104 protein-coding genes, 1 tRNA gene and 4 pseudogenes (1 of these 109 only partly in view) are annotated in these 114,198 nt (G+C 55.7%); 51 read left to right on the top strand and 58 right to left on the bottom strand.

Annotated elements, in window-relative coordinates:
* The 3 genes and pseudogenes from ACR0LZ_RS16185 to mnmA form a co-directional block, all read right to left on the bottom strand.
* Positions 1-331, bottom strand: a pseudogene (locus ACR0LZ_RS16185) (transposase); the annotation flags it as partial.
* Between the two features lie 67 nt (positions 332-398).
* Positions 399-626, bottom strand: a pseudogene (locus ACR0LZ_RS16190) (IS6 family transposase); the annotation flags it as partial.
* A gap of 144 nt (positions 627-770) precedes the next feature.
* Positions 771-1,916, bottom strand: a complete 1,146-nt coding sequence (gene mnmA, locus ACR0LZ_RS16195) for a tRNA 2-thiouridine(34) synthase MnmA (RefSeq protein ID WP_480750866.1) — start codon at positions 1,914-1,916, stop codon at positions 771-773.
* Between the two features lie 133 nt (positions 1,917-2,049).
* On the opposite strand from mnmA, the gene sciP reads away from it, so the two are divergent.
* The 5 genes from sciP (at position 2,050) to ACR0LZ_RS16220 (ending at position 7,712) form a co-directional block, all read left to right on the top strand.
* Entirely contained in the window at positions 2,050-2,340 is a 291-nt protein-coding gene (gene sciP / locus ACR0LZ_RS16200; RefSeq protein ID WP_480750998.1) for a CtrA inhibitor SciP, read from the top strand.
* Positions 2,341-2,426: 86 nt separating this feature from the next.
* On the top strand, positions 2,427-3,143 hold the full coding sequence (gene ctrA / locus ACR0LZ_RS16205) for a response regulator transcription factor CtrA (protein WP_480750867.1): 717 nt from the start codon (positions 2,427-2,429) through the stop codon (positions 3,141-3,143).
* A gap of 122 nt (positions 3,144-3,265) precedes the next feature.
* A complete protein-coding gene (gene ligA, locus ACR0LZ_RS16210; protein WP_480750868.1) occupies positions 3,266-5,392 on the top strand; it encodes an NAD-dependent DNA ligase LigA in 2,127 nt (708 codons plus the stop codon).
* Entirely contained in the window at positions 5,389-7,479 is a 2,091-nt protein-coding gene (gene recG, locus ACR0LZ_RS16215; RefSeq protein ID WP_480750869.1) for an ATP-dependent DNA helicase RecG, read from the top strand. The genes ligA and recG overlap by 4 nt, the downstream gene beginning before the upstream one ends.
* Positions 7,480-7,589: 110 nt before the next feature.
* A complete protein-coding gene (locus ACR0LZ_RS16220; RefSeq protein ID WP_480750870.1) occupies positions 7,590-7,712 on the top strand; it encodes a hypothetical protein in 123 nt (40 codons plus the stop codon).
* 185 nt (positions 7,713-7,897) lie between these two features.
* On the opposite strand, the gene ACR0LZ_RS16225 is transcribed toward ACR0LZ_RS16220, so the two are convergent.
* Entirely contained in the window at positions 7,898-8,536 is a 639-nt protein-coding gene (locus tag ACR0LZ_RS16225) for a MarC family protein (protein ID WP_480750871.1), read from the bottom strand.
* Positions 8,537-8,592: 56 nt separating this feature from the next.
* Positions 8,593-9,045 carry an iron-sulfur cluster assembly scaffold protein gene (locus ACR0LZ_RS16230; protein ID WP_480750872.1) on the bottom strand — a complete coding sequence of 151 codons (453 nt, stop codon included), beginning with the start codon at positions 9,043-9,045 and terminating at the stop codon, positions 8,593-8,595.
* A gap of 67 nt (positions 9,046-9,112) precedes the next feature.
* Between ACR0LZ_RS16230 and hisI the strand changes: the two genes are divergently transcribed.
* On the top strand, positions 9,113-9,472 hold the full coding sequence (gene hisI, locus ACR0LZ_RS16235; RefSeq protein ID WP_480750873.1) for a phosphoribosyl-AMP cyclohydrolase: 360 nt from the start codon (positions 9,113-9,115) through the stop codon (positions 9,470-9,472).
* Between the two features lie 2 nt (positions 9,473-9,474).
* Here hisI and gluQRS read toward each other — a convergent pair whose 3' ends face one another.
* The 4 genes from gluQRS to ACR0LZ_RS16255 all read right to left on the bottom strand — a co-directional run bounded on the left by gluQRS (position 9,475) and on the right by ACR0LZ_RS16255 (position 13,362).
* Entirely contained in the window at positions 9,475-10,320 is an 846-nt protein-coding gene (gluQRS, locus tag ACR0LZ_RS16240) for a tRNA glutamyl-Q(34) synthetase GluQRS (protein ID WP_480750874.1), read from the bottom strand.
* Positions 10,317-10,931, bottom strand: a complete 615-nt coding sequence (locus ACR0LZ_RS16245) for a class I SAM-dependent DNA methyltransferase (protein ID WP_480750875.1) — start codon at positions 10,929-10,931, stop codon at positions 10,317-10,319. The genes gluQRS and ACR0LZ_RS16245 overlap by 4 nt, the downstream gene beginning before the upstream one ends.
* A gap of 37 nt (positions 10,932-10,968) precedes the next feature.
* Positions 10,969-12,309, bottom strand: a complete 1,341-nt coding sequence (gene trmFO, locus ACR0LZ_RS16250) for a methylenetetrahydrofolate--tRNA-(uracil(54)-C(5))-methyltransferase (FADH(2)-oxidizing) TrmFO (protein ID WP_480750876.1) — start codon at positions 12,307-12,309, stop codon at positions 10,969-10,971.
* 267 nt (positions 12,310-12,576) lie between these two features.
* The gene (locus ACR0LZ_RS16255) at positions 12,577-13,362 is read right to left on the bottom strand and encodes an enoyl-CoA hydratase (protein WP_480750877.1); all 786 of its coding nucleotides are present in this window, start codon (positions 13,360-13,362) and stop codon (positions 12,577-12,579) included.
* 58 nt (positions 13,363-13,420) lie between these two features.
* On the opposite strand from ACR0LZ_RS16255, the gene ACR0LZ_RS16260 reads away from it, so the two are divergent.
* Positions 13,421-13,864, top strand: coding sequence for a PaaI family thioesterase (locus ACR0LZ_RS16260; RefSeq protein WP_480750878.1), 444 nt, complete (start codon positions 13,421-13,423; stop codon positions 13,862-13,864).
* Positions 13,865-13,927: 63 nt separating this feature from the next.
* On the opposite strand, the gene ACR0LZ_RS16265 is transcribed toward ACR0LZ_RS16260, so the two are convergent.
* Entirely contained in the window at positions 13,928-14,155 is a 228-nt protein-coding gene (locus ACR0LZ_RS16265; protein WP_480750879.1) for a DUF1127 domain-containing protein, read from the bottom strand.
* Positions 14,156-14,255: 100 nt separating this feature from the next.
* On the opposite strand from ACR0LZ_RS16265, the gene ACR0LZ_RS16270 reads away from it, so the two are divergent.
* Positions 14,256-15,659, top strand: coding sequence for an aminotransferase-like domain-containing protein (locus ACR0LZ_RS16270; RefSeq protein ID WP_480750880.1), 1,404 nt, complete (start codon positions 14,256-14,258; stop codon positions 15,657-15,659).
* Between the two features lie 23 nt (positions 15,660-15,682).
* Here the strand turns inward: ACR0LZ_RS16270 and ACR0LZ_RS16275 are convergent, their stop codons facing one another.
* The gene (locus tag ACR0LZ_RS16275; protein ID WP_480750881.1) at positions 15,683-16,225 is read right to left on the bottom strand and encodes a hypothetical protein; all 543 of its coding nucleotides are present in this window, start codon (positions 16,223-16,225) and stop codon (positions 15,683-15,685) included.
* A gap of 310 nt (positions 16,226-16,535) precedes the next feature.
* Between ACR0LZ_RS16275 and rplM the strand changes: the two genes are divergently transcribed.
* The 5 genes from rplM to ACR0LZ_RS16300 all read left to right on the top strand — a co-directional run bounded on the left by rplM (position 16,536) and on the right by ACR0LZ_RS16300 (position 20,029).
* Positions 16,536-16,994 (top strand): 50S ribosomal protein L13, encoded by a 459-nt coding sequence (gene rplM / locus ACR0LZ_RS16280; protein WP_480750882.1) that lies wholly within the window; start codon positions 16,536-16,538, stop codon positions 16,992-16,994.
* A 6-nt stretch (positions 16,995-17,000) separates the two neighbouring features.
* Positions 17,001-17,483 (top strand): 30S ribosomal protein S9, encoded by a 483-nt coding sequence (rpsI, locus tag ACR0LZ_RS16285; RefSeq protein WP_480750883.1) that lies wholly within the window; start codon positions 17,001-17,003, stop codon positions 17,481-17,483.
* 135 nt (positions 17,484-17,618) lie between these two features.
* Positions 17,619-18,437, top strand: a complete 819-nt coding sequence (locus tag ACR0LZ_RS16290; RefSeq protein ID WP_480750884.1) for a glycosyltransferase family 25 protein — start codon at positions 17,619-17,621, stop codon at positions 18,435-18,437.
* A 168-nt stretch (positions 18,438-18,605) separates the two neighbouring features.
* Positions 18,606-18,974: a group I truncated hemoglobin gene (locus ACR0LZ_RS16295; RefSeq protein WP_480750885.1), complete on the top strand. Its 369-nt coding sequence runs from the start codon at positions 18,606-18,608 to the stop codon at positions 18,972-18,974.
* Entirely contained in the window at positions 18,971-20,029 is a 1,059-nt protein-coding gene (locus ACR0LZ_RS16300; protein ID WP_480750886.1) for an adenylate/guanylate cyclase domain-containing protein, read from the top strand. Before ACR0LZ_RS16295 ends, ACR0LZ_RS16300 begins: the two co-directional genes overlap by 4 nt.
* 16 nt (positions 20,030-20,045) lie before the next feature.
* On the opposite strand, the gene ACR0LZ_RS16305 is transcribed toward ACR0LZ_RS16300, so the two are convergent.
* From ACR0LZ_RS16305 to guaA, 10 genes are all read right to left on the bottom strand, one after another.
* Positions 20,046-20,660, bottom strand: coding sequence for a TetR/AcrR family transcriptional regulator (locus ACR0LZ_RS16305; protein WP_480750887.1), 615 nt, complete (start codon positions 20,658-20,660; stop codon positions 20,046-20,048).
* The gene (gene ppk2 / locus ACR0LZ_RS16310) at positions 20,653-21,522 is read right to left on the bottom strand and encodes a polyphosphate kinase 2 (protein ID WP_480750888.1); all 870 of its coding nucleotides are present in this window, start codon (positions 21,520-21,522) and stop codon (positions 20,653-20,655) included. Before ppk2 ends, ACR0LZ_RS16305 begins: the two co-directional genes overlap by 8 nt.
* Positions 21,523-21,571: 49 nt before the next feature.
* Positions 21,572-22,531, bottom strand: a complete 960-nt coding sequence (locus ACR0LZ_RS16315) for an alpha/beta fold hydrolase (RefSeq protein WP_480750889.1) — start codon at positions 22,529-22,531, stop codon at positions 21,572-21,574.
* Positions 22,515-23,432, bottom strand: a complete 918-nt coding sequence (gene metA, locus ACR0LZ_RS16320) for a homoserine O-acetyltransferase MetA (protein ID WP_480750890.1) — start codon at positions 23,430-23,432, stop codon at positions 22,515-22,517. Before metA ends, ACR0LZ_RS16315 begins: the two co-directional genes overlap by 17 nt.
* Before the next feature lie 37 nt (positions 23,433-23,469).
* Positions 23,470-24,342, bottom strand: coding sequence for an ATPase (locus ACR0LZ_RS16325; protein ID WP_480750891.1), 873 nt, complete (start codon positions 24,340-24,342; stop codon positions 23,470-23,472).
* Positions 24,343-24,388: 46 nt separating this feature from the next.
* A complete protein-coding gene (locus tag ACR0LZ_RS16330) occupies positions 24,389-25,333 on the bottom strand; it encodes a DMT family transporter (protein ID WP_480750892.1) in 945 nt (314 codons plus the stop codon).
* Between the two features lie 60 nt (positions 25,334-25,393).
* Complete coding sequence (locus ACR0LZ_RS16335) at positions 25,394-26,560, bottom strand: OmpP1/FadL family transporter (protein ID WP_480750893.1); 1,167 nt, start codon at positions 26,558-26,560, stop codon at positions 25,394-25,396.
* 143 nt (positions 26,561-26,703) lie between these two features.
* Entirely contained in the window at positions 26,704-27,597 is an 894-nt protein-coding gene (locus ACR0LZ_RS16340; RefSeq protein WP_480750894.1) for a DMT family transporter, read from the bottom strand.
* Positions 27,598-27,674: 77 nt separating this feature from the next.
* Positions 27,675-28,388, bottom strand: a complete 714-nt coding sequence (locus ACR0LZ_RS16345; RefSeq protein ID WP_480750895.1) for a class I SAM-dependent methyltransferase — start codon at positions 28,386-28,388, stop codon at positions 27,675-27,677.
* Positions 28,389-28,428: 40 nt separating this feature from the next.
* Positions 28,429-29,988: a glutamine-hydrolyzing GMP synthase gene (gene guaA, locus ACR0LZ_RS16350; protein WP_480750896.1), complete on the bottom strand. Its 1,560-nt coding sequence runs from the start codon at positions 29,986-29,988 to the stop codon at positions 28,429-28,431.
* A gap of 246 nt (positions 29,989-30,234) precedes the next feature.
* On the opposite strand from guaA, the gene ACR0LZ_RS16355 reads away from it, so the two are divergent.
* Positions 30,235-31,779: a trimethylamine methyltransferase family protein gene (locus ACR0LZ_RS16355; protein ID WP_480750897.1), complete on the top strand. Its 1,545-nt coding sequence runs from the start codon at positions 30,235-30,237 to the stop codon at positions 31,777-31,779.
* Here ACR0LZ_RS16355 and ACR0LZ_RS16360 read toward each other — a convergent pair whose 3' ends face one another.
* Complete coding sequence (locus ACR0LZ_RS16360; RefSeq protein ID WP_480750898.1) at positions 31,780-32,079, bottom strand: DUF6477 family protein; 300 nt, start codon at positions 32,077-32,079, stop codon at positions 31,780-31,782.
* 240 nt (positions 32,080-32,319) lie between these two features.
* Here ACR0LZ_RS16360 and ACR0LZ_RS16365 point away from each other — a divergent pair, with 240 nt between their 5' ends.
* Both ACR0LZ_RS16365 and ACR0LZ_RS16370 read left to right on the top strand, forming a co-directional pair.
* Positions 32,320-33,462, top strand: coding sequence for a DUF6456 domain-containing protein (locus tag ACR0LZ_RS16365; RefSeq protein WP_480750899.1), 1,143 nt, complete (start codon positions 32,320-32,322; stop codon positions 33,460-33,462).
* 79 nt (positions 33,463-33,541) lie between these two features.
* Positions 33,542-34,468 carry a LysR substrate-binding domain-containing protein gene (locus ACR0LZ_RS16370; RefSeq protein ID WP_480750900.1) on the top strand — a complete coding sequence of 309 codons (927 nt, stop codon included), beginning with the start codon at positions 33,542-33,544 and terminating at the stop codon, positions 34,466-34,468.
* Positions 34,469-34,516: 48 nt separating this feature from the next.
* Here ACR0LZ_RS16370 and ACR0LZ_RS16375 read toward each other — a convergent pair whose 3' ends face one another.
* Positions 34,517-35,065: a redoxin family protein gene (locus tag ACR0LZ_RS16375; RefSeq protein WP_480750901.1), complete on the bottom strand. Its 549-nt coding sequence runs from the start codon at positions 35,063-35,065 to the stop codon at positions 34,517-34,519.
* 160 nt (positions 35,066-35,225) lie between these two features.
* Positions 35,226-36,143, bottom strand: a complete 918-nt coding sequence (locus ACR0LZ_RS16380) for a hypothetical protein (protein WP_480750902.1) — start codon at positions 36,141-36,143, stop codon at positions 35,226-35,228.
* A 193-nt stretch (positions 36,144-36,336) separates the two neighbouring features.
* Here ACR0LZ_RS16380 and lipA point away from each other — a divergent pair, with 193 nt between their 5' ends.
* Complete coding sequence (lipA, locus tag ACR0LZ_RS16385) at positions 36,337-37,287, top strand: lipoyl synthase (protein ID WP_480750903.1); 951 nt, start codon at positions 36,337-36,339, stop codon at positions 37,285-37,287.
* Complete coding sequence (locus tag ACR0LZ_RS16390) at positions 37,284-38,426, top strand: amidohydrolase (RefSeq protein WP_480750904.1); 1,143 nt, start codon at positions 37,284-37,286, stop codon at positions 38,424-38,426. Before lipA ends, ACR0LZ_RS16390 begins: the two co-directional genes overlap by 4 nt.
* A 206-nt stretch (positions 38,427-38,632) precedes the next feature.
* On the opposite strand, the gene hpt is transcribed toward ACR0LZ_RS16390, so the two are convergent.
* A complete protein-coding gene (gene hpt / locus ACR0LZ_RS16395; protein WP_480750905.1) occupies positions 38,633-39,181 on the bottom strand; it encodes a hypoxanthine phosphoribosyltransferase in 549 nt (182 codons plus the stop codon).
* Between the two features lie 72 nt (positions 39,182-39,253).
* Here hpt and ACR0LZ_RS16400 point away from each other — a divergent pair, with 72 nt between their 5' ends.
* Together ACR0LZ_RS16400 and ACR0LZ_RS16405 are read left to right on the top strand one after the other, a co-directional pair.
* Positions 39,254-39,700, top strand: a complete 447-nt coding sequence (locus ACR0LZ_RS16400) for a type II toxin-antitoxin system RatA family toxin (RefSeq protein ID WP_480750906.1) — start codon at positions 39,254-39,256, stop codon at positions 39,698-39,700.
* Between the two features lie 38 nt (positions 39,701-39,738).
* A complete protein-coding gene (locus tag ACR0LZ_RS16405) occupies positions 39,739-41,037 on the top strand; it encodes an MmgE/PrpD family protein (RefSeq protein WP_480750907.1) in 1,299 nt (432 codons plus the stop codon).
* Between the two features lie 75 nt (positions 41,038-41,112).
* Here the strand turns inward: ACR0LZ_RS16405 and ACR0LZ_RS16410 are convergent, their stop codons facing one another.
* From ACR0LZ_RS16410 to ACR0LZ_RS16425, 4 genes are all read right to left on the bottom strand, one after another.
* Entirely contained in the window at positions 41,113-42,294 is a 1,182-nt protein-coding gene (locus tag ACR0LZ_RS16410) for an ammonium transporter (RefSeq protein ID WP_480750908.1), read from the bottom strand.
* A 168-nt stretch (positions 42,295-42,462) separates the two neighbouring features.
* Positions 42,463-42,945: a CinA family protein gene (locus tag ACR0LZ_RS16415; protein WP_480750909.1), complete on the bottom strand. Its 483-nt coding sequence runs from the start codon at positions 42,943-42,945 to the stop codon at positions 42,463-42,465.
* On the bottom strand, positions 42,942-43,439 hold the full coding sequence (locus tag ACR0LZ_RS16420; protein ID WP_480750910.1) for a phosphatidylglycerophosphatase A family protein: 498 nt from the start codon (positions 43,437-43,439) through the stop codon (positions 42,942-42,944). Before ACR0LZ_RS16420 ends, ACR0LZ_RS16415 begins: the two co-directional genes overlap by 4 nt.
* Positions 43,436-44,569 carry a bifunctional 2-C-methyl-D-erythritol 4-phosphate cytidylyltransferase/2-C-methyl-D-erythritol 2,4-cyclodiphosphate synthase gene (locus tag ACR0LZ_RS16425; protein WP_480750911.1) on the bottom strand — a complete coding sequence of 378 codons (1,134 nt, stop codon included), beginning with the start codon at positions 44,567-44,569 and terminating at the stop codon, positions 43,436-43,438. Before ACR0LZ_RS16425 ends, ACR0LZ_RS16420 begins: the two co-directional genes overlap by 4 nt.
* Before the next feature lie 183 nt (positions 44,570-44,752).
* On the opposite strand from ACR0LZ_RS16425, the gene dusB reads away from it, so the two are divergent.
* The 5 genes from dusB to ntrX all read left to right on the top strand — a co-directional run bounded on the left by dusB (position 44,753) and on the right by ntrX (position 51,973).
* Positions 44,753-45,736, top strand: a complete 984-nt coding sequence (gene dusB / locus ACR0LZ_RS16430) for a tRNA dihydrouridine synthase DusB (protein ID WP_480750912.1) — start codon at positions 44,753-44,755, stop codon at positions 45,734-45,736.
* Positions 45,733-46,815, top strand: a complete 1,083-nt coding sequence (locus ACR0LZ_RS16435; protein WP_480750913.1) for a two-component system sensor histidine kinase NtrB — start codon at positions 45,733-45,735, stop codon at positions 46,813-46,815. Before dusB ends, ACR0LZ_RS16435 begins: the two co-directional genes overlap by 4 nt.
* Positions 46,815-48,182: a response regulator gene (locus ACR0LZ_RS16440; RefSeq protein ID WP_480750914.1), complete on the top strand. Its 1,368-nt coding sequence runs from the start codon at positions 46,815-46,817 to the stop codon at positions 48,180-48,182. The genes ACR0LZ_RS16435 and ACR0LZ_RS16440 overlap by 1 nt, the downstream gene beginning before the upstream one ends.
* Positions 48,183-48,281: 99 nt before the next feature.
* On the top strand, positions 48,282-50,567 hold the full coding sequence (locus tag ACR0LZ_RS16445; RefSeq protein ID WP_480750915.1) for a sensor histidine kinase NtrY-like: 2,286 nt from the start codon (positions 48,282-48,284) through the stop codon (positions 50,565-50,567).
* Entirely contained in the window at positions 50,564-51,973 is a 1,410-nt protein-coding gene (gene ntrX, locus ACR0LZ_RS16450; protein ID WP_480750916.1) for a nitrogen assimilation response regulator NtrX, read from the top strand. Before ACR0LZ_RS16445 ends, ntrX begins: the two co-directional genes overlap by 4 nt.
* A gap of 14 nt (positions 51,974-51,987) precedes the next feature.
* Here ntrX and ACR0LZ_RS16455 read toward each other — a convergent pair whose 3' ends face one another.
* Entirely contained in the window at positions 51,988-52,467 is a 480-nt protein-coding gene (locus ACR0LZ_RS16455; protein ID WP_480750917.1) for a hypothetical protein, read from the bottom strand.
* Between the two features lie 96 nt (positions 52,468-52,563).
* On the opposite strand from ACR0LZ_RS16455, the gene trkA reads away from it, so the two are divergent.
* The 4 genes from trkA to hflX all read left to right on the top strand — a co-directional run bounded on the left by trkA (position 52,564) and on the right by hflX (position 57,122).
* A complete protein-coding gene (gene trkA / locus ACR0LZ_RS16460; RefSeq protein WP_480750918.1) occupies positions 52,564-53,940 on the top strand; it encodes a Trk system potassium transporter TrkA in 1,377 nt (458 codons plus the stop codon).
* Positions 53,940-55,478, top strand: coding sequence for a TrkH family potassium uptake protein (locus ACR0LZ_RS16465; protein WP_480750919.1), 1,539 nt, complete (start codon positions 53,940-53,942; stop codon positions 55,476-55,478). The genes trkA and ACR0LZ_RS16465 overlap by 1 nt, the downstream gene beginning before the upstream one ends.
* 133 nt (positions 55,479-55,611) lie before the next feature.
* On the top strand, positions 55,612-55,851 hold the full coding sequence (gene hfq, locus ACR0LZ_RS16470) for an RNA chaperone Hfq (protein ID WP_005982826.1): 240 nt from the start codon (positions 55,612-55,614) through the stop codon (positions 55,849-55,851).
* Positions 55,851-57,122 carry a GTPase HflX gene (gene hflX / locus ACR0LZ_RS16475; RefSeq protein ID WP_480750920.1) on the top strand — a complete coding sequence of 424 codons (1,272 nt, stop codon included), beginning with the start codon at positions 55,851-55,853 and terminating at the stop codon, positions 57,120-57,122. Before hfq ends, hflX begins: the two co-directional genes overlap by 1 nt.
* A 3-nt stretch (positions 57,123-57,125) precedes the next feature.
* Here the strand turns inward: hflX and ACR0LZ_RS16480 are convergent, their stop codons facing one another.
* From ACR0LZ_RS16480 to hemB, 4 genes are all read right to left on the bottom strand, one after another.
* Complete coding sequence (locus tag ACR0LZ_RS16480; protein WP_480750921.1) at positions 57,126-57,521, bottom strand: nuclear transport factor 2 family protein; 396 nt, start codon at positions 57,519-57,521, stop codon at positions 57,126-57,128.
* Positions 57,522-57,632: 111 nt separating this feature from the next.
* Positions 57,633-60,095 carry a penicillin acylase family protein gene (locus ACR0LZ_RS16485; protein ID WP_480750922.1) on the bottom strand — a complete coding sequence of 821 codons (2,463 nt, stop codon included), beginning with the start codon at positions 60,093-60,095 and terminating at the stop codon, positions 57,633-57,635.
* A 147-nt stretch (positions 60,096-60,242) separates the two neighbouring features.
* The gene (locus ACR0LZ_RS16490) at positions 60,243-60,815 is read right to left on the bottom strand and encodes a lipid-binding SYLF domain-containing protein (RefSeq protein WP_480750923.1); all 573 of its coding nucleotides are present in this window, start codon (positions 60,813-60,815) and stop codon (positions 60,243-60,245) included.
* 143 nt (positions 60,816-60,958) lie between these two features.
* Positions 60,959-61,957 carry a porphobilinogen synthase gene (gene hemB, locus ACR0LZ_RS16495; protein WP_480750924.1) on the bottom strand — a complete coding sequence of 333 codons (999 nt, stop codon included), beginning with the start codon at positions 61,955-61,957 and terminating at the stop codon, positions 60,959-60,961.
* 123 nt (positions 61,958-62,080) lie between these two features.
* Between hemB and ACR0LZ_RS16500 the strand changes: the two genes are divergently transcribed.
* Positions 62,081-62,605, top strand: a complete 525-nt coding sequence (locus ACR0LZ_RS16500) for a component of SufBCD complex (RefSeq protein ID WP_480750925.1) — start codon at positions 62,081-62,083, stop codon at positions 62,603-62,605.
* A gap of 24 nt (positions 62,606-62,629) precedes the next feature.
* Positions 62,630-66,085, top strand: a complete 3,456-nt coding sequence (mfd, locus tag ACR0LZ_RS16505; protein WP_480750926.1) for a transcription-repair coupling factor — start codon at positions 62,630-62,632, stop codon at positions 66,083-66,085.
* Between the two features lie 4 nt (positions 66,086-66,089).
* Here mfd and ACR0LZ_RS16510 read toward each other — a convergent pair whose 3' ends face one another.
* The 5 genes from ACR0LZ_RS16510 to ACR0LZ_RS16530 form a co-directional block, all read right to left on the bottom strand.
* Positions 66,090-66,767, bottom strand: a complete 678-nt coding sequence (locus tag ACR0LZ_RS16510) for an SH3 domain-containing protein (protein ID WP_480750927.1) — start codon at positions 66,765-66,767, stop codon at positions 66,090-66,092.
* Positions 66,764-68,428: a tetratricopeptide repeat protein gene (locus tag ACR0LZ_RS16515; protein WP_480750928.1), complete on the bottom strand. Its 1,665-nt coding sequence runs from the start codon at positions 68,426-68,428 to the stop codon at positions 66,764-66,766. The genes ACR0LZ_RS16510 and ACR0LZ_RS16515 overlap by 4 nt, the downstream gene beginning before the upstream one ends.
* 53 nt (positions 68,429-68,481) lie before the next feature.
* The gene (locus ACR0LZ_RS16520; protein ID WP_480750929.1) at positions 68,482-69,690 is read right to left on the bottom strand and encodes a multidrug effflux MFS transporter; all 1,209 of its coding nucleotides are present in this window, start codon (positions 69,688-69,690) and stop codon (positions 68,482-68,484) included.
* Between the two features lie 75 nt (positions 69,691-69,765).
* Positions 69,766-70,425, bottom strand: coding sequence for a DsbA family oxidoreductase (locus ACR0LZ_RS16525; protein WP_480750930.1), 660 nt, complete (start codon positions 70,423-70,425; stop codon positions 69,766-69,768).
* Complete coding sequence (locus ACR0LZ_RS16530) at positions 70,422-71,939, bottom strand: class I adenylate-forming enzyme family protein (RefSeq protein WP_480750931.1); 1,518 nt, start codon at positions 71,937-71,939, stop codon at positions 70,422-70,424. Before ACR0LZ_RS16530 ends, ACR0LZ_RS16525 begins: the two co-directional genes overlap by 4 nt.
* Before the next feature lie 64 nt (positions 71,940-72,003).
* On the opposite strand from ACR0LZ_RS16530, the gene ACR0LZ_RS16535 reads away from it, so the two are divergent.
* On the top strand, positions 72,004-72,627 hold the full coding sequence (locus tag ACR0LZ_RS16535; RefSeq protein WP_480750932.1) for a helix-turn-helix domain-containing protein: 624 nt from the start codon (positions 72,004-72,006) through the stop codon (positions 72,625-72,627).
* On the opposite strand, the gene ACR0LZ_RS16540 is transcribed toward ACR0LZ_RS16535, so the two are convergent.
* The 5 genes from ACR0LZ_RS16540 to ACR0LZ_RS16560 all read right to left on the bottom strand — a co-directional run bounded on the left by ACR0LZ_RS16540 (position 72,628) and on the right by ACR0LZ_RS16560 (position 76,875).
* Positions 72,628-72,852: a hypothetical protein gene (locus ACR0LZ_RS16540; RefSeq protein ID WP_480750933.1), complete on the bottom strand. Its 225-nt coding sequence runs from the start codon at positions 72,850-72,852 to the stop codon at positions 72,628-72,630.
* Positions 72,853-73,044: 192 nt separating this feature from the next.
* Positions 73,045-73,704 (bottom strand): aquaporin, encoded by a 660-nt coding sequence (locus ACR0LZ_RS16545; RefSeq protein ID WP_480750934.1) that lies wholly within the window; start codon positions 73,702-73,704, stop codon positions 73,045-73,047.
* Positions 73,701-74,177 (bottom strand): arsenate reductase ArsC, encoded by a 477-nt coding sequence (locus tag ACR0LZ_RS16550; protein ID WP_480750935.1) that lies wholly within the window; start codon positions 74,175-74,177, stop codon positions 73,701-73,703. The genes ACR0LZ_RS16545 and ACR0LZ_RS16550 overlap by 4 nt, the downstream gene beginning before the upstream one ends.
* Positions 74,178-74,203: 26 nt before the next feature.
* The gene (locus ACR0LZ_RS16555; protein WP_480751000.1) at positions 74,204-75,028 is read right to left on the bottom strand and encodes an arsenate reductase/protein-tyrosine-phosphatase family protein; all 825 of its coding nucleotides are present in this window, start codon (positions 75,026-75,028) and stop codon (positions 74,204-74,206) included.
* A gap of 32 nt (positions 75,029-75,060) precedes the next feature.
* A complete protein-coding gene (locus ACR0LZ_RS16560) occupies positions 75,061-76,875 on the bottom strand; it encodes an extracellular solute-binding protein (RefSeq protein ID WP_480751001.1) in 1,815 nt (604 codons plus the stop codon).
* Between ACR0LZ_RS16560 and ACR0LZ_RS16565 the strand changes: the two genes are divergently transcribed.
* The 3 genes from ACR0LZ_RS16565 (at position 76,850) to ACR0LZ_RS16575 (ending at position 79,065) form a co-directional block, all read left to right on the top strand.
* Positions 76,850-77,038 carry a hypothetical protein gene (locus tag ACR0LZ_RS16565; RefSeq protein WP_480751008.1) on the top strand — a complete coding sequence of 63 codons (189 nt, stop codon included), beginning with the start codon at positions 76,850-76,852 and terminating at the stop codon, positions 77,036-77,038. The genes ACR0LZ_RS16560 and ACR0LZ_RS16565 overlap by 26 nt on opposite strands.
* Positions 77,039-77,223: 185 nt before the next feature.
* A complete protein-coding gene (locus ACR0LZ_RS16570) occupies positions 77,224-77,997 on the top strand; it encodes a 3-hydroxybutyrate dehydrogenase (protein ID WP_480750936.1) in 774 nt (257 codons plus the stop codon).
* Positions 77,998-78,039: 42 nt separating this feature from the next.
* Positions 78,040-79,065, top strand: coding sequence for a patatin-like phospholipase family protein (locus ACR0LZ_RS16575; RefSeq protein ID WP_480750937.1), 1,026 nt, complete (start codon positions 78,040-78,042; stop codon positions 79,063-79,065).
* Here the strand turns inward: ACR0LZ_RS16575 and ACR0LZ_RS16580 are convergent, their stop codons facing one another.
* The 4 genes from ACR0LZ_RS16580 to ACR0LZ_RS16595 form a co-directional block, all read right to left on the bottom strand.
* Complete coding sequence (locus tag ACR0LZ_RS16580; RefSeq protein WP_480750938.1) at positions 79,066-79,743, bottom strand: DUF502 domain-containing protein; 678 nt, start codon at positions 79,741-79,743, stop codon at positions 79,066-79,068.
* A 75-nt stretch (positions 79,744-79,818) separates the two neighbouring features.
* A complete protein-coding gene (locus ACR0LZ_RS16585; protein WP_480750939.1) occupies positions 79,819-80,736 on the bottom strand; it encodes a pseudouridine-5'-phosphate glycosidase in 918 nt (305 codons plus the stop codon).
* Positions 80,733-81,626, bottom strand: a complete 894-nt coding sequence (locus tag ACR0LZ_RS16590; protein WP_480750940.1) for a PfkB family carbohydrate kinase — start codon at positions 81,624-81,626, stop codon at positions 80,733-80,735. Before ACR0LZ_RS16590 ends, ACR0LZ_RS16585 begins: the two co-directional genes overlap by 4 nt.
* 51 nt (positions 81,627-81,677) lie before the next feature.
* Entirely contained in the window at positions 81,678-82,298 is a 621-nt protein-coding gene (locus tag ACR0LZ_RS16595) for a thiamine phosphate synthase (RefSeq protein WP_480750941.1), read from the bottom strand.
* 160 nt (positions 82,299-82,458) lie between these two features.
* On the opposite strand from ACR0LZ_RS16595, the gene ACR0LZ_RS16600 reads away from it, so the two are divergent.
* Genes ACR0LZ_RS16600 through ACR0LZ_RS16610 form a run of 3 tightly spaced genes read left to right on the top strand, consistent with a single transcriptional unit; the run spans position 82,459 to position 85,883 of the window.
* Positions 82,459-83,202 carry an RNA methyltransferase gene (locus ACR0LZ_RS16600; protein WP_480750942.1) on the top strand — a complete coding sequence of 248 codons (744 nt, stop codon included), beginning with the start codon at positions 82,459-82,461 and terminating at the stop codon, positions 83,200-83,202.
* A gap of 60 nt (positions 83,203-83,262) precedes the next feature.
* Entirely contained in the window at positions 83,263-84,408 is a 1,146-nt protein-coding gene (ctaA, locus tag ACR0LZ_RS16605) for a heme A synthase (RefSeq protein WP_480750943.1), read from the top strand.
* Positions 84,409-84,413: 5 nt separating this feature from the next.
* Complete coding sequence (locus ACR0LZ_RS16610; protein WP_480750945.1) at positions 84,414-85,883, top strand: carboxypeptidase M32; 1,470 nt, start codon at positions 84,414-84,416, stop codon at positions 85,881-85,883.
* Between the two features lie 71 nt (positions 85,884-85,954).
* Here the strand turns inward: ACR0LZ_RS16610 and ACR0LZ_RS16615 are convergent, their stop codons facing one another.
* Positions 85,955-86,311 carry a hypothetical protein gene (locus ACR0LZ_RS16615; protein ID WP_480750947.1) on the bottom strand — a complete coding sequence of 119 codons (357 nt, stop codon included), beginning with the start codon at positions 86,309-86,311 and terminating at the stop codon, positions 85,955-85,957.
* Positions 86,312-86,355: 44 nt separating this feature from the next.
* On the bottom strand, positions 86,356-89,091 hold the full coding sequence (gene gyrA / locus ACR0LZ_RS16620; RefSeq protein ID WP_480750948.1) for a DNA gyrase subunit A: 2,736 nt from the start codon (positions 89,089-89,091) through the stop codon (positions 86,356-86,358).
* Between the two features lie 193 nt (positions 89,092-89,284).
* Here gyrA and ACR0LZ_RS16625 point away from each other — a divergent pair, with 193 nt between their 5' ends.
* Positions 89,285-89,554: an usg protein gene (locus ACR0LZ_RS16625; protein ID WP_480750949.1), complete on the top strand. Its 270-nt coding sequence runs from the start codon at positions 89,285-89,287 to the stop codon at positions 89,552-89,554.
* A gap of 12 nt (positions 89,555-89,566) precedes the next feature.
* Here the strand turns inward: ACR0LZ_RS16625 and ACR0LZ_RS16630 are convergent, their stop codons facing one another.
* Positions 89,567-91,102, bottom strand: a complete 1,536-nt coding sequence (locus tag ACR0LZ_RS16630; protein WP_480750950.1) for a caspase family protein — start codon at positions 91,100-91,102, stop codon at positions 89,567-89,569.
* 289 nt (positions 91,103-91,391) lie between these two features.
* On the opposite strand from ACR0LZ_RS16630, the pseudogene ACR0LZ_RS16635 reads away from it, so the two are divergent.
* Both ACR0LZ_RS16635 and ACR0LZ_RS16640 read left to right on the top strand, forming a co-directional pair.
* A pseudogene (locus tag ACR0LZ_RS16635) lies at positions 91,392-91,583 on the top strand (transposase); the annotation flags it as partial.
* A 215-nt stretch (positions 91,584-91,798) separates the two neighbouring features.
* Positions 91,799-91,924, top strand: a pseudogene (locus tag ACR0LZ_RS16640) (IS6 family transposase); the annotation flags it as partial.
* 107 nt (positions 91,925-92,031) lie between these two features.
* On the opposite strand, the gene ACR0LZ_RS16645 reads toward ACR0LZ_RS16640, so the two are convergent.
* The 3 genes from ACR0LZ_RS16645 to ACR0LZ_RS16655 form a co-directional block, all read right to left on the bottom strand.
* Positions 92,032-93,957 carry a multiheme c-type cytochrome gene (locus ACR0LZ_RS16645; protein WP_480751003.1) on the bottom strand — a complete coding sequence of 642 codons (1,926 nt, stop codon included), beginning with the start codon at positions 93,955-93,957 and terminating at the stop codon, positions 92,032-92,034.
* A gap of 68 nt (positions 93,958-94,025) precedes the next feature.
* Positions 94,026-95,705, bottom strand: coding sequence for an alkaline phosphatase family protein (locus ACR0LZ_RS16650; protein WP_480750951.1), 1,680 nt, complete (start codon positions 95,703-95,705; stop codon positions 94,026-94,028).
* Between the two features lie 137 nt (positions 95,706-95,842).
* Positions 95,843-97,435, bottom strand: coding sequence for an arylsulfatase (locus ACR0LZ_RS16655; RefSeq protein WP_480750952.1), 1,593 nt, complete (start codon positions 97,433-97,435; stop codon positions 95,843-95,845).
* Positions 97,436-98,241: 806 nt separating this feature from the next.
* Here ACR0LZ_RS16655 and ACR0LZ_RS16660 point away from each other — a divergent pair.
* The 6 genes from ACR0LZ_RS16660 to ACR0LZ_RS16685 all read left to right on the top strand — a co-directional run bounded on the left by ACR0LZ_RS16660 (position 98,242) and on the right by ACR0LZ_RS16685 (position 104,257).
* Entirely contained in the window at positions 98,242-99,603 is a 1,362-nt protein-coding gene (locus ACR0LZ_RS16660; RefSeq protein ID WP_480750954.1) for a hypothetical protein, read from the top strand.
* 108 nt (positions 99,604-99,711) lie between these two features.
* Positions 99,712-101,004 carry an ABC transporter substrate-binding protein gene (locus ACR0LZ_RS16665; protein WP_480750956.1) on the top strand — a complete coding sequence of 431 codons (1,293 nt, stop codon included), beginning with the start codon at positions 99,712-99,714 and terminating at the stop codon, positions 101,002-101,004.
* Between the two features lie 39 nt (positions 101,005-101,043).
* Positions 101,044-101,925, top strand: coding sequence for a branched-chain amino acid ABC transporter permease (locus ACR0LZ_RS16670; protein ID WP_480750957.1), 882 nt, complete (start codon positions 101,044-101,046; stop codon positions 101,923-101,925).
* On the top strand, positions 101,922-102,863 hold the full coding sequence (locus tag ACR0LZ_RS16675; protein WP_480750959.1) for a branched-chain amino acid ABC transporter permease: 942 nt from the start codon (positions 101,922-101,924) through the stop codon (positions 102,861-102,863). Before ACR0LZ_RS16670 ends, ACR0LZ_RS16675 begins: the two co-directional genes overlap by 4 nt.
* Complete coding sequence (locus ACR0LZ_RS16680) at positions 102,851-103,561, top strand: ABC transporter ATP-binding protein (RefSeq protein WP_480750961.1); 711 nt, start codon at positions 102,851-102,853, stop codon at positions 103,559-103,561. Before ACR0LZ_RS16675 ends, ACR0LZ_RS16680 begins: the two co-directional genes overlap by 13 nt.
* Positions 103,562-104,257: an ABC transporter ATP-binding protein gene (locus ACR0LZ_RS16685; protein ID WP_480750962.1), complete on the top strand. Its 696-nt coding sequence runs from the start codon at positions 103,562-103,564 to the stop codon at positions 104,255-104,257.
* A 70-nt stretch (positions 104,258-104,327) separates the two neighbouring features.
* Here ACR0LZ_RS16685 and ACR0LZ_RS16690 read toward each other — a convergent pair.
* The 3 genes from ACR0LZ_RS16690 to ACR0LZ_RS16700 all read right to left on the bottom strand — a co-directional run bounded on the left by ACR0LZ_RS16690 (position 104,328) and on the right by ACR0LZ_RS16700 (position 107,710).
* Positions 104,328-104,402, bottom strand: a tRNA-Asn gene (locus ACR0LZ_RS16690).
* Positions 104,403-104,492: 90 nt separating this feature from the next.
* The gene (locus ACR0LZ_RS16695) at positions 104,493-105,245 is read right to left on the bottom strand and encodes a porin family protein (RefSeq protein ID WP_480750964.1); all 753 of its coding nucleotides are present in this window, start codon (positions 105,243-105,245) and stop codon (positions 104,493-104,495) included.
* Positions 105,246-105,658: 413 nt separating this feature from the next.
* A complete protein-coding gene (locus ACR0LZ_RS16700) occupies positions 105,659-107,710 on the bottom strand; it encodes an ASKHA domain-containing protein (RefSeq protein ID WP_480750965.1) in 2,052 nt (683 codons plus the stop codon).
* A 249-nt stretch (positions 107,711-107,959) separates the two neighbouring features.
* Here ACR0LZ_RS16700 and guaB point away from each other — a divergent pair, with 249 nt between their 5' ends.
* The 3 genes from guaB (at position 107,960) to ACR0LZ_RS16715 (ending at position 113,077) form a co-directional block, all read left to right on the top strand.
* Positions 107,960-109,408: an IMP dehydrogenase gene (gene guaB / locus ACR0LZ_RS16705; protein ID WP_480750966.1), complete on the top strand. Its 1,449-nt coding sequence runs from the start codon at positions 107,960-107,962 to the stop codon at positions 109,406-109,408.
* Between the two features lie 105 nt (positions 109,409-109,513).
* A complete protein-coding gene (locus tag ACR0LZ_RS16710) occupies positions 109,514-110,686 on the top strand; it encodes an RsmB/NOP family class I SAM-dependent RNA methyltransferase (RefSeq protein ID WP_480750967.1) in 1,173 nt (390 codons plus the stop codon).
* A 111-nt stretch (positions 110,687-110,797) separates the two neighbouring features.
* The gene (locus ACR0LZ_RS16715; protein WP_480751005.1) at positions 110,798-113,077 is read left to right on the top strand and encodes an ATP-binding protein; all 2,280 of its coding nucleotides are present in this window, start codon (positions 110,798-110,800) and stop codon (positions 113,075-113,077) included.
* A gap of 21 nt (positions 113,078-113,098) precedes the next feature.
* Here ACR0LZ_RS16715 and ACR0LZ_RS16720 read toward each other — a convergent pair whose 3' ends face one another.
* On the bottom strand, positions 113,099-113,533 hold the full coding sequence (locus ACR0LZ_RS16720) for a gamma-glutamyl kinase (protein WP_480750968.1): 435 nt from the start codon (positions 113,531-113,533) through the stop codon (positions 113,099-113,101).
* Positions 113,534-113,885: 352 nt separating this feature from the next.
* Between ACR0LZ_RS16720 and recA the strand changes: the two genes are divergently transcribed.
* Positions 113,886-114,198: the start of a recombinase RecA gene (gene recA / locus ACR0LZ_RS16725; protein ID WP_480750969.1), read on the top strand. It continues 755 nt past the right edge of the window; the window shows 313 of its 1,068 coding nt (coding positions 1-313); its start codon is at positions 113,886-113,888; the stop codon falls past the right edge of the window.

Raw genomic sequence — 114,198 nt, forward strand, 5'->3', positions numbered from 1 at the left:
ACACCCAGCTCCTGACGCACATGGTCAATGCATTTACGGCGACGTGAAGGGCTCAGAAGTTTCCCCGTGCCGCCTCGGTCAGAATGAGTTTGTCCAGCGTCAGATCGGAAATCGCCCGCCTCAGGCGCTGGTTCTCCTTCTCCAGTTCTTTCAACCGTTTGAGCTGAGCACGGCCCATCCCGCCATACAGTTTGCGCCACCGATAATCGGTCTGCTGCGTTACGCCGATCTGACGCACCGCCTCCGCTATCGTCATGCCTTGTCCTTGCAGACCTTCAACCTGCCGAAGCTTCGATACGATCTCTTCAGGCTTCTCACGCTTTCCAGCCATCGCTGATCCTCCAAATTGCGGGACAATCTATCCCAGTTGGTGGACCACTTTCAGGGGGCTACTCCACATCCATGCGCCAGGTTTCCGCTGTCTTGATCTTCCTTTTCGGCGCTATCTGATCGATCTGAGGGGAGTACTTCACGACCCAGCGGTTCAGCGTCGCATGATCAACCGACACGCCACGTTCCGCCAAAATCTCTTCCAAGTCACGGTGCAGGACGCCGCCCCGGACATGGAAATAGACCGCGAACAAGATGACCGATTGCGGAAAGTGTGCACCTTTGACGTCGATCATTGGCATTCCTGAACAGTGCCGCGGTCAAACCAACAGTCGGATCAAACCGCGCGAAGGTGCAATACGCCGGCCAGAGTTTGCGACAGATCCGGAAACGCTGAAAAGGACCACACCGGGTCAGTCCTCAGCGGGAACTTACGCAATTCAATAACCGCGCCAGATCCAACCGCCGCCAAAGATGCGGCTGCCGCCCGTTTCATAAAATACACAGGCTTGTCCGGGTGAAATTCCTTCCTCGGGCGTCAATAGTTCGACTTCGGCGGTCGTGCCCGAAAGCGGGCGCAGGATGGCTTCTCGTGGTGGGCGGGTCGACCGGACCTTGACGGACATATGCCATTCAGAGCGCGAAGTGAAAGGGTCATCGCCAAGCCAGTTGATTTCCCGCACGGGTACAGTGCGGGTTGCAAGCAGGTCTTTCGGGCCAACCACCACGTGTTTTTTGTCCACGTCAAGTCGGACCACATAAAGTGGCTCTTCAAGTCCGCCAATTCCCAAGCCTCTGCGCTGGCCGATCGTATAGTGGATAACACCGTTGTGCTGGCCCAGCGCTCGCCCGTCGGCATGGACAATCTCGCCCGGTTCTGCTGCTCCGGGGCGGAGTTTCTCGATCACACTTGCATAATTTCCATTTGGAACGAAACAGATGTCCTGACTGTCCGGTTTATCCGCAACCGCCAGACCATATTGCGCCGCCATTTCCCGTGTCGCGTTCTTTGATGGCAGATGCCCCAGCGGAAATCGCAGAAAGTCCAACTGTTCCGGCGTGGTGGAAAAAAGGAAATAGGATTGGTCCCTGTTTGCGTCTTCGGCGCAATGAAGCTCTGCACCTCCGGGTCCCATCTTGCGTTGAATATAGTGGCCGGTTGCCATGCAATCGGCTTCAAGATCTTTTGCCGTCTCCAGCAAATCCTTGAACTTTACCCGTTCGTTGCAACGAATGCAGGGCACCGGCGTAGCCCCAGCCAGGTAACTGTCGGCGAATTCGTCGATGACGGCGTCTTTGAAAATGTTCTCATAGTCGAGAACATAGTGCGGAAATCCACGTTCCTCGGCTACACGGCGGGCGTCATGGATATCGATCCCGGCGCAGCACGCGCCCTTTTTGGCCAAAGCTGCACCGTGGTCATATAGCTGGAGTGTCACGCCGACGACGTCATAGCCCTGATCTGCCAGAGAGGCTGCAACTACGGAGCTGTCCACGCCGCCGGACATCGCGACCACAACACGAGTCTCCGAAGGCGGTTTGGCAAAGCCAAGAGAGTTGAGTGGGGTCTCGTGATCCAGAGCCATCAGAGCAATTCCAGTCCGGGTTTAGAAAGACCGGCAGAATATAGGAAAATCCTAGATACTCTCAAGAGGCGGTTTCACCTGAAGTTAAGTAGGCTGGGAAAAACTGGTGTATGACCAGATTGAGGAGCAGGCGATGTATTTGCATAAAGTCCAAGGTCCGCGTTCCGTTACCTTGCCGGATGGATCGATTCTGTCACGCGCTGACTTGCCGCCCGACGATACAACGCGCTGGGTCGCGTCCAGGAAAGCTATGGTCGTGCGTGCTGTCTTATATGGCCTCGTTACCATGTCCGAAGCGCAAAAGAAATACGGCCTGAGTGATGAGGAAATGAAAGGCTGGATTGCCGCAATTGCCGATCACGGAATCGACGCGTTGAAAGTGACAGCAATCAAAAAATATAGACAACCTAAAGGAGAGAGATAATATTAAAATCATCAGTAACGAGAGATTAACCATTCTTGATCAGGTTCGGTTTGAAGTTGGAGCAAGATTGAAGCGGAGAGATAGTAATGCGCATACTACTTGTTGAGGATGATCCTACGACCTCTAAAAGTATCGAGCTGATGCTGACGCATGCGAATCTGAATGTCTATGCCACCGATCTCGGGGAAGAGGGGATCGATCTGGCCAAGCTTTATGATTACGATCTTATTCTTTTGGATTTGAACTTGCCGGATATGACCGGGCACGAAGTTCTTCGTCAGTTGCGTATAGCTCGGGTGGAGACGCCAATTCTGATCTTGTCAGGAGCGGATGACACGGAAAGCAAAATCAAAGGCTTCGGGTTTGGCGCTGACGACTATCTGACCAAACCGTTTCATCGGGAAGAATTGGTGGCGCGTATCCACGCCATTATTCGCCGCTCCAAGGGGCATTCCCAATCGATTATCCGAACGGGGCGGGTTTCAGTCAACTTGGACGCAAAGACTGTCGAGGTAGATGAAAAGTCGGTTCATCTGACTGGCAAGGAATATCAAATGTTGGAATTGCTGAGTTTGCGAAAAGGAACCACCCTGACCAAGGAGATGTTTCTTAACCATCTTTATGGTGGGATGGACGAGCCGGAGTTGAAAATCATCGATGTATTCATTTGCAAGCTGCGCAAGAAGCTGAGCAATGCGACCGGTGGAGAAAACTATATCGAAACGGTTTGGGGGCGCGGTTACGTCCTGCGCGATCCGCAAACCAAACCGCTCGACAATGTCAGATTGGCTGTCAACGCCTGAACGTTTGAAAATACCGTCCCGGAGGTCCCGGACGGAAACGCCACTCACGACACGGCACATCTGGACCTGAACATGGCCTCGCCCTATCACTGGTGATCAAGATCGACCAACAGGGCGGGGCCATGAACGACACTCTACCGGTGGAAAAATTGACCCGGGCTCAGGCCCAGGAAGAACTGGCGCGTCTTTCGGCCCTGTTACACCGGGCGAACGAACTCTATCATGTTCTCGACGCACCAGAGATTTCCGATGCGGAATACGATGCTCTAAAGCGCCGCAATTCGGAAATCGAAGCCCGGTTCCCGGGGCTCAAGCGTATGGACAGCCCGACTGAGTTGATCGGCGCGAGGGCAAGCGACGGGTTTGCCAAGGTTACCCACGCGGTTCGGATGCTGTCACTGGGAAATGCGTTCGACGACGACGATGTGACAGATTTCGACCGTTCAATCCGAAAATACCTCGGATTAGGTGACGAGACGTTACTCAGCTATACTGCGGAACCAAAGATAGACGGGCTGTCCTTGTCCTTGCGCTATGAGAACGGAGACCTGGTTCAGGCTGCAACGCGGGGTGATGGAGAGATCGGTGAAAATGTCACTGCGAATGCCCGGACGGTCCCGGACATCCCGCACCGACTGAACGGTGCTCCCGCCGTTCTTGAAGTGCGAGGTGAAGTCTACATGTCGCATGCCGATTTCGAGGCGCTCAATGCGCGTCAGGCGGAAGTCGGGGGCAAGCTTTTTGCCAACCCACGCAACGCAGCCGCCGGGTCGCTGCGGCAACTGGATGCCGAGATCACGCGCGCACGCCCCTTGCAGTTCTTTGCCTATTCCTGGGGTGAGGTGTCTAAACCACTGGGCGATACTCAGATGCGCGCAATTGGACGGTTGGATCAGTTGGGGTTTCAAATCAACCCGTTGACCCGACTTTGTGAAACGACCAAGGACATGATTGCGCACTACCGCGAGATCGAGGCGCAGCGGGCGACCTTGGGTTACGATATCGACGGTGTGGTCTATAAGATTAATGATTTTTCCCTGCAGGCGCGATTGGGATTCCGTTCGACAACACCCCGTTGGGCGATTGCGCACAAATTCCCTGCTGAACTCGCTTGGACCCGATTGGAATCAATCGACATTCAGGTAGGCCGGACCGGCGCTCTCAGCCCAGTGGCGCGCCTGTCACCGGTGACGGTTGGCGGTGTAGTTGTCTCGAACGCAACATTGCACAACGAAGACTACATTGCCGGTCGGGATGCCAAGGGAGGATCCATTCGCGGTGGCAAGGACATTCGCGAGGGGGATTGGGTGCAGGTCTACCGCGCGGGAGACGTGATTCCCAAAGTGGCAGATGTCGATCTTGCCAAACGTCCGGCCGGGGCCGAGCCTTTTGTTTTTCCGCTCAAGTGTCCGGAATGTGGCAGCGACGCAATCCGCGAGGACGGGGATGCAGTCCGCCGCTGTGTGGGGGGTATAATTTGCCCTGCACAAGCCGTCGAAAAGCTGAAGCATTTTGTTTCGCGCAAGGCGTTTGACATCGAGGGGCTAGGGGCCAAGCAGATTGAAATGTTTTACGACGATCCCGATTTGCCGGTGAAAACTCCGGTCGACATCTTCACGCTGCACGATCGGGATGCGGCCAACCTGACCAAACTCGCCAAGCGAAAAGGTTGGGGTGCACAGAGTGCCGCAAACCTCTGGGCGGCGATTGATGAAAAACGTACCATACCCTTCGGACGCCTATTGTTTGCCCTGGGTATCCGGCATGTCGGCGAGGCAGCGTCGAACTTGATTGCCAACCACTACAGCACCTGGCCGGAGTTCGAGCGTTCGATTACTGCGGCCGCTGGTTTCGAGGGACCGGATTGGGAAAACCTGTTGAGCATTGACGGTGTCGGAGAGGTCATGGCGCGGGCGCTGGTCTCGGCCTTTGCACAACCGGCAGAGCGTGAAACCATCGATGCTCTGGTGGCCCAGCTTACGGTGTTGGATGCGAAACGCCCCGATACATCCGGCAGCCCCGTAGCCGGGAAAACTGTGGTGTTTACCGGCACTTTGGAAAAGATGACACGTGCCGAAGCCAAAGCGCGGGCCGAAGCGCTGGGGGCTAAGGTTGCCGGATCGGTCAGCAAGAAAACGGATCTGCTTGTCGCCGGGCCCGGTGCCGGATCAAAGGCAAAAAAAGCCGCCGAACTCGGTATCGAGACGCTGGACGAAGACGGTTGGCTGCAGCTGATCGAAAGCGCATGAAGGGGCGACCAGAACAGCTTTTCCCGCTTTTTGCCGGGGTGGAGACGCTGGAAGGAGTGGGGCCGAAAACAGCGCAGCTTTTCGGCCATCTCGACATCGAGACGCCGAGGGATCTGTTGTTTTCCTTGCCTTATGCCGTAGTTGACCGTCGGCGCCGGGATACGATCAAAGGGGCAGAGTTCCCGTCTACGCTGACTGTTGAAATCACAGTGGGCGCGCATCGGCCTCCACGAACCAAGGGAGGAGCCTACCGAATCCATGTCGAGGATTCACAAACAGATTTTCAACTGGTCTTCTTTCATGCCCGCGGTGACTATCTGAAAAAGATCCTTCCCCAAGGTGCGCGCCGCGTCGTGTCAGGCAAGCTGGAACTGTTCGACGGCATGGCGCAAATGGTGCACCCGGATCATATATTGCCGGTAGAAGAGGCAGACGATATTCCGGATTTCGAACCGGTTTATCACCTTACGCAGGGTGTGACGCAAAAGACGGCCTTCAAGGCCGCGCAAAGTGCTTTGGCGCGGACACCGGACCTGTCGGAATGGATTGATCCGGCTCAGTTGGCCAAGGAGGGCTGGCCCAACTGGCAGGCGGCAATAAGGGCAGCACATGAACCCAGCGGGCTGGATGACGTGGTTCCCACCGCTCCGGCCCGCGCACGGCTGGCCTATGACGAATTGCTTGCTCATCAGTTGACTTTGGCGCTTGCCCGTCAGCGCGAGCGAAAGTCGCGCGGATTGATCAGTGTCGGAACAGGCATTCTGCAATCCAAGGTTTTGGGCAGTCTCCCGTACCGGCCTACAGGCGCGCAAGTGCGAGCCATGGAAGAAATCGCCGCAGACATGGCTGCACCAACTCGCATGAACCGTCTGTTGCAGGGGGACGTCGGGGCAGGCAAGACCCTGGTGGCGTTCATGGCGTTGTTGCTCGCGGTCGAGGCGGGCGGGCAAGGCGTAATGATGGCTCCGACCGAGATTCTTGCCCGGCAACATCTCGAAGGGTTGCGCCCATTGGCAGAAGACGCCGGCGTGGTGCTGGAGATCCTGACCGGTCGTGACAAAGGGGCAGAGCGCAAGGCCAAACTGGAGGCGCTCAAACGAGGTGACATTCACATTCTTGTCGGTACACACGCCGTGTTCCAAGGCGACGTGGCGTTTCATGATCTTCGCCTCGCCATCGTCGACGAGCAGCATCGATTTGGTGTACGGCAACGGATGGAACTGGCAGAAAAGGGTGTCGCGGCAGATGTTCTGGTGATGACCGCAACGCCCATTCCGCGCAGCCTTGCACTTGCGCAGTACGGCGACATGGATGTTTCGGTTCTGGACGAAAAGCCACCGGGACGGAAGCCGATCAAAACGGCCATCATCAGTACCCAACGGCTGGACGATGTGGTGGACCACTTGCGCCGAGCCATTGCCGAAGGCCGCCAATGCTACTGGGTGTGTCCACTTGTTGACGAATCCGAAGTATCGGACCTGACCGCGGCCGAAGACCGCTTCAAACGTCTGCGTGCGGTGTTGGGCGATGGCGTGGTCGGGTTGGTGCATGGTCAAATGCCGCCAGCCGAAAAGGACGAGGCGATGGCCGCGTTTCAGGGGGGTGACACCAAGGTACTGGTGGCAACCACGGTGATCGAAGTTGGGGTGAACGTCCCGAATGCGTCTATCATGGTAATAGAGCGGGCCGAGATATTCGGCCTCGCACAATTGCATCAACTTCGCGGTCGTGTTGGACGTGGCGAGGCCGACTCGACCTGTTTGCTCATGTATCAGTCACCGCTGAGCGAAGGCGGCCGCAGACGTCTGGAGGTTCTGCGCGAGACTGAAGATGGATTCAGGATTGCCGAAACGGACCTGCAAATGCGCGGCGCCGGAGATCTGATCGGAACCGCACAATCGGGGCTTCCCAAGTTCCGGATCGCGGACCTTGAGCGTCAAGCCGGCTTGATGGCGGTTGCGCAATCTGACGCTCGTTCGCTCCTGTTTTCAGACCCAGACTTGACGTCGGAACGGGGCAGGGCAGCTCGTGTTCTTTTGTGGCTGATGAAACAGGATCAGGCGATCCGTTTGATTTCAGTGGGTTAGGCCAGAAATCCCTTAAAGTTCACAAATGTTCTCAAAAAGTTCTTTACAGACCCGATGAAAAATGAGAACAAAAGGTCAACAAAGGATTAAACCTGACCGGAGGTGAGAGCATGCTGAAGCAGATCAAGACTGCATTGAACCGTTCGCAGGAAACGCTGCTGCAAGACGCTGTTGGCGCCGCTTCCCTGGTTGTGATGCTGATGGTTGCGCTCCACCTGCCCGGAGGTTTCTGACCCTTTCTGCCTGCGATCTCGTGCCGGCCGCCTGCATCTTTATCCCCATTTGGATGCCTGGGTAACGACCTGTCCCAAGACCCTTGAGAGGCCATGCCTCGGCCTCGAACTGGCTATCCGGATCCCTCGCGAGACACGCACAACCTGCCGCCGCCCTCTCCGCCCGGGAGGAGCGGCGGTTTTTTTCAAAGCTGGCCGGTCTCGAAGATATCAAGAAGAGCTGACAAAACGGAATGAGCGGCGACCGACGCCAAGATCATCCCCATCACGCGACTGACAATGGCCGATCCTGCGTGGCCGATCAGGCGAATGATCGGATCGGCCAAGAGCATCATGACGAACGCAATGGCGATCACCGTCAGCATGACCGCCGCCGTGATGGTTTGGTCGGCAACGCCGAACCTTGTGTTGTCGGTGAGGATGACAATGGCGAGCATTGCACCGGGAGAGGCAAGGGAAGGCACGGCAAGTGGGAATATGGCGGGATTTGGTTTCTGGATTTCCTCGGCGGTCTCTTCCTCTATCTGGCGCCGATCCGAGTTTGCCTTGCTCTCTCCAAAGATCATGGTGAGAGCGAACAGGAAAAGAATGATTCCACCTGCGACCTGGAACGAATTCAACCCTATATCTAGAGCTTCGATCAGCAATTGACCGAAGATCAGAAAAAACAACAGGACCCCTGCACTCACAAGGGCGGCTTGAAAAGCGGCCCATTGGCGCGCTCTGGCATCCAGCATTGCGGTCACGGCCACAAAAACAGGGATCGTACCAATGGGGTCGATAACCACCCAAAGGGTGACAAACGTCTCGAGAAGATCCGACATGAACTCCACCAACAAACTGGCCGCAGACTAGGCCGGTTTGTTCGCAAAATCCATGTTCATGCGCAATTGGCTTGCTCTGCCTTTGCCATTGCTTCTGCCGTGGCATCCAAAACCAAAAGGATTGAAGCGTGGCGATTTTTATAGTCGCGAGCTGGCATCAATACCTCCAGCCCATCAAAAGGGGCATCTGGTGCAGGTCCGTCGTTCTTGAGCATCGCCTTGAGTTGATCTCGGGCGGCTTCAACTTGTTGTCGCGTCGCGCCGATAATGGCGCCCCCTACGACCGATGCCGATGCCTGTCCCAATGCGCACGCTTTTACGTCCTGCCCAAAATTGATGATTTTGCCGTCTTCGACCTTGATGTCGACTGTCACGGTTGATCCACAAAGGGGCGAACGCTTCTTGACTGTTGCGTCCGGGTGTTCCAGCCGTTCGAGATGCGGAATATCCGCCGCGAGCGCCAGTATGCGGCCGGAATAAAGCTTGATCAGATCGGTCTCGCCGGACATGGGTTTCCCTCGTGGTCTGTTCCCCATACATAGTGGCCGTGCTCCGGGATGCAAAAGGTTTTTGTCCATGATGTTCGATCCTTCTTCGCTGAAATACAACGATGCCGGCCTTGTTCCTGCAATAGCCCAGGATGAGGCATCAGGCGAAGTTCTGATGATGGCCTGGATGAATGCTGAGGCAGTTGCGAAGACGCTGGAAACAGGTCGCGTGACCTATTGGTCCCGATCGCGTCAGGCCTTCTGGGTCAAGGGTGAAAGTTCCGGCCACGTGCAGGAATTGGTGGATTTTCAGGTCGATTGCGATCGAGATTGCTTGTTGGTGAAGGTCCGACAGACCGGCCCAGCCTGCCACACCAACCGGCGGAGCTGTTTCTATGTCGCGGTTCGGAACGGTGAAGAAGTGGAGTTGATGGCACCCGAGGCCTGACCTCAAAGCCCGACCAAGGCCCGGATATCTTCCGGAGTCGCGCCGTCGTCGCGAAATTTCCCTATTGCTCGGGCATCATCACGCTTGGCCAGACGTTTGCCGAACTCATCACGGATCAGGCGGTGATGGTGATAGATCGGTGTTGGAACGCCCAAAAGTGTTTGCAAAAGAACGTGAATCCGGGTGGCTTCGAACAGATCCTCGCCCCTTGTGACATGAGTGATCTGTTGATCTGCATCGTCGACAACGACCGACAGGTGATAGGAGCTTCCCATGTTGCGCCTAACAAGGATGATGTCGCCAACACCAGCCAACAGGATGTCCGGTTCAAGTCGATGCAAACCGGTATGTTGCGGGCCGGTTTCCTGAAATGAACGACGATCAGTGCACGCCAGCGCCTTTGAGATATCAAGACGCAGAACATCATCGGGCCCGGTCTCCGAAATGGGTCGCGCGCGGCAAGTCCCCGGATAGATCCGCCCGTCAGGTCCGAATTGCGGTACGCCTTCTTGTGGCGCGCCCGCTGCGGCCTCGATGTCCGTGCGATTGCAGCGGCAGGGATAGACCACACCCTTGGAAATCAGGTGTTCCAGAGCTTGCCTGTAACGGGGCAGTCTGCTGCTCTGGCGCATGACGGGTTCTGGCCATGACAAGCCTAGCCAAAGCAGGTCGTCATAGATTTGGGTTTCCCAGTGTAGCCGGGATCGCGAGGTATCGATATCCTCGATCCTCAACAGGAATGTACCACCATTGTCGTGGGCCATGTCTCGGGCGATCAGCGCAGAAAAGGCGTGTCCCAAATGCAGAGGTCCGGTAGGCGAAGGGGCAAAACGGGTCGTTATTGTCACGCTTTTTCAACAACGTATACTTCGGACTTCAGGTTCAATCCCGGAAGGTGCGTTCCATGTTCGCGGAACAATAGTCGTGCAGCACCCATATCAAGCCATTCGCTTAGGCGACCCGTATACGCACGATCCGCCAAAGCATGATCATTGAGCGAAAATGCGAGCAGACCACCCTTTGGCAACGCCTTCATGAGCAGGTCAAAAGTTGAAGGCGGAGCGGCGCCGACGCCCAGAACCCCGGCGGCGGTAATGGCCTTGTAAGATCCTTGAACGAGCGGGTTCGGATTGGTGATGTCGAAAGTTCTCAATTCGCGATAAACATTCTTGGCAGCCGCTCCCTCAAGCATCTTGGGGGTAGGATCCATGCCGTCGATGGTCTTGAATCCGACCCGTGACAAGGCAACGCCTGACAAACCTGTTCCGCATCCATAATCCAGAATCGGCGTGTCGGGTTCCGGGAGCTTCGACCAAAGCGCTTCAGCTATGCGGCTCGGTGTGACATAGCCGTTCTCTCCGATCTCCTCGTCATAGGTCGCGGCCCATTTCTGATAGTGCTCGCGCGTGGCCTCGGGCGACTGCAGATCGTAAGTGTTCTTCAGAAATTTCTCACTCATACCTAAACATTAGGCATGAGATTTCGCGTACGTCCAGTCAGGATTGCGCCAACCAATCCAGCCAGGCCGCTTTGGCCCGGTCAGTATAAGCCTTGTAACGATCCTTGCGGCCGCGGCGACCGCCTTTCAGACCGTCGACAAGGCGGAACAGGCCAAAATTCACGTTCATTGGCTGAAAGGTCTTGGCCTCGGCCCCGCCTGTAATGTGATGGATCAAGGCCCCCATCGCACTGTCCTGCGGAACTTGTGGAAGGTGATCGCCTAGGATTTCAGCTGCGGCGAATCGACCAGCCAAAAGACCCATGGCGGCGCTCTCGACATAGCCTTCGACGCCCGTGATTTGCCCGGCAAAGCGGATGTTTGGCTGCGATTTCAACCGCATCTCGGAGTCTAGCAACGTGGGTGAATTGATGAACGTGTTGCGGTGAATTCCACCTAGCCGCGCAAAGCTGGCGTTTTCCAAACCCGGGATCAAGCGAAACACGTCAGTCTGGGCGCCGTATTTCATCTTGGTTTGAAAGCCAACGATATTGAATAAAGTTCCCAGCGCATTGTCGCGACGCAGTTGAACAACCGCATAGGGCTTTACATCCGGGTGGTGCGGGTTTGTCAGGCCAACCGGCTTCATTGGCCCGTGGCGCAAAGTCTCGCGCCCGCGTTCCGCCATGACTTCGATTGGCAGGCAGCCATCAAAGTATCCTGCCGTTTCACCTTCATGAAACTCGGTTTTGTCTGCGTCCAGCAGCGCATCGATGAACGCTTCGTATTGATCGCGATCCATCGGACAGTTCAGGTACGCAGTGCGCTCCTCTTCGGTATCGCCCTTGTCATAGCGCGACTGCATCCATGCCTGCGACATGTCTATGCTGTCGGCATAGACAATGGGGGCAATGGCGTCAAAAAAGGCCAGCGACTCGGCACCGGTTTTCTCTCTGATCGACGCTCCAAGTGCGGGCGAGGTCAGGGGGCCGGTCGCAAATATCCATGTGCCGCTGCCGGGCACCGTTGTCACTTCCTCCTCAGAGATCGAGACGCGAGGATGCGCACGCAGCTTCGCCGTCACGGCCTCAGCAAACGGATCGCGATCAACGGCCAGGGCCCCGCCGGCCGGCAGGCGATGCGCGTCTGCCGTAGTCATTATCAGGCCGTTCGCCGCGCGCATTTCCCAATGCAAAAGGCCAACCGCGTTCTGTTCGTCGTCATCCGAGCGAAACGAGTTGGAACAAACCATCTCGGCCAGATTGCCGGTCTGATGCGCAAAAGTACCGACTTTGGGGCGCATTTCGTGGATGACCACATCAACGCCCATTTCCGCCGCCTGCCAGGCGGCCTCGGACCCGGCCATGCCGCCGCCAACGATATGTAATGTCTCAGTCATGCTGAGCCACATAGGGCAGGGCACCACTTAGTGCAACGCCAGAAAGCTTGTCGCGATTTTGGGGGGATTTGGGGTCGCCGGTACGGGAATGTCAACGCCGGTGAGAGAATCCGGCCTGGAGGGACCTTCCGCCTGCGGCGACCCAAAAGTGTCGGTCAGGTCTTTGCCTTACTTAATCCTTGCCACAATAAGACCGAACTTGAAAGCAAAATGAAGGGAAGGATCAGAAAGATATCAACAAGTTGAATCAATAAGGCCACCAGCGACCTATTGTGTCCAACTTGGGTCTCTTTTTTCGATAAATGCGGCAATTCCCTCTTCGGTGTCACGGTTGAGCATGTTTTCGACCATCACCTCGCCGGTATAGGCATAGGCTTGGTCGACAGGCATCGGGATTTGATGGTAAAACGCCTGCTTGCCGATCTTGACGGCACTCCCAAGTTTCGAAGCGACGAGTTCTGCGAGGTCCTGTGCCTGCTCTGCCAGCTCCTGTGCGGGAACAGCGCGGTTGATCAGGCCGAGTTCAGTCGCGCGTGCCGCATCGATAAACTGTCCGGTGGTCAGCATCTCAAATGCCTGCTTGCGGGGAATGTTCCGGCTGAGCGCCACCATGGGGGTAGAGCAGAACAGGCCGATATTTACGCCATTCACACCAAAGCGGGTACCGTCGGCCGCAATTGCCAGATCGCAGGTGGCCACAAGCTGACACCCTGCGGCTGTTGCGATCCCGTGTACCTGAGCGATCACGGGTTGCGGTACTTGCTGGATCGTCATCATTACGCGGGCGCACCGGTCGAAAAGATCCTTGAAGTACGCGCGCCCCTTGTCCTCGTTTTGGCGTCCTGCGGTCATCTGTTTCAGGTCGTGACCCGCGCAAAATGCCTTGCCCGCCCCCGACAGGATCACCGCGCGGATTTCCCTGGCCTGGTGCAACGCATCCAGTTCCATCTGTAGTGCCGCGAGCATTTCGTCACTCAGGGCGTTCAGCCGATCCGGCGCGTTAAGGCGTAAGTGCCGAACGGCGTCCGTGTCGTGACGTTCCAGAATTGCCATCTTGCTCTCCCCTCGTAAGTCGGGGCAACTCTAAGCACAGAAACGGAGGAGGGGAAGAATGTCGTTGGCAATGAACAAGGAAGAACTGGCGGATTACCTGGCCGAGGTGTTTCCGCAGGTCAAAGAGGATTTTGCCATCGACAATCTAACCGAGGAATCAGTGACTATGCGTCTTCTGACTGCCGAGCGGCATTTGCGCCCGGGCGGGACAGTGTCTGGGCCGTCAATGTTCGCTTTGGCGGATGTCAGTGTCTACGCGATAGTGCTTGCGCGCTTGGGGCGCATGGCGCTGGCTGTTACCACAAATTGCTCGATGGACTTCATGCGCAAACCGGACGGCGCCGCGCAAATGAGGGCCGAATGCCGGTTGCTCAAGCTTGGGCGCACCCTGGCCGTCGGGGATGTTCTCATGTTTTCGGAAGGCTCCGACAAGCCTGTTGCACGCGCAACGATGACCTATTCGATACCGCCCGCAGGGTCAGTTGCAGCCTCGGCGGGTTAAAAAAGGCCGGGGAACGTCCCCGGCCCAGGAAGAGGTCCCGAAATAACCGGGACTGGGGATAGTTTACAGCTGCCAGAATCGCAGGCTCGCCTCGCGACGGGACTGCATTCGCGTCAGCCCAACATCCTTGAGCAGCCTGTCGTCCAACCGGCTCAGGTTGATCCGGCTGCGGCGGCGTTGCTCCCAACGTGTCACGGTCGCGGCAAAACACACGGCCAGAGCAGCGATCAGCGGCAGCCGGGGGCTGGCGTTCAGCAGCGACAGGGCGGGGTTGTGCATTGCGCGTGTCATGACGGATGTCCTTTCCAAATTGTATTGACACAATATTAAGCTTATTGATACAAGTGCTTGATACATTCCGGAATCACCTAAAGGCAAAGGAAAGATTGTAATGAGTACAATTTGGACCGATGCGCTGCCTCAAACCCAAGGACCCAAGTATACACTGGTGGCCGACACCATCAGAAAAGCGATAGATTCAAAAGCTTTGGATGTAGGCGCCAAGTTGCCACCAGTCCGCGAACTGGCATTCAAACTGGGTATTACACCCGGAACTGTGGCGCGGGCCTATACGGTTCTAACGGATGAAGGTTTGCTTCAGGCCGAGGTGGGGCGCGGTACATTTGTCGCCCCTCCGAAATCTCCGATCATGGATGACGTTTGGTCCAGGCAACTGCATTTGCAAGAGGCGGAAAATGAAAGGCATGTCAGCCTGTTCAGTCCCCGGTTGGCGGACGTGGGGCAGGTGGCGCTTATACGAGAGTGCTTGAACAATGTGGCGCGGGCCGATCCGGCGATGTTCCTGAACTATCCAACGCGCGACGCATACCAACCCGCTCGTCAGGCGGTTGTGGATTGGCTGTCCGAACTGCCGCTCGGGCCTGTGACGTCCGACGATATCGTTTTGACGCATGGCGGTCAGAACGGTTTGTGCGTCGTGTTCCAGACGATTCTGAGTGGCCCGAAACCTGTTCTTCTGGTCGAAGACCTGTCTTATGCCGGGTTCCGGCGCGCCGGAGAGTTGATGCGTGCGGAAGTGATCGGGATCAGGATGGACAAATGGGGCATCAGCCCCGAAGCGATGGATCATGTCCTGCGTCAAACTTCGGCGCAGGCGGTTTGTGTATCTCCCGAAGTGCAGAACCCGACGGGCAGCCACTCTCCCCTGGAGCGGCGCAAGGAAATCGTCGCGGTTGCGCGCAAGTATGATCTGCAGATCATCGAGGATGACTGCTATCGGATGGGCGATGCGCGCGCGCCAAGCTATCGCGCTTTGTCCCCGGAACGAGGGTGGCATGTTTCGTCGATCTCGAAAACTTTGACACCCGCTTTGCGAGTCGGATTTGCAATCGCCCCAGAAGGGCGAAGTGGGGATTTGAGGCGGTCTGCCGAGTATGGTTACTTCGGGCTGGCCCAGCCACTGGTTGAATTGACAAGGCTGCTTCTCAGCGATCCTCGGACGCGTGATCTGGCCAACGAAATCAGGGCGCGTATGTCTGAATATGTCCGTGTAGCTGTGAATTCGCTCGGAGGGTTCGATCTGGTGTGGGATCCGCAAGTGCCGTTTGTTTGGCTGAGGTTGCCCTCGGGGTGGCGGTCAGCGGCGTTTACGCGAGCTGCCGAGCGGGAAGGAATACAGTTGCGCTCGGCAGACGAATTCGCTTTGCGGGATGGCCGTGCGCCGAACGCGGTGCGCATCGCCATGAACGCGCATGTTTCGCTGACACGGTTCGAAGAGGCAATGCTTCGGTTGCGCAAACTTCTGGACAACCCGCCAGAGCAAATTAGTGTTTGATCGGGCGGGTGTCTCGGGCGCAATTACTCTTTTTCGGTAAGAGGTATCCAAGCCGAAATATCGTTTGCGCCATAGCTCCAGCTATTTTGGCTGGCCGCAACACCTGCAGAGACTGCTGCTGCAATCAATCCTGCAACGGACGGGCCCGCGACTATCACGCCGTCAAGGGTAGGCTCAAACTTATAAGTAGCTTCGAGTGTTTCCGTGGCACATTTCATGCGAATTGTCGTCGGTCTACCTTTGAACTTGGGGACACGCACGATTGCCGGGGTAACAAATTTTGCCGAAATTTCAGCTGAATCTATTTCGCAAGCGACACCGGTTATTTCAGATTCGCTGGGGCTCTTTTGTTTTTGGTTGTGGGAGACTTCCTGAATGACTTCTGTACCATCGCCCTGAGAAAGGAATGTGCGTACAACTGGTTCGGTGTAGCCAAGGATCCTGCTATTGTTGATGCTGCTGTTTTTTACAGTCACTTGCACAGGTGGAGAAGTAATCGGAGCCCCGTTGGTGCACGCGGCTAAAAGCGCAGATCCTGCCAGAATTGCAAACACTCGGTATTTCATTGTTTTTCCTAGTAGTTATGTAGTTATTCTAAGTCTCCCCATGTCGAGATTTGGGGACATACGGTCAAGCGAGTAATGGGATTTTATTTCTCCATTGGCGGGTGCTGTTGCGAAACTGCTACTGAACTGCCCGGTCTCTAGCTTGCTAGGTGTGGGGTAAAATAGTACCTATTTTTTAAGGCATTAAAAACAAACAATTAAATGGATGTTGGCGCACTTGACGTGCAATCAATCCGCAAATAAAACCCGAGCATCGAATTCGGGCCGGCCCATTGGGTCGGTCTTTCACATCAAACAGGACTATCCTGCCATGAAAACCTTTTCTGCAACACCTGCAGACATCGACAAGAAGTGGATCCTGATCGACGCCGAGGGTGTTGTTCTGGGCCGTCTTGCCTCGATCGTCGCCATGCGCCTGCGTGGCAAGCACAAAGCGTCGTTCACCCCGAACATGGACATGGGCGACAATGTCATCGTGATCAACGCTGACAAAATCCAGATGACCGGCAAGAAGCGCGAAGAGCACTTCTATTGGCACACTGGCCACCCGGGGGGCATCAAGTCGCGCACCAAGCAGCAGATCCTTGAAGGCGCACACCCCGAGCGCGTCGTGACCCAGGCGGTCAAGCGCATGCTGCCGGGCAACCGTCTGGCGCGTCAGCAGATGACCAACCTGCGCGTTTACGCCGGTGCCGAGCATCCTCATGAGGCGCAAGCGCCCGAAGTTCTGGACGTGAAGTCCATGAACAAGAAAAACTCCCGGAGCTAATGACCGATGGCTGATCAGATCAATACTCTCGAAGAGCTGAGCGCCGTCGCAGGCGTTGAAACCCTGGTTGCAGACGAACCGCGAGAACCCGTTCGCGACGAGCTGGGCCGTTCATATGCTACTGGCAAGCGTAAAGACGCCGTTGCCCGCGTTTGGATCAAGCCGGGTTCCGGAAAGGTCACCGTGAATGGCAAAGATCAGGACGTCTATTTTGCACGCCCCGTTCTGCAGCTGATTCTGCGTCAGCCGTTCCAGGTTGCCGGTGTCGAAGGTGAATTTGACGTTGTCGCAACCGTCAAGGGCGGTGGCCTGACCGGTCAGGCCGGCGCGGTCAAGCACGGCATCTCGAAAGCCCTGCAGCTGTACGATCCGAACCTGCGTGGCGCACTGAAAGCCGCTGGCTTTCTGACCCGCGACAGCCGCGTTGTGGAACGTAAGAAATTCGGTAAGCGCAAGGCCCGCCGTTCGTTCCAATTCTCGAAGCGTTAATCTTCGGGTTCCAAGTTTCAAAAGGGCCGCGCCGGGTGCGCGGCCTTTTTTGTGCGATCTTTCCATTTTCTGCCCTAGCGCGATACTAATGCGCATGCGCGAAGCGGTTGGATAGGTTGGCGGGCGATCAGCGATATGCAAACCGGAATATACTACATCAATCTGGACCGTGTTCCCCAGCGCCGGGAATTCATGGAGCAGCAGTTCAACTCTTTGGAACTGGCGGCGACGCGTTTCAGCGCTGTCGATGCCAGCAAGCCTCCAGGTGCGTTCGGAAACGGGTATCGTCCCGGCAGCGGCCTGCGATGGGGGTTGAAGCTTAGCGAAATCGCCTGTTTCGAAAGTCACAGGGTCATATGGCAGCGGGCGGTCGCTGATGATCTCGCTGCCGTAGCGATTTTCGAGGATGACGTGCAAATGTCCTGCAGTGCGGGTCGTGTCATCAGGGCTGTTCTCGAAGCGTCTGAAGAGTTCGACATGGTCAAGCTCGACTATTCGCCACGCGCGCTTCGATTTGGGCCGAAGCAGGTTCTTAACGGCATGTGCGTAAGGCCAATGCTGGAGATGGCACCCAGTGCAGCAGCCTATGTCTTGTCCCAAAGCGGGTGCCGCAAACTACTGAACTGGTCTCGATGCTACTCCGATCATCTGGACGATTTCATCTCCATCCCCCGCCCAGACTGGAAGATGTTTCAGGCGTTTCCAGCCGTTGGAGTTCAGCTTGTCTGGTCGAAGTCTCCTTCGAATTTGGATGCGGTGGTAAAATCCAGCGAACGGGAATCCGATCCGACCATAAACAGCAATCTTGACAAGGGACCACCATGGTTTCGCCTGCGCAGGGAGCTCTATGGTGCGGGTGAAAAATTGCGGCGCAAAGTCGGCGGTGATGCCCGCCTCAAAAAGGGTGGGGGCTTTATCGGCTTCATTCCAGGGGCTGACGATCTGAGCGTCTGATTTCGCAAGTATGTGCCGCGACCGGGCAAGTTCGGACGAACCTCGGAAGGGCGTTAATGCCCAGCGATTAGATCGAGTAATGGTCGTATATTCAAAAAGTTTAACAAAAGCCGCCTTATGTACTATCCTAACCATGTTAAATGCGCAGTGGTTTTCCGGTGAGGGTGCATGAGCCAAACAATTTACGAGAAATACGGCGGGTTCAAAACCATCAGCCGGATCGTAATGACTTTCTATGAGATGGCCTTGGATTCCGACCAGATCGGGGACTATTTCGCGGATATCGACATGCCGCGGCTAATGGATCATCAGACGAAATTCATCTCTTCTCTTATTGGCGGGCCAGCCTCGTTCAGCGATGAGAGGATCGAGGCGGTTCATCGAAATCTCAACATCAGCCATACTGATTTCGACGAGATGACCAACCTGTTTGCCAACGCTCTGGCTGCGCATGGCTTGACGGAAGAGGATATAAGGACGGCATTGACGGCCATCGAAGGCAAACGTTCCATAATTGTTGTCCGGGACGCGGCATGAGTATTGCCGCCATCAACGAGCATCTTTTGCGTGCGATTGGTGTCGGAATTGCCGTGGTCCGTGCCTCGGATCTAACGTTTGTATTTCAAAACGAACCCTTTGCCGAGTGGTTCGGAAAACCGGAGGCAGAGGCCACTCTGACCGACGTCCTGCAGGGGTTGGACACTGCGGAACTGGATAATGTCCGCACCAATGGTCTGCGATATACGATCGAATTACAGATCAAGCCCAAGCGGCGGACGCTGATATTTGCGATTGCGATTTCACTGGCCAACTCGTTGGATGAAAAAATACTTGTCGTCGAATGCCAGAACATCACCCGAATCCGTGAGCTGGAAAGCATGATCGACAGCTATTCGACAATGGTCGAGCGGAACACGCGGGAACTGGAACGCGAGAAGGAAAGGGTAGAGCGGCTGCTTTTGAACCTGATGCCAAGATCGGTATATGAAGAGTTCAAGACCTTTGGCGTCGTTACCCCGCAGCTTTACGAGAGTGTCTCGGTCGTGATGCTGGACTTTGTCGATTTCACGGATTTTGCCGCGAAAACCGATCCCACGATAACGCTGGGAGAGTTGAACGATATCTTCACCGCTTTCGATCGGATCGTCGAACAATACGGGTGCGAACGGATCAAAACCATTGGGGATGCCTATCTTGCGGTATCCGGCATGCCCGATCCGACTCCGGATCATGCAACCGCGGTCGCGCATTGCGCCACCCGTTTCTTGAGGTATCTGGAACGACGTAACGAAAGCCATCCGCACAAATGGCGGGCGCGGATCGGGTTGGGAACAGGTGCTGCCGTCGGTTCGGTCGTGGGCATCCAGAAATATGTCTATGACGTTTTCGGCCCGGCCGTGAACATGGCTTCTCGTCTTCAGGTCTTTGCCAATCCGATGAAGATCGTGGCACCGGAAGAGATGAAATTTGCCTTGATCGACGAGTTTCAGGTGTCTGATTTGGGGCCGGTGGATATCAAGGGAATGGGAACCGTTGACTTGATCAACGTCACGTCCCAGCTTCGCAAGCCGCACCCCAGCCCACGGTTTTGACTTTCCCTGTGATCATTCACTCATCTGGCGCGATCAGGCCCAATCCACGCAGATAGATACCGATTCCGGTTTCCAGAAGGTCTTCAGGAGGAAAGGGCGATGCTGTTCCCGTATTTCGGGCATAGAGTTCGACCACGCCGTGGCTCATCGCCCAGATATGTGCACTGAACATCGAGGCGGGGGGGCGTTTTTCGGGTGGGATGTGCTGCGACAGATCGGCCGCCGCCTTTTCCAGAACGGCCTTGGCGCGGTTGGCTGCCGCAGCGAGTTCGGGGGTTCGGTTCAACGATACTCCGCTTTCGAACATCGATATGTAGTGACCCGGATGTTTTCGGGCAAAGGCCAGATAGGCGCGTCCCGTTGCTTCGAACGCGGCCAAAGCAGATGGTTGCCCTTTGTCATAGGCGTATTGCATCAGGTCGGCGAACATTTCGAAACCCTGGCGCGCCGCCTCGGCAATCAGATCTTCGCGCCCTTCGAAGTGGCGATAGACTGCTGCCGGGGTGACACCCGCAGTCTTGGCCGCTTCGGACAAAGTGAAACCAGTCGGCCCCTTTTCCTCGATCAGCTTGAGGGCTGCATCGATCAAAGCCTGTTTGAGATTTCCGTGGTGATAGCCGCGTTTAGACATCCCAGATTTCCGGGCCTCCACAGATTTTCCGATCGACCGGACCAATGGCGTCATCGTCCTTTTCGTCATAGTCGATTGCAGTCAAGATGGTTCGGATTGCGGCCAGCCGCGCACGTTTCTTGTCGTCTGAACGCACCACAATCCATGGGCTGACCTCCGCATGGCTGAGGGTCAGGGTTTCGGATATTGCATTGGAATAGGCATCCCATCTTTCCAGCCCCTTGATGTCGATGGGGCTCAGCTTCCAGTGCTTCAGCGGGTCGGTTTCCCGGGCGAGAAACCGGCGCAATTGTTCGGCGCGGCCAACGTTGAGCCAGAATTTGAACAACTGAATCCCATCGTTGATCAGGCCCTGCTCCAGCGGCACGACCTGACGGAAAAAACGTTCCCGCTCGGCTTCCTTGCAAAACCCGAATACATGCTCGACAACCCCGCGATTGTACCAGCTGCGGTCGAAGAACACGATCTCGCCTGCAGACGGAAGATGTTGAATGTAGCGCTGAAAATACCATTGGGTGCGTTCGGCGTCAGAAGGCTTCGACAACGCGACAACGCGCGCACCGCGCGGGTTAAGGTTCTCGCGAAAGCGTTTGATGGTTCCGCCCTTACCGGCGGCATCGCGCCCTTCGAAGATGATGGCGATCCGTTTTCCGGTTTCCTTTACCCAGGCCTGCAGCTTAACCAGCTCGATCTGCAGCAGTTCCATTTCGCGGTCGTAATGCTTGCCCTTCATTTTCTCCTTGTGCGGATAGGACGGGGAAAGAATGTCGTCCTTTCCGGCCTTGTCGATGGCTTTCCGGATTTCATCGGGTGCATCGTTCTTAAAAAACGCGGTGATCGCGCCAGTTTTCGGTTTGGCCATTCGGCGTCTCCCAATGTTTTCCGGAATTTACTATGGGATGTGAATCCGATTAACGCAAACCCGCACGTTCCGCGGCGCGGTCGATTGCGGCGACAACGTCGGGAACCGAAACCACCTGAGGCATATGTCCCATGTCTTCGACCACAGCCAGGTTGGCATCCGGTATCTGACGGGACAGCGAGTTGGAGTGAAGGTCAAGGTCGACGGTGTCGTCGGCGGTTCCATGGATGATTTCGGTGGGAACAGCTATTTCACCATAAAGCGGATAGAGCGCGTGTATCTCCTCCAAAAGATTGGCCCGCTGTCTCGCATTGGCCCGCATGGAGTCTCTGCGCAAAGTAAGCCCGGAACCAAAATGGCTCAAATAGCCATCGGGTACCGCTTGCGGTGAAAAAACCGCGTCAAACACACTGTTGATGTAAGTTTCCGGAACGAAGGCTGTAATCAACGGGGAAAGAAGTTTACCCCCAACAGGATGAGACGTGACACGGTGATAAAGATCCAGGGGCGTTGACCAGGGGTTCGATGCGGCTGCCACGGGGACCAGCGCCGCAATGTTGTCAGGGTGCCTGACGGCCCAAGCCAGGGCCACAGCCCCGCCATAGCTTTGGCCTACGACAATCGGTTTGTCTGCCCCCAACTGCGCCGCTGCCTTCTGCAGGATGTCTGCCTGTTCGAAAATGCTTTCGCCATTGGGGTTGAAGCTTTCCGAATAGCCAAGCCCCGGGCGGTCGAAAACGATTACGCGATAGTTTTGTGCCAAAGCCGGAGCCAGCGCAAACGTCATATCGCGCGTGTTGCCCGACGAGCCGTGGATCAGCACCACATCCGGACCTTGGCCCATGACCACCGCGTGAACCCGCACACCATCCACGGTCACGAATTCGCCTTCGGGGGGGAACTCGACCTCGGCGCGCGCCTCCAGATGGCCTGCACGCCAAGTTGCCAGCGCCGTCAGGCCTGCGGTTGCAAGCCCTATGGATATCAAGAGTTTAACGGCCAATTTCATCCAGATCGAAGGGAGTTGTCTGATATATTTCGTTGATCCAGTTACCATATAGGAGATGCGCGTGACTTCTCCAGCGGTTCTGCGGAATTCGGGACGGATCGTCGTCCGGATAATAGTTGGTCGGTACGTTGATCGGTGTTCCGTTCGACACGTCACGATCGTATTCCTGTTTCAACGTATCGCTGTCATATTCGAAATGATTGAAAATATAGATCGCGCGATGATCGGGGTCTTCGACCAGACACGGTCCAACCTCGTCACTGCCAAGCAAGGTGCGCAGGGCGGGAACCAGGTCGATCTCGTCTTGTTTCATTTCGGTCCAGCGGCTGACGGGAATGACGCAATCGTCCGAGAAACCTCTCAGAAAGGGAGAGGCCGGGGCAAGGTTCCGGTGGCGAAAGCACCCGAACGCCTTGGCGTCCAGCATGTGTTTCTTGACGCCGTGAAAGTGATTGATCATCGCCATACCGCCCCAGCACACGCCAAAAGTGGAATGTACGCTGGTTTGCGTCCATTCAAAGACTTCCCGCAATTCTTCCCAATAGGTGACGTCATCAAACTCCAGATGCTCGATCGGAGCGCCGGTAATAATCAACCCGTCGAACTTTTCGTCCCGGACCTCCTGAAAAGGGCGATAGAACTCCTCCATATGTTCAGCGGCGGTATTCCTGGTCTGATGCTCGGTCATGCGGATCAGGCTCAGCTCGATCTGGAGCGGGGTGGCCCCGATCAATCGCGCGAACTGGTTTTCGGTCTGGATTTTTTTGGGCATCAGATTCAGCAGACCGATATGAAGCGGGCGGATGTCCTGCCGCATTGCCTGATCTTCGGACATGACCATGACGCCCTCCTTGGTCAGGACGTCATAAGCGGGCAGGTCGGACGGGATCTTGATGGGCATCAGTGCGGACTTTTTCGTTTAGAATGAAATCAGTTAATTAGGTGCCTTGGACACGGCTCTCAAGGGTGCGCTCGATCAACTCATCGAAATCAGACGCATCGCGGATCGCGGCGATCTCGTTGGCGCTGACCGCAATACCCCAGTTTCTGGCCATGGCGTCGTATCTGGGCTGACGATGTGCCAGGGCCTGGGCATAGGTCCAACGGATGAACGCATCGGGATCAACATCACCGGCGGCACAGTCATTGGCCGCCAGGTATTCATCCCAGACCCTGCTGAGAAATTCGGGCTGATAGGACATCGGCTTTGGCGCCTTGTCAAAGCGGCGGATCAGGCTTTCGGTGTGGGCGTCATCTCCCTTGATCCAGATCATCAGCGTATGGCGTGACAGTTCGGAAAGAACCTGATCTCTGGGATCATCGGGATTGACCCATTCACAAATCGATCCGCCGGTATCGCAGATGAAATGCGGGTAGCCATAAAGACGCTGCGCCCGGTCAATGAAATACTCGGTATCCAACAGGGCGTGTATCTCGGCCAGACGGAACTGTTCCTGACGGCGGCGATATTCGGAAATCTCCAGCCCGCCAAGCGCAGGATTGCCCGGCTTGCCAAGGTAGGTCGCAACAGGCGTCAGGTTTTCGAAGGAAATGTTCGACCCGATATAGATCGAATCCGACAGCAGCAGATCGCGCAGAAACGGGATTTTCATCGCTTCGGCTTTGGCATTGTCGGTAATGTACTCGCCCATGTACCGGGTGCCGATGCGATAATCGATGGAGTAATGAAACCATTGCCCCTGATCACGCAGAATGTTCGAGACATAGGTTTTCCCCAGTCCCGACATTCCGAAAAACAATATCTTCTTGCGCGGCGCCTGACGCCAATCCTGTGCCGAGCCGTAAATCATGCCCCACCTTCCTTTTGGCCCTTGCTAAATCGGGGGGCAGGCGGCGTCAATTGCGGTTACGTCCGGATTTTTTGAGGATGATCAAGCCTGCGGCCAGCAACGCAAAGCCGCCAAATGCCTGCGGGGAAAGAGATTCATTGCGCAGAAACAGTCCCAACACAATTGCAACCGGCGGGATAATGAGGGTCACCAACATCAGGTTGCCACTGCCAGCAGTCGACAAAACCCGATAATAGAGCAGGTAAGCCCCGGCTGTGGCGACCAGTGAATAGTATCCGATCGCGATCCAGGTAACCGGTTGCAGATCGAAAGCCGGAACACCCTCAAACATCAATGTCGCAGGAAGAAGAACTGCGGTTGAGCCGCTCAGCATACCTGCGGCGGCTATTTGGGGTGGAAGGTGTGAAAGCCTCACACGCGCCCATGCACCGGCACAGGCATAGGAAAACGCGCCCGCAAGTACAGCGATCTGCGCCGAGTTCTTCAGGTCGAGATTTGTAAGATTGTGCAATCCGATAGCGGTGGCAACGCCCAGAAATCCCAAAACCACACCGATCACCCGTCTCGGCGTCAGACGTTCGTCACGAAATAGCGCAGCAGCCACAATGACGCCGAAAATGGCGGTAGTGGCATTCAGTATCGAGGTAAGTCCGCTTTCGATATGAAGTTGCCCCCACGCCATCAGCCCAAAAGGCAAGACGTTGTTCAAGAGACCCATCACCAGAAAGGCCAACCAGACCTCCGGGGTTCGGGGCAACGGAAGACGTTGAAGAAAAACAACCATCCACAGCACGCACATGGCCCAGAATGTGCGATGAAGCACGGTTGTCAGAACCGGCACCTCATCCAGTGCAATGCGGATCGAGACGAACGAAGCGCCCCAGATTACCCCCAAGAGGATCAGTTCGGCCCAGGCCTGTGGAGAAAGATGTTTCTGCTGCATGGTTTCCAGGTATTGCCACGCGCCCAAATCAGGTGCGACCCGAAACATGCGAAATAAAAAACGCCCCGCTGTTCAGACGGGGCGTCGATTTTTTGGGCTGATAGGGCGTCAGTCCAGAGCGTAGGTGATCTGGAAGCCAACGCTCCAGGCGCTGTTGCCCGTGAACGTGGCCCTGGCATTTGGGCCCGCGCCATTTGCAGTCGCGTCCCCGATATCCGTATAGCGGACACCGCCAGAAATCTTTGCTTTTTCCATTGTATAGGTGCCACCGACACCGACACTCCAGAAACCATCTGTCGGGCCAAGGTTCGACACGCTGCCTCCTGTTGAGGTCTCATAGCCAAGTGTGATTGCCCCGGAAAACTGCTCGGTAAAGCTCCTGCCGATACCCAGGGTATAGGTAAAGGTCGGGTCGTCGTAGTCGACGAGATTGGTGGTCGGGGGATAGTTTGGCGGGTTATAGACCAACTGCGGCCAGTCCACCCAACGGATGCTGCCGAACAAAAGGGTGTTTGCGGCAATGCCGGTCTGGAAATCGAGGTTCACGGATTGGGGTGTTTCGATTTCGCTGTTGGTATCGAACGAGGCGACAAACCCGGGCGGGATGGGCGGAACCGGTGGCGGGTTCAGGGATTCCGTCTGCGACAGGTCATGAGTGATCGCCGAGTTGTAGGTCAACGCGATGCGCGCCGCGATGTCGGGGCGTTCCCAGGCAAACCCAACCACATAGCCGAAATCGGTCGATGCGCTGGTATTCACCTCGTAGCCGGCGGCGATCGGAACCGCGACATTCGCTTTGACGCGCTGCGCGCGAACGCCACCGATTGCGCTGAACCCGTTGTCAAACTTGTAGCGCAGCAAAGCGGTGATGGCGTCCGTGTCCGCCGTCGCGCGAAGAATATCCGAACGACCGCCGGGAATGGGGTTGATCGAAAGGGGATAATTGGCGGCATAGGCAATATCGGCGCCAAATGGTTGGTCATAGATCAGCGCGAAATCCAACCGTTCGTTCAATTCGCGCTTGTAGGCCAGATGAGGCGTGAAAAAATCGTTGGCAACATTACCGGAATCGACCGGCTGGCCAAAGGTTGGCCCCGGCGTAAGGTTGGGCATAGTGCCGCTCACGTCCGGATTTGTATAGCCGAGACGGAATTGCACGACGTTGCCTTCTTCAAAAAGGATGTTCACGCCCTGACCAGATCGGTCAATACCGCCTGCATATGCTGCCGTTGCTCCCAAACTCAACGCCAGCGCACTTGAAAGTGCGATTTTCATTATTTTCTCCCTCTTGCTCCGAATTTGCGACCTGAACTCGCTTAACGGCAATCCTCCGAACGCCAGGTTAATCTGACTGTGGGTTCGGTAACTATTCGTCTTGAAGATGAACCGTCAATCACTGACGGTGCGTTAAGATTTTCTCACCTTTTGGCGACTGTTGCCTTGCTGCCACTCTTCTCCAGCCAGATGTTCATATAATTCGCGCCAAAAATCAAAAGCGATCCCACCAGAACCCAGATATCAAGCTGCTCTCCATAAAGTAGCATGCCGATAACAGCGATCGTCGGCAGGCGCACGAAGTCTATGGGAACAACAACCGTCGCCGGGGCGATTGCCAGAGCATTTGTGATGCAGAAATGCGCAAGCAGGCCTGCCAGCCCGACGAGGATGAGATACGGGGCGGATTGCAAGCTAGGCAAAGCGATTGCACCGTCATATCCGGAGGCCGCCAGACCGAGGATAAGTTGCATCAATGTCAGCCAGAACATGATGCAACCGATGCTGGCGATACCGGTCAGCTTTTTTGTACTGATCGTTGTCAGCGCAAAGAACACCGCCGACAACCCGGCAGCCATGACGCCGATGCTCAGCGGTGTTGCACCCGGGCGTGCAACGACAAGAATACCAACAAAGCCGATGATCGCAGCAGCGGCGCGACCTCGCGTCAGCCGCTCACCCAACAGGAAGGGCGACAGAACGATCACCCATAATGGCTGCGTAAACTCCAAGGCAAAAACCTGCGCCAGCGGAATTGCTGTTACGGCAAAAAACCACAGGTTCTGTCCTGTGAAATGAACGGTGTTGCGAACGGCATGCAACCCCAGCCTCCGGGCTGACACCTGCGACCAGTTTCGGGTCACTGTGAGAACAATCGAGACGATGAGAACACCCACCAGGCTTCGATACATCATGATTTCGAAAGTATCGTGAGCAAGACTCAATTCTCGACCGGCAACCGCCATCGATGAAAACGAGGCAATTGCCCCTGTCATCCAAAGGGCTGCCTTGCCAACCTGAATGCCGTCCTGTTGCATATCGCTCTCCCGGAACTCACGAGGGACCGGAACTGGTATCAGGTCAAGCCCGATCCACTACCATGCCCAAAATGCATTCAGAACTCGTACAGCGTTGTTTGAATGCGGCCTCCAAATGCTTGTATTTCGCAAAGAACGCGTTCGTTTTGTGCGGCAAGGTTGAACGGTGGTGCGCTCAAGACCACGCCACTGTTGATGCCCAATCGGATGCCGGGGCCAGACTGGTGCTCCATATTTGGCTTGAAATCTGGCGACGACGGAAGGTGTTCGGTCACGATTAGATTTTTGCAAATAGCCGGAACCTTGGCAGCGAATGTTGCTATGTCAGCGTTGCTGAGGTGCTGCAGTACTTGCCGCACTAAAATGACGTCGGCTTTAGGCAGGGGGTCTTCTGCAAGATCGAGAACATGAAAGGTCAGGCGATCAGTGGCCTCGGTTTCTTTCAGGTGATCTATTAGCTCGGGAACGATATCGAATGCACAATATCGGCCTGCGGATGGAGCGATTTGTCTCCCTACATTGAAATCTCCACATCCAATATCCGCGACCGTCACATCGGGGCCCAGGTCTGTCAGATGGCCAGTTACTGCCAAGACGTAAGGGGCGATGACCGTGGCGTCTCGCGACCCTTCTCCTGAATGGAAAGTGCTGTCATCCGGCAGGGTACCGCTCCAGATACCGTCTTTGTAGACTTTCGAAAAAGCGTCTTTCCGAGATAACCCCTCATATGCCTGCGGCGTTGTTTTTGACCGCCTTTTTTTGAAGAATATCGAACGGAACAGGTTTTTCATTGCTTGTACCTTGACTGGTTCTGATCGATGAAGAACGCTCTTATTCCCACTCGATCGTCCCCGGAGGTTTCGAGGTGATGTCATAGGTGCAGCGATTGATGCCCTTGACCTCGTTTATGATCCGCGTGGCGGTCTCGCTCAGGAACTCGTGGCTGAAGGGATAATAATCAGCCGTCATGCCGTCGACCGAGGTCACCGCCCGCAGCGCACAGGCATAGTCATAAGTACGCCCATCACCCATCACGCCAACGGTCCGAACCGGAAGGATCGCCACGAACGCCTGCCAGATTTCATCATACAGACCGTGCTTGCGGATCTGATCGATATAGACCGCGTCAGCCTCACGCAGAATATCCAGCTTTTCGCGGGTGATCTCCCCGGGACAGCGAATGGCCAGGCCGGGGCCGGGGAAGGGGTGGCGACCGATGAAGCTTTGCGGCAAGCCCAGTTCACGCCCCAATGCGCGCACCTCGTCCTTGAACAGCTCGCGTAGGGGCTCGACCAGTTTCAAGCCCATCTTTTCGGGCAGGCCGCCCACGTTGTGGTGGCTCTTGATAGTGACCGAGGGGCCACCGCTGAACGAAACCGACTCGATCACGTCGGGATACAGCGTGCCTTGGGCAAGGAATTCCGCGCCTTCAATTGTGTCGGCTTGTTTCTGGAACACATCGATGAACAGCCTGCCAATGATCTTGCGCTTGGTTTCCGGGTCGGACTGGCCTTCCAGTTCCCCAAGGAACAACTCTGTTTCATCTGCATGGATCAGCTGGATGTTGTAATTGTCGCGGAACATCGAAACGACTTCCTGCGCCTCGTTCTTGCGCAAAAGGCCGTGATCGACAAATACACACGTCAACTGGTCTCCGATCGCCTCGTGTATCAGGATCGCCGCGACCGAGGAATCGACACCGCCCGACAGACCGCAGATTACCTTCTTGTCGCCCACTTGTCTGCGGATATCCTCGATGGCTTGCTCGCGATATGCACCCATCGTCCAGTCGCCTGTGAAACCTGCCAGTTTCACGAAGTTCTCGTAAAGTTTTGCGCCCTTGGGGGTGTGGTGAACCTCGGGGTGAAACTGAACCGCATAGAAATGGCGGCTGGCGTCGGCGGTTATGGCGAATGGCGCATTCGGGGATGTGCCATAGACCTCGAAACCGGGGGCGATCTTGCTGACGTGGTCGCCGTGGCTCATCCAGACCTGTTCCCTGCCATCGGCGAACCAGCCATCAAGAATATCCAGACTGTTTTCGGGCGTAACATAAGCACGTCCAAACTCGGCAGTGCCGTGACCGCTTTCGACTTTGCCGCCTAGCTGGTGCATCATCACCTGCTGGCCATAGCAGATACCGAGGATCGGCACGCCATAGTCAAAGATATCCTGCGGAGCGCGCGGGGACCCCTCGCGCGTCACGCTGTCCGGCCCACCCGAGAATATCACGGCCTTTGGCGCCATTTCGCGCACAAAGTCCATCGTGACGGTCTGATAGGGGTGGATTTCGCAATAGACGTTCAACTCGCGCAGGCGGCGCGCGATAAGCTGCGTCACCTGGCTGCCGAAATCGATGATGAGAAGGCGGTCATGGGATGTCTGGGTCATAGCCAGCGCTTTAGGAAATGTGGCTGGTGTTGACAACAATCTTCTGCCTGCCGAGAGGTCGCATCCATCCTTTTTCGGTCTCCGGCGATGCGCCGAGGCCATGTCGAGTGCTTCTTGCCCCGTTCTGGCGTCCATACGCACACGATGTCGCTTTTTCCCCGATAGCGCCGTTATCCACATTCGGGCCGTTCAAGTGTTCCTGTAAATATTCATGAAAGCCAACCTAACCAAAAACGGGAACTTCTCATGTCCGAGGCAAACACCCGGCGCAGAGCACGTGGAGGCGGCGGTGCCGCGCGCCGTGCCGAGCGCACCGCAGTCCGAATCGAGACCGCGAAATACATTCAGCGCAACATTCCGAACTTCGAGATCCTGAACGAGGAAGCGCTGGAAATTATCGAGTACAACGCGGAAACGATTCTCGAAGAAGTTGGCGTCAATTTCCTCGACAATCCGGAAGCGCTTGAGCTTTGGCGTAAGGCAGGCGCCGATGTGGATGGTGAGCGCGTACGTATTCCTCGCGGCCTGGCCCGCAAGCTCTGCTCCACCGCCCCGTCGGAATTTACGCAACATGCCCGCAACACCGAGAAATCGGTTGTCATCGGGGGCCGCAACATGGTTCTGGCCCCGGTTTACGGCCCGCCATTCGTGCGCGACACGCAAGGTGGGCGCCGGTACGCCACCATGGACGATTTCAACAAGTTCGTGAAACTCGCCTACATGTCCAAGTGGTTGCACCATTCGGGCGGGACCGTGTGCGAGCCGACGGACATTCCGGTGAACAAACGCCATCTGGATATGTTGATGGCCCACATGACGCTCAGTGACAAACCCTTCATGGGTTCGGTCACCGATCCAAGCCGCGCGCAGGATTCGGTTGAAATGTGCGAGATCCTTTTTGGTAAGGAATTCGTGCAGAACAACACGGTGATGACCTCGCTCACCAACATCAACTCGCCGATGACATTCGATGACGTGATGATGGGATCGCTCGAGGTCTATGCCAGAAACAACCAGGCCTGCATCGTGTCGCCCTTTATCGTCGGCGGCGCCATGGCGCCCGTTTCCGTCGCCGGTACACTGACTCAGGTTCTGGCCGAGGTTCTGACCGGTATTGCATATTCGCAGCTGGTTCGTGCGGGCGCTCCGGTGATCTTTGGTGCGTTCGTGACATCGATCGACATGAATTCCGGCGCTCCGACATTCGGCACGCCCGAAGCCGCGCACATCACCTATGGTGCCGGTCAGCTCGCGCGTCGCCTTGGCGTCCCTTATCGTTCGGCCGGGTCGTTCTGCGGGTCGAAACTGCCGGATGCACAGGCGGCATATGAGACGGCGAATTCGCTGAACATGGGGCTTCTCTCGGGTGTGAACTTCATGCTGCATGCCTGTGGCTGGCTCGAAGGTGGCCTGGTCGCCGATTTCGAAAAGTTCGTCATGGATGCGGACCAGCTGGGCGTTCTGCACGGTCTGGCCAAAGGTGTCGCATATGACGAGAACGCTCAGGCCATGGACGCTATTCGCGAGGTTGGTCCGGGCGGGCACTATCTGGGTTGCGCGCACACGCAGGCGAACTTCAAGGATTCCTTCTGGAAAACCGAGCTGTTGGACTACAAGCCCTATGAAACCTGGGAAGACGAGGGCGCCCGCGACACGCGCGCCCTGGCATCGCAGAGGGTAGAGAACCTGTTGGCCAACTACCAACAGCCCCAGATGGACCCAGCGGTTCACGAGGCGCTTTCTGCCTATGTCGCGGAAAAGAAAGCGTCGATGCCGGATGCCTTTATGTAATTAGAACAATTGAGGGGCGCGGCTGGCTTGGTACAGCTGCGCCTCGCCCATGAGCGCAATCAACAGGTCCAGATGGTGGACCAGTGAATAACCCGTGTCCCGTGACCGGCGCTGCTCATCCACTTCCCGCTCCATATCCATCAGACGCATAAGCGCAGCCCCCGAGCCGGGAATTGTCCCATATCCCAAAATCCTTTGCAGGTGCCGGTTTCGGTTGTACTCCTGCGCACCGTGCCTTGCTGCTCTGATCAATACACGAGGGCGGCGAAGGGTCGACAAAATCGTGGTGATGTCCTGCATGGTGCCTCCATGAATGCGTTTGGAATGACGTCGTTCATGGCACAACTAAAACGGGTGTTGCGCCGTGATGAATACAAGCGCTCGTTGGTTTCACCAGTGTTTATCATTTTAAACGAATTCTACCTGACGCCGCGTGGTTTTAACGAACGAGTAACGAAGTCAACTCTAGGTAGATTTTGTTAACCTTAAATCCGCGGGCAAATTCGAAATTTGAGTCAACGTAGATGAGGGCGCAAAATCATGGAAAATAGCACTGCAATGTCCGTTCCGGCTTGGGTTCCAGAAGGTGCGCAACGATACCTTGCCCATACCGAAGCCGGACGGTCGATCAGGGATTTGGCTCGTTCCGCAGGGTGTCATGCCTCGACGATACTGCGTCAAATCCGAAAGATCGAAATGCGGCGCGACGATCCCCTGGTCGATGCTGCCCTTCAATCCCTGGCCGAAAAGCACTTTCCCCCTCTCACAACGCTCGGCCAAAGAAAAGGAGCCGAACCGACCGCTCGAACCTTGGGGACTCCCGAGCAACGCGAAATGACGTCAAGTGCCGACCTGTTCAATCAGGAAGCGGTTCGGATCCTGCGGCGTCTCTGTGAATCCGGGGCGGTCCTGGCAGTTGCCGAGGACATGGACAAGGCCGTCGTGGTTCGGGATGGCGGAGCGGGCGATGCAACGAGAACGGCTGTGGTCGACTGCAGGATCGCCCAGGGTCTGGCGTTGAAAGATTGGATATCTTGCGACAAGCCCGGACGTATCAGCCGGTATCATATCACTGCAACAGGTCGAAATGCACTGGGGAGCCTTTTGGCCGAGAATGAAAATCAGGCACGTGCGCGCAAGGACCGTGGTTTTGCCGAGATGCCGGCCCGTTTCATTGGACAGCGGAAGGCGGTTGATGAGGCGCGTGATACTTGCTTGAACGAAGAAGGACCCCGTCGGGTTCGGTACTCGGCTGTCGAAAGCCCATTGGCCGCGCTTGCAAGACGTCGTGACCGGGAAGGAAAGCCCTTTCTCAACGATGCTCTTGTACGCGCGGGCGAGCGTTTGCGCGAAGACTTCGAACTGGCGCAAATGGGTCCCAATGTCACTCAGAACTGGGACAGGTTTCTGACAGCGGGATGCGGCAGAGAAATCGTGAACGGCGAAGCAGGGTCCGGTGCCGCTTCCCGCGCACGCGACAGGGTGGCGCGCGCGCTGACGGATCTGGGGCCGGGGTTGAGCGATGTCGCATTGCGGTGCTGCTGCTATCTTGAGGGGCTGGAGCTAGCAGAAAAACGCATGGGGTGGTCGGCGCGTTCGGGGAAAGTCGTTCTGCGTATCGCGCTGCAACGATTGAAACGGCACTATGACGGGCAGGCGGAAAGCGACCAGTTGATCGGTTGACCGGCCTTTGTCCAAACCGGTGCTGGGCAAAGGAATAATTTGGCCTTGTGGACATGGTGGGGTTTGATAATCATCCCTTATGTCATTCACGCTCAGACAACTCAGGTATTTCAAGGCGTTGGCCGAACAACGAAACTTCGGCCGCGCCGCGTCGGTTTGCCATGTCTCGCAACCCGCTTTGTCTGTTCAGATCAAGGCCCTTGAAGATCTGATGGGCGGCGCGCTGGTCGAACGGCAAGCGCGTGACGTTGTCCTGACGCCCTTGGGGCGCGATGTTCTGGCTCATGCAAATGATGTGTTGGTCACCGCCGACAGGCTTGACCGGCTGGCGCGGGATCAGACCCGGGGCTACAGATCGTTGTCTCTGGGTCTGATACCCACCATGGCCCCATATCTGCTGCCGGGTGTTCTGGCGTCCCTGCGGGCACGGGATTTGTCTTTGCGTGTGAAGATCCGCGAGGCCCGAACTGAACAACTTTTGTCCGCTTTGCGGTCGGGTGAAATCGACGCTGCGGTTCTTGCGCTGCCAACCGGTGACAACGGCTTTGTCGAAACGGCCCTGTTCGAGGACCGGTTTCTTTTGGCGGGTTCCGCCTCGCGGCTTGTTTCCCTGACCTCAGGCCCCGACACGCTGCGTCCGATCGACCTGCAAAAGGCGCATCTGATGCTGTTGGAGGATGGCCATTGCCTGACCGATCAGGCGCTGGAGGTTTGCGGGCAGAACCGGCGAAGCAGCGGCATCAACATGGGGGCCTCGTCGCTTGGAACCTTGACGCGGCTGGTTGCCGAAGGGTTCGGTCTGACCTTGATGCCGGAACTGTCGTTGCGATCCGAATGCTCGGCGGTTCCCGAACTGAAACTGTTACGGTTCAACCAGCCCGAACCGTTCCGGACCGTCGGCCTGATCCGAAGGGAAGCGACCCGGGATACCGAATGGTTTGAGGATCTGGCACAGGTGATCCGCGACGTTGGGCGACAGATCGTTCAGGCAACCCGTACCGTTTAACAGGAAAACCCGCGGGTCTCCGCGGGTTTTCGGTTCATGGTCCAGAACTCAGGCCATGACCTCGGCCTTGGCTTCCGTCAGATGCTTGAGAACCGTTTCCGGCGACGAAACGCCATAAGGATCGTCGGGGCAGTTATCCATCAGGCCCGGTTCTTCGAACCACGCTTCGACGACACCGTCCTTGACGATGGCTGCATACCGCCAGGAGCGCATGCCAAAACCCAGATTGTCCTTGTCGACCAGCATGCCCATTTTGCGGGTGAACTCGCCCGAACCGTCCGGGATCACCTTGACGTTTTCCAGTTTCTGGTCCAGCGCCCACTTGTTCATGACAAAGCTGTCGTTGACGGACATGCAATAGATCTCGTCGATGCCGTTGGCCTTGAACTCGTCAAAACCCTTTTCGAATCCCGGCAGCTGATAGGTCGAGCAGGTTGGGGTGAACGCACCCGGCAGCGAGAACAGGACGACCCGCTTTCCCGCGAAATAATCTGCGGTGGTCTTGTCTTCCCAACGATACGGGTTCGGGCCGCCTGCGGCTTCATCCCGTACGCGGGTGTGGAAAGTCACGTCGGGCAGTTTTGCGCCTGCTTTCATGGTCTTGCTCCTTGCGGGTTCACGATTTCGGAGCGGACCTATGTCGATTCTCAAGCCGCTTCAACGGCTAAAACCGCGTCAAATTGCGTCGATATAAAGACGAGCAGGAAACGGTGTGCTTGAGGCGAATTTTGCGGCGTCGCACTCAGGACAGGCGGGCTCAAACCTGTTGCGCTTGCGCCTCTTCGACCTGTTCATCGACATCGTCAAAGGTTTTCTCGCACTTCTTGTAGATGTCCGAAACGACCTTGATGAGGTTGTTCAATGCCTGCTTTTCCTTTGGATCCTTGATGTCCTTGATTTCCTTGCGCATCTTCTTCGCTGCGGCGGCAATTTCATCGTTCAGCTTTTCCAGCGCGGCAAGCTCGGACTTGGCCATGGACAGCGACTTTTCCGCTTTCTTGAGGTCCTTGTCGAGGTTCGCCTTGGTCGTCTTGCAATAATGCGTAATCTTTCGTTCCGCCGCCGATATCTTGCGTTCCGTCTTTTTCCGCTGGTCCGCCTGCATCGACTTGGGAAACTCGGGCGGCGAAGTCTTCTTGACCGCGTCCGCAACGATCTTTTCGGCGGAAGCTTTGATCTTGCGCGCATAAAAGATCACGTGAACAGGCAGACCGCTGGCCTGCTTGCCGGCCTTTTGCAGTTCGGGAAGGGCGGCTTTGACGTCCTTGATGGTGGCTTCGATCTTGGCGGCATCGCCCCCGGCCTTGCCGTTCTTGACTTCCTTTTCGACTTTGTCGCACTGCTTTTTCAGCTTGGAATGCAGCGTATCCGCACGTTTGGAGAAATCGGTCAATTCGTCAATGTTTTCATGATGTTTCTTGACGGCCTTGGTCCAATCCTCCAGGGCCTTCTTGTAGGTATTGTCATCCTTGAAATCGTCCGCTTTCTTTCCGTCATGCCCGCCTTTGCGGGCCTCTTCGATGGCTTCGGAAACCAGATCTTCCTTTTTCCAGACCTGGTTCAACCAGTCAGTGACGTCTTTTTTCAGCTTTTTTCCATGGGCGGCGGAAATCCCCTTGAGTTCCTTTTCCAAGCCTTTGAATTCTTTAACCAACTTCTCCGCTTCGCTTGGCATTGCCGACCTCCGCTAAAAAAACAACATTGCCACCCAGTATCAGACCGGGCCCGCAACTTGGCAAGCGTGCTGATCAATACACCAGACGCGCGAAACGGTGTCGCGCATAGCGGCCATGCGTCGCTGGCGTTACACTGGGCGAACAAATATGATAGGGAGCGAACAACTGGTCTCAATCATTAGGTAACCGCCCGTGCGCGATCTGAAAATTCCCGAGCAACGCCACCCCGAAAAAGCGCATCGCAAGGACAATGCGCAACCCAAGAAACCCAGCTGGATTCGCGTCAAGGCGCCGGGCGGAAAAGGATATGCCGATACGCACAGAATCATGCGCGACAACAATCTCGTGACTGTTTGCGAAGAGGCCGGTTGCCCCAATGTCGGGGAATGCTGGTCTCAGGGACACGCAACCATGATGATCATGGGCGAAATCTGTACGCGGGGGTGCACGTTCTGCAACATCGCCACGGGTCGTCCTGACGAACTGGATGCGTTTGAGCCGGGCCGCGTCGCACATGCCGTCGAAAAGCTGGGCCTGAACCACGTGGTCATCACCTCGGTGGATCGTGACGATCTGGTGGATGGCGGGGCCGAACATTTTGCTCAGACGATCCGCGCCGTCCGTCATCGTTCGCCCAGCACTACGATTGAAATCCTGACACCGGACTTCCTGAAATGCGACCCTTCCGTGCTCGAAGTCGTGGTCGAGGCGAAACCGGATGTTTTCAACCACAATCTCGAAACCGTCCCCGGCCTGTACCCCGAGGTTCGCCCCGGCGCGCGGTATTTCCATTCGCTGCGCCTGTTGCAGAAGGTCAAGGAACTGGACCCGGCAATGTTCACCAAATCCGGCATTATGGTCGGGTTGGGCGAGACCGAACAACAGGTGCGTCAGGTCATGGACGACATGCGCGCGGCCGACATCGATTTTCTGACCATCGGGCAATATCTGCAACCCACGCCAAAGCATCATGGCGTTGACCGTTTCGTCACGCCCGAGGAATTCGCCGCCTACGAGAAAGCGGCCTATGGCAAGGGGTTCCTGATGGTGTCCGCGACACCGCTTACCCGGTCTTCGTACCACGCCGGCAAAGATTTCGCCCGCCTGCGCGAGGCCCGGATGAAGAAGCTCGGTCAGGCATGACGCCCGAAACGCTGGAACGGCTGACAGCTATCCGGCATGAACTGCACCAGCACCCCGAGGTATCGGGCGCTGAGGTGCAAACGGCTGTGCGCATTGCCGAGCTGCTGCAGCGCCATGCCCCGGATCAGATCGTCACCGGGATCGGGGGGCACGGTATTGCCGCGCTGTTCGACAGCGGCACGGCGGGGCCAACCGTTGGGATTCGCTGCGAGTTGGACGCGCTCCCGATCGAGGAACTTACCGGCGCGGCCTACTCGTCCAGATACCCCGGCAAAGGACACTTGTGCGGCCATGACGGCCACATGACCATGGTACTGGGCGTGGCCGAATCTCTCGCCGCAGAACGCCCTAAACGCGGTCGCGTAGTGCTGATTTTTCAGCCGGCCGAGGAAACCGGGAAGGGCGCAATTGCGTTTCGCGGTGATCCCAGGTTTGTACAATTTGAACCAGACTATGTTTTTTCCCTGCACAATTTGCCCAGTTTGGAGCTTGGGGCCGTCGAACTTTGTACAAGAGCAACGAACTGTGCCTCGCGTGGAATGCGCGTCGTTCTGACCGGAAAGACCTCTCACGCGGCCGCGCCGCAGGATGGAATATCTCCCGCTGACGCAATGGTACAACTGATGCCTGCGCTTTCCGGCCTGGGGCAGGGTGGCGAACTGAACGATGACTACGCCCTGACGACACTGACGCATGCGGAACTCGGGGAACCGACATTTGGTGTTGCACCCGGACGGGGAGAGGTCTGGGTCACGCTCCGCACCGTATCCGACGCCCGTATGGAACGCTTGGTTGCCGACGCAGAGGCCCTTGTTTACAGCGAGGCAAAGGCGGCGGGACTGGGCGTGGAAATCACCTATGACGATGTGTTCGACGCTTGTGTAAACCATTGGGAAGCCGTGAAAATTCTGGAAAAAGCATGCCGTTCGAAAAAGGTTTCTTTGAACCTGACAAGCGTGCCGCAGCGGTTCTCCGAAGATTTCGGCCAGTTCGGCAAGGGCGCGCGGTCGGCAATGTTCTGGTTGGGGGCCGGGCGGGATCACCCGCAGTTGCACAATCCCGACTATGATTTTCCCGACCAACTCATTCCGGTGGGAACCGGTATTTTCCTCGCCGCAACACGTGAATTGCTGGGGTAAAACCCGTCAAGGCCGCAGTTTGAGCGGTTTGGTCTGGGCCCAGTCGGGCCACCAGCCAAGGTATTCGATACCCACGACGATAAGACACAACAGGATCACGCCAAAAACCAGCTTCACCCGCTTCTCCGATGGCGGGCGCCGAGCCCATTTCGCCATGCGCAATAAATGAAGAATTTTCATTGACTTATCGAAATTTGAAACGTGGTTCAGACGGTTTCCTGAATGAAACGGACCTTGCCGATATAAGGAAGGTTTCGATTGCGTTGCGCATAGTCGATGCCATAACCCACGACGAATTCATCAGGGATTTCGAACCCGACCCAATCGGATCGGAAATCCACCTCGCGGCGGCTCGGTTTATCGAGCAGCGCGATGGATTTCAGACGTTTTGGATTGCGGCTGATCAGTAGGTTCGTGACATGGTTCAAGGTATGGCCGGTGTCGACAATATCTTCGACCACCAGCACATCACGTCCTTCAATTGCGGCGCGTAAGTCTTTGAGAATTCGAACTTCTCTACTGCTTTCCATTGAATCGCCATATGAGGACGCTTCAAGGAAATCCACTTCGATCGGAAGCTCCAGTTCCCGAACCAGATCGGCGATGAAGACAAAGCTGCCGCGCAACAAACCGACAACGACCAGCTTGTCGGTGTCGTTGAATTCGGTGGAAATTTCCCGGCACAACTCTTCGATTCTTGCGGCAATGGCCTTGGCCGAGATCATCTCATCTATCACATAGGCGCGCTGGCTCATGTCACCCCCCTTGATCTTTCGGCCGCAACATACGACATGACGCGCCATTGTCACCAAGTAAAACCGGAACTGATGCCTGTACACTCGGAAACCCGTCACCTGCCTTACACCGCCCAGCAGATGTACGATCTGGTCGCCGACGTGGCCAAGTACCCCCAATTCCTGCCCTGGTGCGCAGCCGCCCGGATAAGGCGAACCTATTCGCTTGGAGAGGCCCAGGTGATGGAAGCGGATCTGGTCATTTCGTTCAAAGTGTTTCGCGAACGCTTCGGCAGCCGGGTGACCCTGTTTCCCGACCAAAAGAAAATCGACACCGAATACCTCGACGGTCCGTTTCGGTATCTGAAATCCGACTGGGCATTCGAGGACGCGCCAGATGGTGGGTGCAACGTGTCGTTCCACGTTGACTTCGAGTTCAGGAATACAGTCCTTCAAGGCATAATCGGTGTTGTGTTCAACGAGGCAATGCACCGGATCGTCAGGGCATTTGAAAAACGCGCGGTCGACTTGTACGGCTGAGGCTTTACCCGCGCTGAACCAGCGCTAGACTGCGCCTCATGACGGATTTCACATCTCAGTTGGCCGCTTTTGTCGCGGGGCCTGTCTCGACGAGCGCACAGGCCCGCATCGTAGCTTCGCTTTCGGCGCTGGATTGGTTGGCGGTCGGACGGGCGGGGGCGAACGAACCTGTTGCCCGGATCGTTCGGGATATGGTTCTGGAGGAGAGTGGCGCATCGCAAGCCCGATTGTTCGGGCAAGGAACCGCCCCGATGCGCGGAGCCGCCTTGGTCAATGGCACCATTTCCCACGCGCTTGACTATGACGACACGCATTTTGCCCATATCGGTCATCCGTCTGTCGCCGTTTTTCCTGCCGCGCTGGCAATGGCGGAATGGAGCGACCGCATGCTCGTGGAGATGCTTGAAGCCGCTCTTGTCGGGATGGAGCTTTCAATTCGCGTAGGGCTTTGGCTGGGGCGTGGGCATTATCAGGCCGGGTTTCACCAAACTGCCACAGCCGGTGCCTTTGGCGCAGCGGCGGCGGCCAGCCGTATGGCGGGATTGAACGAGCAACAAATCGAGCGAGTTCTGGGTCTCACCGCGACTCGTGCGGCGGGGCTTAAGGCGCAATTCGGAACCATGGGTAAACCCTATAACGCGGGAATTGCTGCATCGAATGGTATTGAGGCGGTTCTGTTGGTGCAGCGTGGATTTGAACCCAGCGAAATGGCACTGGAAGGCCCGTTCGGTTTTGGTGCAACCCATCATGGGGCCGGAAATACCAACGCAGCGCTGGACGGCCTGGGGGAGAACTGGCTGTTCGAAAACGTCAGTCACAAGTTCCATGCCTGCTGTCACGGTCTGCATGCTGCTTTGGAAGCCGGGCTGAAGCTGGATATCGCCGAACCCGAAGTGGCGGAGATCACCATTAAAACCCACCCCAGATGGATGAGCGTTTGCAATCAGTCGGCTCCGACAGGGGGGCTTGGGGCGAAGTTTTCTTACCGCACGGTGATGGCAATGCAGGCACTGGGTTATGACACCGCAAGACTTGACAGCTATTCCGACAAGATCTGTTCCGATCCACGCCTGATTTCGCTGCGCGAACGTATAACGGTCGAGCAGGATGAAACCTTGTCCGAGACCCAATCGCGCTTAACTCTTCTGCGCCGGGATGGCGTCAAGCGGGAGGCCGAACATGACTTGGCGGCTCCTATCTCGTTGTCAGATCGGGAATCCCGTGTAAGGGAGAAGGCCGCGAAACTGATTGGACAACAACAGGCGGACGAGGTCTGGTCTCTGCTCCGAACGGGTGGGCGGGCGTCGGACCTTGCTGACCGGTTGGGCGGCGCATGACCAAGTTAAAGAAAAAGCGGACCCCCAAGAGGCCCGCTTTTGCCCTTGCGGGCGGCAGAGCATGCCAAGGTGGGCTTAGCTGCTCATGTCATAGGCCCGCTCGCCGTGGACAGAGAGGTCGAGCCCGTTTGTTTCGGTCTCGGCATCTACGCGAAGCGGCGTGACGAGTGCAACCACCTTGACCAACACAATTGTGACAACTGCCGTAAAGGCACCAACGATCACCAGCCCGCCCAGTTGGGCTGTCCAGCTTCCCAGCCCATAAGCGGCAATCATGATGGTGCCGAAAATGCCACCGACTCCGTGCACGGCGAACACGTCAAGCGTGTCATCGATCTTGAGCAGGTTGCGGACGACGTTGACCGCTTCCTGGCACAGAATCCCGGCAATGGCGCCGATAATCAGGGCCTGGACCGGATCGACGTAACCCGACGCGGGCGTTATCGACGCGAGGCCCGCGATGGTACCTGTAACAAGGCCGACCAGGGACGCCTTGCCGTATTTGATCCGCTCCCAAAGCGCCCATGTCAGCGAAGCGGTCGCAGCAGAGATATGTGTGACAGTCAATGCCATCGCCGCGCCACCATCCGCAGCCAGCTGCGAGCCGCCGTTGAAGCCGAACCAGCCAACCCAGAGCATCGCTGCGCCGATCATGACAAAACCCGGATTGTGCGGTGGAACCGTGCGGTTGCGACGTGGCCCAAGGAAAACTGCAATGATCAGGGCTGCAAGGCCGGCTGTTTCATGCACGACTATGCCGCCCGCGAAATCGCGCACACCGATTTCACCTAAGATCCCTCCATCGGTCAGGATACCACCGCCCCAGATCCAATGAACCACGGGTGCGTAACAAAGCAGCATCCAGAAGCCTGAAAAGGTCAGGACAAAGCCAAATCCCACGCGTTCCACATATGCGCCGATGATCAACGCCGGGGTGATGATGGCAAAGGTCATCTGGAAGGCAAAGAACAGGATCTCGGGCAATGTGCCCGACAGATTGTCTGGAGTAATGCCGACGAGAAATGCCTTGTCGAGCCCTCCCCAGATTCCTGATGTACCGTTGCCGAAGGCGATGGAATATCCAGCTATCATCCAAAGAACGCTCATGAGGCAAGCGATTGCGAAACAGTGCATGAACACGCTCAGCACGTTGCGTGCCCGAACGAGACCGCCATAGAACAGGGCAAGACCTGGCAGGGTCATGAAAAGGACCAGCGCAGTTGCGACGATGATCCAGGCTGTATCGGCTCCATTCATGGGCCGTTCTCCTTTCGACAAACGGGGCAACGCCTCGTTGAATGAGTGTGGAGAGCCTTGAACCCAAATGGCCGAGAGGAAAAAAGAGGCAGCCTGCAAAACGCCCGCCTCTTTATGCGTCTTTTGGTCAACTGTTGTCGTTTTATGCGCGTTTTGGCGCAATGTGCCTTATTTTTGAGCGATCCGAAGAAGCCCTTGTGCCAACAGGCTCAGCGCGTGCTCCTGGGCGGCAGTACGTACATTCTCCCGACCAAGCGCTCCGAACTCCACAGTTTCCGAGGTGGTCTCTATCCCATTCCCAGACAAACCAAAGCAGACTCGGCCTTCGGGTTTGAACTCTGATCCGCCCGGCCCTGCAATTCCGGTAACTGATACGGCAAGCTGCGCCCGTGAGTTCCGTAAGGCGCCTTCGGCCATTTGCTGCGCCACCTCTTCCGAAACGGCCCCCACTGTTTCCAGCGTGGCGGCAGAGACGCCCAGCATCTCCCGTTTGGCCTCGTTCGTGTACGTCACAAACCCGCGTTCAACCACGGCTGAACTGCCCGGAATATCTGTCAATGCGGCTATGACCAGACCTCCGGTGCAGCTTTCTGCGGTGGCGATCATCACGTTCAATGCCTTGGCGCGATCAAGAAGGTCAGAGACGTTCATAACCCCAAAACCCCATGTGAGATAACCGCAAGTATGGCAACACCGACCGCCGCAAACGCTCCAGCGATGACATCATCCAGCATAACACCCATAGGATCGCCGCGCCGGTCGGCCCATCCGACAGGACCCGGCTTGGTGATGTCAAACAGTCGAAACAGCAGGAAACCGGAAATCCAGCCTGGCCAAAGCGCGGTAATCTCGATTCCATGCGCCCAGGCCGGATAGGAAATGGCCCAAAGGGCGATGAACTGTCCGGCAACCTCATCAATGACGATCTCGGACGGGTCATGATCGTCTTGGCCCGCCGTCATTTTCCGGGTGGCCCAAAGACCGCCTAAGAAAACGGAAACCGTCGCCAACGCCAGCAGAGGGAAGCCGCCAACCGTGTGCAGGCCCAAGGCCAGAGGTAAGGCCGCCAAAGATCCCCAGGTGCCGGGGGCAGGGCGCAAATATCCGACGCCGCAGACTGTTCCTATCAGTTGTGCCAGTGTCATGCGCGCACCAGGCAAGCCGTTGCGATCGAGGCGATGCCTTCACCGCGCCCGGTGAACCCCAACCGTTCTGAGGTTGTCGCCTTGACCGAAACCTGATCTGGTCTGAGATCCATGATTTGCGCCATCTGTTCGCGCATACTTGCAGAATGCGGCCCGATCTTGGGGTATTCGCAAACCAAGGTGCAATCGATATTCGACACCTTGAAGCCAATACTCGCCGCAAGTTGGATAGCGTGGCGCAGAAATATCTCACTAGACGCTCCCTTCCATTGCGGATCCGATGGGGGGAAGTGTTGCCCGATATCGCCTTGCGCCAACGCACCATAAATGGCGTCGGTCACGGCGTGCATCCCGACGTCGGCATCCGAATGGCCTTGCAGTCCACGATCGTGTGGAACTTTGACACCACATAAGACTACATGATCTCCGTCGCCGAAGCGGTGCACGTCATAACCATTGCCAAGTCTGATATCCATGGCTGCTCCCAAAATTCGTTCTGCCCGCGCAAAGTCTTCGGGGCGGGTAATTTTCAGATTGTCCGGGTCACCCGGTACGATTGACACGTTGATTCCAGCCGCGCGCGCCACCTCAACATCATCTGCGGCACCACCCGGATGCGCGTCATGGGCCGCCCGGATAGTGGCATAGTGAAATCCTTGCGGTGTCTGGGCCGCAAAAAGCCCTGACCGGTCTTGTGTACCGGTGACGTGGTTCCCGTCACCGGTCCAAAGTGCGTCGGTTACTGGAATCCCGGGCGCTGCGGCGCAACTGCTGTTCAAAGCGTCAAGAACATCCTGAATGATCCTTTGAGATACGCAAGGGCGCGCGACATCATGGATGAGGACGTGAGTGATGCCCAATCCCTCCAATTCACGAAGTCCGCTTTGAACCGAGCCAGCCCGATCCGTACCGCCCTTTGCCAGCAAGAGGCCGGATACCGAAAACTCTTGCCAAGCGGTGCTGTCTTCTTCTGACAGGACCAGTACGATTTGGTCCAACCCTGCTGCGTGAAATGCATCAAGGGTCCAGTCGATAACCCGACGTCCCGCCAATTGGCGCCACTGCTTGGGCGTTCCGCTACCTGCCCGTTGACCACGCCCGGCGGCGACGATGATGGCGGCGGTTTTCATTCAGGGAAGTTCTCCGTCGATACAGCCTCTGTTTAGGATGAGGTGAAAGCAGAGGCAATCACCGGACTCCAGGTGGTGAAAAATTATGCAAACTTCGAATTCTTAACCTTGTGTCGTGGCGTTTCGTTGTTCAAATGCTGAAATTTCGATATTCAAAGCTCAACTGCACAAGGATTAAGCGTTTTGGACCTGCGTCTGGGTGAAAAAAAACTGAATCCGCCGGTTGTACTGGCACCCATGGCCGGAATCACAGACCGGCCCTTTCGTGACCTTGTGATGAATTTCGGTGCTGGCATGGTAGTCAGCGAAATGGTCGCCAGCCAGGAAATGGTGCAAGCCAAACCAGGTGTGCGAGAGCGGGCGGAACTATCGGCGGATGTCGAAAACACGGCGGTTCAACTGGCCGGGCGAGAGGCGCACTGGATGGCCGAGGCCGCAAAGCAGGTCGCGGATCGGGGCGCGCGGGTCATTGACATCAATATGGGATGCCCGGCCAAGAAGGTGACCAACGGATATTCCGGCTCTGCGCTTCTGAAAACTCCTGATCATGCGTTGAAGCTAATCGAGGCGGTGGTCGAGGCAGTCGACATTCCGGTGACACTGAAAACCCGGCTTGGTTGGGACGACAAATTGCTCAATGCCCCTGACGTGGCCAAGCGGGCAGCCGACGCCGGAGTATCAATGGTAACGATACACGGACGCACCCGGTGCCAGTTCTACAAAGGGCGTGCAAACTGGGTTGCAATCCGCGAGGTCAAAGAGGCCGTTTCAGTGCCGGTGATCGCCAACGGTGATATTACTGATCCCACCTCGGCGCGCCATGCTTTGGCCCGATCCGGTGCGGATGGCGTGATGGTTGGGCGCGGTGCGCAGGGTAAGCCGTGGATTCTCGCTCAGATTTGTCATGAACTTTATGGGGCGGAAGCGCCGGAAATTCCGATGGGCAACGATCTGATTGATGTGATCTCTGCTCACTATGAAGCAATGTTGGCGTTTTATGGGACCGATCTTGGCTTGCGCGTCGCGCGCAAGCACCTGGGGTGGTACATGGACGAGGCGGGAACAGGTGCGACGCTGCGCCGTGCGGTACTGACTTGTCGCGACCCACAAGAGGTTAAGCGAATTCTTCCGGATGCGTTGTTGGCAAGAAAGGAGGCGGCCGCATGACATTAGATCAGGATATCTGGACGTCACTTCCAGTACCCGCTTTCATCATCGACCCGGCGGATCGGATCGCTGACATCAACTCTGCCGGTGAAGGTTTTCTTAACGCCTCACGAAAATCTGTCATCGGTGAACCCGTCTGGGATCAGATCGCGGTGAATGCTCCGTTGGAGCCCGCGTTTGTGAAAGCGCGCAAAAACGGCACCCCTCTTTTTGTCAATGATGTCGATGTAGGTTCCGGCAACCGTAGCCCGCTGCAATGTGCTCTTCAGATTGCTCCGCTTGTTGGCCAACCGGGGTCGATGATCATGACCATCTCGCCGCGAGAGCTTTCGGGGCGGATGACTCTGAATCACTCGGTCAAGTCCGCCGCGCAGTCTGCAATCGGAATGGCCGAAATGTTGGCTCATGAAATCAAAAACCCCCTGGCGGGTATTACCGGTGCCGCTCAACTGCTCGGGATGAATGTGGACCCTCAGGACCTTGAATTGACGGATCTGATCGTCGCGGAAAGTCGGCGGATCGTGAAACTGCTGGAGCAGGTTGAGCAGTTCGGCAACCTCTCGCCCCCGGGTCTCAAACCCGTCAATATTCACGATGTATTGGATCGGGCACGCCGGTCGGCATTGCTGGGTTTCGGGGCGAACATGGCGATTGTCGAGAACTACGACCCGTCTTTGCCAATGGCTTATGGCGATCCGGACCAGTTGCTGCAGGTCGTTTTGAACCTGCTGAAAAACGCCGCCGAAGCGGCGGGAAGCGAAGGCGGCACAATACGACTGCGTACCTATTTTGAACATTCCTTCCGCTTGCGGCGAAGCGACGGGTCCGGGCATTCACTTCCATTGCAGATCGAGATAGTCGATGATGGGCCGGGGTTGCCGGAAGACATCAAGGCCGACATCTTTGATCCGTTCGTGTCCGGGCGCGAGAATGGAACGGGCCTTGGGCTGGCTTTGGTCAGCAAAATTATTTCCGACCATGATGGATGGATATCGGTGGATTCGGTTCCAGGGCGAACCGTATTCCGCTTGTCACTTCGCCGCGCTCCGCGCGATGCGAACCCAGAGGAGAACATTTGATGGATGGCACAGTTCTGGTCGCCGACGACGACCGTACGATCCGAACGGTTCTTACGCAGGCCCTGACGCGGGCGGGGTGCAAAGTTCACGCAACCAGTTCGCTGACCACGTTGATGCGATGGGTCGGCGAGGGCAAGGGAGATGTCATCATTTCCGACGTGGTCATGCCGGACGGCAACGGGTTGGAGATGCTGCCGAAGATCGCCCAGGACCGGCCTGGCCTGCCGGTAATCGTGATTTCCGCGCAAAACACGATCATGACGGCCATTCAGGCGGCCGAGGCAGAAGCCTATGACTATTTGCCGAAACCGTTCGATTTGCCAGATCTGATGAAGCGGACGGCTCGCGCCTTGGAGCAAAAGCGACGTTCGCCTCCAGAACTGCGAGATGCTCGCAGTGAACGCCCCGAAGAACTGCCCTTGGTGGGACGTACACCGGTCATGCAAGCCTTGTACCGGTTGGTGGCGCGGGTAATGAACACGGATTTGCCGGTGATGATTTCGGGCGAAAGCGGCACCGGTAAATCGCTAATCGCCAGGGCCCTTCATGACTTTTCGGACCGTCGAACCTTGCCGTTTGTCACTGTTACCGGCGCAGATCTGCGGGAACTGGACGGCCCGGCGCGTGTTCTGGCCCGGGTTCGCGGCGGTACATTGTTGATCGATGAGGTGGCGGATATCGAGGAAGATATTCAGGCGCGGATAGTTCGGATGATCGATTCTCCAGGCGATCACATTCCTAGGTTCATTGCCACCAGCCAAAGCGATCTGGCGGAAGCGATGGAAGGTGGACGCATGCGCCAGGATCTTTATTACCGCTTATGCGGGGCGACACTCCATGTGCCGGCTTTGCGCGAAAGGGTTGACGACATTCCCCTATTGGTTGAACATTTTTTGGCTCGCGAGGCAAATGACACCTCTTCGAAACGGTGGCTTGGAAAAGAGGCACTCGATCTCGTGCGACGGTATTCGTGGCCCGGAAATGTGAGGCAACTGGAAAACGCGGTTCGGAGGCTGGGCCTGACAAGCCGAGGGAACGAGATCGCTCGTTCGGAAGTCGAAGCGGTACTGGGCAGTCAGCCAGAGATTGAGCCAGTACTGGGTGGCGGCGATAAGGAGAAATTGTCGGCTTCAGTAGCACGCCACCTGCGCCGATATTTCGATCTGCATGGAAATATGCTGCCTGCGCCTGGGTTGTACCAAAGGATTCTGCGAGAGATCGAGGCGCCGTTGATTGAAATTGCGTTGGATGCGACTGGAGGCAACCAAGCAAAATGTGCAGACCTTCTGGGGATTAACCGGAATACACTTCGAAAAAAGATTACAGAACTCGATATAGAGGTGACACGACGCCGTAAACTGATGTAATATCGCCACACAAACCGTGGCAGCTGGGTGTCCACCCGGCAAAGACCACGAAATATTGCGGTAAGCCGCTTTTGCGGCACATCAGAATGAGGGCAGCAGGTGGTATCCCGGTCACAGTACGGGTCAATCCCATCGATCAATCGGTGGCGCAAGTCCAGAAGATTGCGCAATTTCGGGACGTTGGGGCTTGTTCTTTTAGGGCCTGTTCTGGCCTTTGCAACGTATCTTGTCATCGGTCCATTTGATCTTGGCGCTTCCGCATCGGCCATGCGGCTCGTTTTGCTGGCAGATTTGGTCTACGTCCTGTTCCTTGCCGCATTGGTGCTGGGGCAGCTGGGGCGTTTGGTTGTGGCACGCCGCGCCAAGTCGGCCGGGTCGCGCCTGCATTTGCGCTTGATTGGCGCATTCACGTTGTTGGCGTTGGTCCCGACGGTTACAGTTGCGATCTTTGCGGGGCTGACCATCAATATTGGTTTGGAAGGCTGGTTTTCGGATCGAGTGCGCCAGGTGGTTGGGTCATCTCTGTCCGCTGCCGAAGCCTATGAACTGGAGCACCGCGAAGGCTTGCGCCAAGACGCGATTGTTCTTGCACGTTTTCTCGATCGGGCGCGTCAATTGAACTATTTTGTTACTGACGCCGAGCTGCGCGAAGTGCTGGCGCAGGGCCAAAGCCAGATACAACGCGGATTACGCGAAGCCTATATCATCGACGGAACAGGTGAAATCCGAGCACGGGGAGATCGTTCTTACCTATTCAATTTTGAAAAACCAACAAACAATGAGATTGTACAATCGGACGATGAAGGCTTTCTGATCATCCAAGACTGGGGCAACAACGAATTCCGTGCGCTTGTTCCCCTGGAAGTGTATCTGGATCGCTATCTGTATGTGAGCCGGGAAGTCGACGGCGAAATACTGAATCTTCTGGATGATACAAAGGAAACAGTGCGGTTTTACCAGCAACTGGAAAGTGAGCGCGGCAAGGTTCTTTTTGAATTCGGGCTTTTGTATCTGGGATTTGCGGTCATCCTTATTCTGGCTGCGGTGTCCTTAGGCATGTGGTTCGCTGAACGATTGTCGCGCCCGGTCGGCTGGCTGACAACGGCGGCACAGCGTGTTGGGGCAGGGGATTTGAGCGTGCAAGTGGCCGAAGGTGATGGAGATGATGAAATATCGATGTTGGGTCGCTACTTCAATCAGATGACGCGACAACTTAAAGGCCAACGCGACGCCTTGCTTGAGAACACGCAACAAATCGAACGCCGGCGTAGGCTCTTCGATTCGGTTTTGAGCTCGGTTACTTCTGGCGTTGTAGGGCTGGATTCGGGCGGAAAGATCACCTTTGTGAACCGATCGGCAGAACGCTTGCTCGATTGGACGGGTGATGAACAGAGTCTGGCTTTGGGGGTTGCGGTACCAGAGTTCCTGCCACTTTTCGAAACACTGGAAATCGGGACGCAGGAGACTGTTCAGGGAGAAGTCAAAGTGACCCGGAAGGGTCGGCTGGAAAATCTGTTAGTTCGCATGTCGACTCGGCGTAACGAGGATGGCAGACTCGAGGGCTATGTGGTCGCCTTTGACGATGTCACTGATCTGGTCAGTGCACAACGTATGGCTGCTTGGGGCGATGTGGCCCGACGGATTGCACACGAAATCAAGAATCCGCTGACGCCAATTCAGTTAAGTGCTGAAAGAATAAAACGAAAATTCTCGCATAAGCTTGATGGGGAAGACTGTGATGTTCTCACGGCGATGACGGATGTAATCGTGCGTCAGACCAATGATCTACGGCGTATTGTCGATGAGTTCTCCAAATTTGCGCGAATGCCAGATCCGGACCGGCACGAAGAAGATTTGGTCGAGTTGGTTCGGGAAGCCGTGCTGTTACAGCGGGCAGGGCAACCGGATGTCAGAATCGAGGCGGATCTTCCTGAAGAACCCATCATTGTGGATGTGGATGCGACGATGCTCAATCAAGCACTGACAAACCTTATCAAAAACGCCGGAGAAGCGATTGAAACTTTTAAGAAAAATGGCGTCCTTGAACATCATGCTCCGGAAATCCGCGTGGCGATGAGGGAGCTTACCGATGGTGTCCAAATCACGATAGCCGATAACGGCATTGGGCTACCTGAGGATCGGGCGAGACTGTTTGAGCCTTATGTGACTACGCGAGACGAAGGTACCGGGCTCGGTTTGCCCATCGTCAAGAAAATCATTGAAGAACACGGCGGCAATCTCACCCTGGAGGATGCGCCGGTTTTCGACGGAGAGGACCATTTCGGTGCAATGGCCGTGATCCGCTTACCAGGGGTCCGGAGCGACCCGAGATCCGAACCACAAAAGCAGGCAATTAAACCCAATTTGAAAGCAGGCCAATCATGAGTGATATTCTGATCGTAGATGACGAGCGCGATATTCGCGAACTGGTGTCCGATATCCTGGAGGACGAAGGGTATTCCACCCGCCTGGCTGGCAATTCGGATGAATGTATGACGGCAATCAATTCCGAGCCGCCGGGGCTGCTGATCCTGGATATCTGGCTCAAGGACAGCCGGATGGACGGGATTGATATCCTCAAAGCGGTGAAGCGCGACAATCCCGATGTACCGGTTGTGATCATATCCGGGCACGGCAATATAGAAATCGCGGTGGCTGCAATCAAACAAGGTGCCTATGATTTCATAGAAAAGCCCTTCAACATTGATCAGTTGATGGTTGTCATCCGGCGCGCGATGGAGACATCGCGTCTGCGGCGCGAGAATGCCGCGCTGAAACGGCGCGAAGTCAGTTGTTCCGATATGATCGGTAAGTCCGCTGCCTTCCGTACGATGCAGAACCAGTTGGACAAGGTCACGAAATCCAATGGGCGAGTAATGTTGCGAGGACCGGCGGGTTCAGGCAAGGAAATCGCCGCACGCTATATCCACGCCCATTCAAATCGCGCAAACGCTCCATTCGTGACCGTTAATTGTGCGGGGATGGAGCCCGAGCGCATGGAAGAAGTGCTGTTTGGGCGTGAATCTTCTGAACGCGGCATAGAATCCGGGTTACTGGAGGAAGCGCATGGAGGTGTGATTTATTTCGACGAAGTGGCCGACATGCCGCTTGGTACGCAGTCAAAGATCCTGCGCGTTCTGGTCGATCAGCAATTTCAAAGAGTGGGCGGAACAGACAAGGTTCGCGTTGATCTTCGCGTGATCTCTTCGACAACCCGGGACCTTGAAAACGAAATTCGCGAGGAGCGCTTCCGTGAGGAACTGTATCACCGGCTGAACGTGGTTCCGGTGGCCGTGCCTTCCTTGGAAGAGCGGCGAGAAGACATTCCGATGCTGGCGCGGCATTTCATCGACATGTGTCACGAGACACAGGGATTGCCACTACGTGAGCTTAGCGACGAGGCCGTTGCCCTGATGCAAACGATGATCTGGCCGGGTAATGTGCGGCAACTCAAGAACCTGGTGGAGCGAGTTTTGATCTTAGGGGAGAGCGCCGGCGTGATCGAAGCGCGGGAACTTCCTAACGAGGATCAAAGTGCCGAAGACGAAGGGCGTGTCGTTTTGTCCGGGGCGTTGGCGACACTGCCTTTGCGTGAAGCACGCGAGGCGTTCGAGCGGGAATATCTTTTGACGCAGATCAACCGCTTTGGTGGAAACATCAGTCGGACCGCAAGCTTTGTCGGGATGGAGCGTAGCGCGTTGCATCGTAAGTTGAAGTCGCTTGGAGTTGTCACATCCAACAAATCCGGTGCCCGGGTTGCGCATGTGGACGAAACGGAACCGGCAGAATAGGAGACATGAAAGAGTCACCCCGCTTGTTGCGGGGTGATGATCTGAAATGTGCCATCGTCGAATCTGACAAAACACGCCCCTTCGCCCAGCGGCGGCAAGGTCGTTGTCCGAGACGCCGGAACAAGAGATTTCACGTTTGGCCTGCAAGGCGGAAGGCTGACCGGCCGGTAGCCCTTTTGCGCCATGCACTGTGCCTCGACGCGATTGCGAAGGCCCTTATTGACGTCGACGGTATAGAGGTGCCCCGGCTGCCACCAACCGCCGGTTGTGTAGCATTGGCCAGAGCTGTTGCAGACGGTTCGGCCAGGGTAATAGATTGGTGGGCTTTGGCGAACCTGGTTTGCGACCGGAGCGTCTCGGAGCGCCTTGATCTGACAATCAGTGGTCTCGGTCTGCATCTTCGAAACTGATGCGCCTTCGCGATAGTACAGAGACAGCGGACCGCAGGCCGTAAGAGCGAGGATGAGCAAGCTGGTGGGGATCACTGTTTTCATTAGCTTACATTGCCTCAACCATGGGTTTAAGACAATTGAATTGACCGCCAGAATTGCATCTGTCATTCAAAACGCTCAGGCAGAAGGGCCAGAGAAATGAAGGTCATTATTTGCGGCGCAGGTCAGGTCGGATGGCAGATCGCGCGTCACCTTTCCGGAGAGTTGAACGATGTCACGGTCGTTGACAACAATCCCGACCTTGTGCGCCGGGCCACGGAAACGCTGGATGTACAGGGAATCGCGGGCTTTGCCAGCTATCCGGATGTGTTAGAGCGAGCAGGTGCGCGAGACGCAGATATGATCATTGCGGCAACTCATTCAGATGAGGTGAACATGGTCACCTGTCAGATGGCCCATTCGGTTTTTTCAATCCAACGAAAGATAGCGCGTTTACGGGCGAAGTCCTATCTCGAGGCAATCCACTCGGATTTGTACCGGCGCGACCACCTGCCTATCGATGTGGTTATCAGCCCCGAGCGCGAAGTGGCCGCCGCTGCCATGCGCCGTTTATCTGCACCTGCAGCGTTTGACACCGAGATTTTCATGGGCGGTCGGGCGCAGCTTTTGGGCATCCGAGTTGAAGAGGCTTGCCCGATCATCAACACGCCATTGCGGCAGCTGACAGACCTGTTTTCAACCCTCAAGTCTATTGTTGTCGGCGTCCGACGAGCCGGTTCGCTGTTCGCACCCGAACCTGATGATCAACTTTTCGTCGGCGATGAATGCTACGTTTTTACCGCAGTGGAAGACGTGGATCGAACCATGGAAGTTTTTGGCAAGACCCAGAAACGTCAGGATCGGATTGTGATTGTCGGCGGCGGAAATGTCGGTCTGGAAGTGGCCAAGACACTGGAGGAGCGTGAGGGAAGGGTACGGGTCAAGATCATTGAGCGCGACCGACGTTGTGCGGAAAGGGCAGCCGAAGCGCTGGAACGTACCATTGTTCTGAATGGAGACGGCCTTGATTCCGCGCTTCTCAAAGAAGCGGGAATCGAACGCGCTGATGCAATGTTGGCGGTGACCGATGATGACCGGACCAACATGCTCGCGGCCGTTAGGGCAAAGGCTGACGGATGTCCGCTGGCCATCGCGCTGGTCAACGACCCGAGTATGGTGGCGCTGATGGGCCCCTTGGGTGTTGATGCGTATATCAATCCGCGCGCGACCACAGTCAGTTCCATCCTGCGCCACATTCGCCATGGCCGTGTACGCCAGGTTTATTCGATCGGCGATGCCGAGGCTGAAGTGATCGAGGCAGAGGTTTTGTCGACCTCTCCCATGGCAGGTCAAAAATTGCGCGATATCGACTTTCCCGAAGGCGTACTTGTCGGAGCTGTGCGCAAGGGTGACGAGGTTCTTCGACCAACCGGAAGCCTTCGGATCGAAGAAAAAGACGTTTTGGCGATTTTCGCCATGGCCGACGATGTCGCCGAGGTCGAACGGCTCATGCAGGTTTCAATCGATTTTTTCTGATGGCGGTCCGGGCAAAGCAAAAAATCGGGTACTTGCGGCGCATGCCGCTGTTCCTGGTTATTTGGGGAATTGCATCGATTTCCATGTGGATTCCGGCCAGCTATTCGTTGGCGCTAAATGATCATCCAACATCTCGGTCTTTTTTTTATTCGGGTCTGGTTGGATTGGTGATTGTGGCGATGGTTGCGCTGGCAATGCTCAACCGGTTTCCGAAACGGGGTACTTTGGGCCAACTGGCCGCGCTGCTTGCGACGTTTGCGTTCATGCCGATTTTTTTGGCAATTCCCCTCCACGACGCATTGGGCACAACGACTTTTCTCAATGCCTATCTGGACATGGTCAGCGCGTTGACGACGACCGGTGCAAATGTTTTTCCTGATCCTCAACGGCTGTCTGCGCCGTTGCATCTGTGGCGCGCTCAGGTGGGATGGATGGGGGGGCTGCTAATGTGGATTGCCGCCTCTGCAATCTTGGCGCCTTTGTCCTTGGGCGGTTTTGAAGTAACGGCCAAGGGAGAGCCAGGGCGTGCCGTTTTCGGCGTAGTGCAAAGTGAAAGAGCCGATCCTCGCGGGCGGTTGTTTAAGATTTCAAGAACGCTCGTTCCAGTTTACACTGGTCTTACTGGTGTCATATGGGTTCTGCTTCTGATTGCAGGCGAAAAAGGCTTGACTGCAATCTGCCATTCGATGTCAATCATGGCCACTTCCGGGATATCGCCGGTTGGCGGTCTCGAAGGGTCGACGTCGGGTTTGACCGGCGAAGCGATCCTGTTTCTGTTTTTGTTCTTTGCCCTGTCACGTCTGACTTTTTCGTCTGATACCGCGGCTTCGGGTTACTCGCGTCTGGACAAAGACCCCGAATTTCGCGTGGGTCTGCTTTTTGTGGTATCCGTTCCACTCATCTTGTTTTTCAGGCATTGGCTGGGTGCTTATGACGTCAACGCTGAGATGAATGCGGAGTTAGGATTACGGTCTTTGTGGGGCAGTATGTTCACTGTGCTCTCTTTTCTGACGACCACAGGATTTGTCAGTTCCGATTGGGCTGAGGCACAGCAATGGTCAGGGCTGGGAACGCCGGGAATGATTCTGATGGGGCTCGCCATGGTCGGTGGTGGTGTGGCCACTACTGCTGGTGGTGTGAAGCTTTTGCGTGTTTTTGCACTTTACCTTAACGGGCTGCGCGAGATGGAGCGGTTGATCTACCCATCCTCGATCAGCGGAACGGCAGGTGGACATCGGCGAATTCAACGCGATGGGGCCTTCATTGCTTGGATCTTTTTCATGTTGTTTGCGATTTCGTTGACCGTTTTCACCATTGTGTTCTCTGTTTTGGGGTCGAGTTTCGAGCAATCTATGGTGCTAACGATCGCTTCACTGACGACGGCCGGACCGCTGATTGAAACCGCCACCGAAATACCGATCCGGCTCGTCGAGCTCGGTGTGGGAGCAAAATTCACGCTTTGTGCCGCAATGATAATCGGTCGTCTTGAAACACTGGCAATAATTGCACTTTTGACCCCATCCCTGTGGCGCGCCTAAAGAAATTGCTTGACGTCACGTCATGCTTTTCCTTTTTTCGTCTGGAATATCCTGTCGCGGCACTTCATACTGCGCCAGAGGGAGCGCGTTGGTCCGCAGCGCGTAGCAAGAACAATGGCGAGATTATAAAAATATGGCTTCGGACAGACAGAATCTTCAGGATGCGTTCCTGAATAACGTACGGAAAGCTAAAGTTCCGGTTACGATTTTCCTGATCAACGGTGTTAAATTGCAGGGTGTGATTACCTGGTTCGATAATTTTTGCGTATTGTTGCGCCGCGACGGACAGTCGCAGTTGGTCTACAAGCACGCGATATCGACCATCATGCCGTCGCAGCCAATTAACCTTTATGAGGGCGAAGACGCCTCTTGATGGAACATGACAGGACGCTCACCCGGGCGTGGGTGCTGCATCCGGATATCAAGTCAGATGATGAACGTCGTCTTCCGGGACCGGCGCTGCAAGAAGCTGTAGCACTTGCTGCAGCTTTGCCTGATCTGGACGTAATCGGGTACGATATTGTGCGCTTGCAGCGAGCGCAGCCCGGTTATCTGTTTGGCAGTGGCAAGATCGAAGAACTGGGTGACCGGTTTCACGAAAACAAGATCGAGCTTGTCCTGATTGATGGCCCGGTGACACCGGTACAGCAGCGCAATCTCGAGAATGCTTGGAAGGTCAAGATCCTGGACCGAACGGGCTTGATCCTTGAAATATTCAGTGACCGCGCCCGCACCCGAGAAGGTGTGCTGCAGGTCGAAATGGCCGCGCTTAGCTATCAACGCACAAGACTAGTCCGGGCCTGGACCCACCTTGAACGGCAGCGTGGGGGGCTTGGGTTTGTCGGCGGTCCTGGTGAAACTCAGATCGAGGCCGACCGACGCGCCATTGACGAACAACTGGTTCGCCTGCGCCGGCAATTGGAGAAGGTGGTGAAAACCCGCACTCTGCACCGCGCAGCGCGAGCTAAGGTTCCATATCCAATTGTCGCGCTGGTGGGCTATACCAACGCAGGAAAGTCGACCCTCTTCAATCGTTTGACCGGCGCGGAAGTAATGGCCAAGGACATGCTGTTCGCCACGCTGGATCCAACGATGCGCCGCGTGCAGCTGCCTGACGGTCCCGAAGTAATTTTATCGGACACGGTCGGGTTCATTTCATATTTGCCGACTGAACTGGTCGCGGCATTTCGTGCCACCTTGGAAGAAGTTCTGGGCGCGGACCTGATCATTCATGTGCGCGACATCAGCCACAGCGAAACTGAAACGCAGGCACAGGATGTCGAGGCGATTCTGGCATCATTGGGCGTGACCGAGGATCGACTACGGTTGGAGGTCTGGAACAAGGTCGACTTGCTTGAAGACGAAGCACGAACCTCCGTTTTGGCACGAGCTGCGCGAGACAAGAAAATCTTTGCGATCTCCGCAGTTAGCGGCGAGGGGGTGGAACCACTTCTGGCAGCAATAGCGCAAGAACTTCAAGTGGTGCGCAACGAGGCTGTGTTACATCTTGGTTTTTCCGAAGGCCGCAAGCGGGCATGGTTGTTCGAACAGGACGTTGTGCAGTCCGAAACTCAATCGGACAAGGGTTTCGAGCTCTCTGTTTTGTGGACACCTATTCAAGAAGCCAGATTTGATGCGTTATGAAGTTCAGCCGCCAACGATCTGTTTTTGATAGTCTTCAGCGTCGAACCAGCCTTTGGCGTTTAGGATTTTCAGGTCAGAATCGAAATCCCACTCTTCCCATCCACGGCAAATGACAAGATTTCCGGTCTCGGCATGGTGACCTTCCATCGTCCAGACAAACAGTGCGTGATTGCCCGCTTTGCGCATCATATCGCATCGGATCTCCAGGTCCGGAAAGGCAGCAAAAATGCTGTGCGCGAGTTCTTTTATCGCTGAATAGCCCTGAATGACGTCACCGCCATTCACGCAGGTTTTTCCATCCGGAGCAAAAAATGAGACCACGGTATCGGCATCCGCTGAACTCCAGGCGATTGCATAGTCGCGTGCAAGGTTTTGAAGAACGTCTTGAACACTGGCCATTGCCCCCTCCGAGTGGCGCGTCGGTTTGCCAAGAGTATGCCAACGAGGGTAGCTTCGTAAATGTCCTCCCGAGAATCGCGCGATTGATTGCCAAGGCCTCGTCTTTTGAACTCAGCGGGGGATCAGATTTGTTGTGCCGACCGCCGCAGCCCTGGCGAGATCGGCATCCAGAGACATTGGCACGTATTCGCCACGCCGCCAAAGCTGTGCGAGGTCGTCATAGTGGCGCGACAGGAAATGTCCCGACTGACCGGTGGAGGTAATAAAAACAGAACTATCCGGATCGGCGAAGTCATAAACGCCCCGATACCCTGCGCCGTGAACGTTGAGGAACGGATTGGGCCCTTCACCCGATGTGCGGCCGCGCTGGAGGGTGTTGTCCCCGCCGCTGGTGGACTGGCGGATATTGACGAAATAGCGAAGGACCGGAACCGATCCCAAAACCTGATGATCGTGAGTCGCCTGATGTGCATCACCCCAACGCAGCGCCTCGAGTGATCCGCCATACTTTTCGGCTACCCAGATCAGCGCGTCGTCAAGGGCAAGGCGGGCCATATCCGTGCAAATTTCCAAGGGAGCACTTTGGCGCACGTCACACCAGACTGATGCTCCGTCGATGTCGCGAAAGACCCGTTCGATGAAAAGTGGCTCCACATGTTTGAATTCGCTGACCAGTGGCCCAAGTTCGTCAGCTATCAGCCGCTTTTGCAACGCCCGAACCCATGCCGCATAGATGAGCGGTTCGGGAAGGTGCTCGTTCATCTCGCCATTCCATTCGGCCAGCAAGGCAAGGGCAATCTGTCGTCGCCGCTCGGGTGTGCCCTCGGGTGCGGATTCGCCTGTAAACCAAAGATCTGCACCGATGAGCGGCAATAACGTTCGTGCTGTGATACTGACAGGATCCAACTGCGCTTCTATGAAACTGTCGCGGGTGTGCACCTCGCGGTTCTGCATTAGTTTTTCCCATCGCTGCACGCGTTGGGTGTCGCCCCAGACAAAAGAAACGTGATTTGGAAATGGTCTGTCGATGATCTTGTTGTTGGTATTGCCCATTAAGCCACCGGAAGGTGAGACGAATTCGGGGTTTTCGGAATAGGGCGCGCGCCCCTGCCAGCGATTTTCTGTGCGCCATCCCTGACTGGGCAATCGGCCCTGACTTTGGTGCGCCGGGTCGCGATCGGGTATCGCGCCGACCAGCTTCATGGCTATGGTGTTCTTGTCTGCAAGGGACAAGTTCTGTGCCGGGGCAATGAACGCTTCGGTGGACCGTATTGCTTCGCGCACGTTGTTCGAGTTCATCAAGGCCAATGAGGCGCTCATCGATGTGTCACTTGGGCTCAACACAGTCCAGGCAAGTGACACAACGTGGCCAGGTGGGGTTATGGTTTCGAGGCTATAGTGACTTCCAGGCAGGACAGGTCCGTTTTCGGTCCAGCGCAGGGTCAGAGTGATCGGTGGGGCGTCCTTGATCTCGATAATGGAAGGGCGCGATTCGAATGACCTATAGCCATCCGGCGTCAGGTACTCTTCGGGATTGTCTGGATTGAGTTTTTCGACATAGAGATCCTGATCATCCATATAGGCTGATGTCAGCCCCCAGCCCAAACGATCGCTCCGGCCAACCATGATGGCCGGAACTCCGGGAATCGAGGCCCCTATAATTCCACCATTCTCCAATTCGAGCCGGGTAAGGTACCAGATTGTAGGCGCCGAAAACCCAAGATGCGGATCGTTGGCCAACAGAGTTCCTCCACTGGCGGATCGGTTCGGTGCTGCCGACCATGCATTCGACGCGCCAGCCAGACCCCGTTTCGGAAATGGTGACAAGGGGTCGGCGAGCATTGCCGTGCCTTTGGCGTAACGCGGGACATCCGGAAAGAGGGCGGCGTATTCTGGCAATGCGGCTGTGCCCGGCCCAGGGACATCCGGCAAGATATCAGCCAGTCGTGCCGGGTCGTCCAGCATCAGAGAGACGCGGGCGCGCAAAACCTCCTCTTCCAAATGGCCGGACAGTTGCAGACCCATCAGTTTGATGATTGCAAGGCTATCGCCGGGGCGCCACGGAGCGACAGGAGCGTTGAACAGAAACATTTCGGGTGCGCCGCGCCCCAGGGCATCCTCGTTGATCTCGGTGAGTCGCGCATTGACGCCAGCAGCATAGGCTTGAAGGGCTTTCTTGGTGTAGTCGTCTTGAACATCGACGGATTTCTGGGCAAGCCGATAAAGATCAAACCGCCTGAGCAATTTATCGATCGGAACGGTCCTTTGACCGAATATCTCTGACAGGCGCCCTTGGGCAGTTCGCCGCATCACCGTCATTTGCCACAGTCGGTCCTGTGCGTGCGCATATCCCAAACCAAAGAAAACATCGGGATCGCTCTCGCCAAAGATGTGCGGAACGTTCGAATGATCGCGTACAATTTCAACCGGAGCGGTCAGGCCTTCGACTTCGACCGACTTATTGTACTCCGGCAGCGACTGGCTGGCGAGGAAATAGACCAATACCACACCGGCGACGACCAGAGCGACGAGGCCAGCCGCGATCCGCATCAACCAGCGAAAAAGAAGACCCATGAACTCCCCGTGAGGTTTGAGTTTCGCATTCGCGCGGAGATTAGTGGAAGCTTGCCGGAACCGGAAGGGGAGTTGGCGACAAGTTCCGCAATGTCTGCGCGCGCCGAAGAATCATCACGTTCGGCACGCATTTAATTCGGGCAGAAATCAGGGAATGATCCGCGTATATTTGGCACCTTCCAAAGACGCACCGATCTGAAGGCCTGCCTGGCCGAAAATGGCAGCCAGAACAGGCGTGCGCAGGGTCGTGGTGTCAGCAGTCAAAGTTTGCCCCTGGTCGCTGACCACGTAGCCGATATCCGCACCGGCAGTCCATCCGCTTGAGCGGCGGAAATCGTTCAGTGCGTCCTGTGTCATGAAGAACAGGACATGCGCATATTGTTGCGCGCCGATCTGGAAACCGGCCGTTCCCTTGACCGCTGAATAGTAGTCGACGGTTGCCCCGTTGATGCGCAACGCTCCGCGGCCATAACCACCGCCAAAGATGAAGCCAGCTTCGGTAATAAGTGGCATTACCAGCATCCCATTGGCTTTTTGCGCAATTTCGACAGTGTTGGGATAGCGCGAATACATTTCGTTTAGTGTTGCATCGACCCGAGCATCGATCGTTGCCGCGTTGGAGTTACCGACGCCATTCCCGCAAGCTGCGGTAAGGGTCAGCCCGGCCATGCCAAAGGCAAAGCCGCGACGGGTCAGTCGGAAGGTGTTGGAACTGCTCATATCTCGTTTCTCTGTATTGGTGCCTGATCAAGCCGAGTTTTCCCGGTCTTGCGGGCGAGGATACGCCGATTGCTCGGGTCTGTCACGGGAAAGCTGCCCACCGGATCCGCACAATAGGCGAAAAATCGCGGGAAATTGAGCTGTTAGCTATTCAAAAGCCGCGCAACTTCTGGGGCAAAGTACGTCAGGATGCCGTCGCAACCCGCGCGTTTGAATGCCAGCAAGCTTTCAAGCATAACTTTCTCGCCATCAATCCAACCTTGTTGCGCCGCGGCCTGAACCATCGCGTATTCGCCGGACACTTGATAGGCATAGGTCGGAGCGCCGAACGTTTCCTTCACCCGCCGGCAGATATCCAGGTATGGCATTCCGGGTTTGATCATCACCATGTCGGCGCCTTCGGTCAGATCGCGCTCGATCAGACGCAACGCTTCGTTCGAGTTTGCCGGGTCCATCTGATAAGTTTTCTTGTCTCCCGTGAGCGCACCCGACGCTCCTACCGCATCGCGGAACGGTCCATAGAATGCACTGGCGTATTTGGCGGCGTAACTCAGGATCATCACGTTCTTGTGCCCTGCGTTTTCGAGGGCTTGCCGAATGGCACCGATACGCCCATCCATCATGTCCGAAGGACCGATGATGTCAGCGCCTGCCTCTGCTTGAGCGAGAGACATCTTGACTAGGGCGTCGACGGTGGCGTCGTTAATGATTTCGCCGTCCACAACATAGCCGTCATGCCCATTGATGTTGTAGGGGTCCAAAGCGACGTCAGTCATCACGGCAATGTCAGGTGCCGCTGCCTTGATCGCCCTGATCGCACGGTTGGACAGGTTGTCGGGGTTCCATGCTTCGGCGCAGTCTTCGGTTTTCAGGTTTGGATCGGTGTATGGAAATATGCAGATTGCGGGTATACCTAACGCATGCGCCTCGACTGCGGCATCGCTGATCAGATCAACGGAGCGGCGAAAGACGCCGGGCATGGATGGCACGGGTTCTTCGATGCCATCACCGTCACGAACAAAGACCGGCCAGATAAGATCATTGATCGACAGAGTGTTCTCGCGAACAAGGCCTCGGATAGCTTCGGATTGACGCGCGCGGCGGAAACGAGTGTTGGGAAATGGGGCAATAGTGGGTTTCATGACTCGCTCTCCTTGCACATTTGCGCATTGGGTGGCATGAATTCCCACCAGCCTCAAGTGTACCAATGGCCGCGTGGCCGCAATAGAACGACCTTGCGGCGAAGAAATAAAAGGGTAACGCGGTTGGACTGGTATTCCTCGATCATCGAACTCATAGATATGCGAAGTTTTTCGAATCTATGGTTCTGGATCGCGCTTGCCGTGGTGTGGTCTTCGGCAAGTCACTGGGTATTGGGCGTGCCGTACGACTTGATCCAGCGCGCCCGGCGCACCGGGGGGCAGGCCGAGGTGGATTTTTTGGATATCGTCCGGATCAATGTGAATCGGATACTCTTTATTGCCGATGTCTCGGGCGTATGGCTGTTGGGCATCATATCATTTCTTTTGACCGTGTTGCTGACGCTTGGATTCTACTACGGAATCGAGTTTGCGCAGGCGGTATTTCTTTTGGCGTTTCCTATGTCTCTTGTCGCCTTGCTGAACCTGTCATTGGCGCGCCGAATCCGGGCAACAGAGCCGAACCTGGAGGTGATATCGAAGATGTTTCTGCGATGCCGCCTCTACACTCAACTCATCGGAATGGTATCGATCTTTGTAACTTCCCTTTGGGGGATGTATCAAAACCTGTCGATTGGTGTTCTTGGCTAGGTGGAATTCAGGAAGGCGAAAACAATGAAGGCACCGAACCACGTGACAGTCGGCGGCGCCCCCGAAGGGTTTGACGCACAGCTGATCTTGAACGAAATCGCCAGGACAAAATCACCGGTGGCCCATGTCGCGCGCGATGACAAGCGGATGGAGGCGATGCGCGCAGCGCTCGCATTCTTTGCACCTGACATGCCCGTTTTTGTCTTTCCGGGTTGGGATTGTCTACCATATGACCGTGTGTCGCCGAACCCGGACATCGCAGCGGCTCGGGTGGCCACATTGGCCGCGCTTGCACATCAGATGCCAGCGCAGTTCGTTTTGTTGACGACATTGAACGCTGCGACCCAGCGTGTCCCATCCCGCGATGTGTTGCGCGAGGCCGCTTTTTCTGCCCGTGTCAATCACCGCATAGACGAGGCTGCATTGCGCAACTTTCTCGTTCGCATGGGGTTTTCCCAAAGCCCGACGGTGATGGAACCGGGTGACTACGCTATTCGCGGAGGGATAATCGACATCTTTCCGCCCGGTGAAAGCGGACCGGTGCGACTTGACCTGTTTGGAGATGTTCTTGATGGCGCGCGCCGGTTTGATCCAGGTACGCAGCGCACGACAGAAAAGCTAGAAGTGGTGGAACTAGCCCCGGTATCCGAAGTCATCATGGACGACGCCGCGATAACCCGGTTTCGCCAGAACTACCGTATCGAATTTGGCGCGGCAGGCACTGACGACCCGCTTTATGAAGCGGTAACTGCAGGCCGGAAACACCAAGGGATGGAACATTGGCTGCCCTTCTTTCATGACAGGCTTGAAACTCTTTTCGACTACCTTCCCGACGCCACGATCACTTTGGACGATCAGGTTACGCCGACCCGATTGTCGAGATGGGAAGGTATTGAGGATCAATATGAAACGAGGGTGTTGGCGCTGAAAAACCGTTCACGAATGGACACGGTGTACAAACCTGCGCCTCCCTCGCTTCTGTATTTAGACGATGCCGCATGGGGCAAAGCGGTTTCGGATCGACGGGTCTTGCAGTTCAATCCGTTGCCGCAATCGACGGGCCCTGGTGTAATCGATGCCGGAGGTCGGATTGGGCGTAACTTTGCACCCGAACGCCAACAGGAAAACATCAGTCTTTTCGGTGCGTTGGCTTCGCACATAAACGACAAGATGAAAAAAGGGCCGGTCCTCATTGCCTCTTATTCCCAAGGTGCGCGCGAGCGCTTGACCGGGCTGATCGAAGACGAGGGTCTGGCCGAGGCGATACCGGTCAAAGATGGCACAAGGATCGGAAACCGCGGCCTGCACTTGGCGGTTTGGGCTTTGGAACATGGGTTCGAAACGCCCGATCTGACGGTAGTTTCCGAACAAGACGTTCTGGGCGACAGACTGATCCGCCAGCCCAAGAAACGCCGCAAGGCCGAAAACTTCCTTACCGAGACCCAGTCGCTCAGCCCCGGCGATCTGGTTGTCCATGTTGACCATGGTATTGGGCGCTATCAGGGGATGGAAGTGATCACGGCCGCCGGAGCGGCGCATGAATGCCTGTTGTTGGAATATGCCGAACAGGCGAAGCTGTACTTGCCGGTGGAAAACATCGAACTTCTATCCAAATATGGTCACGAAGAGGGCTTGCTGGATCGCCTGGGCGGCGGTGCGTGGCAGGCAAAGAAAGCCCGGCTCAAGGAAAGAATCCGAGAGATGGCCGACCGCCTGATCCGGATTGCCGCCGAACGCGCCTTGCGCAAGGCGCCGGTCATGGACCCTCCGCATCACGCGTGGGAGGAGTTCAGCGCGCGCTTTCCTTACCAGGAAACCGAGGATCAGCTGCGCGCCATTTCGGACGTGATGGAAGATCTACATTCAGGTGTTCCTATGGATCGGCTGATATGCGGTGATGTGGGGTTCGGAAAGACCGAGGTCGCGATGCGGGCAGCGTTTGTGGCCGCCATGTCCGGCCTGCAGGTTGCAGTGATCGCGCCAACGACCTTGCTCGCTCGCCAGCACGCGGCGTCCTTCAGGGACAGGTTTCGGGGCTTTCCATTGCAGGTCCGGCAATTGTCTAGATTTGTTTCAGCCAAGGAGGCGCAACAAACCCGCGAAGGGCTTGCAAACGGAACGGTTGATATCGTGATAGGCACACACGCGTTGCTGGCAAAGGGCATTCGGTTCAACAATCTTGGACTTCTAATCATAGATGAAGAACAGCATTTTGGTGTGGGTCATAAGGAACGGCTGAAACAACTGCGGTCGGACATCCACGTTCTGACACTGACCGCAACGCCAATACCGCGCACGTTGCAACTGTCACTGACCGGTGTGCGTGACCTGTCGATCATTGGAACGCCGCCTATCGACCGCCTCGCGATCCGGACTTATGTAAGCGAATTCGATTCAGTTACGATCCGTGAGGCATTGTTGCGCGAGCACTATCGGGGTGGGCAGAGTTTTTACGTGGTCCCGCGAATTTCCGATCTGCCGGATATCGAACAGTTCCTGAAAGACCAATTGCCCGAACTGACCTATGTGGTTGCCCATGGGCAAATGGCGGCGGGAGAATTGGATGACCGGATGAATGCCTTTTATGACGGCAAGTATGACGTTCTTTTGGCAACGACCATCGTTGAAAGCGGTTTGGACATTCCGACCGCGAACACGATGGTGATCCATCGGGCGGATATGTTCGGGTTGGCGCAGCTATATCAGATCAGGGGCAGGGTAGGGCGCTCCAAGACCCGCGCCTATGCCTATCTGACGACCAAGCCGCGAATGAAGCTGACGCCCGCCGCCGAAAAGAGGCTGCGTGTTCTTGGTTCGCTCGACACGCTTGGGGCGGGATTCACTCTGGCATCGCAAGACCTCGATATTCGAGGTGCCGGGAACCTGTTGGGCGAGGAACAATCCGGCCAGATGCGCGACGTGGGCTATGAACTGTATCAATCAATGCTGGAAGAGGCGATTGCAAAGATTAAGGCCGGAGAACTCGGGGGCCTGAGCGATGCCGACGACCAATGGGCGCCACAGATCAACCTTGGTGTTTCGGTTCTGATCCCCGAGGATTTCGTACCGGATTTGGATGTGCGGCTAGGTCTGTATCGCCGGTTATCGTCACTGTCGTCCAAGGTGGAGCTAGAAGGCTTTGCCGCAGAATTGATCGATCGTTTCGGTTCTCTTCCCAAGGAGGTCAACACCCTTCTACTGGTGGTTCGTATCAAGGCAATGTGCAAACGGGCAGGGATCGCCAAGCTGGATGGCGGGCCAAAAGGGGCGACGATCCAGTTCCACAACGACAAGTTTGCTTCGCCCGAGGGGTTAGTGGAGTTCATTCAGAACCAGCGCGGGTTGGCAAAGGTCAAAGACAACAAGATTGTCGTGCGCCGCGACTGGAAAAATGACAGCGACAAGATCAAGGGCGCCTTTGCAATAGCTCGCGATTTGGCCGAGAAAGTGATCGAGACCAAGAGAAAGGTTAAAGCCTGAGACGTCAGTCTCCTGCAACAAAGGTGCACAGTTGCCAGTCACCGTTTGGTGATTTTGCGAAGGCTGCACGATACCCAACCATGGACCATAAAAAGTCGCGGTGCATGTAGCCTTCCGCCCCGTCTGTAAGCCGGATTTTTTGGTAGTCGGTGTCAGGATCGAAACCGAACGCGAAAACGACTTCGTGACTGATGAGATCAAGGATCGTCGCGTCTGAAGTGCCTTCCGAGCGCAAAGCTACTCTCTCTCCGGTCACAAAATACGTGTCAAATGGGTCGACGTCTGCAGGCAACCTGATCTGCCACTGATAAGGCATCCAGAACTCGCCCTGTTCATCGAAATATCCCGGCGCTTCAAGCGTATCCGAAAGTGCGGTCCAGTATTCTTCACGCAACTCATCGGCCTCGTGTTGAAACTCTTCGGACAGGGTTTCCGGCGGTAGAGTGAGGTTCAGGCGAAGCTCCTCTGGGCCACCCTGGCCTCCGAGGCTGAGGTGAATGTCCGGGCATGCCGAGGCCACAACAGTTTCGACATCACGATTAGCCACTGCTATCTTAAGACCTTTGCGGAATACCTCAAGGTCTGGGTCGCTTCCGGCTTCGTCTGTAGGTGGAAAGGATTGGCGTTCAGCGAGTGCAGGAGTGGCAAAAACCGTAAGTGACAGCAGTATCCAGAATCTCATTCCGCAGCCTTCATTGCAGCCCGGGCACAGAAACATGATGCGCCGACTACCCGGTCCGCTCTTGCCAGTGCAAGATTTAGTTGTTGGTGAATCTGTTTTATTTCAGCATGTTCGCCACGTTTATTGAGGCAGTCATACAGCCCCTTAAGGCTCCAGACATTGTTCGGGTGGATAAGCGCGCGGCCAAGAGTCCCTGCTAAACCCAAATCTTCACGATAGACTGTTTCGGCTTCTTCAATACGGCCTTGTTCTAACAGCAAGGCCCCCAAAGCGTGGCGTGTCGGCTGCATCCAACCCCAAGGCTCGTCGTACTGCAAGCCATCGTCCAACTCGACGGAATGGCGCAGGTGAGAATAAGCGATGTCATAGTTGCCTTTCCGATACTCGATCTCGCCGCGCAACATTTCCTTTGCGACTTCAAGTAGATCGATAACCCTGTTGTTATGTAATAGACGTGTTTCCGGAACCCGTACTGCGGCTTTGAGGAATAGTTTTTCTTCGTTTTCCGCTTCACGGACCTGGCCGGTTGCCGCAAAAGCCAGAGCACGTGCATACCGCGTTGTCGCTGCGAGGGTGCAGAATAGATCCTCATCCTGGGGCATCTCAAGCTGCAGTGCCTCCTCCCAGCGGCCAAACCGGATCAGGATGTGCGGCCCCATGGCCATGTAACTTTCGAAATAGTCGGCCATGGGCGGGCTTTCGATGCGCAACATCTCTTCGGGTGTGGTGTCCCAGATACCTTGATTGGCGCGTAAGGCCGGTTCCATTTGACCGAGGAACAAGGAACCATAAATCACAAAGTGATAATTGTGCTGGCGATAGCCGGTATAAATGTTGAACGCGCCTTCGCGTTCGTAATACTTCAGATCGGCCTCGACGGCTGCCTCGTTCCAATGGACCACATTGTGATAATGGCCACATTGCACGTCGATATGGGTCGGCATGTGCACAAGGTGACCTGCATCCGGCACCAGTGTTCTGAGAACATCACCTGCTTTCAATGCTTTTTCGGGGGTCGGGGACATCTCCATCAGATGTACGTAAAGATGCAAAAGGCCGGGATGAGACATGGCGGCCGGGTCATTGGCCATGGCCCATTCCATAACCTTCTGCGCTTCCAATGTGGCGGCACCTTCGGCAGGTTCGCCAGTTTCTAAATTCCACATCTGCCATGGAGTCAGGTTGAGCAGAGATTCGGCATAGATTGTGCGAACATCAAGGTGATCGTGAACCTTGGCAAACGCAGCCCGCATCGCATCCGCAAAATCATGATCCCAGAGGTGCATATCATCAGTCAAATGGCGCTGAGGATAACGTGCTGGCAGAGCGCCAATCAGGGCGGATTCTGCCGGGGTCACACCGTCTACTAACGACAATGCCTTTTGCGTGGCGTCATAAGATTTGGCCAACGCATCAGCGCGACCTTGAGTATCCAAACGTTCCCAAGGCATGTTGTAATTTGGGCCGGAGGTATAGGCGATGCCCCAGTATGCCATGGCGCAGTCCGGATCCGCATGTGCTGCTTTTTCAAAGCAGGCGACAGCTTCGGTATGGTTATAGCCGTAGGTCCAGATCAAACCTCGATCAAACCAAAGCTGTGCCTGCGCAGACCGAGTTGTTACCGGGCTCGAATATGTTCCAAGATCGTAATAGGCGCTCATGAAGTCCCCCTTGCTTGAGGGGATTGTAGCCCACTTGTGCGAAATCAAACAGGTTATGCTGGTAAGTGGTCCTCGATCCGTCCCATGTGCAGCATCAATGCAAAGGCGACGATGCACATCGTGAGGGTGCCGAATGTCAGCGGTGTCAGCGAACCATCAAACAACAGCCCGACGGGAGCCGCAATTGCAGCAGCGAGTACCGTGGAGATCGCGCCGATAACGGATGCAGCCATACCCGCAATGTGCCCCATGGGTTCCATCGCGATGGCGTTCAGATTGCCTAGGGTTGTTCCAGCCATGAAAAAGATTGATGCCTGCCAGCCGACAAAGAGAGCAAAAGAAGCATTCGGCGGCAGATCGACAGAGTTCAGGGCAATGACAAGCGATGTCAACACGATCTGGGCGGCAAGTGTCCATGTCACCATCCTGCGCATACCGACCCGCACTACCACCGCTGCGTTAAGGACGCTGGCCGATCCAGATATCAGAGCCACGAAGCCAAACCAGAAAGGAAAGCTGTCGGCCCGATCATGGATCACATCATACACTGGTTGCACCATGGTCAACATGGTGAACAGAACCCCCATGCACAGGGTTTGGACGATGATCGACAAACGCACAGTCGGATGCGTGAACATTTCCATTGCGGAGCTGACCATCAAGGGAAGCCGTAAGGGGCGTCGGTTTTCGCGGGGCAACGACTCGGGCAGGCGCAGTCCCATCCAGGTAATCGAGATAAGAGAGAACAGTATGAAGGACATGAATATGCCACGCCAACCTGCCATTGCGATGACACCAGCACCGAGCATCGGCGCGACAGCAGGTACCAGCGTAAAGATCATCATGGCGATCGACACGATCCGCGCCATTTCGCGCCCGGCATACAGGTCCCGAACGATCGCCATGGCGACAACTCGTGGCCCTGCGGCTCCCAATCCCTGCAATACTCGCGCGGCCAGAACCATCTCAAGCGACGAACTCTCACATGCAACTGCGGAAGCCAGGATATAAAGGCTGGCTCCTCCAAAGATCACCGGTTTGCGCCCGAAAGCGTCCGACAGTGGCCCGGTAAAGAAGGTGCCGATGCCCATACCCAGAACGAAGGAGGTCAAGATCAACTGCGCCCGATTCACGTCGCCCGGGCTGAGTTGTGCTCCGATCTCGGGCAGCGCGGGCAGCATTGAGTCGATCGAAAATGCGATTGTCGCGAACATCATTGCAATCAGCGCAATGAATTCGGCCTTGGACATTCGGTCGGCCATCGGCGTCTCCTTACCCATTCGCGCTATCATGTCGGGGGGAAGAGAACCATATGGTACAATGCACAGATTTATGTGCTATTTTGCAGAAGAAGTCTCCAGTTGAGACACGATTTCGCCGATCACTTTCTCCCAAAGTTCAGGAGGTTGCGCGCCGGGAACAGCATGCTGATTGGCGACAATGTAAGTGGGGACGGAGTTGATGCCCATTTGTCGGGAATGCGTATCTCGACTACGGATTTCTTCACGATCCGCATCGGAGTTAAGCAGTTTCAGGATAACAGCAGCATCCATCCCGATGCTGTCGGCGGTGTCAGCAAGGACTTCGTGATTACCGATGTCGCGAGCTTCCACGAAATAGGCCTTGAACAAAGCCTCGACCGCCTCGTTCTGTTTTCCTTCGATCCCAGCCCAATGAATGAGGCGGTGCGCATCCAAAGTGTTGGGCGTACGCTCCATATCTTCGAACTTGATTGTAAGGCCCGCTTGTTCCGCATGCTCTACCACTGGCGCATAGGCCCGAACGGCGCCTTCCTTGCCACCAAATTTGCGTTCCAGGTACTCACGCCGATCCATTCCTTCATCGGGCATATCCGGATTCAGCTGAAATGGATGCCACTCGATCACGAAAGGATGATCCGGTACCTTTGCCAACGCTTTATCCAGATGTGTCTTGCCGATATAACACCAAGGGCAAATAGGATCGGACAGGATATCGAGCTTGACAGTTCTGGTCATTTGGATGGAGCCTTGAAATGGGCCGGCAGAGCGCGGCGCAGAAGTTTTCCGTTGCCGCCCATCGGCAGGGCGGGCAAGTAGACGAAAGCGCGGGGTTGCTTGTAACGCGCCAGATTTGCCTCCACATAGTTGCGCAAACCTGTATCGTCCAGTTTTTTAGGTCCGGTATAGAAGGCCGCAATCACGAACGTGTCCTGTTTTACTTCGACGGCAGCAGCGCCTACCTGCGTTATTCCTGGAAAACGGGATAGAACAGATTCGACTTCAACCGGAGAGACGCGATATCCACCCGCGTTCATCATGTCGTCGTCGCGACCCAAGTAGGTTATTTGTCCGTCTTCATCCATAACGCCCTGATCCCCTGTCAAAAACCAGTCGCCCCGCATACGGGCCTCGGCTTCGTCCGGCGCATTCAGATAAGTCAGCATCAGGCCGGGATCTGTGCGGTGAACGGCAATCGTTCCTTCTGTGCCACAAGGTACGGGGCCGTCTGGCCCCAATATGGCTATCCGTCGGCCCGGCTGTGGTCGCCCCAAGGTATCACCTTTGGCCGGTGAGTCGGGGCTGGATGAGATGAAAGTCGAACATTCCGACAAGCCATACGCTTCATAGAGCTCTCTGCCAGTCGCATTCACCCATTTTTCGTGAAGGGCGCGTGACAGTTTTTCGCCTGCACATAACCCGTGACGAAGGTCGGGCAGGGCTAAGTGTACATTCTGTTGCAGCAATTTGCGATAGACGCCGGGTGCGGCGGCAAAAATGGTCGCGCCAGAACTTTTCAGCATGGCAGGCAGCATTGAACTGTCAGTGCCGGGTTCGGGAACCAGGGCAGTTGCCCCAGTCGTCCAAGGGTCCATTAGCCCGGTACCCAGTGTATAGGTCCAGTTAAACGCGCCGGCGTGGCAAAGCCGGTCCTGTTCAGTCAATCCGTACCAACCGTCCACCATCATCTGCCGCGCCCAGATTGCGCGATGCGCATGGGCGACCGCCCGAGGTTGTCCCGAAGTGCCAGAAGTATAGACGACATAAGCCAGACGCTCGGGATCCCCCATTTCGAATTCTGCGGGCGGTAGAGAGTGCATCGAGGTCAAATCGTCCAATCCAATCTGGTGTGGATGATCAGAGCAGGCGACCGTCGGGTCGCGGAGAACCGCCGTAGGTCGTAACTCGTCGATGATTTTTGCCGTTTCCACCTCAGTGAGTTGTGATGAAGTGGGAATTGGTACGATCCCAGAAGCTATCGCCCCGAGATAGGCAATCGGAAACTCAACCGTATTTCCCAGCCGCATCAAAACCAAATCGCCAGGTTGTAAACCTCTTTCCAACAAGCCCGTCGCCGTCCCCCGGACAGACGCTTCGAGCTTGGCATAACTCCAATTCTCACTTCCCGTGCCGTGCAGGACGGAAAGCGCAATCTTGTCGGATAAGGCCGCGGCCTTGCGCAAAACATGCGCGGCCAAATTGAAGGGGGTAGGGCAGGCCGGTGGCGGACCTTGGTCAAAGATCGACAGCATGTCGATTGGCTAGCGTGCGACGCAGCGCGTTGCAAGCGCACTGGACCGGCCCTATAGAAAAGGCATGAAAAACCGAGACCCCAAATCCCTTATCCGTATCGCGCGGGACAATGGTGCCGCGACAGAGGTTGAACCGCTTGATCTTGGTGCCCGTGTCAGGGAGTTGCGCAAGGCCAGGAACTGGACCCTTGAGCAGGCTGCCACCCAAGCTGGTCTGGCGCGATCGACGCTCAGTAAGATCGAGAATGGCCAGATGTCGCCAACTTACGATGCATTGAAAAAGCTTGCAATTGGATTGCAGATATCGGTTCCGCAACTTTTTACGCCGCCCCAGCGGGATCAGGTCATTGGACGTATGTCGGTTACGAAGTCTGGGACGGGAACGGCGCATGCCACGGCGACATATGAACACGAGTTGCTGGCAGACACCCTGACCAAGAAACAGATGCTGCCTTACCGGGCGCGTGTCCGAGCGCGTTCGATGGAGGAATTCGATGGTTGGGTGCGTCATGACGGTGAGGAGTTTATGTATGTCCTCACGGGCGTAGTTCGGCTGTATACTGAGTTTTATGAACCGGTCGAAATGAGGCGCGGCGACAGTGCCTATTACGACGGCAGTATGGGGCATAACGTGATCTCGGTTAGCGACGAAGATGCAATGATCCTTTGGGTCACGTCACTTATGTGATCAGGTATTCAGTTCGCGACACAACTCTTCGGTGAACAGGAAGTCTTCGAGTTCTTCATGGGCTTCGTTGACCGTTAAGTGATGCCGCTCCGCCAAATATGCCTCGAACCGGTGCCGATCCTGTTTTACGAAGGGCATATCCTGATCACGCAAGTTGGGAAACCGCATCTTGGCGCGGGCATAAGTGGTGGCCCAATCTTGTGTCAGGTCCGTCCAAGTCATCATGTGCGAGCTTTCCTAGTGAGTGTTGACGGAACGCTCCCCTCCCTCCGGTAGGGTAAAGAATATGATGCTGCCGTGGAGACTGGTCAAAGTGTCGCACTTATTGCGGTTGTACTTTCAAAAGATGTACGCCCGTCGCGGGAAATCCGCAACGGGCTGACGGACCTGACATTGGAGTGAGTGGCGGCCGGTCCGTTAACTTTCATCGGCAAATAGCCAATTTAATAGGTAATGCCCGACAAATACAGCAAGAATCTGCATTGCAACAAACATAACGATATGGGGAGGATAGATGCCTGCGAAGGTATCCGTAAACCCCCTAGCGAACGTAACGGCCGGATTTGCGAAGCTTGTTGATGATGTGAACCAATACGCGCCGGTAATGTAGAGCCCGACCAATGGCGGGACAGCATCCGGTTTGTGCCGAATTCCGCCGAAAATTACGAATAGCAAACCAAGTGTAGCGATGATTTCGGAAAACCATTGGTGCGCGCCCGTACGGTGCATTGTCGTTGAGGTTTGGAGAATCGAGAGGTCAAACATGAAATGCGCGGCCCAAACTCCGACCAGCGCTCCGGTAAACTGGCACGCCATGTATGGAACGACCGCGTGCCAGGAATGCTCCTGTCTAAGCGCAAAAGCGAGCGTGACAGCGGGGTTGAAATGCGCACCGGAAACCGGTCCGAGCGTTGTGATGATAGCATACAGGATGCATCCGGTGGCGATGGCGTTCGCAAGCAAGGCAAGCCCGACGTTCCCGCCAGATAATCCGTCGGCCATTATACCGGAACCGACGACACCGATCAGCAGAAATGCAGTGCCGAGAAACTCGGCAAAATACGCGCGGGGGTTCATTGACTGTCTCCGATACGGTTCAATTGAGCAGAAAGTTCGGATTTATCCATGGTCTCGATCGGTAGTCTCAAAAGCGCTGCGGCTCGTCGCTCCAGAACTTCGTACGCCTCACGAAACGCGCCATACCACTCTGGCTCTGCCCTAGCAGCCGGGTCTTCGACCCCCCAATGCGCACGGATTGGTGCCCCAGGCCAAACTGGGCAGGTTTCATTGGCGGCAGAACCGCAGACGGTGATGACAATATCCATCTGCGGCGCGGAAGAAGTCGCGAATTCGTCCCAGCTTTTAGAACGGGTGCGTGTTGTGTCATGGCCCATTTCAGCGAGCAAGGTTAAGGACTGAGGATGCACTTTTCCGGTGGGATTGGAGCCTGCGGAATAGGCGTGTACGCGGCCGGTTCCCATAGTGTTCAAGATGGATTCCAAAAGGATTGACCGGGCAGAGTTGCCGGTGCAGAGAACGAGGATGTTCATTGATTTTCCTTGGTGGCGGTGCAGATTCAATCGGTCATCCGACCAATGTCGTCGACCTTGTGTTGCAGTGATATCCGGTCGAGCGTTTCGAAAGGTAAGCTGACAAATGTCATGATCCGATTTCGCAAAAGCCCGAAAGCTTGCTGAAATGCGAGGTGTTTTTGTGCGTCTGTGCCTGCGGCTTTGACCGGATCTGGCAGCCCCCAATGGGCGCTCATGGGGTGTCCTGGCCAAGCTGGGCAGGCTTCGTTTGCCGCATGATCGCAGACGGTGAAAACGAAATCCATCTTTGGGGTATCTTCAGAAGCGAATTCGTCAAGGGATTTTGAACGCAAGCTGGCTGTGTCGTAGCCTTTGCTTTCCAACAGTTCCAGCACTTCCGAGTGCGGGTTTGCGGAAGGCGCAGTTCCAGCCGAATAGGCGTTGAATAAACCACGGCCTTCCCGTTGCAAGATTGCTTCGGCCATGATCGAACGCGCAGAGTTTCCGGTGCAAATGAATAGCGCGTTAAAAACACGGGACTGGTCTGTCATCAAAGGGTCTCCTGACAGAGAAATGCAAAGATCAGGACGGTTCCGGCAGCAATCCCCAAGCAAGCCGGAAAACAAACCGCGGATTTCATCCAGATTTGCGCTGTAGTTGAGCGTGGTCCCTTCACGTTTCTGCTCTATTAATCCAGCACTCCTGAGGGAGCCTAGATATGCAGAAGTTGTGTTCGGCTTGAGACCTAATGCCTCGGCAATCTGTCCCGCTGGCACGGCCTCGGGGAATCGGCGCATTAACAGCCGGAACAGATCAAGCCGGTTGGGGTGGGCAAGGGCGTTTAGTTTGTCGCATAGCTTTATTTCCATATTTCCGGAAATATGGAAATAAATGGCGGCCGTCAATCCTCATACCACCAAACTTCAGGCATATACTGTGGTCCGTCGCCGTAAATTGGGATGTGATCGGGGTACTTCAGTTCCTTAGCATGCGCGATACGTCCGACATCAAAATTCCAGATCGGTATCACATAACGGCCCGATGTTAACACCCGATCCAGCGCACGGGTTGCTGCAAGAAAATCTTCCCGCGTTTCGGCCGCCAGGATTGCATTGATCATTGCGTCCGCTGCGGGAGAGGACAGCCCCATCAGATTTCTGGTGCCAGCTGAATCTGCACCCTGACTGCCCCAATACAATCGTTGCTCGTTTCCGGGTGACAAAGACAATTCGCGGCGGAATGGTGTCATGTCGAAATCCAATTCCGCCAATCGCCCCGCATATTGCGCGTTATCGACTTTTTCCGCCGTAAGGCCAATGCCCAACCGTTCCAGCGCGCGAGAGTAGATCTCGATAACGGTTTGCATGTCGGTATCGCCCTGACGAAGCAGAACGGTAAAGTTGAAAGGCTTTCCATCTGCATTGAACAGGGCGCCGTCTTTGACGGTCCAACCCGCCTCGGCCAACATATTGGCGGCTTCGCGAAGGTTTTTGCGATTACGTGCCGATCCATCGCTTTCAGGCAGTACGTACCCTTCCAAAGCGCCAGGAAGAAGATCGTCAGAAAAGGGCGTCAACAAATCGCGAACTACGCCCTCTGCAGGTCCCGGCCGCATGGCAAGATCGGAACCCGAAAAATAGGACGAGATCCGCTGCTGCGCGCCTCCGGTAATCGTGTCGTTAATGTATTCAAAATTAAAGGCAAGCATCAAAGCTTCACGTACGCGCCAGTCGTCAAATGGTGCCTTGCGCGTATTCAAGACAAATCCGGTAATCCCAGACGGTTTACCGTGGGGGATTTCGGTCTTGACGATATCTCCTCGGCGAATGGCAGGAAAATCGTATTGGGCATCCCACCTTTCGGCGTTGAACTCGCGGACAGCGGTCAACTCACCAGCTTTGAACGCTTCGAAAAGCACGGTTTCGTCGCCATAGAATTCGATCCGCAACTCGTCGAAGTTCATTGTTCCACGCCGGAATGGCAGATCTTTTCCCCAATAGTTCGGATCTCGCTTCAGGGTGACTTGCCGACCGGCTTCATAATCCGCAACGACATAAGGGCCGGTACCGATCGGGATATCTTGCAACGATGAATTGGCGAAATCTTTATCGGACCACTGCTCCTTTTTGAGAATGGGGCGTAAGCCGGCGATCAGCGCCAATTCCCTGTCTGCAGCGTTGAAGGTGATGCGAACGGAACGAGGCCCGGTCTGTTCAATGCGGTCGATCTGGGACCACAATCCACGGTACCGTAGATGCCCTTCTGTTCCCAAGATCTCGTAAGACCAGATCACGTCCTCGACAGTAACAGGGCTGCCATCCGAGAATCGCGCGTCTTTCCTGAGGGTGAATTCGACCCACGATCTGTCAGTTGGTGTTTCAACTGATTCGGCCAAAAGTCCATAAAGTGTGAAGGGTTCGTCCCAGGATCGGCCCATCAGGCCTTCAAAGGACCAAAACCTGATTTGCCAGGGAACGGTTCCCTTTTGGATAAATGGATTCAGATTGTCGAAGCCGCCGGTGTTTCCGAAAACGACACGACCACCTTTGGGCGCTTCCGGGTTTGCATACGGAAGCGACACAAAATCCGGTGGCAAGGCGGGTTGCCCATACATAGCTATGCCGTGTGCCGATTCTGCAAAGGCATTGCCGACAGCCAAAATTACTGTAAATCCCGCAAGAAACGGACGAATGGCGCGTAAAAAAACTGGTCGCACTTTGGCAACAATCCTGCTCATGCCTTATTTTCTTGATGATCATCGTAGCGATGGTTTTCCATATTTTCAAACTTTTAGCTTGGATGCCGCAGGGGAATTGCGTATAAAGGAGTCACTGCTCGATAGGTTTCTTGCCTGTATGAAACCTGCCTCAATAACTTAACGCCCGCTTCGTGCGGGCGTTTTTTTTATTCCGAGATCGCTTTCGAGACTTTGCGTTCTGCTTATCCTTTTTGACAAAAGCTGCCAGACAGAAGTTGCGCATCAACAGATACGTTTCCCCGTTTTCTTTGCAGGTGCAGCATGTCAATCTCTGCATTGACTACGCATTCAATCGGGAGAGCGATCATGTCCTTGTCGGGAAAAACTGCAATCATCACGGGTTCCAATTCCGGGATCGGTTTGGGCATCGCCAAGGAGTTGGCCAAAGCGGGTGCAGACTTGGTGCTGAACTCGTTTACAGACCGGGATGAGGACCATGCGCTTGCAGCGCAACTGGCTCAGGATACCGGAGTGGAGGTGCGCTATATTAAGGCAGATATGTCGGACGGAGATGAATGTCGGGCCTTGATCGAAAAATCCGGGTCTTGCGATATTCTGGTGAACAATGCCGGTATTCAACATGTCTCTCCCATCGACACTTTTCCAGTCGATAAGTGGAACGCAATTATTGCCATTAATCTAAACTCGGCCTTCCATACAATGGCTGCAGCCTTACCGAAGATGCGAGAGGCAGGCTGGGGCAGGGTGATCAACATCGCGTCGGCCCATGGCTTGACTGCGTCCCCCTTCAAGGCCGCCTATGTTGCGGCCAAGCATGGTATTGTCGGCATGACCAAAACCGTCGCTTTGGAAACCGCGCAGGAACCGATCACATGCAACGCGATTTGTCCCGGATATGTTCTGACCCCGCTGGTCGAAGCGCAGATTCCCGACACAATGAAAGAGTATCAAATGAGCCGCGAAGATGTGATCAAGAACGTCATGCTACTACGTCAGCCTTCCAAGGAGTTTGCCACCGTCGAACAACTTGGCGGAACTACGGTATTTCTTTGCTCGGATGCTGCGGCCCAAATCACCGGAACAACGATTTCCGTCGATGGTGGCTGGACAGCGCTTTAGTCGCAGTCAGGTAGGCCGCCAATGTGACCGGGAGGGTGAGACTTGAAACGGATCAATCTGGCCTTACAGGGCGGCGGCGCACACGGGGCATTTACCTGGGGTGTTCTGGACCGACTGTTGGATGAAAGTGATATCGAAGTTGCCGCGATTACCGGAACGTCCGCAGGCGCGTTGAACGGGGCGGCCTTCAAAGCGGGAATGGCAAATAACGGGCGTGAAGGAGCTCGACAAACTCTGAATGACCTATGGAAACGCATGGGTGCGGTTGGCGATATGCGGATTGCGCATTGGATGCGATTTTTTGAAACCGCACATATTGCACAGAGCATTGAGCTTTCAGTTCCCTTTTCCGTTGCCGACACATGGTCGCGAATGGTGTCGCCATATTCATATGGGCCGTTTTATGTGAACCCTTTGGCACAAGTGGTGGAAGGGTTCGATTTTAACCAGGTCTGCGCCGAACGAGGACCGGATCTGTTCGTTTGTGCGACCTGTGTTCGAACCGGTAAAATTCGGGTGTTTTCTGGTCGCGATGTTTCGACTGATGCAATTTTGGCGTCGGCCTGCCTTCCAAATCTGTTTCAAGCCATCCAAATCAAAGACCCAGGCACGGGCCGGATGGAGGCGTATTGGGATGGCGGGTACTCCGGAAATCCAGCTCTTTTTCCACTATTTGTCGACGGGTTGCCTGAAGACGTGATAATCGTGAACATCAACCCTTTAGAACGCGATGAAGTCCCGCGCACACCCCAGCAAATCCACAATCGGATTAACGAGATCAGTTTCAATTCGTCCCTGTTACGGGAATTGCGCGCCATCAACTTTGTTCAACGACTGTTGCAGCAACGGAAAATGAAGAAAGGAGAGATGAAGCGTGTTCATGTTCACATGATCGCTGATGATGATCTGATGAACAGCTTGTCGGTTGCCACAAAACTGGTACCAACCCCTGTTATCCTTAACCGGCTGAAAACAGCAGGTCGAATCGCGGCGGACCGCTTCCTGAACGCGCATATGAAGGATATCGGCGAATGCAGCACGGTCGACCTGCCTGCGATGTTCGGCTAATCACTCCGGTGGGCGGCTGGGGTCTTTGTCATTGGGATAGACCAGTCCCGCCGAAATCACGAGCTTTGCGGCATCCTCAATGGTCATGTCCAGAATGATCACATCCGAGGCTGGGAAGAATAGAAGAAAACCAGAGGTTGGGTTCGGTGTCGTCGGTACAAAAACACTGTACAACTCTTCGCCAGCAGAAGTTCGTTTCGAAATCTCGCCTTTAGCCGTGATCGACACAAACCCAATGGCCCAAATTCCCCGGCGCGGGTACTCAATAAGACAGGCCTTTTCAAATGACCTCTCGGTTTGCGCGAAAACGGTTTCGGAAATCTGTTTGATTCCCGAGTAAACCGAACGAATGACCGGCATCCTGGCCACCAGTTGCTCGGCAAAATGGATCAGCGAGCGTCCAAGAATACCTTTGGCGACCCATCCCACGATGATTGTGAAGAACAGGAAAAATATGACACCTACGCCGCGCAGGTTGATTCCGATGTATTGCTCGGGGCGGAACTGGTGCGGTACCAGCGGCAGTACAGCACTGTCGATCCAGCCGACGACGGACAGGATCAACCAGGCAGTTAGCCAGACGGGTGCGATGACAACGATCCCCGTAAGAAAGGACGCGCGCAGTCTGGCAAACAGACCGGGGCGGCGGTGCGGTTCTTCGTCAAAGGGTGTGTTCATCGCGGTCTCTGATATTTCGCCGATCTAGTTAGGCAGTTTGTCGCAGCCGCACAATAGTGCGGTGCAACAATTCCATCAGAGCTTGGTCAATCTTGACAGTGACTGAGCAATTTTAGCGGCCAGCCGGGCATTGTTTCTGACCAGTGCGATATTGGCGGTCAATGATCGGCCATCCGTTTGCTCGTAAATCCGTTGCAACAGATACGGCGTCACACCCTTGCCTGTAATCCTGTGCGCGTCGGCGTCTGCTTGGGCTGCGGCAATGATCGGGGCCAGTTCGGCGGCGGGAATTTCGTCTGCTGCTGGTATCGGATTGGCGACCAGTTGCCCACCCGGCAAGCCCAATGCGCGGCGCGTGGCATGCGCGCGGGCGATCTCTTCGACGCTGTCAAGGCGGAGTGGTGCGGGATAGGGCGATTGTGCAGACCAGAACGCGGGAAACAAATCCTGTCCATGCGCGATTACAGGCACGCCGAGCGTTTCCAGAACCTCGAGTGTCTTCGCCAGATCGAGGATAGCCTTGGCCCCAGCAGCGACAACGGTGACCGGCGTTTGAGCCAGTTCGTGGAGGTCCGCTGATATGTCGAATGTGGTCTCCGCCCCCTGATGTACGCCGCCGATTCCACCTGTCGCAAATACCTCGATCCCGGCGTAGCGCGCGGCGATCATTGTCGCAGCCACGGTGGTTGCGCCGGTGTTACCGGACGAGATGCAGACGGCCATGTCCGCGCGCGAGATTTTGGCAACGCCTTGCGCCTGACCCAGCGCAGTTAGCTGCTGCGGCTCAAGCCCGATGCGTAGTTGACCTTCGATCACGGCGATGGTGGCCGGAACGGCACCCGCATCGCGGACGTCTTGTTCCACCTGTGCCGCGACTTGGACATTCTGAGGATAAGGCATCCCATGTGTGATGATCGTGCTTTCGAGGGCGACGATTGGGTGTGCCGCATCTTTGGCAGCGCGGACTTCATTGGAAAACTGAAGATCGATCAAAACGGTGTTTCTCCGGAAACATAAGTTGCGGCCGCATGCAGGGCACGGGCAAGGGCTTCGTCTTCATTCGCCCCGGTGGCTTCGGCAGCGATATGTGCTGCCATGAACGTATCGCCTGCACCTGTTACCCGTGTGACAAGTACTGGCGGTGGTGTTTGCGTGAGAATGCTCTCTGTGCTTGCCGCCGTGGCAGAACTACCACCGTCGGTCACCAGGGCGCGCAGCGCACCCCGTTCAACCAGGCAGTGGGCGGCACTTTCGGAATCTGTAAATTCCTGTTGGCACAGCAGGCCCGCTTCTTCGAGATTGACATATAGCGTCGCGCGCCCGTTCTTTAGGAATGGCAGCAACCTTTCAGCCTTGCCGGGTGAGGCGGGGGCAACGCGCAGGTCCGCGTGGGAAAAAGCCGCGCTTTTTGCGATTTCTTCCAGCAAAGCAAGCGTCAGGTTTCCGTCAAGCGCAACCAAACCGTCGAATGGCGCGTTTTCGGTCCCCAAAGGGCCGTAAATGAGTGGATGCAGAATTTTGGCGCCAGCTGCCTCGAGCGAATGCGCATCCGCAATGGCTGCAATCAAACCATTTGCGCCTTCGACGGCCATATATCGATCGGTAGGCAAGTCTTCGGAACGATATATGTGGTCTGTAATCATCCCAAGCTTTGCGCAAGACAGAGCCAGTTCATCGCCTTCCGGGTCGCGACCAATAGCAGTCAACAATGTGGGCGCCATTCCGAACCGCACCAAGGTCATAGCAATATTCATTGCCACCCCACCGGGCAAGCGAGAGATCCTGCCAGGCACATCAGAACCTTGCCGCATATGGCTAGCGGATCGACCTATCACGTCCCACAGGACCGAGCCGATGCAGAGAATGTCGGTTTTCTGACTCATTTGGCTGTCATGCCGCATGGAAAGCCGTCGTGCAAGCAGGAAGGTTACCGCTCACACCATTGCATCGAACAGAGACTGAAGCTTGGCCAGCGGATCGTTATTTGACCAGATTTCATCACCAATGCCGAAAAAATCTGTGTGCGGGGTCAGTGCACGCACGGTGTCTTCGGTCAAACCGCCTTCGGCCACCACCGGCACCTCGATCATCTGGGACCACCATTCGAACAGACCCGGTTCGGCAACAGAACCGTCGCCCAAAGACGACTGTCCGACAGGGCCAAAAGCCACATAGTCAGCCCCGGATTCACCCGCAGTCATGCCGTCGTGACGTGAAGTTCCGCAAAAACTTCCCACGATGGCATCGGTGCCGAGTTCTTTGCGGGCGCTGCGGATTGAGCGGGCGGCGTCGTCCAGATGAACGCCGTCTAACCCCAGTCTTTGCGCCAACAGGACATGGTTCGAAATCACCAAAGCGACGTCGCGCGCATGCGCGACTTCACGGCAAGCGTCAGCCGCTCGGGCAATCTGGTCTTCATCTTTTCCTGCGAGAGCCAGTCGGATGCACGCGACTTCCACACCGTCCAGAACCCGCGCAAGCGTATCAGGAAAACCGCGCAATTCGATTGACGGCGGAGTGATCAGATAGATTTGCGGCTGCTCGGGGGTGTCCATCGCTGCGTCCTTGGCTGGGGCTTTTGCGCGGTTTAGCGGATTGCGCGAGGGAAGCAAACTTTTATGGATGAATAGATCTGTTTTCCACGACGGAAGAGAGGCCACGCCTTGCCCTGCGAATTCAGGAGCATTAGAGCGGTGTGGACTTTCGGAGTATCAGATGCCCAGCGACAGATCACAGCCTTCATTTGTTCTCGTGCGCCCGCAAATGGGCGAAAATATCGGTGCAGCTGCCAGGGCGATGTGGAACTTCGGGCTGGATCGAATGCGGATCGTTGCCCCGCGCGACGGTTGGCCGAATCCAAAGGCGGTGGCCATGTCCAGCGGGGCAGGACGCTTGTTGGACGAAGCGCAGCTATTCGAGGATCTGTCAATCGCGCTGTCCGATCGATCTTTTGTCTTCGCGACAACCGCCCGCCAGCGTGGGTTGACGAAACCAGTCTACAGCCCTGAGCGTGCGATGCAGATTGCGGCTGAGAAAGTTGCGGCCGGAGAGCAGGTCGCGGTGTTATTCGGCCCAGAGCGGGCGGGGCTGGAAAACGAAGATATAGCAAAGGCGAACGCAATTATTTCCGTTCCGGTAAATCCGGAATATGCCTCTCTTAATCTGGGACAATGCGTCTTGTTGGTTGCATACGAGTGGATGCGCCAAAGCGGAGAAGTCGTGCACGAGGCAACCGATCTGGGCAAGGGCGACTGGGCGACCGGGATAGAGGTCGAAAAACTGGTCGAACACTATGAAGAACGGCTTGATGAGGCCGGTTTTTTTTATCCCCCGGAAAAGGCTGAGGGTATGAAAGTCAACCTGCGCAATCTTTGGTCACGGATGCGGATGACGCGGGCGGATGTGCAGATGCTACACGGGATCATGCGTCAGATGGTCCGGTGGAAAGAAAATAGCTGACACTGGACCAATGCGACAGACGGCCCTAGCTTGCGTTGAAATTCAGAACAAGAGGATGGAATGAGCGGTAAGCGCAGCATCTTTGAGGAAGTTTCGGGTGACAAAAAGCAGGAGGCCCTCAAGCCCGGCGTGATTGATCGCGACCAAGGTGGTGCGCGGCGTGCTATCCGTTTGTGGCTTATGGTGCTGTTTGCCATGGTCGTCGCCACGATCGTGGTTGGCGGTCTGACGCGCCTGACTGACAGCGGGCTTTCGATTACCGAATGGCGTCCTCTGACTGGGGCGGTACCACCTTTGAGCGAAGCCGAATGGCAATCTGAATTCGAGAAATACCAGCAGATTGATCAGTGGCGGATTCAGAACCAGTGGATGGATCTGGAAGATTTCAAGTCGATCTATTGGTGGGAATGGGGACACCGGCAATTGGGCCGTGCTATAGGTCTTGTTTGGGCCATGGGGTTCCTCGGCTTTCTGATGGCACGAAAGGTCCCAACAGGCTGGGCTGGTCGGTTGCTGCTGCCGGGCATCCTCGGCGGAATACAAGGCGCGGTCGGTTGGTGGATGGTGGCGTCGGGCGTGACGCAGGGCGAGGGGATGACATCGGTAGCCAGCTATCGACTTGCCACCCACTTGGGGTTGGCATTTGTCATTCTGGGTTTCCTGGCGTGGTACGTTTATATGCTCGGGCGAACGGAGCGCGACTTGATGCAAGCGCGTCGGGTCAAAGAGGCAAAACTGTTTTCTCTGTCCACAGGGTTGATTCATTTCGCATTTTTGCAAATCCTGATCGGTGCGCTTGTGGCTGGTATCGACGCAGGTCGATCCTTTACAGACTGGCCTCTGATTGGGGGGCAAGTTTTGCCGCCTGATGCCACTGTGCTGGAACCCGTGTGGCGAAACTTTTTCGAAAGTCCCGGGCTGGTTCAGTTCATTCATCGCTGTGCAGGGTATCTTCTTTGGGTGTTTGCCCTGTTCGTTTGGCTGCAAGGGAGGTCGAGCGCTCATCCCAACACGAGGTTTGCCTTCAACGCGACCTTTGCGGCCCTTTCGTTTCAGGTTGTCTTGGGAATTGTCACGGTTCTTTATGGCGCCCCATGGCAGATCGCGATTTTACATCAGCTTTTGGCCGTGATCGTCTGGGCACTCATGCTGAAAGCCCGTTTTTTGTCCGCCTATCCCATTGCAACCTCACTTCGAGGAGCCTGACCAGCATGACTGCCTATGATGAATTGATGGCGTTTGAGCGGGAAACTTCGGCCCTTGGTCAGATCGCCGGACGGCTGGGCTGGGATCAGGAGACGATGATGCCGCGTGGAGCCGCGGTTCAACGGGGAGAAGAAATGGCGGCGATCGAGGCGGTTCTTCATGCCCGTCGTTCCGATCCGCGGGTCGGCGACTGGCTGGAACGGGCTGAAGCGACCTGCGACGTCAGCGCCGCGCAATTACGTGAAATCCGTCGCGCATTTGACCGCGCCGGCAAGGTGCCTGCCGATCTGGCCAAGGCGATTGCACGCGTGACGTCTCAGGCTCAGGGGAAATGGGCCCAGGCGCGTGCAGACGAAGATGTTGCAGCGTTCATCCCGGTGCTGGAAGAAGTCGTTTCGTTAAAACGTGAAGAAGGAGCAGCCCTTGCGCAGGGTAACGACGTGTACGACGCGCTGATCGAGGATTATGAACCCTACACGACAAGTGGTCAGATCGCCGAGATTTTTGATGCGATGCGGCCCAGACTCGTCGCCTTGCGGGCGACGGTGCTGGCTCAGCCAATGCCCACGGGCGTTTCCGGAAAATTTGACGAGCAGAAGCAGATGGAAATGTCGCAGAAACTAGCGGTAGCCTTTGGCTATGACCTCAGTCGTGGCCGTGTTGACAAGGCAGTGCACCCTTTCAGTTCCGGAAGCGGATCGGACGTTCGGATAACGACCCGCACATCTGTAACCGACCCGTTCAACTGTTTCTATTCCACCATTCACGAGGTTGGTCACGCCGCATATGAACAAGGGATCGACGACTCTTATGCGTTAACACCACTGGGACGCGGCGTTTCAATGGGGGTGCATGAAAGTCAGAGTCGGATTTATGAAAATCAACTCGGCCGCAGTCGCGCCTTCACTGGTTGGTTGTTTCCACAGATGACCAAAGTATTTGGCGATTTTGGCATTGGTTCTGCAGATGAATTCTATGCGGCCGTAAACCGGGTCCACAACGGGTATATTCGCACTGAAGCCGATGAGGTTCAGTATAACCTGCATATCATGATGCGATTTGACCTAGAGCGCGCGTTGATGCGAGGGGATCTGCATGTGGCTGATCTGGAAGCCGCTTGGAATGATCGGTTCAAGGCGGATTTCGGATTTGCCGTCGATAAACCCTCGAATGGATGTTTGCAGGATGTCCATTGGTCAGTCGGCCTGTTCGGGTATTTCCCAACCTATTCTTTGGGCAACGTATATGCCGGATGCCTTCATGAGGCTTTGAGAAGTGCAGTGCCCGAGTTGGACACCCAACTGGAACAAGGCGATACCAGTGGCGCAACCGGTTGGCTGCGAGACAATTTGCAACGTCACGGCGGTCTTTATGCGCCACGGGAAATCATTGAACATGCCAGTGGCCAAAAGCCGGGGCCGGAACCATTGTTGGGATATCTGGAAGCAAAGTTCTCAGAGCTTTATGGTCTATGAAGGCATTTCCGCGAAGTAAATTTGTTGACCGGAATTGATGGAATTGACTTTCTGATACAATGTATTCCGTTTCAGCGTGCCACACATTCCATGACGCGCCCATCCGAACGGGCAATGCTCAGTTTTCCATCGTCTGTTCTGGTAACCCAACGCTCATCGCCATATCCATCAGATGTCAGTCGCCCGTCTGCATTGATCTCGTACTCTGCATCGACTGTCTTGCCGCGTACAATGGCTGAATACGGAATTGTTTTGGAGTCCGTTTCGGTGTCTTGAACGATCCATTCAAGTGGCGTTAAACCCATCATGCAGTCAAAGTGCCGACCGCTGATGGCGTCGATCAACTCTTCTCCAAGCAACTCGTCGGCCATCAGGGGCGATGCGGCAAGAACGAAAATAGTGCCCACTAGAAAGGTTAAGTGCTTCATTGTGCCCTCGGGAAAAGAGCGGCATGTCTGCCGCTCTTTGGTGGTCAACTTCCTGTGTCCGCTTCGTCCTCTTCGCCCTGATCTGCGATCCAGGCGACACTGACGACTTCTTCACCTTTTCCTGTGTTGAATACGCGCACGCCACCTGCGCTGCGTGACCGGAAGGAAATGCCATCAACCGGAACACGGATCGATTGGCCCCTAGATGTCGCCAGCATGATCTGATCGTCGATCTCAACCGGGAAAGAGGCAACCAGATCGCCGCCTCGCATGGCTTTGTCCATGGCCGCAACTCCCATGCCGCCACGTCCCCGGACCGGGTAGTCGTGGCTGGAACTGAGCTTGCCCGCTCCGCCTGTCGTGATGGTCAGGATCAGGTTTTCGGCGGCGGACATCTCGGCGTACCGTTCTTGCGGCAGCACGCTGTCCGCGTTGCCTTCGTCCTCGTCATTCTCGGTGTCTTCTGTTACACCAGCCATTAAGCGGCGCATTTTTAGATATGCGGCTCGTTCATCGGGACCGGCTTCGAAATGCCGAATAACCGACATTGAAACAACGCGATCTCCGTTGGTCAGTTTGATTCCCCGAACACCAGTGGATTCGCGTGAATTGAAGACCCGCACGTCAGTGGTGCGGAAGCGGATCGCGCGACCGGAATTGGTGACCAGCATTACGTCCTCGTCTTCAGAACAGATGCGTGCATTTACCAGTTCGACGCTTTCGGGCAATTTCATCGCAATCTTTCCGTTCCGCCGGACATTGGTGAAGTCCGACAACCGGTTGCGGCGAACATCGCCCGCGCTGGTGGCGAAAATGATCTGGAGGTTTTCCCATTCCTCATCCGGCACATCGACCGGCATGATTGCCGCAATGGAAACACCGGTCGGGATCGGCAAGATATTGACGATGGCCTTACCCTTGCCGGTGCGTCCTGACTGAGGCAAGCGCCAAGTCTTGAGCTTGTAGACCATTCCGTCGGTAGTGAAGAACAATAGTTGTGTATGTGTATTAGCCACAAAAAGGGTGGTGACCACATCCTCTTCCTTGGTCTGCATCCCTGACAGCCCCTTGCCGCCACGCTTTTGAGCACGGAAATCGGCCAATGGGGTGCGCTTGATGTAGCCGCCCGAGGTCACAGTGACGACCATGTCTTCACGTTCGATTAGGTCTTCGTCTTCCATGTCTCCGGACCAGTCGACTATCTCGGTACGGCGCGGCACGGCAAAATTCTCGCGCACTTCGCGAAGTTCGTCTGCGATGATTTCCATGATACGCTCGCGCGAGCCGAGAATTTCCAGGAATTCCTTGATCTTGGCGGCCAGGTTTTCCAGTTCGTCCGTGACTTCCTTGACGCCAAGTTGGGTTAGGCGTTGCAGACGCAGGTCGAGAATTGCGCGGGCCTGTGCTTCGGACAGGTTATAGGTCCCGTCCTCGTTCATGGTGTGGGTCGGGTCATCAATCAGCCGAATGTAGCTTGCGATGTCTGAGGCCGGCCAGCGGCGCGTCATCAGCTTTTCGCGCGCTTCAGAAGCGTCGGCAGAGCTTCGAATTGTCGCGACGACCTCGTCCACGTTGGAAACGGCGACAGCCAATCCGCACAGAATATGGCTGCGTTCGCGCGCTTTTCGCAAGTCGTAAGCAGTACGACGCGCCACCACGTCTTCACGGAAATCAATGAAGCATGTTAGAAACCGGCGCAGAGTCAGTTGCTCGGGCCGACCGCCATTCAGCGCCAGCATGTTGCAGCCGAAGGAGGTCTGCATTGGTGTAAAGCGGTAGAGTTGGTTCAGAACGACCTCGGGTGTGGCGTCGCGTTTCAACTCGACCACAACGCGCACGCCGTTGCGGTCGGATTCGTCCTGAACATGGGCGACTCCTTCAATCCGCTTTTCGCGAACTGCTTCGGCGACTTTTTCGATCATCGCGGCCTTGTTCACCTGATAGGGAATTTCGTCCACAATAATGGCATAGCGGTCTTTGCGCAGTTCTTCGACCCGCGTCTTGGCGCGGATAATGACGCTGCCGCGCCCTTCCAGATAGGCTTTGCGAGCCCCCGAGCGACCCAGCATCAAACCACCTGTCGGAAAGTCGGGGCCGGGCACGTATTGGATCAGTTGCTCGCTTGTCAGATCCGGGTCATCGATCAGTGCCAGAGTGGCATCAACCACTTCACCCAGATTGTGCGGAGGAATGTTGGTTGCCATGCCGACGGCGATACCGCCAGCGCCGTTGACCAGCATGTTCGGGAATCGGGCCGGCAAAACAGTCGGTTCACGGTCCTTGCCGTCGTAGTTGTCCTGAAAATCGACTGTTTCTTTTTCGATGTCCGCCAGCAAGGCGCTCGCGGGTTTGTCCATCCGGACTTCTGTGTAACGCATAGCCGCGGGGTTGTCGCCATCCATCGAGCCAAAGTTGCCCTGGCCATCAAGCAAAGGCAGCGACATCGAGAAATCCTGAGCCATCCGTACCAGAGCATCATAGATGGCGCTGTCACCATGCGGGTGGTACTTACCCATAACGTCACCAACCGGTCGGGCCGATTTGCGATATGACTTGTCATGGGTATTTCCAGTCTCGTGCATCGCATAGAGGATGCGGCGATGTACAGGTTTCAGTCCGTCGCGCAGATCTGGGATCGCGCGGCTTACTATGACCGACATCGCATAGTCGAGATACGAATTGCGCATCTCGGATTCGATGGAAACCGTCGGGCCATCATACGCTGGGCGTTGAGGGGGATTTTCGTCGGTGGTTTCAGGGGTTTCTGGCGTATCGCTCACGTAAACTGCCCGTTCCTTGTGAAGGGTCTATATCTTGTGGCCGCATCTTATCAGAACCTGCATATAGGGTGCAAGCAAACAGCATCTGCAGCCGACAACTCTCGATGTCGTAATGTTAACACATTGTTTTTATGAGCGTTTGAAGGAGTTTGTGTTATCATATTGTGACCGAGGTTTTTTACCGGAGGTCTGTATGGGAAAAAACGAAACTGAATTGATGCTTAAAGGCTACGGCCTGACAACGGCTGAAATCTTCTATCACATGCCTGACTATATCCATGTCCTGAACACCTTTGTGTGGCAGGACTATGATCTTGCGCCCGATCATCCAAAACTGTTCGGTTTCATCGAGTTCTGGCAACGCGAGATTGAAGGGCCGCTCCATTCTGTCCGCTTTACACATCGCAAGATGTTGTCATCCGGAGAGTGGCGAAACGTTGTCGGGGAATACCGGCTCAATTGACGCCGGGAGTCGCTACTGAAGCCTTCTCGCCTGAACATTGCAGGTAGACGTGCCAACGGTTGTGTAGCTGTTTCCATCGGGTGCTAAACGCCCGGAAAAGACATTTGTTTTGCCCGGAAAGAAACTTTTCCCACTGATATCCTGTCCTGACAGATACACTTCGGCCGATCCAGTCTGTCCAAGGGAATCCGAAATCTGCCCACGAAAGAAGTTTGGCCCTGCTTGAGTATAGCTGGCTGATCCAGTGACTTTCAGAAAAGCCGCGCAGGTTGCGGAAAACGACCATGTCCCGGCCAGAGTAGGGGCAATCGATTTGCGTTCTGGAGTTGGAATAGCAACACAAACCGGCCCCGGTTTGCCCGCCAGTTCCTTAAGGGCTTTTTTACTGCCGAGATCACTTGGTTTTAGAGAAGAACCGGTGGCAGTTAAATATGCCCGAAAGCCCGTTTTGGTTCTGGGTCCTGCGATGCCGTCCGGTGACCCTACTGAGCATCCTAGTCTATTGAGTTCTACCTGGCTTTGTTCAATCAGGACCTCGATCTCAGTTTCCTTTCCTTGTGGTGAATGAGCCGCGACCGTTTTGTCGGGACTACTATCTTCCAGCGAATCCCTCAACTTCAACGCAACCTGAAAGGCGAACGCGTCGGATCGATCTGAGTATTTTTCTAGAAATGCGTCATAGGCTTGGACCGTTCCGATAGAGCGGGTCAGTTCCAGATCAAGCCGAATGTCGTTAGAATTCTTGAAATCCGCCACCCCTTCCGACTGATTTCGAGGTGCAATCGCAAAGTAGAACTCACCGATCAGTTCATCATAATACGCGGGTATCTGTCGGTGCTGCACTGTGCTGGCGAGATCACGGACGCTGACCCTAAGATCCGACATCAAAGCGCGAATCTCCAGCCCCGGCTGTGAGATGAGCGGCAGCAGCGCCCGCGTGAAAACCGAGTTTTCTGCAGTGTCATCGTCGTCAAGCCGGTCCAGCGCCAGTTGGCCTGCACCGGCAGAGAAGATGACGAATGTGCCTTGTGGCGCAATGATCCGTCCCAAGCCTCTTGTTTTTCCAATGCTTCTGCCATTTGTCACCTCAAACGGGTTGTTTCGGCAAGCGTCGATAATCGCGATGGAGGCGCGTGCGCCCGTGGTGCGAATACGATCCAGCAGATCCGATAGGGCAATCGCCTCGGATCTGACGAAATCGCTTTCTCCGTTTGAGGGAACAATGATGTCGGTCGGTAACAAATAGTTCTCACCGTCGATCTCGACGCCGTGCCCGGCAAAGAACAAAAGCGCAATGTCACCCGGATTCAATCGAGACGTGAACTGCGAGATTTGGCGGTTCATCCCGCGCCGCCCCAAATCGGTGGCTAAATGAGTGTCAAACCCGAGAACATCAAGCGTCTGGGACAGTGACAGCGCGTCGGCAACTGCCTTATCCAGCTTTTCGACTTCTTCATAATCGTTGTTCCCGATTATCAGGGCACGGCGTTCCTGTGCCCAAACCGGTTCGGTTGAAATTAGTAGTGCAAGTATCATCAACCAACGCATGAAGACCCTCGACACCAATTTGATCTCGCAAATTTATTGAGATTTTGCATGTCATCGCAACAATGCCAATTTTAAGCCGGTTTGGCTATCGTTTGTATTTTGTCGAGCTACAGAGGGATCCTATGCTGAGTATCTTTGTGATTTTGGCGGTTGTGACTGATCACTCAGCTGACGTGTCCAAAAGATGGTTGTTTCTGCCCCGTAGGTTCGTCAAGCCGACGAAATGCCCGCGCAGTGACGAGGCGGGCAGTGATCTAGCCCCCTGAAATCAGGCCACCGGGGTATTGCAATCCGTCCGAGCAAAGGATGGACTGTAAAACGCAGATTTACCGACGAAGAGATCATTGGAATGATCAAGGGAAACGAGGCTGGGGTCAAAGCTCAGGAGCTGTGCCGCAAATACAGGATCAGCGATGCGACGTTTTGCAAATGCAAAGCCAAGTTTGGCGGGATGGACGTGTCGAACGCGAAAAAGTTGCGAGCGCGACTTTCGCCTTGAACTCGGGCGAGAGGTTCTTCCGTTTCGACATCTCTGATCTCCTCTTCGTGGAAGACCAGTGACAACTAATCATAGCTTACTTCAGTGTCCGAATTTCAGGAGATAGCTCACAAGATCACGCGACTCGACGAACTCATGCCAGGGCGTTGCGCTGCTTAAGCAGCATAACAGAAGTCCCTTCAACCGTGCCATAGCGCTCTGACCGAACGGCTACTGCGCTTCGCAATCTGGGGCGTGATGGACTGCCGGCGTGTGGTCGCTGTCTCGACAACCGGGTAGAGAATTCGCACCTGCCATTTCGACGACGAGAACGGGTAATGCAGCACCTCTGATGAATGCGAAGTTTGCAGAAGTTGGGACCGCACCTGGGTTGTCGGAAAGGTTGTAGTTCAATGAACAAAAGTAGTTGGATCGCCCCTGTGGCCGATGGCTATTGTTCTTGAGGGGGCGGCAAAAGATCCAGTTGGTCTTGAGTGAGTTGGGAATGCATCAGTTGCAGCGAAAGTGATCCGGGATTATACCTCAGCGCTCGGGCCAACACACTAGTTGCTGCTGCTACATCCCCCAGTGCCAGTGCCAAGCGTGCCTGCATGATCCAGGCGTCTATGAGTTGGGGGTCAAGCCGTGCAGCTTCGGTAAAGGCGTTTGCTGCGGCGGGCAGGTTCCGCATCACAAGGGCGGTTCCACCTAGTTGCAAATGCGTCTCGGGAAAATCCAGCCTGCTTGCCATCGCGCTCTGCCACTCATCGAACGCGCGGCGCATGTTTTTGGCGTCTTGCGACGGCAATCGGGCTATCGGCGCCTGTAGCATCGCCTTGGCCGCAGCCATACGTACGGAACGCGACGGATCAGCCAACGCACCTATTGTACGCTGCACGCGGTCGATCGCTGATGCAATCCTTTGCAGGCCAACTGCTGCGCTACGCACCACCGGGTCGGGATCCTGGATCAACTTGACCAGCGATTCGGCCTCTTCAGGGTCTTGCGTCTGCTCCAGTAGATAAAGCGCTGTTGCCCGAACCAACCCTGGCATCTCGTCATTCAGCGCCAGATCGCGCAGGTCGGTCGCAGCGGTCACAGGATCGTTTCGACCTCGGGCGATCACCTCTCCATAATGAGGGCCGCGCTTGTCGCTGTCCGGGAACCACTCCTCAAGTTTGGAGGCGGCCCAATCCGATGTCTCATCGGTGTGGCATGTGGTGCAGGCATCGGGTGCACCTGTTCTTTTCGAAAGGTCGGGGCGCGGAATGCGAAATGAATGATCGGCGCGCCAATCGTTGCCCATATAGACACGTTTGACCATATGGCAGTTTTTGCACTGTGCGCCCGATGATCCTTTGGGGTGGTGAGTGTGATCAGAGGAGTCGAAATCCAGTAAAGGAAGGCTTGGATAATCCGGATTTCCTGCCAGGCTGTGACACGTTGTACAGATACCGTTCTCTTCGGCAATTAATTTGGCCTCATGCGGCAAATGGCAATCACCACATGCCACGCCCTTGGCATACATCTTGGATTGAAGAAAAGAGCCATAGACATAGACCTCGCCCTGAATCTGACCGTCTGCGTGGTAGAGACCTTCACGCAACAATGACAGGCCATAGGCATCGTCATAAGGCGTTCCCGGAACCGGATTACCGTCAAAATGGGCCTCGCGACGAGAATGGCATCCGGCGCATTGCTGTATCATTTGACGACGATCAGACAGATCTACCGGGAATCCGTAAGCCAGAGGAGGGGGCTCTCGCATCGTCTCTGGCTTGCTGGCCCAATCCACGTGGCTTGATCCCGGCCCATGGCAAGCCTCACACCCGACGCCGATTTCGATTTGTGAAGACGCAAAGCTGCGGCTCGGTAAATCATAATTCGCGTTATATCCGGTTGCATGGCAGGCAGCGCAGCGGCTGTTCCATGTTTTGTAAGGCCCTGTCCAGTGCAGCCCATCGTCGGGTCCAAAATTCTGCTCCGGATAAAGATGAAACCAACCGCCCTTTTCCGTGTCCCAAACCACGTCAAAGCTTTGCAGCCGTCCCTTTTCGGTTTCGATTAGATATTGCTGCAGCGGTTCAACCCCGACAACCGAATGGATCGCGTAGTCAGTCGTGCTCCCGTCTAACTCTCGGACCGACACATTATAGCGACCGTCTGGCGTCACGCGAAACCGTGCTGTCATCCCGTCCAGTGTGAATTCGGTTTCATTGAAATCCGCCAGTACGTTTTCTGGTGTGGCGGTCGTCCAGGCTCTGGCGTGATGAGATCCCTTCCATGCTGCGGCAGACTCTGTATGGCAATCGGTGCATTCGTCTGATCCCACATAGTCAGGTTCCGAAGCTGCAGGTTGCGTAAGCAGGTATACCATCGCCAAGAATTGCCCCAACCATAAGATCGAGCCGCGAGTTGTTTGCACATCTGGCAGGGCCGGGAACTTCACCGCAAAAACTCGAACAATGGTTCCCCCACCGAACCGGATGGCATTTTTGTGCCAAGATAAGTCGCGATGGTGGCAGCTACGTCGACGGTTGAGACGCGATGCAAGAAACGCCCTGGCGAGATGTACGGACCGGCAAGGATGATGGGAACGTGAGTGTCGTAAGTCCAAGGCGAGCCATGTGCCGAAGCAACGGTAAGACCGTCAAAATCGGCGATAAACCAATGCGGTTCAAACACAACATAGATGTCCCCCGATCGTTCCGGGTGGAAATTGGCAAGCACGGCATTGGTGATTTTCCCCGGGGCAACCGCGCCGGTTCGAAGGTCGTCGCTGGCAATTGCATGGGCGATGCCGTCCAGACGGTCGAGTTCTTCGGCTACCGCGCGCGCTACTTCGGCGAGATCCAGTCCGCGCGCCTCGATTTCCTGATGGTCAAGGTACAGATATGGGTTCGAGAAGTTGCGGATCAACGGGCGGCTTTCCCCGAAATCCGCAGAGAGGCGAACGAAACCCGGTTCCGTGTCGACGCGTTCGAAATCGAATGTTCCCGCTTCAATACCCAGCGTTTCAAGATATCCTGGATGTTCTGGTGAACCGTGATCGGCAGACAAAATGACGAGCGTCTTATCCAGCTCGACGTGCTCATCGACGAAAGCCAGCAGGTCGGACAGCGTGCCGTCCAAGCGGCGCAGATTGTCCTCTGCTTCCAAGCTCGACGGGCCAAATATGTGCCCCACATAATCAGTCGATGAAAAGCTGACCGCCAGGTAATCGGGCACATCATCCTGCCCCAATCCCTCGCCAATCAGCAAGGCCTTTGCAAAATCTGCGGTAATCTCGTCCCCGGCCGGGCTGAGTGTCAGGCGTGTCGTGAAATACTTGTCATCTGCTGAGCCCCAGTCATGCGGGAACGTGCGGCCAAAACCAGGAAAATCAGTTTCCCACAACTGATCGTCCCTGTAACCAAAGGCATAACTTTCAGGGTCACTCTGCAAGGTCCAGCTTTGTCCGGCATAGCTTTGAACGAGATCTTGATGTTCCCACTCATGAACCCAATCCGGGTAGTTGTCGCGATAGAACGTGCTGGTTACGAAACGTCCTTCGCTTTTCGAGAACCAGAAAGCCTGGCCCGCGTGACCTGCCATGGAAATCGCCCCGCGATCCTTGACCGACACGCCAAAAACCTTTGCCTCAGGCCCGAAGTGAAGGGCGATTTCATCGGAAATGGTCGATGTCAGAATGGCACGAGGGGATCGGCCATCCGTGGTCGCCGCCCTTTGTGTCGGATCGATCTCGGCACTCTCATCCACTCCTCGCGCGCCGATCAGCGGGTAGTCGGGATCCTGTACATTGTAGAATTGCGTTCCCGACACTCGGTCAAACCAAAGATTCGCCACCATGCCGTGAATCGACGGGGTGGTGCCGGTCGCGAGTGTTGTGTGTCCGACAATCGTCTCGGTGTTTGCATGGTCGTGATGGGCGTTGGCAAACACTGCGCCGTTTTCAAGAAGGTAGGCAAAACCGCCCGATCCGAAACCCGAACCAAATCGGTCGATCAGATCGCCGCGCAACTGGTCCACCGTGATCTGCAGGACCAGTCGCGGCTTCTCCTGTGCGGCAAGCGATGTTGCTGCGGCGCATGCGGCAAATAGAGGCAACATCTTCTGCAATCGCATATCCATGATCCTCGCGGCTAATGTTTGATCCAATCCGGCTTGTTGATGCCCCACAAAATTGGTTGGAGACCGGATCTGTCGCTGGCTTTTACTGAAAACGAAGAGCCGCCCGGCATGGGCCGGGCGGTCTAACCATCCTATCGTGATCCGGGATCCTGCAGCGTTTCCATAACCTTGTCGAGGCTGAAAGATGCTGCTTCCTGGCGGGGTGGATATTCCTGGAATGTTGCTAGGAATTGTCCGACGTATTGCTGTGCGGGCACCAGCAGGTATGCACGATCCAGAACCCAATCATAATAGGTGTTCGATGTGCGATAGGCTCTCTCGTACGGATCGCGACGCAGGTTCGTGATCAGTGGTACGCGCAGGGGGGTTAATGGCTCCATCCATGCCCGGAAAGTCGCCCACGCGGTTTGTTCTAGGAACGTGATCTTCCAGTCGGAAAACCGTAGCGCCGCCAGATCACCATCATCGGTGAAATAGAACACCTCCTTGCGCGGACTTTGGTCTGTTTCGCCCGTCAGTAGCGGCAGGATGTTGTAGCCGTCCAAATGCACACGGTACTCGCGCCCCGCCATCGCGTCGACGGTAACTCCCTCTAGCAAATCGTCCTTGACCGTTTCATTCCCGGCTACTGCAAGGAAAGTCGGGAGCCAATCCATGTGGTGAACGATTTCGTTCGTGATCGAGCCCGGCTCGATCTTCCCTGGCCAGCGCACCATTGCGGGAACGCGCCAACCGCCTTCCCATTGGGTGTTCTTTTCGCCCCAGAAAGGTGTCATCGCCGCGTCGGGCCAAGTGTTCATGTGCGGGCCATTGTCTGTGGAGTAGAATACGATAGTGTTGTCCGCGATTCCAAGCTCGTCTAACTTTTCGAGGAACAGGCCGATATGCATGTCATGCTCGACCATCCCGTCGGCGTACTCATCCTGACCAGAGATTCCGCGGTTTTCGTCTGTGACATGCGTGCGGAAGTGCATTCGGGTGCCGTTCCACCAAACGAACCATGGCGTGCCTTCGGCTGTCTTCTCTTCGATGAACGCCAAAGCTGCAGCAGAGGTTTCATCGTCGACAGTTTCCATGCGCTTCTTGGTCAGTGCACCGGTATCTTCGATGGTTTGTGAGATCTCACTCTCACCATAGTTAGCCGATGATCGGATTACGCCGCGCGGGCCATAGCGATCCAGAAAAGTCTCTCCGTTCGGCAGAACCAGATCACGCGGATAGTCTTCGTTCTCAGGTTCCTCCTCGGCGTTCAGGTGATACAGATTGCCAAAGAACTGATCGAAGCCGTGGTTGGTTGGCAGGTGCTCGTCCCGGTCGCCCAAGTGGTTCTTTCCGAATTGGCCGGTTGCGTAACCCTCGGCCTTCAGCAAAGCGGCAATCGTCGGATCCTCTGTCTGCATGCCTTCTTCTGCTCCCGGCAAGCCGACCTTGGACAGGCCGGTTCGAAACACCGATTGCCCCATGATAAAAGATGCTCGACCAGCGGTACAGGATTGTTCTGCATAATAGTCGGTGAACATGATCCCTTCGTCTGCAATCCGGTCGATGTTGGGTGTTTGATACCCCATTAGTCCAAACGTATAGGCTGAAATGTTGGACTGGCCGATATCGTCCCCCCAGATCACAAGAATATTCGGTTTTCCTTCCTGTGCCGACACGGACGTTGCAAGGGCAACGCTCGCAACCGCCAACTGCGCTACAAAAACTGCCTGTCGAAATCGCATTCAATTCTCCTCACTTTTGCGTGCTTTCTTCTGTGGTAACTATTTCGTTATCAAGTCTTAGCCACTTTTGCGTAAAACGAATCGGAAGGGAAGTGAGTATTCCTAGATTGGCATGAGAAAGCTTTTCGCGACCTCGGTGTCAGATTCAGGGCCCAAGAATCATAGTTGGCTGTTGGCTAATTAGGTTGAACAGCCCCCCAAGCAGCAATGATACTTTGCCGTTCGAGGGCATCATAAAGCGCGGATTTGGAAGTGTGTGGGTCAGAAGGAGCCGGACGCGTATCGCAGTGCCGGGAGGGCAATCATCGACCCGAAAACGAGTAGCGCCGATTGACGGCCTCCGTTTCGGTTCGATTGTTACTACGTAGAAAAACGGAGGACGGCAGAAACCGATCTTGTCGACAGCACAACGGCGGCTCTTGAGCGTGGGTCGGTAGGTATGTGGCGACCGCATTCGCGGTTCGATGTAAAACGCTGTTTCGGCTACCTCAATTTCTTGCCAAAAAACCGCGATACCGCGAATGACTTAGGGAATGAACCTTTTGAGCAGAGGGAAGAACTATCAACTTGGGAAGCACGAAATCGTTGGCAACAGAGTCCAATTGCCTGATGTCGCGAGCCACCCTTGGAGACTACAGTAAGGTTTGGCTTTCTTCATCGCGAGCGAAAGGGCGATTTCAAAGGAAATCAGCTCGGTTTTCCTTGATCGGCTTTTTGCTTGAGACAGTGGAACATGGCAAAAAGGGGCACTTATTGCCATTAGAATTGATTGTACCGTGTCATCGAACACGCGCGAAGGGGCTTCAATGATACGCTTGATTGCAGTGTTCCTCGTGGTACTTCCCGGCATGGCCTATGCTCATGCCTCCGAGCGCATGGTTATCCTGACGCTGCCGACCGGGTGGTACATGGTCGGTGCTGCAATTGCCGTAGTGCTGACGGCACTCCTGAGCGCATTCGCTGCTCGGCCACCGAAATTTCCTGCTTTCGAATTGTTTTTCCGTCCGGCTTTTCTCGCTCGCACCGCACTAAATTGGATTGGTACAGCAGTTTTCGCTGTCCTCATCGGGACAGGTGTCTGGGGAACACACGACCCGGCAGAAAACTTGTTACCTTTGATGCTGTGGACCATGCTCTGGGTCGGGCTTACGCTTTTGGCTGTCCTGTTCGGCGATCTGTGGCGTAAAATCGAACCATGGAGTGGCCCGGTACGATTGCTGCGCCACCTTTTGGGCAGGAAGAAGAGAATTGGTCTTTCTAGGCTTGGATACTGGCCTGCCGTGCTGGGTTATCTGGGATTTGCCTGGTTCGAGATCGTGTCACTGGCCCCCGCGGACCCACCGCATCTCGCCCGGGTCGCGGTCATATACTATGTTGCCATTCTCGTTCTCGCCGTCGCAGAAGGAGAGGAATGGTTGAGGCGAGGTGAGTTTCTGTCGGTCTATTTTGGGTTTATTTCCAAAATCGCGCCCTTATGGGGCGAAGTGCGTAGCGGTGGTATCATGGTCATGGCTGGACCACCCGGTGCTCAGGTTCTGCGGATCGAACCGCTGGCACCTTCAGCTATTGCCTTCGTCACTCTTGTGCTCGCCTCGGTAAGCTTCGATGGACTGTCCGAAACCTTTTGGTGGCTCGCCCGCCTCGACATCAATCCCTTGGAGTTTCCTGGTCGTTCAGCTGTTTTGAAGGTGAATTCTGTCTCTCTTATCATTTTCTGGGGGATAAGCACGGCCCTCATACTCGGCGCGGTCCGTTTGGGTCTTCCACGGGGAAAGTTTCGGGAGGCAATCGGACCAATGATGCTGGCGTTTCTACCAATTGCAGCAGGGTATCATGTCGCGCACTATCTCGTTGCTTTCCTGACAGATGGGCAATATCTGATTGCCGCGATCAATGATCCGCTTGGAAAAGGCTGGCATCTGCTTGGACTTTCAGATCATTGGGTTTCTTTCGGCTTTCTGTCGACCCGTACGGGCGTACTGTCGATTTGGGCTGCCCAGTTCTCGGTTATCCTCGCGGCTCATCTACTTGCAGTGATCCTTGGCTTTCGGTTGGGTGAACGGGCAGGCGTCGGGCCGAGTCTTTGGGCTCATTTGCCGGTCACGATATTGATGGTGGGCTATACGGTCTTCGGGTTGTGGTTGCTTTCCGCACCAACGGCGGGATGAGAAAGGGTTTGCATTTCGCAACGACTCCGTGTTCCGTGACCAAGGGGAAACAAAAGACGCAGTCAGGAATTCAATGAAATTGCGTCGTTACAACAGCGGAGGTGTTTGATGACAAACAAGCCAATCCTCTCAAATCTCAATCGTCGATCTTTCGTCAAAGGGCTTGCGGGCACGGGCGCGCTTCTGTCCGGTGGTCTTGCAGCGCGCTATGCGCAAGCGCAATCGTCTGAGCCAATTCGCTTTGGGTTCCAACTTCATCGCACCGGGATCGGGGCATCCTACGGACGTTGGTATGAGCGCACGGCATCTGCTGCACTTCAGGTTCTCAATGACTCAGGTGGCATTAACGGGCGACCTGTTGAGATCATATTCGAAGACGACGGCACTGACCCCAAGCGCGGTGCCGAGGTGGTCGAAAAGCTGACGACCCAATCGAACTGTGACCTGGTGATGGGTACACTCTTTTCCCATGTGGTCATCGGATCCGCCCCGCGAGCGGGTGAATTGAAGGTGCCGTATCTTGTCTGTTCCGAAGGGCATCACGTTGCGAGCGGGATGCTGAATCGCTGGACCATGCAACCGGGCATAACGGACGTGAAAAGCCAGGTGCAGGGCATGGCGCCATTCGTGACCTCGAACCTCGGCAAGAAGGTCACGATGATTTTCCCCGATTTTGCATTCGGTCACGATCACCGCGACTATTTCACCGCAGCGGTGGCAGAGCAGGGCGGCGAGGTGATCAAGCATATTGCGATCCCGCCGACCGAAACCTCGTTCACTCGCTATTTCCCACAGATTCCTTCGGATACGGATGTCATCTATCACGTCATGGTAGGTCCCGCCGTTCTGACCTTTGTTAAAGAACTGGGCGAGTTTTATGGCTCGGGAGATCGGCCGCAGCTGTTCGGTTTCATCGACTCGCTTGAGGCGGTTGATATCAACTCTCCCGGCCTCGAATTTCTCGACGGTTCGCATTTCTGGGAAGGCCACCCACGCTATAAGCAGGCGGATGCATCGGATCATGAGACCTTCTATCGCGAAGCGGTTGGGGTGGACGATAACGGTGCTTCGGTTTCGGATTCGGCTGATGTCGCGACCTACGCGCACATGTTTTCGACATGGGAGACCCTGTTTGTTGCCAGACAGGCGATGGAGGCATCTGGATACCAAGGACCGGCGGACCGGCAGAAGGTCGTCGAGGCTATCGAAGAGATGACCGATTTCACCGAAAGCCGAGAACATCCGCAAGGACCAAAGACGTTCAATGGCAAAACCCACCAGGCCTTCGGGCTGCAATCCATCACCAAGGTTGAGGGTGGCAAATTGATACGTGTGCACCAGACCTCAATGGAAGACGGGTTCTATCCTGACGAGGTCGACTATACGACACTAAGTTTCTGACTTAGGGCGGGCGGGGCGCCAGCCCCTCCCGGATAATGAGTGGATTTCGGACCGTTCCTGCTTCTTGCCCTGATGGAGGGCCTCGTGACCGCCGCAGTCCTTGCGCTAACGGCGGTTGGGTTGTCGCTTGTGTTCGGCATCATGCGGGTTGTTAACGTCGCGCATGGTGAATTTTTTATGCTGGGCGCAGTGCTTGCTTGGTTCACTACTCAATGGATACCGGGACCACCAGCGATTGCTTTTGCGGCAGCGTTGGTCTTCTGCCCTTTGATCGTCGGTGCAATCGCGGCCCTTTCCGATGTGTTGGTTTTGAAAAGGTTGAATTATGAGCCCGAGGCCACGATCGTCGCAACGATCGGACTTTTGTACATTCTTCAGCAGGCGGCCTTGAGTTTTTTCGGTCCGGATGCGCGCCCGGTTCCGGCACCAATCAACTTCCGCATCCAACTGCCCTGGTTCGGCTACTCCGGCTATAAGTTGTTGGTTGTCGCAGCAGCGATCATGCTGTTGCTTGCGGTCTGGCTGATCCTCAAACATACGCGCATCGGATTGGTGATGCGGGCAACACAGGAAGACCGGGACACTGCGCGTGCTTTCGGGATAAATGTTGACAGGGTCTATGCCGGAGTATTCGCGATGGGGGCTGGGCTTGCCGCCATAGCCGCAGTTCTGATCGTTCCGATCCAGCAGGCGCACTACCTGATGGGGGGTGATCCACTTCTTTTGTCGTTCATCGTCGTAATCATCGGTGGTCTGGGAAGTTTGCGGGGCACACTGGTTGCGGCTATTGTCATTGGGTTGTCAGATGGCGTTCTTTCCACATTTTTCGCCCCGACGTTGGCCAAAATAGTCGCAACGCTGGCCGTCGCGTTGATTCTTGTTTTCCGGCCTCAGGGCCTTTATGGAAAGCGCGCCGTATGAAAATCGATCGTGCGCTCTGGCTCCACTTCGGCCTTATCTTTGTATTGCTTGCGTTCCATTTCTATGCGCCAGCGTATCATCACACAAATATCGCTCGGATCATGGTGCTGGCGATTTATGCGATGGGTTATAATATTGCGTTCGGCTACACCGGCCTTCTAAGCCTCGGCCATTCACTTTTCTTTGGCGCAGGACTTTATGCTGCGGGGCTTCTTGCCTACTACGCGAACGGAGGTGCAACAGTAGGCCTTGTCGCAGGACTTGCCGCAGGCGGCAGCGTGGCCTTTGCCTTAGGCCTTTTTGCGCTCCGCACAGCAGGCGTTGCCTTCATGATCGTGACCCTGATGTTTGCACAGGCGGGATACCTGACGGTGCTGTATCTCGGCAGCTATACACGTGGGGACGAGGGCATTGTTGTTCCAAAATCCACTCGGATGCTCGGGGCTCTCGACCTTTCCGACGATGGCACCCGCTATTTGGTTGCTTTCGCGTTGTTTTCTGTGGCGCTTTTGATCAATCTCTGGCTTGCCCGCTCGCCACGCGGGCGGATTATGGTGGCGATACGCGAGAACGAGGAGCGCAGCCGCATGCTCGGTTACAACCCATTCGCGGTCAAGCTTTTTGCACTGACGGTTTCCGGTGTCTATGCAGGGGTCAGTGGCGCAGCATATGCATTGATGTTCGGTTATGTGGGTGCCAGCCTAGTTTCTGTACAGTATTCGATTTTGCCGCTTCTTTATGTCCTTCTTGGTGGTGCGGGTACGGTCATTGGTCCTTTCCTCGGCGCACTGCTGATGTTTTATCTGGTCGACTATGCCAGTTCTTTGACCGACGCTCACCAATTCGTGACCGGGGCCGTGTTGGTCCTCCTCATCCTATTTGCGCCAAGAGGCATACTTGGCACACTGCGTGAACGGGGGATGAGATGGTTGCCGTAACTCTTCTTGAAGCCCGAGAGCTTACCCGGCACTTCGGCGGATTGAAGGCAGTGGACAAGGTGGATTTCGATGTTTCTGAAGGTGAAATTCACGCGATCATCGGCCCGAACGGCGCTGGCAAGACAACGTTTGTCAGTTTGCTGTCGGGCCGAATTCCGGTGCAGTCCGGATCGATCCATCTATCTGGCCATGACATAACACGATTACCTGCGCATGCCCGCGTGCGGGCCGGCATCGCCTATACCTTTCAGATCACACAGATCTACGGCGCGCTGAGTGCCTTTGACAACGTAGCGCTTGCAGTCCAGAGTCGCCATTCTCAACACATAACCGACGATGCAATGTCCGCACTTGAACGGGTGGGTTTGGCGGATCGAGCCGATCAGATTTCTGGGACGCTGAGTTATGGCCATCAACGCTTACTGGAGATCGCAATGGGACTAGGCTTGGAGCCAAAGATTCTGATTCTCGACGAACCGACACAGGGATTGGCGCAAGGAGAGATCGAAATCTTCAAATCAATTGTTCGAAGCATAGTCCCTGAGGCCACCGTTCTTCTTATAGAGCATAACATGGACGTGGTCATGGACCTGGCCGATCGCATCACGGTGCTAAACTTTGGCCAGATCTTGGCGACCGGGTCACCACTGTCGATCCGGGCGAACAGTGCGGTTCAGGCTGCCTATCTAGGGGGGTGAATGCTAAAACTCGATGGTATCGACGCAGGTTACGGCGCGGTTCAGGTTCTGCATGGCTTGTCGCTTGCGGTTGCCTCTGGTGAGGTGCTTTGCTTGATGGGGAGGAATGGCGCCGGGAAGTCTACTTCACTCAAGACTATCATCGGTCAGGTACGTTCGAGTGCTGGCAAAGTGGAACTTGACGGCACCCGCTTGGAGGCGCTTCCTGCCCATGAAGTGCCACGCCATGGCGTAGGTTACGTCCCGCAAGGGCGTCGACTGTTCGGAAACCTGACCGTCTCTGAGAATATTGAAATCGGATTGATGACCCGAGATCGGAGCGCACAGGTACGAGAAAAGGTACTGGACCTCTTTCCGAGGCTCCGAGAACGCATGGGGCAGGTGTCGCGTACGCTGTCGGGTGGTGAACAGCAGATGCTTGCCATCGCTCGGGCACTTTGCCTTGAACCAAAAGTGCTGCTGCTCGATGAACCGACCGAAGGGTTGCAGCCTTCGATGATTGCGCTGATCCGTGACACGATTATTGGTCTGAAAGCGACAGGTGTCGCGACGATTCTCGTGGAACAACGGGTCGATGCTGCGCTGTCGATTTCCGATCGAATTGCATTCGTCGTTGGGGGCAGGATCGTAGAAACTGCTTTTGCCCGAGATCTGGTTCCCCATGCTCACCAGTTCAGGAAACATGTCGGGATATAATGCATGGTTCGAAACAAGTGAATTGGATACTTCTTAGAAAAAAAAGCGTTCTCGATAGCTTATTGATTATTGGCTCCGGCGGTAGGGATCGAACCTACGACCAATTGATTAACAGTCAACTGCTCTACCGCTGAGCTACGCCGGAACGGTGCGCGCCGTATAGCAACACCGGTTTTCGGCGTCCAGAGGGTTCGACGCATTTTTTATGGTTTTCGGCCGTGACGAAATTCAGGTTTCAGAACAGAATGGTTGCACCGAAAATCGGCCCGGATTGGTCAAAGGTATAGTCTGCGCCGTTGATCTCGTGATCTACTTCGATATGGCGGTAACCGCCTCTGAGCAGCCATCGATCGTTGAGGGCATAGTCTGCTGTCAGTAAAACCTGCCAGGTTTCGCTGCCGCTGCGGAATCCGCCATAATCAAGAAACGCGGTGCCCGACCATCTGTCGGAAAACTGAACCCGGGCGCGCATGGCGATCAAAGGATCGAACCAGTCTTCGTCGACGGTATTTGTTCGGTCCGGAAGTGCGCCCTGAGTCAGAGTGAAGACGGTATCAGTGCTGTACCATCTAAATCCCGCACCGGCATCGAGTGAGACGTTGCTATCCTCGTAGACCCGATAGGCGGCATAGGCGTTGAAGAACTGGGTTTTGACGGAAGTGTTGAGTTCTCCGAACGCCCCTCCGGGAGTTGCCGTACCGAAGGAGATGTCGGTTAGCATGTAGTCAGCAAGAAGACTCCAACGCCCGTTGGATGCGCCGAATGCGCCCATGAATGCAAAATCCAAGTTATCCAGCGCGTCGCTGAACGACAGGGTGGCGTCCACTGTTCCGAAAGCCGTTTCGGTGGAGGTGTTGGTTTCGGGTGTGAACAGATAGATCGAGGCCGAATAGCTCCAATCCCGGTCCTGGGCATATGACGGGCCGGAGACGATAATCGCAAGCGAAGCTGCCAGAAGGATCAAGTTTACAATGCCGAAGCGGATCATTTTCAGTCCTTTAGAATGGGGCCGGTTTGTGTCGGTTCATGGCGAGTGAAATCACACCAAAGTCACAAGGCAGTTTCAGCTGACGTTAGCACAAAAATCACATTCAAATACGTTTATTTTGTAGTGACCCACGGCCCAACACAAATCTCGGCTTTTGTTCGATAGGCAACGCGGGTGATGGGGATCAACGTAGCTGTATTCCGATCTGGAAAGGTTTTGGGACCCATGGGGTCCGTCAAATGGCCTCGAAGGTTAAAGACGCCAGCAAATTGAAAACCCCGGACAAAAGACTGCAAATTTGGTGCATCGCTGCCTTGGCCGCGCAAGTCCCGCCATTGCCTCAACCAGCTTCTCCTTATGTCTGCAAAGAGAAGTTGACCAACGGAATGGCAAGGACTTGACCAAGGCCGGGGCTAGCCCCGGCGCCGACGGCGCCGCCCGCTCGATGCATCGGCATCACTGTTCGAATGGGTGTTGAACGACGGTGCGGGCAAAGTCACAACTTGGCTGAGTTCCGGGAACCGATCGGTCTTGTGCGGGATTGCGTTTGCAGCGACGAAATGTTCCTGAAATTTCGGCTCGATCGCTGTTTCAACCTTGGTGATCTCCCGCACGACGCGTTCAATCTCGGCCCTTGAAGAGATATTGCACAACGCAATGCGAGCACCCGTGCCTGCGGCGTTGCCTGCACTTGTTACTTTTTCCAGCGGCGCGTCGGGGATCATTCCCAAAACCATGGCGTGTTTGGTCGAGATATGCGCGCCAAAAGCACCCGCCAGGACGACACGGTCAACCTTGTCGACATTCATTTCATCCATCAGCAGGCGCGCGCCCGCATAGAGGGCCGACTTGGCAAGCTGGATAGCCCGAATATCGCCCTGCGTCACGGTTATGCGCGGACCACCCTCGGGGCTGGCGTCGTGGATCAGATAGGCATGCGTCCGGCCTTCGGGAACGCAGCGGGTGGTACCGGTCTGTACGGCCGACCCGATCAGGCCGCTTTCGTCCAGCAGGCCGGCCATGCGCATTTCGGCCACTGCCTCGATGATGCCCGAACCGCAAATGCCGGTGATGCCGGTCGTGGCGATTTCGGCATCAAATCCTTCCTCGTCCGACCATTTGTCAGAGCCGATAACGCGGAAGCGCGGCTCTTTCGTTTCGGCGTTGATCTCGATCCGTTCGATGGCGCCGGGAGCAGCGCGTTGACCGGAGCTGATCTGCGCGCCCTCAAAGGCAGGGCCGGTGGGTGAAGAGCAGGCCAGCACCCGGGACTTGTTGCCAAGCAAAATTTCCGCGTTGGTTCCCACATCGACGATCAGAACCAGGTCGTCGGACTTGCCGGGTTCTTCGGAGAGGGCCACCGCCGCGCAATCCGCCCCAACATGACCAGCGATACAGGGCAGCACATAGACCTGCGCACGTGGATTCATGGCGGTCAGATCCATCTCGCGGGCTGGCAGGGAGAGGCTTTCGGATGTCGCCAGCGCGAAGGGAGCCTGGCCAAGCTCGACCGGGTCGATGCCTAGCAGCAGATGGTGCATCACCGGGTTGCAGACGAAAACCGTTTCCAGGATCAATTCGGGCGAAATGCCGGCGTCTTCGGCGATGGCTTTGGTAATATCATTGATCGCGTCACGTACGGCAGTTGTCATTTCCCTGTCGCCGCCGGGGTTCATCATCGAATAGCTGACCCGGCTCATCAGGTCTTCGCCAAAACGGATCTGCGGGTTCATGAGCCCGGATGACGCTTTGACCTCGCCATTTCGAAGATCGGTCAAGTGGGCGGCAATCGTCGTTGAACCAAGGTCAATTGCAAGCCCATAGATACGTTCTTCGGAGTATCCGGGCCAGATTTCCAGAATTTGGTGAGCGGTGTCACGGTGTCCCTTGTGCAGCGCAACAGTGGCTTTCCAGCCTCCTTTGCGCAGGGCCGGTTGCAGCTTGGACAAGAGCGAAAGATCGGCGGTAACCTTGTCTACGCCCCACTGCGCCTTGAGTGCGCGTTCCAGTCGTTCCAGATCGCCGGTGGGCTCGTGCATATCTGGCTCATCAACCTCTACGAAATAGAGATGGGTCGCCGGGTCCATGACGATGGCGCGTGCGGTGGCTGCCTTGCGTACCACCTGGCGATGTACCTGGCTTTCTGGAGGAACATCGATCACGACGTTTCCCTGAACGGTGGCCTGGCACCCCAATCGGCGTCCGGACTTAAGACCGCGTTTGTCATCATAGCGCTGTTCGACCGCGTTCCAATCGCTGAGCGCGCCTTCTTTGACCGTCACGCCATGCTTGGGAAATTCGCCATAAGACGGTGTGATCTGACATTTGGAGCAGATACCGCGCCCGCCACAGACAGAGTCGAGATCCACACCAAGCTGTCGGGCAGCCGTCAGGATCGGGGTTCCGACCGGGAAGTGGCCGCGTTTGCCAGATGGGGTGAAGACAACAAGTGGATCGCTGGTCATGACTGGCCTGCCTCTGGAATTCATACGTTTGACGCGCAACATATGGGTTTGCACGAAAAGAGAAAGGCGCCGAACGGCAGGTTTCGGGCGTGTTGCGTCGTTTTCGCACCTTACCGTCAAAAATGATGCGCGTAGGACTCGCCATTAACTTTACCCCAATTTCCGCGGATCTGTGAGCTGGGGCTTTCCCTTGCCCGGAAACCATGCAATAGGGTCACCGCCAAACGGGGTTTTGCATGGGGTTAGCAAATGCAGATTCGTGAGGCTCTCACCTTTGACGACGTTCTTCTGGTTCCGGCGGCTTCTTCCGTGCTGCCATCCACCGCCAATACGGCAACGCGCGTGACACGCGAGATCAGCATGAACATTCCGCTGCTCAGTTCCGCCATGGACACGGTGACCGAATCGCGAATGGCGATTGCCATGGCCCAGGCGGGCGGCATTGGCGTGATTCACAAGAATCTGGGCGTCGAGGAACAGGCGCGCGAAGTAAGACGGGTCAAGCGGTTCGAATCGGGCATCGTATACAACCCGGTCACGCTTCGGCCGGATCAGACATTGGCAGATGCCAAGGCCTTGGTGCAGCGTTACAATTTCACGGGTTTTCCGGTGGTTGACGAAAAAGGCCGCGTAGTTGGCATTGTCACCAACCGGGACATGCGTTTTGCCACGTCCGATGACACGCCAATTCGGGTGATGATGACCTCGGACAACCTGGCGATGCTGCGCGAGCCGGCGGATCTGGAAGAAGCCAAGAGTCTGATGAAGGCGCGGCGGATCGAGAAATTGCTGGTCGTGGACGGCAATGGCAAACTCACGGGTCTTTTGACCCTGAAAGACACGGAACAAGCGGTTCTGAACCCTACCGCCTGCAAGGACCGTCTGGGGCGGCTTCGGGTTGCTGCAGCCTCGTCTGTAGGAGACACGGGATTCGAGCGATCCGAAGCGCTGGTCGACTCGGGCGTCGACATTATCGTGGTGGACACCGCGCATGGCCATTCGGCGGGCGTGATCGATGCGGTCAAACGCGCCAAGACCTTGTCGAACGAAGTTCAGATCATTGCCGGGAACGTTGCGACGGCGGATGCGGTGAAAGCGCTGATTGATGCGGGCGCCGATGCTGTCAAGGTTGGCATCGGGCCGGGATCCATCTGCACCACGCGTATGGTGGCCGGTGTGGGCGTTCCGCAGCTGACGGCCATCATGGATTGTGCCGAAGCAGCCGGAGACGTGCCTGTCATCGCTGATGGTGGGATCAAGTTTTCCGGGGATTTTGCCAAGGCCATTGCGGCCGGTGCATCCTGTGCCATGGTCGGATCGATGATCGCGGGCACTGACGAAAGCCCCGGCGAGGTGATCCTGTATCAGGGCCGATCGTTCAAATCCTATCGCGGTATGGGAAGCTTGGGCGCCATGGCGCGCGGTTCGGCCGACCGGTATTTCCAAAAGGACGCAGCTAGCGACAAACTGGTACCTGAAGGGATCGAGGGTCAAGTGCCCTACAAAGGATCGGCGAGCGCGGTCATTCACCAACTTGTAGGCGGGTTGCGGGCCGCCATGGGGTACACGGGCTGCGCCAATGTCGAGGAAATGCGCAGCAATTGCCAGTTCGTCAAGATCACCGGTGCGGGCCTCAAGGAAAGCCATGTTCACGACGTGCAGATCACCCGCGAGAGCCCGAACTATCGTATAGGTTAATCGTTTGGCGGGACTTGGCCTTGCGGCAGCCCTGCCATGTTCGGCTTTTGAAGGTGGACCAGTTGAGGCAATGCGTATCAACGCGAAAACAAACCGGACTTTGTTATGACACCTGCCGCCCGTATTCAGGCCTCCATCGAAATTCTTGACGAGATTCTGGCCGGAACACCGGCCGAGAAGTCTCTGACAGGATGGGCGCGGCGCAGTCGGTTTGCAGGATCGAAGGACCGGGCAGCGATCCGCGACCATGTTTTCGACGCACTGCGCTGCAAAAGATCCTTTGCAGCGTTAGGAGGGGCTGAGACAGGGCGTGGACTTATGATCGGCCTGATCCGGGCCGCCAGTGAAGACCCGACAGACCTTTTTACTGGCGCGCGGCATGCTCCACTGCCTGTCGGTGAAAATGAAACCGGGTGTACACCTGCCTCGGGTGGCGAGGAAAACGACCTGCCCGACTGGTTGTGGTCGCGGTTTCAGGACAGTCTGGGTGACGAAGCACAGGCCGCTGCACAGGCGCTGCGCCATCGCGCGCCGGTTCATCTGCGAGTGAATCGCCTAAAGTCCGATTTGCCACAAGCGGTCGAAGTACTGGCCAGGGACGGGATCGAAGCTCGTTCGCATTCCGCGTGCGACACCGCGCTGGAAATTGTCTCGGGTGCACGGCTAGTCGCAAAAAGCCGCGCTTTTCTGGATGGCCTGGTCGAGCTTCAGGATGCCGCCAGCCAAGCGGTTGTGGCGTCTCTTCCTCTGCGCCCAGGACTGAAGGTGCTGGATTATTGCGCCGGGGGGGGCGGCAAGTCGCTTGCCCTAGCTGCGTCTCGCGGCGTTTCGGTATTCGCCCATGATATCTCACCAGTCCGAATGAGCGATATCCCCGCGCGCGCGCAACGCGCTGGCGTTGATATCACCTTGCTGGATGGCGTGAGTGTCGCCGCCAATTCACCTTATGATATCGTTCTGGTTGATGCTCCGTGCTCGGGCAGCGGATCGTGGCGTCGTGCACCCGCCGGGAAATGGGCCTTGACACCAGAACGACTGACCGAACTGTGTTCTATTCAACAAAGCATCCTGTCGAAGGCTTCGGTGCTTGTTTCAAATGGTGGACAGCTGGCCTATGCAACCTGCTCCATGTTGCGTGAAGAAAATCAAGAGGCGGTGGGCGCCTTGGTCAGGCAAAACCCACAGTGGTCCAGAGTGTTCGAAAAACTATGGTTGGTTTCCGAGGGCACTGATGGGTTCTACACTGCGCACTTGACGCAGAATAGCGCCTCCAGATAACAACTACAGGCGGAGTAACGCATTAAGTTGGGATTAACCCCGGTTGCGCGTAATACCCGGACCAATGACATCAAACGGAGTGTCTCAGTGTCTGCAACCGCCAATCCGGCAATGCCGGTCCGTCACCGGAGTGTCACGAAACCATGGCGTCGTATGGCGTTGTTCGCCTGTATCGTCGTTGTGCTTGTTTCGGCTTTGGCTGGCGACATGACTGATGGCGTAACTCGAGGTTTGTATGCTGTGGGCCTGTCGCTGTCTGCGGTTTTGGTTCTGTCTACCATTCGAGAGTGGAGCCTTGATCGTCGCGCAAAGCTGGTTGACGAACTCGTTTCCTCCTATCTGCGCAGCGATACGTCTCCTGGCATTATCACAGATTCCCGAGGATGCGTGCGTTTCGCGAATGCCGCTGCAAAGGCAAGTTTCAATGTTGACGATCATGGTAGTCTCGATGTTTTGCTGCGAAGTTTTTTTCCGTCTCCGGCGGCCGTTCTGTTGCGGCTGCAATCTGTTGCGCAAAGGAAGGGAGTGGCACAAGATGAGCTCGTAACCGGTCGCGGAATTATCAAAATATCGGCCCAGCTTCTTGGAAAAGACACGTATTTGTGGAGGTTGACCAGTGTTCCGGGGGGCGACAGTTATAACGGCGATGATGTTGAGGGTCTGCCGATGGTAACGGTAGGGAGATCAAACAGGATCCAGTTTGCAAATGAACCCGCACACAATCTATTTGGATTCGCACCCGGCAATCTGAAGCAAGTTATTGCCGAGCAAGACATCCGACCCGGGTCCATTGTCAAAGTTCAAAGCAAAACTGGAATGGTACCGGTGGCCATCGCTGAAATTCGCAAAACAGTTGGCAGCAGAAAAATCGCACTCTGCCCGTTAGGACCTGAAGTGTTCATGGCTCCGGCGCCATCATTCAATGATCTGCCCGTTCCGCTGATGCGTCTTTCAGCCCAGGGAGAAGTGCTTGAGACGAACCCACTTGCCGATGAATTGCTTGGTTGCACGCCCCAAGACGGGACCACTGTTGAGCAGATCATGCATGGGCTTGGTCGCCCGATCAGGGACTGGCTGCGCGAAACAATCGAGGGATCGGTCAAACCTCGGTCAGAATTCTTGCGCCTGAGTCGACCGGACAGGGAAACGTTTGTGCAAGTCACGCTTAGCAAGGTGGTTCGCTTCGGTGAAACAAGCTTGATTGCGGTTCTCAACGATGCAACTGAACTCAAGACACTTGAGGCGCAGTTTGTTCAAAGCCAGAAAATGCAGGCGGTCGGGCAATTGGCCGGCGGGGTCGCGCATGACTTCAATAACTTGCTGACTGCGATTTCGGGGCATTGCGACCTTCTGCTTCTGCGCCACGATCAGGGCGATCCCGACTATGGCGACCTTATTCAGATCAACCAGAACGCCAATAGGGCCGCTGCTCTGATCGGCCAATTGCTGGCGTTTTCGCGAAAGCAGACCTTGCGGCCCGAGACGCTGGACATGCGCGATACACTGTCCGATTTGATCCATTTGCTGAATCGGCTTGTCGGCGAAAAGATCACGCTGACCCTCAGTCATGACCCGGTTCTGAAGCCCGTTCGTGCGGACAAACGCCAGTTGGAACAGGTCTTGATGAATCTGGTGGTGAATGCGCGCGATGCCATGCCGAAAGGTGGGGAGATCCGGATTGAAACCGAAGTTGTCGCGTTCGATCAACCATTGAAACGCGACAGGGCAGAGATGCCGATTGGTGAATACGTATCCGTCAAGGTTATAGATGAAGGCGTCGGGATAACCGCGGACAAGCTGCCAAAAGTATTCGAGCCGTTTTATACCACAAAGCGAACTGGCGAAGGTACTGGCCTGGGCCTTTCAACGGTATATGGGATCGTCAAGCAAACTGGCGGTTTCATATTTGTTGACAGCGTTGAGGGCAGGGGATCCGAGTTTACTTTGTATCTGCCGGTTTGGCATGAGGTTGAAGTTATTGAACCTAGAGTGTCGGATTCCAACACCGTTCCCATTCCAAAACATGGGGAAGGCGTGGTTTTGCTGGTGGAGGACGAAGCGTCGGTCCGCGCTTTTGCGTCACGCGCACTAAGAATGAGAGGTTATACCGTACTTGAAGCGGAAACGGGTGAAGAGGCGCTTGCCGTGTTGGCAGAGGGCGAAGTCCTCGTGGACATCATCGTCACGGATGTGGTGATGCCCGGGATGGACGGTCCGACCTGGGTAAAAAAAGCATTGAAAAACCGGCCGGATGTCAGGGTCATCTTTGTTTCGGGATATGCTGAAGGTGCATTTGGCGAAACAGAGCCGGAGTTTGCACATTCCGTGTTCCTGCCAAAACCGTTCTCGTTAAATCAGTTGACTGAAACGGTTTTTCAGCAGCTGAACTAGGTTTTGTGGCGACAAGGTTTGTCAAAGTGCCGATTGGTAAAGGTCGAAATCATCTGCGTACCTGTGGCGTAGTTGCCGTTCAGTCTCTTCGGTAAGAACCAATGGCATTGGAGGGGACGCGTTCTCGCGCGGCAACTCCAACCTGATCTTAAGCCGGTTCTCCAGAAACTCGATAATCTGGCTCTGGTGATCGTATTTGAACACATGAGAAACATTGACGCCACCCGCCCGGGGAGTGAGGAATTTGGCCTGGCTGCCAACTTGGGCGAAGGCCGGCTGATCATTACTTCTCAGGTAGCCGCGGACGAAACTGTCGAAATCGATTCCACTGGTCGAGGTGGGTTTGCCGTCTAGAAATGGGCGGCGGCGGTATCGGTACCAGCTTCCCAGCCAGTCGACCGGCTCGCGAACGACCGCCATGACTTCAAGGTCGACGTCGAAAAGCTTCGCAAACATGCTGTTAAAAAAACGATCATACCTGCGAAGGGGGGCGTGCTTCAACTCGGGAGGTCCCGAAACGACGATATCCGCGTGATCCTTCAAAGCCGCGTGGTATGCTGTGGTCCCCGTTTTCGGAACCGACAAAAGGACAAGGCGTTCTTTATAGAAAACAATCATTTATCTTGCGTTCTTATTTTGGATTTCACAGTCAGAGTGCCGTAAAGGGTTCTTTAATACAATTGGATAAAGCTTCAATTAAGAGATTTGAGTTGAAATGTTCTCTTTTTGGTCCCATAAGGAACAAGAGGCGAACAAAGCAGCGATTGCCGCCCGCTCAAGGGTGTGACAAAAGGAAAGCGACAGGACAATGGCGGATCTTCTGACGATGAGCAGCAAGCAAAACGCGGACAAGCAAAAAGCGCTGGACAGCGCCCTGGCCCAGATCGAGCGTCAATTCGGTAAAGGATCGATTATGAAACTGGGCGGCGACAATGCGTTGCCGGAAATCGAGGCCAGCTCAACCGGCTCTCTGGGTCTGGATATTGCGCTTGGTATTGGTGGCCTGCCGATGGGCCGTATCGTGGAAATCTACGGCCCGGAAAGCTCGGGCAAGACAACTCTCACGCTGCACTGCATTGCCGAACAACAAAAGCGGGGAGGGGTGTGCGCCTTCGTGGATG

It is taken from the genome of Ruegeria sp. CI1 (genome assembly GCF_056536925.1).

Excerpts from the sequence above, each read along its gene's own strand:
- ACR0LZ_RS16490 (WP_480750923.1), bottom strand. The coding sequence starts at position 60,815 with ATGAGCAGTTCCAACACCTTCCGACTGACCCGTCGCGGCTTTGCCTTT.
- ACR0LZ_RS16305 (WP_480750887.1), bottom strand. The coding sequence starts at position 20,660 with ATGTCTAAACGCGGCTATCACCACGGAAATCTCAAACAGGCTTTGATC.
- mfd (WP_480750926.1), top strand. The coding sequence starts at position 62,630 with ATGAAGGCACCGAACCACGTGACAGTCGGCGGCGCCCCCGAAGGGTTT.
- ACR0LZ_RS16720 (WP_480750968.1), bottom strand. The coding sequence starts at position 113,533 with ATGTTTGCGAAGCTTTTCGACGTCGACCTTGAAGTCATGGCGGTCGTT.
- ACR0LZ_RS16275 (WP_480750881.1), bottom strand. The coding sequence starts at position 16,225 with ATGAAATACCGAGTGTTTGCAATTCTGGCAGGATCTGCGCTTTTAGCC.
- ACR0LZ_RS16255 (WP_480750877.1), bottom strand. The coding sequence starts at position 13,362 with ATGGCAATTCTGGAACGTCACGACACGGACGCCGTTCGGCACTTACGC.
- ACR0LZ_RS16680 (WP_480750961.1), top strand. The coding sequence starts at position 102,851 with ATGGTTGCCGTAACTCTTCTTGAAGCCCGAGAGCTTACCCGGCACTTC.
- ACR0LZ_RS16665 (WP_480750956.1), top strand. The coding sequence starts at position 99,712 with ATGACAAACAAGCCAATCCTCTCAAATCTCAATCGTCGATCTTTCGTC.
- ACR0LZ_RS16260 (WP_480750878.1), top strand. The coding sequence starts at position 13,421 with ATGTCGTTGGCAATGAACAAGGAAGAACTGGCGGATTACCTGGCCGAG.
- hflX (WP_480750920.1), top strand. The coding sequence starts at position 55,851 with ATGGAACATGACAGGACGCTCACCCGGGCGTGGGTGCTGCATCCGGAT.
- ctaA (WP_480750943.1), top strand. The coding sequence starts at position 83,263 with ATGAGCGGTAAGCGCAGCATCTTTGAGGAAGTTTCGGGTGACAAAAAG.
- hisI (WP_480750873.1), top strand. The coding sequence starts at position 9,113 with ATGATGTTCGATCCTTCTTCGCTGAAATACAACGATGCCGGCCTTGTT.
- ACR0LZ_RS16300 (WP_480750886.1), top strand. The coding sequence starts at position 18,971 with ATGAGTATTGCCGCCATCAACGAGCATCTTTTGCGTGCGATTGGTGTC.
- ACR0LZ_RS16360 (WP_480750898.1), bottom strand. The coding sequence starts at position 32,079 with ATGCAGGACATCACCACGATTTTGTCGACCCTTCGCCGCCCTCGTGTA.
- ACR0LZ_RS16545 (WP_480750934.1), bottom strand. The coding sequence starts at position 73,704 with ATGAACCCCCGCGCGTATTTTGCCGAGTTTCTCGGCACTGCATTTCTG.
- ACR0LZ_RS16695 (WP_480750964.1), bottom strand. The coding sequence starts at position 105,245 with ATGATCCGCTTCGGCATTGTAAACTTGATCCTTCTGGCAGCTTCGCTT.
- sciP (WP_480750998.1), top strand. The coding sequence starts at position 2,050 with ATGTATTTGCATAAAGTCCAAGGTCCGCGTTCCGTTACCTTGCCGGAT.
- ACR0LZ_RS16440 (WP_480750914.1), top strand. The coding sequence starts at position 46,815 with ATGGATGGCACAGTTCTGGTCGCCGACGACGACCGTACGATCCGAACG.
- ACR0LZ_RS16365 (WP_480750899.1), top strand. The coding sequence starts at position 32,320 with ATGGAAAATAGCACTGCAATGTCCGTTCCGGCTTGGGTTCCAGAAGGT.
- hpt (WP_480750905.1), bottom strand. The coding sequence starts at position 39,181 with ATGAGCCAGCGCGCCTATGTGATAGATGAGATGATCTCGGCCAAGGCC.
- ACR0LZ_RS16420 (WP_480750910.1), bottom strand. The coding sequence starts at position 43,439 with ATGACACTGGCACAACTGATAGGAACAGTCTGCGGCGTCGGATATTTG.
- ACR0LZ_RS16270 (WP_480750880.1), top strand. The coding sequence starts at position 14,256 with ATGAGTACAATTTGGACCGATGCGCTGCCTCAAACCCAAGGACCCAAG.
- ntrX (WP_480750916.1), top strand. The coding sequence starts at position 50,564 with ATGAGTGATATTCTGATCGTAGATGACGAGCGCGATATTCGCGAACTG.
- ACR0LZ_RS16465 (WP_480750919.1), top strand. The coding sequence starts at position 53,940 with ATGGCGGTCCGGGCAAAGCAAAAAATCGGGTACTTGCGGCGCATGCCG.
- ACR0LZ_RS16550 (WP_480750935.1), bottom strand. The coding sequence starts at position 74,177 with ATGAACATCCTCGTTCTCTGCACCGGCAACTCTGCCCGGTCAATCCTT.
- ACR0LZ_RS16315 (WP_480750889.1), bottom strand. The coding sequence starts at position 22,531 with ATGAAATTGGCCGTTAAACTCTTGATATCCATAGGGCTTGCAACCGCA.
- ACR0LZ_RS16655 (WP_480750952.1), bottom strand. The coding sequence starts at position 97,435 with ATGCGATTTCGACAGGCAGTTTTTGTAGCGCAGTTGGCGGTTGCGAGC.
- ACR0LZ_RS16230 (WP_480750872.1), bottom strand. The coding sequence starts at position 9,045 with ATGTCCGGCGAGACCGATCTGATCAAGCTTTATTCCGGCCGCATACTG.
- ACR0LZ_RS16405 (WP_480750907.1), top strand. The coding sequence starts at position 39,739 with ATGACGGATTTCACATCTCAGTTGGCCGCTTTTGTCGCGGGGCCTGTC.
- ACR0LZ_RS16565 (WP_480751008.1), top strand. The coding sequence starts at position 76,850 with ATGGCGCGTAAAAAAACTGGTCGCACTTTGGCAACAATCCTGCTCATG.
- ligA (WP_480750868.1), top strand. The coding sequence starts at position 3,266 with ATGAACGACACTCTACCGGTGGAAAAATTGACCCGGGCTCAGGCCCAG.
- ACR0LZ_RS16650 (WP_480750951.1), bottom strand. The coding sequence starts at position 95,705 with ATGCGATTGCAGAAGATGTTGCCTCTATTTGCCGCATGCGCCGCAGCA.
- ACR0LZ_RS16400 (WP_480750906.1), top strand. The coding sequence starts at position 39,254 with ATGCCTGTACACTCGGAAACCCGTCACCTGCCTTACACCGCCCAGCAG.
- ppk2 (WP_480750888.1), bottom strand. The coding sequence starts at position 21,522 with ATGGCCAAACCGAAAACTGGCGCGATCACCGCGTTTTTTAAGAACGAT.
- ACR0LZ_RS16645 (WP_480751003.1), bottom strand. The coding sequence starts at position 93,957 with ATGGTATACCTGCTTACGCAACCTGCAGCTTCGGAACCTGACTATGTG.
- ACR0LZ_RS16625 (WP_480750949.1), top strand. The coding sequence starts at position 89,285 with ATGGGAAAAAACGAAACTGAATTGATGCTTAAAGGCTACGGCCTGACA.
- ACR0LZ_RS16520 (WP_480750929.1), bottom strand. The coding sequence starts at position 69,690 with ATGGCCGACCGAATGTCCAAGGCCGAATTCATTGCGCTGATTGCAATG.
- ACR0LZ_RS16710 (WP_480750967.1), top strand. The coding sequence starts at position 109,514 with ATGACACCTGCCGCCCGTATTCAGGCCTCCATCGAAATTCTTGACGAG.
- ACR0LZ_RS16590 (WP_480750940.1), bottom strand. The coding sequence starts at position 81,626 with ATGAGTCAGAAAACCGACATTCTCTGCATCGGCTCGGTCCTGTGGGAC.
- ACR0LZ_RS16345 (WP_480750895.1), bottom strand. The coding sequence starts at position 28,388 with ATGAAAAACCTGTTCCGTTCGATATTCTTCAAAAAAAGGCGGTCAAAA.
- recG (WP_480750869.1), top strand. The coding sequence starts at position 5,389 with ATGAAGGGGCGACCAGAACAGCTTTTCCCGCTTTTTGCCGGGGTGGAG.
- ACR0LZ_RS16715 (WP_480751005.1), top strand. The coding sequence starts at position 110,798 with ATGCCGGTCCGTCACCGGAGTGTCACGAAACCATGGCGTCGTATGGCG.
- guaA (WP_480750896.1), bottom strand. The coding sequence starts at position 29,988 with ATGACCCAGACATCCCATGACCGCCTTCTCATCATCGATTTCGGCAGC.
- ACR0LZ_RS16335 (WP_480750893.1), bottom strand. The coding sequence starts at position 26,560 with ATGAAAATCGCACTTTCAAGTGCGCTGGCGTTGAGTTTGGGAGCAACG.
- ACR0LZ_RS16660 (WP_480750954.1), top strand. The coding sequence starts at position 98,242 with ATGATACGCTTGATTGCAGTGTTCCTCGTGGTACTTCCCGGCATGGCC.
- ACR0LZ_RS16455 (WP_480750917.1), bottom strand. The coding sequence starts at position 52,467 with ATGAAAACAGTGATCCCCACCAGCTTGCTCATCCTCGCTCTTACGGCC.
- ACR0LZ_RS16435 (WP_480750913.1), top strand. The coding sequence starts at position 45,733 with ATGACATTAGATCAGGATATCTGGACGTCACTTCCAGTACCCGCTTTC.
- ACR0LZ_RS16540 (WP_480750933.1), bottom strand. The coding sequence starts at position 72,852 with ATGATGACTTGGACGGACCTGACACAAGATTGGGCCACCACTTATGCC.
- mnmA (WP_480750866.1), bottom strand. The coding sequence starts at position 1,916 with ATGGCTCTGGATCACGAGACCCCACTCAACTCTCTTGGCTTTGCCAAA.
- ACR0LZ_RS16415 (WP_480750909.1), bottom strand. The coding sequence starts at position 42,945 with ATGAACGTCTCTGACCTTCTTGATCGCGCCAAGGCATTGAACGTGATG.
- ACR0LZ_RS16325 (WP_480750891.1), bottom strand. The coding sequence starts at position 24,342 with ATGATTTACGGCTCGGCACAGGATTGGCGTCAGGCGCCGCGCAAGAAG.
- ACR0LZ_RS16570 (WP_480750936.1), top strand. The coding sequence starts at position 77,224 with ATGTCCTTGTCGGGAAAAACTGCAATCATCACGGGTTCCAATTCCGGG.
- ACR0LZ_RS16615 (WP_480750947.1), bottom strand. The coding sequence starts at position 86,311 with ATGAAGCACTTAACCTTTCTAGTGGGCACTATTTTCGTTCTTGCCGCA.
- ACR0LZ_RS16535 (WP_480750932.1), top strand. The coding sequence starts at position 72,004 with ATGAAAAACCGAGACCCCAAATCCCTTATCCGTATCGCGCGGGACAAT.
- ACR0LZ_RS16555 (WP_480751000.1), bottom strand. The coding sequence starts at position 75,028 with ATGGAAATAAAGCTATGCGACAAACTAAACGCCCTTGCCCACCCCAAC.
- metA (WP_480750890.1), bottom strand. The coding sequence starts at position 23,432 with ATGCCCATCAAGATCCCGTCCGACCTGCCCGCTTATGACGTCCTGACC.
- ACR0LZ_RS16245 (WP_480750875.1), bottom strand. The coding sequence starts at position 10,931 with ATGAGTGAGAAATTTCTGAAGAACACTTACGATCTGCAGTCGCCCGAG.
- rpsI (WP_480750883.1), top strand. The coding sequence starts at position 17,001 with ATGGCTGATCAGATCAATACTCTCGAAGAGCTGAGCGCCGTCGCAGGC.
- ACR0LZ_RS16225 (WP_480750871.1), bottom strand. The coding sequence starts at position 8,536 with ATGTCGGATCTTCTCGAGACGTTTGTCACCCTTTGGGTGGTTATCGAC.
- ACR0LZ_RS16390 (WP_480750904.1), top strand. The coding sequence starts at position 37,284 with ATGACGCCCGAAACGCTGGAACGGCTGACAGCTATCCGGCATGAACTG.
- trkA (WP_480750918.1), top strand. The coding sequence starts at position 52,564 with ATGAAGGTCATTATTTGCGGCGCAGGTCAGGTCGGATGGCAGATCGCG.
- ACR0LZ_RS16355 (WP_480750897.1), top strand. The coding sequence starts at position 30,235 with ATGTCCGAGGCAAACACCCGGCGCAGAGCACGTGGAGGCGGCGGTGCC.
- ACR0LZ_RS16375 (WP_480750901.1), bottom strand. The coding sequence starts at position 35,065 with ATGAAAGCAGGCGCAAAACTGCCCGACGTGACTTTCCACACCCGCGTA.
- ACR0LZ_RS16485 (WP_480750922.1), bottom strand. The coding sequence starts at position 60,095 with ATGGGTCTTCTTTTTCGCTGGTTGATGCGGATCGCGGCTGGCCTCGTC.
- ACR0LZ_RS16675 (WP_480750959.1), top strand. The coding sequence starts at position 101,922 with ATGAAAATCGATCGTGCGCTCTGGCTCCACTTCGGCCTTATCTTTGTA.
- ACR0LZ_RS16425 (WP_480750911.1), bottom strand. The coding sequence starts at position 44,569 with ATGAAAACCGCCGCCATCATCGTCGCCGCCGGGCGTGGTCAACGGGCA.
- ACR0LZ_RS16685 (WP_480750962.1), top strand. The coding sequence starts at position 103,562 with ATGCTAAAACTCGATGGTATCGACGCAGGTTACGGCGCGGTTCAGGTT.
- ACR0LZ_RS16515 (WP_480750928.1), bottom strand. The coding sequence starts at position 68,428 with ATGAGCGCCTATTACGATCTTGGAACATATTCGAGCCCGGTAACAACT.
- ACR0LZ_RS16610 (WP_480750945.1), top strand. The coding sequence starts at position 84,414 with ATGACTGCCTATGATGAATTGATGGCGTTTGAGCGGGAAACTTCGGCC.
- ACR0LZ_RS16510 (WP_480750927.1), bottom strand. The coding sequence starts at position 66,767 with ATGAGATTCTGGATACTGCTGTCACTTACGGTTTTTGCCACTCCTGCA.
- ACR0LZ_RS16525 (WP_480750930.1), bottom strand. The coding sequence starts at position 70,425 with ATGACCAGAACTGTCAAGCTCGATATCCTGTCCGATCCTATTTGCCCT.
- ACR0LZ_RS16330 (WP_480750892.1), bottom strand. The coding sequence starts at position 25,333 with ATGTTTCGGGTCGCACCTGATTTGGGCGCGTGGCAATACCTGGAAACC.
- ACR0LZ_RS16410 (WP_480750908.1), bottom strand. The coding sequence starts at position 42,294 with ATGAATGGAGCCGATACAGCCTGGATCATCGTCGCAACTGCGCTGGTC.
- ctrA (WP_480750867.1), top strand. The coding sequence starts at position 2,427 with ATGCGCATACTACTTGTTGAGGATGATCCTACGACCTCTAAAAGTATC.
- ACR0LZ_RS16480 (WP_480750921.1), bottom strand. The coding sequence starts at position 57,521 with ATGGCCAGTGTTCAAGACGTTCTTCAAAACCTTGCACGCGACTATGCA.
- guaB (WP_480750966.1), top strand. The coding sequence starts at position 107,960 with ATGCAGATTCGTGAGGCTCTCACCTTTGACGACGTTCTTCTGGTTCCG.
- ACR0LZ_RS16700 (WP_480750965.1), bottom strand. The coding sequence starts at position 107,710 with ATGACCAGCGATCCACTTGTTGTCTTCACCCCATCTGGCAAACGCGGC.
- ACR0LZ_RS16290 (WP_480750884.1), top strand. The coding sequence starts at position 17,619 with ATGCAAACCGGAATATACTACATCAATCTGGACCGTGTTCCCCAGCGC.
- hfq (WP_005982826.1), top strand. The coding sequence starts at position 55,612 with ATGGCTTCGGACAGACAGAATCTTCAGGATGCGTTCCTGAATAACGTA.
- ACR0LZ_RS16380 (WP_480750902.1), bottom strand. The coding sequence starts at position 36,143 with ATGCCAAGCGAAGCGGAGAAGTTGGTTAAAGAATTCAAAGGCTTGGAA.
- ACR0LZ_RS16600 (WP_480750942.1), top strand. The coding sequence starts at position 82,459 with ATGCCCAGCGACAGATCACAGCCTTCATTTGTTCTCGTGCGCCCGCAA.
- ACR0LZ_RS16220 (WP_480750870.1), top strand. The coding sequence starts at position 7,590 with ATGCTGAAGCAGATCAAGACTGCATTGAACCGTTCGCAGGAAACGCTG.
- ACR0LZ_RS16530 (WP_480750931.1), bottom strand. The coding sequence starts at position 71,939 with ATGCTGTCGATCTTTGACCAAGGTCCGCCACCGGCCTGCCCTACCCCC.
- ACR0LZ_RS16295 (WP_480750885.1), top strand. The coding sequence starts at position 18,606 with ATGAGCCAAACAATTTACGAGAAATACGGCGGGTTCAAAACCATCAGC.
- rplM (WP_480750882.1), top strand. The coding sequence starts at position 16,536 with ATGAAAACCTTTTCTGCAACACCTGCAGACATCGACAAGAAGTGGATC.
- ACR0LZ_RS16595 (WP_480750941.1), bottom strand. The coding sequence starts at position 82,298 with ATGGACACCCCCGAGCAGCCGCAAATCTATCTGATCACTCCGCCGTCA.
- hemB (WP_480750924.1), bottom strand. The coding sequence starts at position 61,957 with ATGAAACCCACTATTGCCCCATTTCCCAACACTCGTTTCCGCCGCGCG.
- ACR0LZ_RS16370 (WP_480750900.1), top strand. The coding sequence starts at position 33,542 with ATGTCATTCACGCTCAGACAACTCAGGTATTTCAAGGCGTTGGCCGAA.
- ACR0LZ_RS16265 (WP_480750879.1), bottom strand. The coding sequence starts at position 14,155 with ATGACACGCGCAATGCACAACCCCGCCCTGTCGCTGCTGAACGCCAGC.
- ACR0LZ_RS16630 (WP_480750950.1), bottom strand. The coding sequence starts at position 91,102 with ATGCGTTGGTTGATGATACTTGCACTACTAATTTCAACCGAACCGGTT.
- ACR0LZ_RS16580 (WP_480750938.1), bottom strand. The coding sequence starts at position 79,743 with ATGAACACACCCTTTGACGAAGAACCGCACCGCCGCCCCGGTCTGTTT.
- ACR0LZ_RS16340 (WP_480750894.1), bottom strand. The coding sequence starts at position 27,597 with ATGCAACAGGACGGCATTCAGGTTGGCAAGGCAGCCCTTTGGATGACA.
- trmFO (WP_480750876.1), bottom strand. The coding sequence starts at position 12,309 with ATGACTGAGACATTACATATCGTTGGCGGCGGCATGGCCGGGTCCGAG.